The sequence below is a fragment of the Mucilaginibacter mallensis genome (genome assembly GCF_900105165.1).
In the GTDB taxonomy this organism is placed as follows: Bacteria; Bacteroidota; Bacteroidia; order Sphingobacteriales; family Sphingobacteriaceae; genus Mucilaginibacter; species Mucilaginibacter mallensis.
Genome location: NZ_LT629740.1, coordinates 519,045 through 634,387, shown reverse-complemented (window position 1 = coordinate 634,387; position 115,343 = coordinate 519,045). Strand labels below are relative to the sequence as shown.

Here is a 115,343-nt window from a genome sequence, read left to right as displayed (position 1 = left end):
TTATGTGGAAAGCAACATTTATGGCAAAAGCAATTTCTTTACCGGGCGCTATCACGAGCACCAGCAGGCTTTAAATAATAACCTGGCATCGCAGCAAACTTTATTGAGCCTGCCTACCCGGTTAGTGGAAATATTTGCGGTATTAGGTGTATTTATATTGGCTTTAGTAAATAAATACAACACCGGCATAGCTGCGCCCGATCTGTTTACCATTGGTGTATTTTTAGCTGCTGCTTATAAAATCATCCCCGGAATGATCAAGATATTGAACAGTGCCGGGCAAATAAAAACCTATCAGCCTGTTTTAAACGACCTATTAGGTTTTGGAAATACCGCATCTACCAAAACCAAACCTGCTGAACCTATAGAAAGTATCCGGTTTGATGAGGTTGATTTCAAATACAATCAGGAACCTGTTTTACAGGACCTTAGTTTCGATCTAAAAAAAGGTGACATGGCTGGTTTATGGGGGCAATCCGGCAGCGGCAAGAGCACGCTGATCCATTTGTTGAGCGGGTTTCTATCGCCGAAAAAAGGGAGTATTAGCTTTAATGATGCGATAAATATAAAGGATTACCGTGCTCGCATATCCTATGTAAAACAGCAGCCTTATTTTATACATGATACACTTTTAAAAAACATTACGCTGGATGATGCAGGTTATCGTCCGCATAAAATAAGTGAGGTAATAGATTTTTGCGGGCTGGACAGTTTGCTGCAAACCTACCCCGATGGCATGAATACCATTATCACCGAAAACGGCAAGAACCTGAGCGGCGGGCAACGGCAGCGGGTAATGCTGGCCAGGGCGCTTTACCATGATTTTGACGTACTGATACTGGATGAACCCTTCAGCGAAATGGATGAAGAATCTGAAATCGACATATTATTAAAACTGCAAAAACTGGCTGCACAGGGCAAAATCATTATCCTCATCACCCACAATAAAACCAGCCTTGATTATTGCAACCAAACCATCAACCTGAATGAATACGCATGAAACTTTGGTCATATTAACACCGGGTTTCCCGGCTGATGAGGATGACAGTACCTGCATACCCCCTCAGCAATTATTTGTTAAGGCGCTGAAAAAACAAAAGCCGGAACTGAATATTATTGTCATCAGCTTTCAATATCCTTTTGAAGTCAGGCAATATACTTGGCATGACATGCAGGTGATAGCTTTGGGGGGCAGAAGCCGGGGTAAGCTATATCGTAGGGCATTGTGGCTGAAAGTTTGGCGAACGTTAAAGCAACTGAATAGGCAGCACCAAATTATTGGTCTGCTTAGTTTTTGGATGGGCGAATGCGCTTTTATTGGCAATCGCTTTGCCAATAAATACGGGCGAATGCATTATTGTTGGGTGCTTGGGCAGGATGCAAGAACGGGAAATAGATTTGTACGACTGATTAACCCAAAAGGTGAGCAACTGATCGCTTTATCCGATCAGTTAGCGCGGGAGGTTGAGGTTAATTACGGCATTGTACCTAAGCATATTATTCCGCCGGGAATTGATACATCGATGTTTGGAACACCGGCAACTAAACGAGATATTGACCTGATGGGTGCTGGCTCATTGATCCCGCTTAAACAGTATGAACTGTTTGTAGATGTGGTTAAAAAGCTGACTATCCAATTCCCACATATTAAGGCGGTCATTTGCGGTAGAGGACCAGAGATGGAAAGATTAAAACATCAGATCATCAGACTAAAGCTGGAAAACAATGTAAAACTAACAGGCGGGTTAACGCATGGCGAGGTTTTGGCCATGATGCAGCGGACCAAAGTATTTTTACATACATCGGCCTATGAAGGCTTCGGTATGGTTTTGAGTGAGGCGCTTTATGCAGGTGCGCAAGTAGTAAGTTTGGTTAAGCCGATGGATTTAATGCCTGAGGAATTTCATCAGGGTAAAAATGAGAATGAATTAGTTGGGCTGGTTAGTGGATTTTTGGATGATAAAGATTTAAAGCATGAACCTGTTTTGTTTAATCCGATTGAATGTATCGCTGATAAGGTTACTGAATTATTTATTAACGATGATTTAACCACAGAGGGCACGGAGATTTTACACAGAGGTCACTGAGGCTTATATATGATTTTTCTTTGTGTTCTTTGTGAATGCCTTTGTGTTCTCTGTGGCCTCTCTTGCGCTCGTCTGTGACGAGTGCTTAATATGTTTTGGCGATTGCATCGCCAGTCGCGTTACAAACGCTAACCCAGTTTAAGCACTCGTCACAGACGAGCGCAGTTATCAATTTTTGTGTGGAATTTTTAAGATTTGGCAGGCACTATCTCAACAGGCAACTGCGCTTCGGGATAATATTTCTTTATGGCTTTGATCACCCCGGTAAGGTCGCCTTGCACATATTTGTAGCTGTCGCCTATTTTTATAAGGGAATATTTCCTTTGTTTCAAACTTGTAGCTATACTGGGGTACAGCTCAGCGTCAATCAACCTGATACGGCCTTTGCTCATCACCAGCAATATATCAGCAGGATTTGTGGCGAAGAAGGCATCCATATGCTCTGTTTCCTTCTTTTTGGCAATGACGATATCAGCAGTATAACCTAAAAATAATGTCCCTGTATGCCCTCCCCATATACCTGCGGCAGTGCTGTTGAGCGAATGGTATAACTCTATATCATGCAGCATCAGGTTTTTTTGCGCCAGGCGGATGTGATCCCAGATATTCCATCTTCCAGTAAGCGTGGAATCGGTGCCGAACAGAATTTTTGTATCCAGCTTTAGCTCATTGATCGGGGCGGTTTTATTGAGCAGGTAATAATTAGACTCGGGGCACCAAACCAGCGCCTTAAATTGCCGGGCCTGTTCCGATCGCATGGCTACACCATGTATGGCTATGAGGTCGCGTTTCAGCAGGTTCCATTTTAACAGGGTATCAATTTCCTTTTTTGCTGCGCGATCAGTCCCTTCGCCAGCATGAATCACTACCGGGAGTTTTCTTTTGAAGGGATTATTCAGGCGCAGCCGCCAGTACCTGTCAAAACCTACCGAATGCAGATCATGCTTACGTTCATAAATATTGATGAGCTTATTTTTTATACCTACATTTTTACCATGGTTAAGTACTGTTGTTACCCCGGCAATCAGGTTCTTGTACATTCCCCATTTTTCGCGCAAAGGCTGGGGTATCTTTAAAACAGCATCAATTTCAGCTTTATAATTACTATGCAGATGTTTACCCCACTCACTGTAATTTTTGTAGGTATCCGTACCAAGTTGGGGAAACAAATTAAAATCAAGGTGATCGTGTGAGTTGATCAATCCCGGGAAAACAATGGCATTTTCAAAAGTTAATCCGCTGGTATTTTCACTTGCTGAGGATGTTATGGCCGTTATCTTTTCACCCTCAACATTTATATTTACGTTTTGGCCGGTATCAGCCATTATCAAATTATTAAGCCACATCGCCACGTTTTAAATAGATACCATATATCACGGGAAAACCCTTGTATTTATTATAAACCGGCAGCGCATTTTGCTTTTCGTAATAGTGCTTCATCGTTTCATCTATTATCAATTCCTCTTGTCCGGTTAAATGAAAATCATAGCGCTGCAAAATTTCTACAATGCTGAATACCGGGTGCACATAGTTTTTTACGGCGATGCTTTTATGCTCGTGCTTAAAGGTACGCTGCCCGCCATAGGCTAAAATACGGGGATGAAAATCGGTGATCATGATCTCCGCATCATACTTTAAGATCCTGCTCCAAGCCTGCATGGCGGCGTCAATATCTTCAATATGGGCCACGGTAAGGGTTGATACGATCATATCAAACGAAGCATCGGGCACATCAGAAAAAAGGTCATCGGTAATACGCTTTACATTCGATTCAGGGAATTTTCCCTTCAGCTTACTCAGCATCCCCGCTGATACATCAAAGCCGGTTAATTCCATTGGCTTTCTGCCCAGTAATTTTGACCAGTGCCTGCCCGACCCGCAGCCGATATCCGCCACCAGCTTATTACTGATATTGGTATTATGAAGCATGTTGCTGAATAATTGCTCATCCAGGTCGATCATCAAGTTGCCGGGCTGGTCGTCATAATTAGCCGACCAGATATCATACGCCTCAGCACTCCCCTTTTCAATTACATGCGATGGTACAACATGGCTTTTAATATAGTTTTTTATGGCTGCTATCATGTTAAGCGGGTTTATTAATAATTACGCTATTTTTTTTGCTACGGTTGCCCAATGCACACATTTATTTATCCCGACAGGCAACCACCGCAATTTTTGGAGCGTAATTACTACAGAAGAACGGATGTAGAAGTGAAAAGGAAAATTAGTGTCGTGCTATAAAACGTTTACTTCTGTAAGGGGAAAGAGGCGGAAGGGATTTCTCATGGTCCCTTCCATACTCTGATTTTAATTGCCATAGTTGTTGTATTTATGAATAAAGTTTTGCTGTTTAACCCGAAAAGCGCCGAGAAAAAATACCGGATTCCGAACTCTATTTTAAACATCGCCGCCTCGGTTGATGGCAAATATAATTGGGCTATTATTGATGGTAATTGTGAGGCCAATCCGATACAAAAAATAGAATCGTACCTGAATACCGGCGAATACAAATACCTGGGCTTTACCGTAATGCCCGGCCCGCAACTAAGGCAGGCCATTATAGCAGCGAAGATCGTTAAAGAAAGATTCCCGCATACTAAAATGATCTGGGGCGGGTATTTTCCGTCGAATCATTCGGATTCTGTATTGTATTCGGGTTATGTTGATTTTATTATCAATGGCCCCGGGGATCATGCTTTTCCTTTACTGATCGATGCGCTGGAAAACGACCAGCCTTTTGAGTTTATCAAAAATTTGATCTATAAGGATAGCAGGGATGGCAAGATCTTTAAAACGGCCAAAGAAGACCTCATCGACCAGGATTCATTGCCCCCGTTACCTTATGATAAGCTGAACAATTTTTATAACCTTACCAAGTTTCTGGGGAAAACATATTTGGGCCAAAAGACTATGGCTTATCACTCCAGTATTGGTTGCCCGTTCACCTGTTCCTTTTGCGCCGTAGTGCCTATTTATGAAGCAAGATGGAAGGCAAAATCAGCCCAGAACGTTTATAAAGACGTAAAATATATTAAGGATAAATGGGGCGCGGATTCGATAGAGTTTCATGATAATAACTTCTTTGTATCAGAGAAACGGGCGGTTGAATTTTCAAGATTGATAGCACCCGAAAACATGACCTGGTGGGGAATGGCGCGGATTGACACCATGAGTAAATTCAAGGATTCATCGTTACAAGCCATTCGCGACGCAGGTTGTAAGTGCATATTTTTTGGTGCCGAAAGCGGCAACAACGCCATACTGGAGCAGATGGACAAAGGCGGCACCCAAACCGGCGACCAGATCATAGAGTTTGCTGAGCGGCTAAAGAAATTCGACATTATACCTGAATATTCCTTTGTATTGGGTACACCCGCGCCAACGCCTGAGCAGGTACAGGCACAGATAGACTTTGAGATAGATTTTATAAAACAGGTAAAGGCGGTGAACCCCAAAACGGAGATCATCATTTATACCTATAGTCCGGTGCCAACGCCGGGGTCTGAATTATACAAGCAGGTATTAGAAAGCGGTTTTAAATTCCCACAAACTTTGGAGGACTGGATCAGCCCGGCCTGGGAAAATTTCGATCTGCGCAAAAACCCGCTTACGCCCTGGTTAACGCCGGAGATGATAGACAAGATCAGAAACTTTGAAACGGTACTGAACGGCGTTTACCCAACGGTAACCGATATCCGTATGAGCGAGCTGAAAAAGAGAACTATCAGGCTGCTATCAGGCATCAGGTACCGGGCAAATTTGTACCAGTACCCTTATGAGATAAAGCTGTTGCAACGATTCTGGAAATATCGCCAGCCGGAGATACAAGGCTTTTAAACTGAATAACATTGAAAACATTATATCATACCTTCAAGCGGTATCGCACACTGCAAACGCACAAAATAAGCGCCATGCCTATTGTGATACTGATGCCGCACAGCGCCTGCAATTGCCGCTGCGTAATGTGTGATATATGGAAGGATAACAAAAACCTGAAGCAGCTAACAACTGATGATGTAAGCAAACTGATGATATCGCTTAAAAAGCTGGATACACAACGGGTGCTGATGTCGGGCGGGGAAGCGTTGCTGAATAAGAACTTTTTTAAGCTGTGTGAGATCCTGAAAAGCGAAGACATCAAGATCACTTTGTTAACCACCGGACTATCCATAAAACAGCATGCGAATAACATTTTGCAATGGGTGGATGATGTGATCGTTTCCCTCGATGGTGATGAATTGCTGCATGATGCCATACGCAATATCCCGGGCGCATTTGCCAAAATGCGGGAGGGTGTTGCGCATATCCGTTCCATTAACCCTAACTATCAAATTACAGCCCGGACGGTGATACACCGTTTAAATTTCAGGAACTGGCCGGCTATTATTAACGCGGCGAAGCAGATGGGTCTTAACCAGGTAAGTTTTTTACCTGCTGATGTAAGCAGCCACGCCTTTAACCGCCAGCAAGCATGGGATGGGCAAAAGCAATCGGAGATCTTATTATCCGGATACGAGATAACAGAACTGAGAATCATTATCGACCAGCTATTAATCGACTGCAAAACTGACTTTGACAGCGGTTTTATAGCTGAAAGCCCGGCTAAGTTTAAAGATATTTATAATTATTATGCTGCGTTTTACGGGTTGAATGAGTTCCCGTTCAAAAAATGTAATGCCCCATGGGTATCGGTAGTTATTGAGGCCGATGGCAGCATTAAGCCCTGCTTTTTTATGGATAGCATTGGCAATATTGCCGATACCGATTTGGCAAGCGCGCTGAACAGCAAGGAGGCGATCAGCTTTAGAAAATCACTCGATACCAGCGGGCACCCTACCTGTGTTAAATGTGTTTGCTCACTTAATTTATCACCCTTAACCAATGTTGCTTAAGCCATGGATAAATTGAATAATATACTTTTTACCCATTCCTATTTTTTACGGTTCGACCCTAAACAGTGGTCGCTAGGCTTGCCTTATGCACCGCTGGGCACTTTATATGCCGCTGCGGTAATGCGCGATAATGGTTACAACGTTTCACTTTGTGATACCATGTTTGCCACCGGTCCGGAAGTTGTGTTACCTTACATTACCCAGCAGCAACCCGGCTTTTTTGTGCTGTATGATGATGGCTTTAATTACCTCACCAAAATGTGCCTCACCAATATGCGCGAGGCTGCTTTCACCATGTGCAAAATGGCTAAGGGAAATGGCTGCACGGTAATTGTATCCAGTTCTGATTCAACCGACAGGTATGCGCAATATTTAAATGAAGGTGCTGATTTTGTGATCATCGGCGAAGCGGAGCACACGTTATTAGAATTGGTGAATGCGCTAAAAAATGGTGAAGATCATCAGCAGATAAACGGATTGGCTTATTTAAAAGATGGCTCGCCGCATAAAACATTGGGGCGCCCTGTTTTAAAAGATCTGGATAGCCTGCCCCTGCCTGCCTGGGATTTGGTGGATATAAAATCCTATCGCGATAGCTGGATGAAGAACGCGAGCTATTTTTCGGTGAATATGAGCACTACGCGCGGCTGCCCCTTTAAGTGTAACTGGTGCGCGAAGCCTATTTATGGTAATAGGTATAACTCCCGCAGTCCGCAGCATGTAGTTACTGAACTGCTGTTATTAAAGCAGCTTTTTAACATGGACCATGTATGGTTTTGTGATGATATTTTTGGTTTGAAGCCCGACTGGGCCATTGAGTTTGCCCGATTGGTGGAAAAGGAAGGTCTGCATTTCAGGTATAAAATACAATCACGCGCTGATCTTTTACTGGAAGAGGAAACGGTGCACGCGCTGGCTATTTCCGGTTGTGAAAACGCATGGATAGGCGCCGAAAGCGGATCACAAAAAATATTAGATGCCATGGACAAGGGCATTACAGTGGAACAAATAGGCATTGCTACCAAACTGATGAAAGAGCAAGGTATTAAGCCATCATTTTTTATACAATTTGGTTATCCCGGCGAGGTGAAGGAGGATATTAATCTCACCATTAACATGATCAATTCGTTACTGCCGTATGAGATAGGCATTTCCGTATCTTATCCGCTGCCCGGCACCAGGTTCTACGAAAAAGTAAAAGCAGATCTGGTTAAAAAAACCAACTGGACCGACTCTGATGAGATGGCGCTGATGTTCAGCAATACTTTTGCACCGGCATATTACAAGCAGCTGCATAAGTATGTGCACCAGAATTATCATGCGCACCTAGCTAAATATAACCTGAAGAAGTTTATTAATGATCCACTACGGTCAAACCTTAAATTGTTGAAAAAAGCGGCATCTGTAGTTTACCATATCCCGGCCATGTTCATCGCCATGAAGAAATTGAAACAACTGGAGAAGATAGCCTAATGGAAAGTATTGAATTACCTGTTAATGAAACGATGGCGGCAACGGCCTTTAGTCGCCAGGCGCCGGTGTTCGACGATATTTATTCCGGTAATACCATTGTCAGTTATAAAAGATGGCGGGTAAGATCACATGCTTTGAATCATTTGCCGGAACAGGGCAGCATATTGGAATTAAATTGCGGTACCGGCGAGGATGCCTTATTCTTTGCGCAAAATGGGTTTAAAGTACACGGTACAGATCTCTCTACCGGGATGCTGGAGCAGTTTGCGCAAAAAACATCGGGCCATCGTGATAAAGTAAGCTTTGAACAATGCTCATTTACCGAACTCGGCGAGTTACAAAATAAAGGACCATATGATATGATATTCTCCAATTTTGGCGGATTGAATTGTACCGGGGAATTGGACAAAGTATTGGCCTCATTTGATGATTTATTAAAACCGGGTGGCGTGGCCACACTGGTTATTATATCCAAATTTAGCTTGTGGGAAACTTTGCTGGTTTTTAAGGGAAAGTTTAGAACTGCCTTCAGGCGGTTCTTTAGCAGCAAGGGCCGAAAGGCCCGTGTGGAGGGTGAGTATTTTAAATGCTGGTATTATAACCCGGGTTATGTGAGGGATAAACTGGGCGATGGATTTGAATTATTAGGTATTGAAGGGCTTTGCACTATTGTACCGCCATCGTATATTGAAAATTTCGCGGAGAAGCATCCGTCGCTTTATCGCTTCTTGGTAAAGCAGGAAAACATGTTTAAGAGTAGCTGGCCGTGGAAGTTTGTGGGAGATTATTATATTATTTCTTTTAAAAAAAGTAGAGCATAGGGTGTCATACTGAGCGGCAGTCGAAGTATGAGCGTAGAGGCCTTTGCCCACATGCTTCGACTAGCGCTCAGCATGACAGCCGCGCGCGTTGATTTGCATAGTATAGTTAGGGATTGCTTCGTACCTCGCAATGACGCGCGGGAGAAGGAAAGCGTAAATTCATTCCATTGTTTGTGTCTTCACAAACAATCCGCTAACTGGCAACTGTTTGCGAGGACACAAACAGCGGAAAATGATATATTTTGTTGATAATCACTTAGCCAAACTATGCTGGTCATCTTTCAATAAACTTTCCATTTTCAACCTGTACCGGTTCATTAAATTAGCCTGAAAATCCCCCGGATCGGGTTTGGCGAAGTGTTTGCCGGTGTTCATGGCCATTACCTGGCCTTTAATGTTACGTTGTTTTGCATCTGTTTTTTTGTTCCATCTGCTTGCGGAGACGCGCCATAACTGGTCATCAAGCCAATTACCGAATTTGTTATTAAACAAACTTTCAATAAATGTTTTGAAACTGCTTTTTAACGCTGGTTTGGCAGTTGATAATCGCATAATGTTGTTGGGCAAAAATTGCCTGCACCAGGCGTTTGCCGCGAAAAAATCAACAAAGGCTATATCACCCTGCAAGGGAATAAGGGTTACTACTTCGGTAGCGGTGTAGATGTTCTGTTCTGTGATCTGCAGGTTTTGTTCATCAATGTAATAATTCATGCAGAAATAGTGCTGCTTGCCTGCCAGGTAAGCCAATTTTTTAAGTGCGTGCATTAATGTGCGCGCTATCCACAAACGGTTTTTAGCGGTAATGATAAACATATCTATATCGGCGTTTTCATCGGCAAAATTCTTTGATAAAGAACCTGATATACCTATGCCACGCACATATGGAAATTTGATCAGCACATGGCAAACCTTTTCGGCGGTCAGCATTAATTCATTGGCTTTTTTGTTACCCTTTATGCGGCGCTGTATAAGGTAAAGATCATCCTTTAAACTATAAAATTTTTCAAAGCGATAAATATGACGATCATTAACCAGGCTATTCAAGCTATGGTTAAAGGTGTTCATGTCGCATTTTACCGGAAGGAATAAATAGATCTCGCCCCTGTTTAAGGGGTAGCTGAACAAATCGAAATAAGCCAGCGTAGCTATTATATTTTCCTCTATTGGCGACAAAATTCTGCTGTTTAATATTGCGTTGATCAATTTAATGCTGTATTAGTTATCTGTAAACAACACGCTGCCATCAGGTAATTGGTTGCCCGGTTAGGCATAAATAATCTCCACGTAGTTCATTGTTATTTACCACCTTACGTTGTGAATGAGAAAACAAAAAGAAAGTAAAAAAGAACCCATAGAAAAACACGCCCTTATCCACATCAAGCACATTCTCTGATAGTGATACTATAGCTATCATCAGCATAAAACTGATGAATATGACATCCTTTTCACGGATCGCAATCTTAAAACCATATTGCAATACCAACAGGTAAATTGCCAATCCCCATACGCCGGTCTTTAGTAAAAAACTGAGGTATTGATTATGCGCATTTAACCTATTGATGTATGAGCTGTAGAGTTTGTGGTTAAAATAACTTTCGCCCAATAAAGTAGGCTCCGAGCCTGAGCCGTAACCTAACACCGGTTTGGCTTTAATAAGCTGCACTGCGAGTTGCCAGCGTGCCAGTCGCGGGTCTGGGTTTTGGCCGGGATGGAATGTGGATAGGTCGGTTTGCAATTCGGTAATGTACCGCTCGCGGAAAGTGTGACTGTTGAAGATAAACCCGATCAGCACCGCTGAAATAGAAATAGTAATCAGCATAAACCAAACGCGTTTACGCCCGGTCAGCAGGTAATACGGTAATACCAGGTTTATCATAATAAACAATATGGCCAGTATTGATTTTGAACCTAATTGCACCATCCCCGCTAATAATACCAGGCTGCATAAGCCGCAAAGTATTTTAAACGCAACGGTTATTTTATCCGTCATTAAAAGATATAGCAGATATACCAGCGCTATTACCAATTGCATGGATAAATAGGTGGCGTGCATATCAATAGGCTCGGAAAAATTGTGGTTGGTGAACGCGTAAGTAAAAATGGATCTGAAGGGCAAGCCGTAATGCTTTATGGTTATCAAAGCATTGGCATACAAGTATAAAACCGTTGCGGTACTGATAAAAGCAAACACTAATAATAATATCGGCCGGTATTTTTTTAGGTCGATAGTATTGAGGCAGAATAATAGCGGCAATAACAACATTACTACATTCCTGCCCCATTCATCAAAGGCCTGCTGACGGTAAGCCGTATAAATTGTGGCTATCGCTGATATAAAAAACACGGCCTGTACAGCCAATACACTTGTTGTAAATATAGATCTTACATTATCCTTTTTAAACTGGATAATGGTATGTACGCAAAAGCTTACCAGTATGATATGACTGTAAAACCTGTCGAACGGTAAACTTACCATCAGCAGCAAAATATGATAAAAGCTAATGCGGTTGGAAAGACTATCGCTGCCCGGTAATAATTCTTTCATGGTTTAATTGGCCGTAACATTGCAGTATAAAGTCTTCATATTCATCAACCACTTTTTCCCAGTTAAACTGGTATTGTATTTTTTGCAGATTATTGCGCACCATAGTTTTTTCAATGTCTTTGCGCTGCACATTTTCCACCAGGTCTTTTACGCCCTCAGCGTTCGAGAAATAAAAGGCATCGCTGCTTAAAACCGATTTATTGAAAGGATTATCATGCGCTGCTATCAAAGCTTCGCTGGCCATAGCTTCTAACAACGACGGATTAGTACCGCCAACACTATGCCCATGAAAATACAGGTAGGAGTTGTTTTGCAAGGCACGTACCCTGTTATTATCAAATATGGAACCTTTAAATTCTATCCTGCTGTCGTTAGCGAACTTATGGGTTATAAATTTGCCGTAGCGATTGGCGGTATCGCCCAAAACTTTGAATTTACGGTTGGAATTACTGTGATTAAACCCATCCAGTATAGCTTCAATATTATTTTCGGGCTCCATGCGGGCCATCAGTAAAAAGTAATCCTCATTTAATGCTTCCGTATAGCTAAACTGCTCACGTTCTGCTTCGGTGTAAACATCGGCTCCATAAGGAATATACTGACTGTTTATAGCATATTTTTCTGCCAGATATGAGCGGATCACCTTTGAATCGGAGATATAGTAATTGCTGTATTTTACCGCCAGTTTTTCAGCATATTTCAGGAATTGCTGCACGGGTTTGGAGTATTTGCTCCGCTTCCACTCCAGGCCGTCCATATTAGTGATGATGGTGCTGTTTTTAGGATATAATTTCCCCCAGATGGAACTGCTGGTGTAACCCATTAGCAACACCACATCAAAATTTTGTTTGCGGGCATCCAGCAGGCAATTCATATCATAAATGAATTGCCCGGCAGTGCCAATCCTATATTCAGGGTCGTAACAATGTTTTATGGTAACGCCGTTCCAGGTAGCAGCGCTGTAGGGATGGTTATGGGAGTTGTACACCGTAACCGAATGCCCGCGTTTAACTAAACCTTCCGATACATATTCCGAAATATGCTCGAAGCCTCCGTAATAATTGGGGATACCCCGTGTGCCTAATATGCCAATGCGTAGTTTCATGATGCTATTGCTGTTTGATATGCTTTAAATGTTTGTAGGGCTGCCTGTTTCCAGGTGTATTTTTGCAGGATGCGCTGGCGCAGATGTTCATTTACCGGCGCTATGCTTGCCTTTTCAATTGCCGCTAAAATGCTTTGCGGCGATTCGGGTTCGCAGTAAAAGGCATCGCTTTCAAAATATTCGCGTACATCGCCCCTGTCGCTGATCACTATGTTGCAGCCCATCAGGGCCGCTTCAATTGAGCTTAATCCGGTAGTTTCAAACCAGCTGGGCAGTATGTGTACTTTGGCCCGGCGATAATAATCAACCAGTTCTGATTGCGGCAGGTGGCTAACAAAGCTCACATTGTGCGCTGCTATCAACTTGCATTCCTGGTAATAAGCCAATTGGTTGGGCGAATGATCGCCGATAATAATGAGCTTAAACCGGGTATTATTTAGTGCCCTTATCAGGTTCAATTGATTTTTTATGCCTTCTATCCGTGCCGCGCAGATCACCAAATGCTCATCCTTTTGCGAAAGTCCGTTATAACGGAACAACGCCTGATCTGTACCATTTGGAACCACCATATGTTTTACCTTACTGGTGTAACCATGTACCACACGCTCATATTCAGAATTTGAATTGGGTAATATCATGGCAGCCCGTCTCAGGATCTCGTTAATACTGTTCCGCTGGCCTTTCCAGGCATATGACAGGCTGGCCAGTTTATCACCGCCTACCAGGCAGCGGGCCATGGTTTTAATGTATTCCGTTCCATTGGTTGAAAACAAGCCAAGCAATTTGCCCCAGCCTTTGCGTTGGTGCTTATCATATTCGCTGTAATCGCATAATATGGTTGATACCACATAGGGTTTGCCCGATTTACGGCTGTGGTAAAGGATATCGGCAGGGCGGGTTAAGTTAAAAAAGTGCAGCAGATCATACTCTGCATAATTGATATCCTCGTGCGAGAGGCGCACATCGGCCTTTATACCCATATCAACCAAATGGCGCGCAGTTTGTACCGTTTGTATGGTATCGCCACCGTAAACGGTGTATAGTGTTGATCGTGTAATAAGCGCTACTTTCATCCCCTGGTTATTAATTGTTTTGCAGATGTTATTTTATGGAGCCACGTAAGCAGGCCGGCAGGCAGGTAGCTGATGGTATACAGCAGGTAATTATCAAACCGGAACGGATATATGCTGATGGCCCTGGCCATGTGCTCGCGTGCTTTTTTAGGCTGATAGTTGTTTAACAAGAATTTTTTTCCGCACAGCGCATAGTATGCTCCATGCTTTACTTTGTGCGAGTATTGTTCACGGCAAATCTGTTGCAGCCGCAGGCCATCCCGTTCGGTGATCATCCGCTTTTTAAGCGCGGTATATTTTATGCTGAGGAATTTACGCGGCCGCCATTTTTCATCAATGGTGATAGATTCCGGGTTGATCCTGATCTTGATCAGCGCTTCGGGCAGGTTACAGGCCGCGTGATCTTTTAGGATATGCAACCATAAAAAATGATCCTCAAACGTGTAGGCATATTCGTTATAACCGCCATAGCTAAGCACCGTATCCTTTTTATACATTACGCAGGAATGGATTAGCGGGCAAACCGAGTATTTAAGTTGCTGTAGCTGGCTATTACTGTACCCGGCGGGTTCCTGGGTAAAAAGATAGTGGCCCTCAACGTTTATATAATCAGCGCCCGAGCCTACTGCCTGGTACTCGAGATGGCGCTGCATAAAATCATATTGCACCTGCAGGCGGTTTGGGTAGCACACATCATCAGCATCAAAACGGGCTATATAATTAGCACGTGCATGCTGTAGCCCGTTATTTAAAGCTGCTGAAACACCAAGATTTTTTTGATGGATAACCACAATACGCGGATCATTAAAATTGCTGATCACCTCAAGGGTTTGATCTGTTGAGCCATCATTTATGATCAATAATTCAAAATCAGTGAATGACTGCGCCAGTACAGAAGCAATGGCCTCACCAATGTAGTTACCTGCATTATATGCGGGCATTAAAACTGTTATAGCCGGGTTATTTATGCTCATGATATAGCAGGTTTAAGTTTGTTGGTTTCGCTGATGTTGAGGAACAGCATGAGTTCAAAAAATGGGATGACTGATAATTGCTCAAACCAGTAGTCGACAAAAAACACTGCCGCCATTAAAAGCAGCAGTGGTATACCATAGGTAAGCTGCTGATATCGCGAAGCAAAAAAGCCAAAGTAAAATAAAATAAGCGCCAGTAATCCCAATAAACCATACTCGGACGCTACCTGGTCGTACACAGAAAACGGGCTGTTGGTTAATGAATGATAACCTGCCCTCCTGCTAAAAAAGTTGAGGTAGAGATCAAGATGATTCACTAAAAAATCATGATAGATATAGATGTATCTTGCCGGATATCCTCCTGAAAAACCCAGGCCCGATGCACGGAAAGCCAGCTTCGATGAGAAATTGCCCATGCCGGCACCCATCCATATTTTACTGGCATGATGATGCATAAAGCCAATAGTTTGTACAATACCAAGCACTTTGCCGGGTGTTAAGGAATTATAATTATCGTTGCCGGATATGGGCAACACCTGTTTATGGGTATTAATAAAAGCTGCCAGCGGCCGTTGCTCAACGGGAGTTGTAGTAAGGCTCTGGTAAGGTGCCGAATTAATATCGGCCCCGGGAATAATAATGCGCCCATTTTTTGTAGCCGGGATAGTTGTTGCAAATACAGGTTTTATTATTCTATTTTTTGGTATGGATGCACGGCTTACGCTATCGAGGTATGATTGGGCGATTTTTTGCTTTTGCTCATCCGGGCTTAATACAGGCTCTGCGGTTTGTGTAATTAATGATCGCTGTTCGGGTTTCTCCTGTAAAAAAACATATTTAGTGATATTAATAACATACTGGTTGTTTTGCGGAGATACCTTCAGCATAAAAACTACCAGCATAACTACACAGGCGGCAATGAGGCTTTTCTGATCGCGGGTGCTTTTGAAAATGAAGATGCCGCTGAGTATCAGCAATAAAATAATATTCATGAAGTTGCTGCAGGTAAGCAGCATTACAGCCATACAGATGAGTACCATAAAAGGCTTTTTCTTATCGAGGAAATAGATAACCCCTATGGTATTTAATATGGCGTTGGTATTGGAGGTATCGAAAGTAATGCCTTTAATATAGTCGCCCGTGCCGATGAAATACTTTTGATAGTTGCCCTGGTAGGTGTATGGGTTTATGGCGTGGATCTCATGAATGATACTGAGGAGGTTAAAGGCCGAGCATAGGGCATTAATTACAAAAAAAACTATGATGGTGTTACTGATAACTTCCGCGTCATTTTTTTCAACAGATAGCTTAACTTGGTGAACGGCCAGTATACACAACAGCCAGAAGCTGATGCCGGTTAACCAAACTATTACATATGAAAGATCATGTCGCCCGCCTATGATGAAATTGATAGTGCCAATCACGATCATGAGCGGGTAAAAAAGCGGCAGTCTTGAATTTTTAAGGCTGAACCCAAACTTAAAATCGAACTGTAAAATGTAGATAAGTGCAATGGCGGGGATCTTGACAGCCAGCTTTACATTCAGGAAAAGCAGCAAAAAAGCCAGCAGTTTCCAGTCCAGCAGTTTGCGTAGTTTTTGAATATAATTATGGCCTGTATCAATCAACATTTAATGTTTTATTATACAGGGATTACGCTTCAAAAACGGCAATGGTTGCCTAAGCAATGGCCAATAGGCACATATATTTATATATGGAAGAAACTTTTTAGCTCAAAACGGTCGTTACGCTTTAGCTGCATGCCCAGGAACAGGAGCATAATATAAACGAGGATAGCAAGCACGATCTGAAGTATATAATTTACCGGTATCAGCCTGATGAAAAAACCACTGGCAACGGCGCATGTGGTACAAACAAGCATGGTGACAAATACCCCCTTAAGTTCGCTAACTTCATTTTTTATGAGGAAGAATATTGTTTGCGCAAAGCATGCTGCGAGATAGGCTAATGCAGCTCCGGCGTTGCCATAAAGCGGTATCAATATTACATTGGTGCCAACATTTACTGCCAACATGATGATAAAGGAATGCAGAATCAGCTTTAACCGGCCCTTGGCAAAGAAGGTGGTCCACAAAAAATTATTAAGGTACAATGCGGGGATACATAATGAGAGGATGAAAACGGTCACCACGTTTACCGAACCATATTTACCGTGGGTAAGCGCATTAACTACCGGCTCCCAGCTTAGGTTGAGGACAAGCACGGTAAAGGCTGCTATAATAAGTTCGGCACGGATGAGGAATTTAAGATTCACGCTGCCCGGATCGGCACTATTAAAATAGCGGGTAAACCGGGGGATCAGCAGCGGTGCAATAGCCAGCATGGGAAAGGTTGATATTTCAAAAACTTTGTAGGCAAAACTGTATTCGGCAAGCTTAACATCCGATACCATAAAGCCGATGAACAACCAATCAAACCGGGCCAGGGCCGAGGTGATCAGCACTACGCCTAATTGCGGCATGGATTCTTTCAACAATGTTTGATAGCCAGCTCTATCAAATATAGCTTTTGTGCGATAGTTTGTATTGCGGTAAAAAAGGTATAAAGTATAAATGAGCTCCAAAGCATCGCCGCTTACAAAGGTGATAATAATGCTATATATGGTTAACGAGTGAAACAGCATCAGCGCCAGCAAAGCAAAAGCACGGATACAGTTTGATACTACCGACATGCGTGCCAGCAGCCTGAATTTTTCCAACCCGCTGCATACTTGTTTAAAGGGCATCGAGAAAAATATGAATAGCTTGCCCGCGCCTATCCATAAAATAAGATTATAGGCGGCCGACGTTTTGAATACTATATAACCCAGCAGAAGCAGCCCATAAAACACCAGTCCGGTTAGGAGTGCATGACCGATATACAGCCGTATTACGTGCGGCACATCATCGCCCTGGGCTACTTTTTTTACCACCAATTGATCGATACCAAAAGAAAGAATATTAAATACCGACAGCAGTACAGCCAGCGCCAGGTTAATTTGCCCGAAAGCGGGTTTATCCAGACCAACAGACAAAATATAGAACACCACAGCACTAAAAAACTGGTTAATAACCAACTGAATAGTATTAGCCGACAGATTTTGCAGTGAGCGTATTTTCATTTAGTGCGAATGGTTCTGGTATTCTACCAACAGGTTTTCCCCGGTGTAATAATTCTTCTCCTTTTGTTCTGTTTCCTGTTTAAGGTACTGATATTTTGCCCGGGTATATTGTGCCACTGTATTGGCAATCAGCCATCCGCGTTTACCATCCAATATCCCCAGCAAAAAAATATAATCTTTCAGAAAGTGAAACAATGGAGCAAGGTACAATTTAACGGTAGTAGTTTTTTTGCCTTCGCGTAAATAGTTGCGGGCATTCAGGCGGGCATAATGCATTGTTTTTGCTCGATATTGTTCCGGGCTTTTGCCTGAGTAATGATGCACTAAACCGGGTAATTTTTTGATGACGCCCCCCGCTGGTTTAATTAAATTTTCATGCACTAATGGCTCGCTCCAGCAGGTATAATTGCGGTTAAACAGGCGGATACGGTGATCGCGGCCCCAGGTGCCGAACCGGACAGATTTTCCACCGAAATAGGCACGAAAACGGATGTCATATATAACATTATCCGTTTCAGGTTGCAGGTTTTGGATGGCTGTTATCAGCTCATCGTCGGGTATCTCATCGGCATCAAGACTAAGGATCCAATTATGCCGTGCAAGTGCGGCACCGTGGTTTTTATTGGTGCCGTAACCATACCATTTTTCCTGATAAACACGACAATCATGGTTAAGGGCTATGTCTGTAGTTTCATCGGTACTGCCGTTATCCATCACAATCACATCATTGGTAATGCGCTTTGCGGCAGCCACACACCGGCCTATTGTAGCAGCTTCATTCTTAGTAATTATCACAACCGAAACAGTCATTTCCTCAGCTATTAAAAACAACCCTTATTCGGCAGGGCTGTATTAATATATCGGTGACTGAAGGATAAAGGTTGCCTGAGGAACCAAGATACATTGGATTTTAATGATTTTAGGATGTTTTTTTCAGCTGGAAGCTGAGGCAATGCGCGCCACGAGCGGGACGCTCGCGGTAGCGATAACTTATAAACCAATTAAGACCAATCCCAAATAGCTAATAAACTGATTGATATGAACTTTAGCACTTATTTTTGGGAATGCATAAAGAACATCATGTTAATAGTTCGGAAACTATAAGGGATATAGTTATCGGTATGTCTGACGGGTTAACTGTACCCTTTGCACTTGCCGCAGGATTGAGCGGCGCGGTAAATGCTTCGGGAATTGTGGTAACTGCCGGTTTGGCCGAAATAGTTGCCGGCTCAATTGCTATGGGGCTTGGCGGCTTTTTAGCGGGCCGCACCGATGAAGATCATTACAATTCGGAGCTTAAGCGGGAATACGAGGAAGTGGAGCGTGTACCGCAACAGGAAAAAATGGAGGTGATGGAAGTATTTGCTGACTTTGGCCTATCGGTACAATTACAGCAGGAAATTGCCGATGAACTGGAAAAAGACAAGGATAAATGGGTTGATTTTATGATGAAATACGAACTCGGCCTTGATAAACCAGACCCTAACCGTGCCACACGGAGTGCTATTACTATTGGTATATCGTATATTATTGGTGGTATAATACCACTATCGCCCTATTTTTTTATACATGATACGCAAGAGGCGCTCCTTTTCTCGTGCGGTATTACTTTGCTGGCCTTATTTATATTCGGATACTTTAAAAGTAAACTAACCGGGCAACCACCTGTTAGCGGGGGTATTAAGGTGGTAGTAATAGGTGCATTGGCAGCAGCTGCTGCTTTCATATTGGCAAGGGCTATCAATAGCCATTGATAAGGCGCACTGCATATTATAGGGAGGACAGTAATTTCCTGCTGAAATTTGAAGAGGAAGTGAATCGGTTTGCTATTGTTGAAATGCCCCGAAAGCTTGATTTTTAAGACCTAAATATTGGCAGGAATATTTTATGTTTGGGTTTTGTTTTATTTCAACCCAAAGCAAACCTTATGAGTCAGGTTATTACTTCAGGAAATTCGGCCAGGCGTATACTGGTAGCCAGCCTTATTGGCACTACCATTGAGTTTTTTGATTTTTACATATATGCCACGGCGGCGGTACTGGTTTTTCCAAAACTGTTCTTTCCTTTTTCCACCCCCACATTGGCTACGCTTCAATCGTTTATAACATTTGCGCTTGCATTCGCCGCCCGGCCAATAGGTGCGGCACTATTCGGCCATTTTGGCGACCGTAAAGGCCGTAAAGCTACACTGGTTGCAGCCTTAATGACAATGGGGCCCTCAACCGTAGCCATTGGCCTGTTACCTGGTTATGCATCAATAGGTATTGCCGCGCCAATATTGCTGGCTTTGTTCCGTTTTGGGCAGGGCTTAGGGCTTGGCGGCGAATGGGGCGGCGCAGTATTACTGGCTACCGAAAATGCTCCCGAAGGCAAAAAGGCATGGTATGGCATGTTCCCGCAGTTAGGCGCGCCAATTGGGTTCCTGATCTCCAGTGGAACTTTCCTGATATTGAGTAAAACAATGAGCGACCAGCAATTTTTAAGTTACGGCTGGCGGATACCGTTTATTGCCAGCGCCATTTTGGTTTGGGTTGGCTTGTATGTACGCTTAAAAATTACCGAAACACCCGACTTTTTAAAGGTAATGGAGAAAAACGAGCGGGTAAAAGTACCGTTCGCCGAAGTGTTTACCAAACATACCAGGGCCATCGTTTTAGGCACTATCGCTACCATTACTACTTTCCTGCTGTTTTATTTGATGACGGTATTTACCTTAAGCTGGGGCACATCGGCCCTGCATTATCCAAAATCAAGCTTTTTGATCGCCCAGATGATTTCCATGCTATTCTTCGGTTTGGGTATCCCGATATCCGCAGTAATGGCCGACAAGTATGGTCGCGGAAAAATGCTGATCATTGCTACCATCGGCATTTTCATATTCGGTTTATTTTTCGCGCCATTATTCAGCACCGGGAGCTTGGGGATAACCATACTGTTCCAGATCATTGGAATGTTTTTAATGGGATTAACCTACGGACCGATAGGAACGGCGCTTTCGGAGATCTTCCCGACATCTGTACGCTATACCGGTGCATCGTTAGCATTTACCCTGGCGGGCATATTTGGCGCATCATTAACGCCATTTTTAGCTACTACGCTGGCAACAAAATACGGGCTACCGTATGTGGGTTATTATTTATCGATAGCTGCTGCAATAACTTTGCTGGCTTTAATTGCGGCTAACTCTTTGATGAGGGATAATGCGAAGGAGTAATTGCTGAATTTATAAACTTTCAGGATCTGGGGCTTCAGTTGCAAGTTGAAGCCAGTGGGGGTATAAATCAAAGTCCCGATGCTTCACATCAGGGCTTTGTACCCAGAACCGGAGTCGAACCTCGCTCTCCATTTTCCTAAATGGGCAGTTTTCGAACCAATTTATACATGAATTGAGGTAATTGGTAACATTGAAATTAGTTTGATACTTACAGAAGAGATAATTTCGACTCCCTGGCCTGATTTGAATTCGAAGCGTTTTATAGAGCAACTGAAGACTTCAAATGAGTTGTATCTTGTCTAAAAAACGGCGGTTCGATCTTCTTGACAGCTATTTCCTGGATGCGGTTCTTACCTTTGATACTTCCGTGGCTTTGACGGTACTTGCCTTATTACCGAAACTATGCCGAACATAGGTTAGTACATCAGCAATTTGCCGGTCACTCAGATCATCATGAGCACCCATGGTGTTGGAATAAGTTTGTCCCTTTATTTCCACATCTTCGTTAAAGCCGTGTAATACGATCTTTATCAATGCTGTTTTATTCCCCAATACATAAGTTGTATTAATTAAAGGCGGGTTCATGTTCTGGACACCCCCACCATCGGCCATATGGCAAGGCAGGCAAACATTGGTATATACAACTTTCCCGCGGGCTATAGAAGCTGCCATTGTTGTTTGACTTGTTGCTTGTTTTTTGGTCTGCGCATGCAAAGCATTAAATAACAATATAAATGATACCAGGAATAAACCGGTTATTTTAATGTTCATTATTAATTTTTATAGGTGATCTTATAAATTGTTCCTTTGTTGTCATCTGTTACATATAAAGAACCATCAGGGCCTTGTGCAAGCCCACATGGGCGATGAACAGCGTGTCCGGATGCTTTTTGCTGTTCCGTTCCGGCAAAACCATCAGCAAATACTTCCCAATCGCCATAAGGTTTACCATCCTTAAATGGCTGAAATACCACACAATAGCCTGCCTGCGGCTCAGGCGCACGGTTCCACGAACCATGGAAGGCGATAAAAGCACCATTCCTGTATTTTTCGGGAAATTGGTTCCCTGTATAAAATAACAGGCCATCAGGCGCATAATGGCCCGGATAAGCAGCCACAGGTTCAATATATTTACTGTCGGCCAATTTTTTGCCATCTCCGCCGTATTCAGGACCGAGCATGTTTTTATGCTGCATCCAGTCATAATAAACATAGGGCCATCCGGCGTTATCGCCCTTTTTCAGCGCGAACATACACTCTGCAGGCAATTCGGCTGATTGATGTACGGTATAATATTGGGGGAACAAGGTAGTCAGTGCATCGCGGCCATGCTGCATCACAAAGAGCTGGTTGTCCTGCTGGTTCCAGGCCAGGCCAACCACATTCCTTAAACCGGTTGCATATCTGATGCCATCCCTATAAGTTTGGTCCGGCTTATCGGCTTTAAACTGCCAGATGCCGCCTGCCGAGTCCAAAATAGGGCATCCTGTTTTCTTGGGATCAAATTCACTGCAAATATTTGTATAGGCTCCAATGTTTACATAAAGGTTCCCATCATTGTCCAACGCGATAGCTTTTGGCGCATGTGTTCTTCTGTCTAATAACCCTGTAACAATTCTTTCCGGCTTATCCGGGTTGATGACTTCATTTTTGTCATCCAGCTTATACCGGTAAACTTCCCTGCTGTTGGATGCATACAAATAACCATTTTTAATAGCGATCCCCGTTCCTCCGAAGGTGCCAAAACTTGATTTTAAGGTGGCCTTATCCCCATCAACATGAAACACCAATATGCCTTTTCCATTTTTAGTCCCGGCGAGATGGACATAAATATCACCCTGCGGGGTTGCAACAAGATGCCTTGCACTACCCAGATTATCGGCAATAACAGCAGCCTTAAACCCTCCCGGAAGGGTAAGCCCGGCATTTGCTATTGCCCGACCGCTAATTGAATTATCATCATTTATTAGTTTAAATGATAAAAGCCCTCCCATCACAATAACGGACAGGCAAAAGGCAAAAAATATTTTTTTGTTCATGATAAATTAAATGATGTGATAGAATTAATTTTCGATGACTTTAGTAAGAAATAAGCGTTATTTTATATAAACTATTTATCTGCAATTACACTACCAGTTCCAGTTGTTCAAGGTAATCTGTAATTATTGCGATTTCCTCTTTGTTTAGCGTCTTGTCAATAGCCTTGGCATTCTCAACTGCCTGTTCGCTGTTTCTGGCGCCAACCAGGGCAATGGTAATTCCTGGTTGCTGTAATGTCCACAGGATAACCAGTTGTCCTAGCGTTAAGCGTTTTTCGGCAGCAAGTGGTTTTAGCAACTCAAGGAACTCATCTGTTCTTTGCAAATTTTCTCCTTTAAAAAATGAGATATCTTTACGATGATCACCCGGCGCAAATGCATGCCCGGGTTTTATTTTACCGGTTAAAAGCCCCCTTTCAAGCGGACTGTAAGCCAAAATGGATTTATTATTATCCAGGCAATAAGGGATCAGCTCTGTTTCTATTCCGCGTTTAACCATGCTGTAGGGCACCTGGTCTGATGCCAGGGTGATGTATTTCGAAGCCTCGGCCAGTTGTGCCGCGTCATAATTACAAACACCGGCATACCGCACTTTCCCCTGTTCAATTAAACGTGAAACCGCCTCCATGCTTTCTGCTATCGGTGTGGTTGAATCGGGCCAATGGATCTGGTACAGATCAATGTAATCGGTTCCCAGGCGCTTTAAACTGTCTTCACATTCTTTAATGATGCTTTCTTTTCCGGCATACTTATAAATGTCAATATTTTCGTCGTTGTTGTTTTTACTGCTAAAGGCGAAATCGCCTTTTTTAAGATCCCAACGCATACCGTACTTGGTCAGGATTTGAAACCGGTCACGAGGTAGTCCTTTAACCGCTTCGCCTACAATTTCCTCGCTGGTGCCTTGCCCGTAAATAGGGGCCGTGTCAATAGAAGTTACACCCATAGAGTAGGAGGCCCTGATCGCATCAATGGCATCTTTACGTTCTGTACCGCCCCACATCCAGCCCCCGGCAGCCCAGGCCCCAAAAGTAACTTCAGAAAGTAATAGGTCTGTATTTGCTAATTTTCGGTATTTCATGATTTGTTTAATTTTAGTTACATTCTTTGTTTATTGTACACCAATTATCATCTTTGTTATATTCTATCTCTTAAATAATAAGGCCGTAACAAGCACAAAGGAACAATTAATGATTAAGGCGGCCAACAGCTTAACCCTTAATTAGTAACTCATTAACAAGTTAGTATGTCAGAAAGAAAACTAAGTTCCACGAATTTTTATAATCAATCTTTCCTGGAAGAAAAATGCGCACTTAACGAGCTACTCTATTTATTAAGTAAACGATGGATGACTGAAGTCCTTTTTAGCATTGAGGAAGGTAATTCACGTTTCAACAGTTTGAGAGAAGACCTGGAACACATCAGTGATCATATCCTTGCCGACCGGTTGAAGTACCTTGAACAACATGAACTGGTCAATAAAAGCTGCATACCGGGTAATCCACCCAGAACTGAATATACTCTAACTACTAAGGGCGAGGAACTGAGCGAAATATTAGGCGGACTATGCGATTTTGCAGAAAGCAAAATGCAGTTTTGATTGCTAAAGGGAGATGTACTCTCTTATCGCACACAGCTAATTGATTTATTAGTGGCCTCATTTTCATTTTTAAAATAGCATTAGTATAGTTTTGTGATTAACATTAAACAAAACGTGTTATGAAGTTATATTGCCCATCCAAATTTATTTGCCTTTGTATTTCGATCATTTTAATTGCTACTATAAATACTAAGGCCAAAGCGCCGGCCAGGGATTATTATCAGCTTAAGATCTACCATTATAAAACCCAGGAACAGGAAACCAGGCTCGAACAATATTTACAACAAGCCTACATACCGGCTATTCATCGTGCCGGTATTAAACAGGTGGGAATATTTAAGCCGGTTACACAACAGGATACAGACAGAAGAATCTACGTTTTTACTCCTTTTTCCTCATTGGACAAATTAGCAGGGATTGAACAATTACTACAAGCTGATACAAAATATTTGGCTGACGGCAGAGACTACATTGATGCGGATTACAAAAATGCTCCTTATACCCGCATAGAATCGATTATACTACAGGCTTTTCCGGGGATGCCGTCTACAGCAGTTCCTAATCTCACAGCAGCTAAAGCTGACAGGGTTTATGAATTGCGCAGTTATGAAAGCCCAACGGAAAAATATAATATCAACAAAGTTCGGATGTTTAATGTAGGCGACGAGATAGGTCTTTTTAAAAGATTGAACTTTAATGCTGTTTTTTACTCGGAAGTTATATCCGGTAGCCATATGCCAAACCTAATGTATATGACCACTTTTAACAGCAAAGCAGACAGAGATAAACATTGGGAAACATTTGGAAATGACACACAATGGAAAACACTTACCGCTAAGGATGAATATAAAAACAACGTTTCGCACGCTGATATTATGTTTCTTCACCCAACTGAGTATTCTGATTTTTAAAAGGCGGGCATATTAGTTAAAAATCACCAATAACCAAGTCTATATAGCCACGAACCAATTACCCGCTGATCGGGGGGAGCTAAAAAACTTCGCCCAGGTTAACGAAGAAGCCGTGTGAGCCATTGGTGCCTACGCCATAATCAATACAAACATTGGTATCAGAGTGCTTGTTTATTTTGATACGGATACCCGCCCCTGTGCCTGGAGCTAAGCCTTTAAAGGTATTGCTGGGGTAATCTGTAAAACTTTGTCCGTTGGCAAAAACCACAGCGCCAAACAAACCATTCCGGCTGATACCAAAGCGGTATTCAGATTCGAGGTACAGCATATCGCGCCCGCGAAAACGCCCTTCGGCATAGCCACGCCCGCTGTTGGTATACATATCACCTGCAGTTTGAGGTAAGGCCAGGTAAGGTGTGCCTGCTGATGACAACCAGGCCATACCCCAAAATGCCAGCACATTATTTGAGTGATCTGACAACCTTAAATATTTCCGCAGGTCGAGTTCGATAGATTCCCAGTTGGTGCTGCTGCCCATCAACGTGAGGTTCTGGCGGAATACCAGGCTGGCATACTGCCCACCAAGCGGGTTGATACTGTTCCGCCGGCTATCATATAACAGGTCGAGGTTAATACCCGACGAGGTAGAAGCTATTGGCTGTCCGTATTTTTCAAAATCAGATTCGCTTTTATCAAGATTCCCACCGGCTGTAATATTATAGTAATAATCTAAATTGTACCCTGCACCCGCATAAAAATCGGTTAGCAATGTTTTGTATAATGTACCATATAAGCGTATGTAATTATAATCTATCTCGTTGGTTTGTGCCGTTGTTGTTAATGTACCAAGGCCATAAGTTTCTGTAGGGAATTTAAGCCAGCGTATATCTGTTACCAGACGGTATCCATTATCAGGAAACCAGATCTCGGCCCTGTTAAAAAACAAGCGCTGGGTTTTGGTATCATAAGCAAGGTCGGTTTCAATATTCGAAAGGTTCTCCTGATGGGCGCTGCCCGTATAAAATGCAACGTTGCCTGTCAGGTCAATAGCAAGGCCTGTTGACAGCGTATATCCTAAAGAGGGAACAGCTGAAAAATTGAACCTTCGGGCCGGCTTTCCCGCTGTAACTGAAGTGCTTTTGCTAAACAAGCGATCAACGGCGTCGATCATATCTCGCTGCCCGGTTGAATCAGCAGGGCTCAATACAGATTTCTGGTCGTTGATTAAACGTCCGTTTACCTTGCTGCTATCAGTCTGTGAGAACGTCTTTGAAGTGCAGAAAACTGCAAGTACGATAATCGGAAGCTTAAAAATTTTCAAGGGGGTAATTTTCAAGGGTAATTGTTCTGTATAGCACCAATAAGCAATCTCAGTACCAAAAATGCTCACAGAATATGAAACCTGAATGAAATTAAAAGGCATGTGATAAACTTAGTGTTTTGTTTAACTCTTTTTAACAAAGAAAGGATTAAGATAGATCTAATTGGTAAAGGCAGATTACACACAAACTCTAAATAAAACGGGGCAACGGATCAAAAAAATTGACGTTGCCCCATTGGGGTTTTCCTAAATGGATTCGAACCACTATCTTCTGAACCAGAATCAGACATGTTACCCTTGCACCATAGGAAAATCTGTAATGCCTTTGCAGGCTATCTGGTGCAAATATCCTAAAACCTATCAATTTAAAAAAATAATACTTTAAATACTTCGTAAGGGCATTGTTAAATTTTAGCAAATTTTAACAGATGGCATAAAGCTATTTTCAATAAAACATCGTTACTTTATTCAGGAATAAACACCCTCAAACATAAAATGATGAAATTAAAACTGCCTTTAATTGCCTGTTTGCTTATTGTACTATCGGCATGCAGCACTATTAAAAAAGATGAGCATAGCGCTGTAGATGCCCGGATCAATAATATTGTTTGGGAGGTAGTATCATTTAATGGCAAAGTACTTAATCAAAGAGATTACGGAAACGGCCTGCCATCCATCACCTTTGAGATGCAGGATAATAAGATAAATGGCAGCGATGGCTGCAATACATTTATGGGGGTTGCTGCCTATAAAGGCGATAACATTACCGCAGGGCCGATTGCTACTACCCAAATGGCCTGCCCCGGAAATACCATCTCAGGTGATTTTTACGAAGCTTTAGCATCGAAACACCTAACCTGGGCCCTGACGGGCGATGGAACGCTGCGCCTGCTGGTGAATGATGCGGAGGTGATGGCGCTGAAGGAAAGACAATAATCCTGAAAGTTACAAACTTTCAGGATCCGGAGGCTTCAGTTGTAAACTGAAGCCAGTATTGTTGGCAGTGTGCTTACTTGCAAACTGTTAACTGCACGCTGCCAACTGAGAACGGGCAACTACGCCACAGTTATCTCATTGGCCAAATACACATCCTGTACTGCTCTAATGATCTTTACCCCTTCATCAAACGGGCGTTGGAATGCTTTTCGGCCCATAATTAAGCCTGATCCTCCTGCCCTCTTATTGATCACCGCATTTTTAACGGTTTCGGCAAAATCACTTGCGCCTGCTGATTCACCGCCTGAGTTGATCAGTCCGGCACGGCCCATATAGCAATTGGCTACCTGGTAGCGGCACAGGTCGATAGGGTTATCGGTACTTAGTTTACTGTACATCAATGGGTCGGTTTTGCCGAAACCAATTTTAGTGAAACCACCGTTTACATCAGGCAGTTTTTGCTTGATAATATCAGCCTGAATGGTTACGCCTAAATGATTGGCCTGGCCTGTAATATCAGCTGATGTTTCGTAGTTAATGCCATCTTTTTTAAACGCATTGTTACGGGTATAGCACCATAGTACAGTAGCCATGCCTAATTCATGAGCACGCTCAAAAGCCTTTGATACCTCTATAATCTGCCTGTCGGCTTCCTCTGATCCAAAATAGATGGTGGCACCTACCGCCGCCGCACCCAAATTCCAGGCATCATCAACCGACCCGAACATGATCTGATTGTATTTGGTTGGGAAAGTTAACAGCTCGTTATGATTGATTTTTACGATGAAAGGTATTTTATGTGCATACTTACGGGCTACCATAGCCAGGTTACCGAACGTGGTGGCAACAGCATTACACTCAGCCTCAATAGCCAGCTTCAGGATATTCTCCGGATCGAAATACAGTGGGTTTTTAGCAAATGACGCGCCTGCGGTATGCTCAATCCCCTGGTCGACAGGCAAGATAGACATATAGCCCGTGCCAGCCAAACGGCCATGGTTATGTATAGCAGCCAGATTGCGGATCACCTGAGGATTGCGGTTGCTATCCAAAAATATCCTATCAATAAAATCAGGCGATGGAAGATGTAATGTTTCTTTTGGAAAAGTTTCGCTTTTGTGGTTCAGTAAACTGTCGGCATCCTTGCCAAGCAGCTCTAGTATTTCGTTATAAGCCATAAGTAAATTTAAGTTGAATTAATAACATAAAGTTCGATTTATTGTTGTTAAAATTCTGTCTGATTTGTGTAACGTTATTATTTCTTTGCTCAGGGACAAAGCCTTAAAAAGTATTGCTAATTTAGCACTTTTAACAGCCTCAACAATTATATGTCGGTATTAGTATTTACGCTTATTATACTTATCGGTTCATACTTTGCCGGCCTGTTGGGTTCATTAACGGGGCTTGGCGGCGGGTTTGTAATTATCCCACTGCTTACGTTAGGGCTTCATGTTGATATTCATTATGCTATCGGCGCATCGCTGGTATCGGTTATAGCCACATCTTCCGGTTCGGCGGCGGCTTATGTGCGCGAGGGTATTACCAATATCAGGCTAGGCATGTTCCTTGAGATTGCCACCACCGCAGGCGCCATGACGGGGGCCATACTTGCGGTATATATACCTACGCATTACATCGCTATTTTGCTGGGCGTTATACTTATCTTTTCGGCTGTCATGTCGCTCCGCAAAAAGGCAGAGCAAATAGTAAAACATAAAAACCAGTGGGCCGAAAAACTAAAGCTGAACAGCAGTTACCCCACCGCGCAGGGCACCGTTAATTACAGTGTAACTAAAGTAGGCGGCGGGTTTGTAATGATGCTGTTCGCAGGTGTTTTATCGGGCTTGCTGGGTGTGGGTTCAGGTGCATTAAAGGTACTGGCCATGGACACCATTATGCGGATCCCCTTTAAAGTATCAACCACCACCAGCAATTTTATGATTGGTGTTACCGCTGCGGCAAGCGCTGTGGTTTATTTACAGCGTGGTTATATCGATCCGGGTATATCAATGCCGGTGGTAGTTGGCGTGCTGCTTGGCGCCTTAAGCGGATCAAAAATATTGGTACACACACAATCATCGGGCTGGCTACGCTGGGTATTTGCCATTGTGGTTGCTTTTTTAGCTTCGCAGATGATCTATAACGGAATAATCGGGAAAATATAACATGGCACAAAAGATCAGTTTTAAGGATACAGACATGCAGGTGGTTATAGGCTGGGTACTGCGCATAGGCGTAATTGTATCTATCAGTATCGTATTCTTCGGCGGTATTATTTTCCTTTACAGGCATGGTCAGGAGGTGGTTGACCATCGCAAATTTGTTGGCATACCCGATTTTATACAAAACTTTAAGGGGATTATGTACGGCATAGTTACCTTTAGGGGGCAGGCTATTATACAGTTCGGCATCATCCTGCTGATTGCTACGCCCATACTCCGGGTTATATTCTCAACAATAGGTTTTGTGCTCGAGAAGGACAAACTTTATATATTCATTAGCTTGCTGGTACTGCTTATCATATTTGCAAGCATGCTAAGTGGCCATGCCGGTTAACATTTTTAAAACAATTTACCGTCTTTGTGCTGTTATACCTATAATGCAAAGGCATCCGGTACGGTCATCGGTTTTAGATAGCGTGGGTTACGATCCCGGCGCTAAAATTCTTGAACTTGAATTTAGGGAGGGCGGCGTGTGGACTTACTTTAACTTTCCGAAGCCAACCTATAAAAGATTTATTAGTGCAGAATCATTGGGCGTTTTTTTTGTAAAGCGGATAAAAGGTAAATATCCCGAGCTGCGTGTAAAGTAAGCTTAATTCTCGTTTGAACTGCCACTTAACCTTTTTTGGTCATCAACGTTACCTCCTGTACGCCGTGACGGCCCCTTAACAGTCGACTTGCCAAAACGATAGGTGAAAGTTAGCATCGCAAACCGGCTCCCCACTTTTTCCTTGCCTGTAAGATCGAGATTGGAATAATTGGAGGTATACTGATATTGATCACTATTAAAAATATCAGTAACCATTAGCCTTATGCTGCCATTGTTATGCAGTACCGACTGACTAAGGCCAGCACGTACCGCATATTGCGCTTTATATTGCTTAATACCGTAGTAAGTTGGCGAAGAATAAAATCCATATAGCTCAGCTTTTAAGCCTTTATTTATAGTAAAGCTTTGATTGAGCTGCAGATTTAATTCATAGGTTGATTTACGGGCGCTGTCCTGATTATAGATATACTTTGCATAACCGGCATCAAGGTCTATATTAACATTCCACCATTTGGTAATATCAACCGGTATGGTAAATTCAGCTTCGTACTCGTACCGCGTGCCAATGTTATTTAAAGTGGTTACGTATATTTTGGTCGAATCGTTTTGCTCATAAACCGGGGCAAACATATCCTGCGTTACCGTTAAGCGCAGCTCAACCTTGTATTTATCTTTATAAAGATCTGAAATTGAGTACACGTTGTAGTACTCCGGCTTTAAAAATGGATTGCCTGTACTATAGGAGTATTGGCCAATAAAACCAACAAAAGGGTTCAGGTCCTGGTAGTTGGGACGCGTTATACGGCGGTCATAACCAATTGAAAGCATGTTATTTGTATCAACAGCCTGTGTCCATTGTATATTCGGAAAAAGATCAAAATAACTGCGGGCTACCGTTTTATCAGGGTGGTATGATTTACCGTATGAGCTCGTTTGCTCGGCACGCAGGCCAAGTGTAAGATCGCTTTTCCCAAACTTATCGCTATAGGCTGCATAGGCTGCATTTATACGCTCCTTATATATAAAGTGGTCTGTTAAAGAGGGTATGGGCAAAAAATTTACGGTATCTGCACCCTGGTTAAAAGCTATAGTATTATCGCTGTTTACCTGGTTATCTTTTAACCCGGCGCTTAAATTACTGCTTTTGCTTAACTGCTGACTAAAATCAATACGTTCGGAACGGATATTGATAGATGATGGGGAATTATCAGTATAAAATAAAGGCGCACGGTAGGGTGTGCCGTTTGTGAGATAGAAATAATTATTAATCAATTCAAAAGAGCTCCTGTCGTAGGTTGAGTAATCAAAATCGGCTGTTAGTGATGTCCCGTTATTTTTACCAAAGCTGCCTTTGTAGTTTAGGTTATAATTGAGATTAGTAATAGCCCTATCCACATGCGATTGCGTGGTAAGGATAGAATCCAATGACCCATTATTCCTGATATAAGTAGAACTGAATTTATCAATCCCTGCCTGGTTATGGTAACCATAAAACAGAGCACCTACAGTTTGCTTTGGTGTAATACTGTAATCAACGCCTGCATTATAGTTGTTTGTTTTTGTATATGATGTGCTGTTATAATTTACATCAATATTAGTTAGCAGGTTATCGTCATAAATATTACGGTCAATATCCAGCAAGCGCGGCAGCTTATTATCGGCAAAGCTATAGTTCCCAAAAAAATTAAATTTATCTGTACGGTAATTAAGGTTAATACCGCTGCTAAATTTGTAATCCTGTCCGTATGCTGCACTTTCAACAATACTTGCCCTAAAGCCAAGATCTTTACTCTTTTTCAGTATGATATTGATCACCCCGCCGCCACCCGTAGCATCATATTTAGCTGATGGATTTGCTATCAGCTCTATCTGGCTAATCATATTGCCCTGGTAACTTTTCAACAGGTCGGCCAGCTGATCATCAGTAAGATTACCTACCGGCTTGCCATTTATAGCTATCAAAGCCTTTTGACCACCTTTAAATAAAATACTGTTATCCCTAACACGTACACCTGGCGCGGTAGTTAATATGTCCAACACTGAATTGCCTGCCGAAAGTATGCTCCTGTCAACATTCAACACCGTTTTATCCGGCTGCACTTGTATATAGTCTTTTTTGGCAGTAATGCTTACTTCGCCCAGCTGCTGATTTACGGGCGATAAAGTGAGCTCGCTGATGGCTGTTGTTTTACCGGCAAGTAAATGGTATTGCCCGGTATAATATTTACTATACCCTATTTTATGGATGGAAAGCAGGTATAAGCCAGGCACAATGTTATCAAATTTAAACACGCCGGTTTGGCCAGATGTAGTTGTTTTAACCACAGATGAATCAGGAAGGCTAAGAAGTGTTACAGTGGCATCTTCGGCAGGTATATGCTTTTCTGTCAGTATTTTACCTGTAATTAACGACATACCTGTTTGTGCGTGCGAATAGCTATATGTGCCTAACAGTAGCGCCGACAATAAGCATCCGAAAAAAAACTTCATCAACAGTTATGTGAAAATTTACTATATGTTTGCTTTGATTTATTGGTAATTTAAACGCAAAATTAGGGTCAAAGGTTTTACAATGTGATTTTAGTGTTAAATCCAATTAAACACAAACACGGTATACAACCCATATTATTTTAAAGTATATAATCAAAAAAAAGGATCAGTTTTACTGACTAAATGAGTATGAAAAAAGTTGTTTTTATTTTCCTTACCTTATTCTTTACAGCCAGCGTTTTTGCACAGGCAGCCCCTGCCGCTTATGAAGTTGTATTGAATAACTTTGTGAAGTTTTATAACGCAGGCGAGGCCGACAGCGTTTTTATGATGTTCAGTCCTGAAATGAAAGCGGCTGAACCGCTTGATAAGTTTACATCAACAACGGCTCAATTAAAAGAACAATTGGGCAGCCTTGACCAAACAACCTTTGCAAAATATACCCAGCCGGTATCCGCTTATAAAGCGAAATTCAAGAACGGCATTTTTATGCTTAACCTGGCATTAAACAACGACGGAAAAATAACCGGGTTGTTTTTAAAACCACAGGATGAACCGGCGGCTTCCACTACTTCTGTTGACCCATCGGTAACGGAATCGCCCATTGCTTTGAAAACTATGGCAGGCTCAATTGCGGGCACCTTAACCATGCCCAAAACCGTAAATGGCAAAATACCTGTGGTATTAATTATAGCCGGATCCGGCGCAACCGACCGTGATGGCAATTGCAAAAACCCTGTGATTACTGCCAACAGCTATCAATTACTGGCTGCGGCTTTGGGTAAAGCCGGCATTGCATCATTACGTTATGATAAGCGTATGGTTGGGCAAAGCGTAAGCGCCGACAAGGAAAACCAAATGCGTTTTGAAGATTATATTGATGATGCTACAGCCCTTATAGGTATGCTGAATGATGATGGCCGATTTTCGAAAATAATTATTGCCGGCCATGGCCAGGGCGCATTGGTTGGCATGATGTCGGTACCTGATGAGCCTATAAAAGGATTTATATCACTAGAAGGCGCTGGCGACCCTGCTGATAAGGTGTTAACCGAGCAAATGAAATCGCAGCCATCATACTTGGGCGATGAGTTTAAAGCTATGCTTGATACTTTGCGTAAAGGCAAAATGACTAATAATATCGATCCTGCTTTATATTACGTTGCAAGACCCTCCATTCAGATGTTCCTGATGTCGTGGTGCAGATACGATCCGCAACGCGAAATAAAGAAAGTTAAAATGCCCATGCTGATCATACAGGGCACTACCGATCTGTTATATCCGGTTACACAAGGCCTGAAACTAAAATCGGCAAAATCAAATGCCACATATACTATCGTAAGGGGAATGAATTATGTTTTAAAAGATGCCCCGGCAGATAGGGAGCCTAATATAGCCACCTACCAGAAACCCGACCTGCCACTTAACCAGGAAATGGTTACAGCTGTTGTAGATTTTATTAATGGATTAAAATAGAGATAAACGAAAATACCGGATCAGACTATCCTGATCTGGTATTTTGTTAAAAGCCCTGCGAGGCCATCAGCCGAAAAAGAAGCCTTTTTGATATTGTTTATTTCAGGGTCGATACTGTAGTGATAGGCAGTTACAAAGTTTGCCGAGCTAATATCCGTCCGGTTAAAAACTGCCCCCGACAAGTCTGACTGATCAAAAACACTCCCCGATAAATTTGCCTGGCTAAAGGTAGTTTCCTTTAATGAGCATTTGGTAAACCTGGTGCTCACCATCTTGCGGCCCATAAATGAAGCATAATCCAGTATACAGCCATCAAACTTTACGCTGAAAAGCATGGTTTGGCACTCACTGAAATTTACTCCCAATATTTTACAATTATTGAATACGGCATTATTTAAGGCAGCGCCGTTCAGCTTCATCAGCGATAAATTGCAACTCTCAAAAATGCAGTCGATAAATTTATTATGCGAAAAATCGCTGTTGGTAAAATCGCAGCGTTTAAATGTGCAGCTTTGAAACTCCTGCCCTTTTACAACCTTCTCTGTATAACTCATACTGTCGAAGGTTTTATCATCATGTAGTTCCATCTATTTCCAGGCGCCTAATAATCTTCTTATCGCTATTATTTCGCCTACGTGGTACGAGGTATGATCGGCCATTTGCAAAGCTTCCAGTAATATGGTTTGCCCGCTGCCGCCGGGAATTTGCTCGTACAGGTTACTGTGTTCTAAAATGCCAATAAACTCATCAAGGTCGTTATTGATCTGCTCCAATGATTCATTCCAGGCCTCATCATTCTTTGGGGCGCTTTCCTTTGGCCAGTATTCCTCGGGCCATTTTGGCGATTTGTGGTGCGGATCCATACAAAAACGCAGCATATCCCATTGGGCAATACGTATATGTTCCACCAGTTGCCATATACTATATGGTAGTTTATCGGGCACTGCACCACGCAATTCAGCAGGCAGGCCTTTCACGGCAGTTTTCATATCGGCATGGGCATTGCCGCCAAGCAGCAATTTGGTAAGTTCTTTTACTAAGGTTTTATTGTTATTATCCATTTTACAGATTTTTTTTAGTTAACAATCAGCAGCGCGATTGGTTGCATGGATTATGCATAATATGCCAATTGTTAATGCAGTAAATATATCGATTACAGGCCGGGCATGAGTAATACCCAGAGCCTGAATTTGATATTTAGAATATATTCTAAACAGCTGCAACACCCTATAGTTAACTAAATTTACAATAAGGTAATTATAGGTATTCAGCGAAAGAAATATGGTAGTTTATTCGTCAAATTGAAACTATACAGTAACTTTATTGTTAAAGAAACGTTGATTATAAATGTATTATAATCGATTAGTAAACATTAATAGCCACATGAAAATGAAATTCTTTATGCCAGCTATATTGCTGGTGGTAGCCGTAGCCTCAGGTTGTGTAAGCACAAAAAAATACCAGGCTTTACAAGCAGATAACGCCAATTTACAAAAAAAGAATGACGAGGTAATGCAAAGTTACCAGGTAACTCAGCAGGAGCTTGCCGGCTCAAAAAGCCGTGTTACCAGCCTTGAAGAGCAAATTGCAGCGGCAAATGCCAATACAGCTGCCTTACAGGATGCACTAAATAAATGTTTGGCCGGTAACAATCAGGGTGGTATGAACATCTCAAAACTGGTTGACCAGATAAACGCGTCTAATGCCTATATCAAGGAACTGGTAAACTCAAAAAACAAAAGCGACTCGCTTAATATGGTGTTAACCAACAACCTTACCCGCTCGTTAAGTCCGGATGAGACAAAAGACGTAGATGTAAAAGTGCTTAAAGGCGTAGTTTATGTATCGCTATCTGATAACATGATCTACAAATCAGGCAGCTATGAAATTTCAGACCGGGCAGGAGCAACATTAGCTAAAATAGCCAAGATCATTAATGATTACTCTACTTATGATGTGCTGGTAGAAGGTAATACCGATAATGTTCCCATTTCACAAAAGAATATCCGTAATAACTGGGACCTGAGTACATTAAGGGCATCATCAGTAGTTATGGCATTACAGAACACCTACGGCGTTGACCCTAAACGCTTAACAGCAGGTGGTCGTGGTGAGTTTAACCCAATTGCTGATAACAGCTCTCCAGCCGGCAAATCACAAAACAGGCGTACTGAAATTATTATAACACCAAAACTGGATCAGTTTATGGCCCTTATTGGCAAAGCACCGGCACCAGGCGCAACTACTGTACCAACAGTACCGGCACCAGCTCCGGGTCAATAATAATTTAGTTTGATATTTATGAACGCCTTTCGGGAAACCGGAGGGCGTTTTTTGTTTTGAGTGGAAGTGTGCACATTTATTTTCGCGCGTTATTGCGAGGTACGAAGCAATCTTTATGCTGTACAGAGTGGTTGCTTGGTTTCGATCTATCTCATGGTATCGCTCATAGCCGCTAAGGCCTATTTCTTTTGTCTTGATACAAAAGAACCAAAAAATCAAGACAAAAAGATCCTTCCACCCACAGGCAAAACACCCAGGCCCGCGCTTTTTGTCGGGCCTTTGCACGCGTTTAATTTCGGATCATTTTAAGCCCTCTCCTTTGGAGAGGGTTGGGTGAGGCTTCCGTCAGTAGAACAGCTTCGGGTGAAATCAGGCAAAACGATGGTGGCCTAGTGTGTAATGGCAGGGCATAGCAGATTTTTACAGAAGCGCAAAGGCCAAGTGCGTAGCGACAGCAGGGTAAAAATATAGCAGCCCAGGTTTTGCCTGATTTGCTGGGAAGGCCTTGTGTGGCAAAGAAGCCTTTCGACTGACTTGACTTTTTTGGTTACTTTTTGTGTCAAAGACAAAAAGTGACTTCTTAGCGAAAAGCGATACCATACGATAAGTATACAACCATGCATATTCGTCGTGCACAGTCGGGGATTGCTTCGTTCCTCGCAATGACGCGCGGATAGGGTCAAACCGCTACCCCTCTCAAAAATTTTACACCTCCTCCTGCATTTCACCAATTTATTTCATCTAAATGTTATAAGTTTATATTTTCAAACTAATTGAACTGCTGTGAACAGAAAATTCTTATCCATCGTTCTTTTAATTACCGTTTTTGCGGCCTGTAAAAAGGACTCTGTAGGCCCAACAGGTATAAAAGATGATGCCGCATTTGTTGTGTATGAAAGTACTTTTTTAGATGGATTATGGAAAGTAAACCCCGACTGGGCAACCTCGGTAGGGTATCATAAATATGATAGTTTACTGTTGGTGCCAAGTAATAAAACAAGGGACAAACAGCTTGAATACTATAAATCAAACCTCGACTCACTATCGCATTACGAGATCGAGAAGCTATCGCAAAATAACCGCATAGATTATCAGATCATGCAAAACCAGCTGCAATACCTGCAATGGGATACCGAGTTTTTAAAGGAATATGAGTGGAACCCTACCCATTATAATGTGATAGGCACATTTGCTTATATCTTGAATGAGCATTACGCGCCGCTTGCCAAACGCCTGCGTAATTTCTACCAAAAAATGGCCAATATTCCTGATTACTATAAGGAGGCCGAAAAGCAGATCAAAAATCCGGTGGTTGAACTTACCAATCTGGCGATAGATCAACACCTGAACGGCGTTGGAACTTTTGAAAAGGATTTTGCCGATTCATTAAAAAAATCAAACATCCCCGAGGCCGAGCAAAAACAAATGCTCGACAGGGCGGCTGTGTCAGCTACCGCTATAAGAGGGTTCGCGGCATTCCTTAAAGGGATGAAAAACGATCACCCGCGCGATTTCAGGCTGGGTCAGGAATATTATAACGATAAGTTTAAATACGAGATACAATCACAATATACGTCGCAGCAAATATTTAACGCTGCAACCGAACGGAAAAAATTTGTTCATCATGAAATGGCACAATTGAGCCGCCAACTGTGGCCAAAATATTTTGGCACGCAAGCTATGCCAAAGGATAGCATGGAACTGATCAGCAAAGTGATTGATACTATCGCAAGCAGACACGTTGATGCGGATAACTTTCAATCATCAATTGAGCAGCTTATACCTAAGTTAACCGCTTTTGTGCGGGCAAAAGACCTGGTAACAATGGATCCTTCGAAACCACTGGTTGTACGTAAAGAGCCTGGCTATATGGCGGGCAGCGGCGCGGGTGCATCCATGAGTTCGCCTGGCCCGTATGATAAAACAGGAAACTCTTACTTCAACGTAGGCAGCCTGGCCGGCTATTCGCCCGAGCAGGCCGAAAGTTATTTGCGTGAGTACAATAACTACACTTTGCAAATACTATGCATCCACGAGGCTATACCGGGCCATTACGTGCAGTTGGTGTACGCTAATCAATCGCCAAGCTTAATTAAATCCATATTTGGCAATAATGCCATGATAGAGGGTTGGGCGGTTTATGGCGAACAAATGATGCTTGACAATGGTTACGGTGGTGACAACCCCGAAATGAAGCTAATGTGGTATAAATGGCACCTGCGCTCCGTTTGTAATACCATACTGGATTACAGTGTACATGCTGCTGGCATGACGAAAGACCAGGCCATTACTTTTCTTACCCACGAGGCCTTTCAGCAAAAAACTGAGGCCGAAAACAAATGGAAACGTGTAACCGTAAGCAGTGTACAACTGGATTGCTACTATACCGGCTATAAAGAAATTATGGACCTGCGCGAACTATGGAAAAAAGATCAGGGTGTTAATTATACTTTAAAGGGCTTTAATGAAAAATTCCTGAGCTATGGCAGTGCTCCTGTAAAATACATTAAGGAAGCCATGATGAAGAAAGATACACACGATAGTGGCACCGGAACAGGTAATTGATATTATCAGGTTACTGTAAACAAAAAAAAGCGATGGGTTTAAAACTCATCGCTTTTTTTGTTCTGTACATATTTACTTACGCCCAACGACCCTGTACCCACATATATCCGCCCCTGTGATGACGCCAGTGGCCTGCTCTCCAAACTGCGTGCGGGTGTGGCGGAAGCGCCCAATAGCCACCGTGGTAAACATATCTGCCTCCCGCTGGTGTCCACTCTTCGGCCACCCAAACGTGGCGTGGTGAAGGTGCTACGGGCCTTTCCACAACAACCTCTCTCGGGCGTTCAGGGCGAACAACTACAACAACCTGTGCCTGACTTTTAGCAACTGTAAAAGCAGATATGGCAATAAATAAAAACAGAACTTTCTTTACATTTTTCATAGATGTATTTAATTTAATAACTAACGGTATGACGGTCTGAGAGGAAAAGGGTTTAAAAGAAAAATTGGCAGGTACTGGCTTCAGTCTGCGACTGAAGCCTACTGATCGTGAAAGTTTGTAACTTTCACAATGGATTATAGTGCGAATAGTTAACTCACCTAAACTTCGCTTTTATTCCCCCACCTCTTTACACCGCAGGTGAAGAGAGGTCGACGAGTGAAACGATGTCGGGTGAGTCAAACGGAGCGCGTTTATTAGGGCGTTCCCCTGTGGGTCAGGCTGTACGCTCATACTGCACAGGCTTTAACCACTAGCCGGTATCCGCTGCCATCCTTAACGCAGAGCTTCCACGCGTTTGACTCACCCCGACTACGCTACGCTGGTCGACCCTCTCTGTGGCAAGCCGCAAAGAGGGTAAAAAAATAATGAAGCTCACCCTCTTTCCGCCGAAGGTGAAGAGAGGGTGGTCGAACGGCCGAGCGAAGACCGGGTGAGTCAAACGGAGCGCGTTTAACCCCTGCTCATTTAGCATATATTTTTGTCTATTCATCCATACATTCATATCTTCGTTTCTATGTCACCAGAAGAAGCAAAAAAAAGAATTAAGGCATTATTGGCTGAAATAAAACAGCACAATTACAACTACTACGTGTTGGCTATGCCCACTATTAATGATTTTGGCTTTGATAAGCTCCTGGAAGAACTCATCGCCCTTGAAAAGCAATTCCCTGAATTTGCTGACCCTGATTCCCCTACCCAAAAAGTGGGTGGTTTTATCACCAAAGAATTTAAAACTGTTCAGCATAAATGGCCCATGCTTTCGCTTGGCAACACTTACAGTGAACAGGAACTCCTGGATTTTGACCAACGCGTAAAAAAAGCTATCGGCGATAATTTTGAGTACGTGTGCGAGCTGAAATTCGATGGGCTATCCATGAGTCTCACTTATGAGGATGGCAAACTGGCACGTGCCGTAACCCGCGGCGATGGGGTACAGGGTGATGAGGTAACTCCCAATGTACGTACTATCCACAGCATCCCTAAACGCCTTGATGAGGGTAATTATCCGCAGCACTTTGAAATAAGGGGAGAAGTTTTTATGCACCTGAAAGCCTTTGAACGGCTAAATGAAGAGCGTATTGAAAACGGAGAAATACCATACGCCAACCCCAGGAATTTTGCATCGGGCACTATAAAATTACAAGACTCCAGCGAAGTGGCTAAACGCCCGCTGGATAGTTTCATGTATTTTCTATATACCGATAAACTGTTATTCAAAACCCATTGGGAAAGTTTGCAGGCTGTAAAAAGCTGGGGCTTCCCGGTAAATAGCCATAGCAAACTTTGTACTGACATTACTGAGGTATTAGCCTTTATTAACAAATGGGATAAGGAGCGCTATAACCTGAGCTATGATATTGATGGTATAGTAGTTAAGGTAAACAATTATTCACAGCAGCAGGAACTGGGCTTTACTGCCAAATCGCCACGCTGGGCCATTGCCTACAAATTTAAAGCTGAGCAGGTTGAAACAGAACTGCTCAGTGTAAGCTACCAGGTTGGCCGCACCGGGGCTGTTACCCCCGTTGCTAACCTAAAGCCGGTGCTGCTGGCAGGTACCACCGTAAAAAGGGCAACCCTGCATAATGCCAATGAAATTCTGAGGCTCGACCTGCATGAGGGTGATTCTGTTTACGTTGAAAAAGGTGGTGAGATCATCCCCAAGATCATCAGCGTAAACCCGGCAAAACGCAAGCCGGATGCCGAGCCAATTGTTTATCGCACTACTTGCCCCGCATGTGGCACAACGCTTGAGCGTAAAGAAGGCGAAGCTGCTTTCTACTGCCCCAATGATGAAGGCTGCCCGCCGCAGATAGTGGGTAAAATGCAGCATTTTATTGATCGTAAGGCCATGAATATTGATGGTTTGGGCGATGAAACAATTGACACCTTATATCAAAAGGGCTTCATTAAACACATAAGCGATCTCTACACTTTATACCAGCACAGCGATGAATTAAAGCTGCTGGGCCGATTTGGAGAAAAGTCTATCAACAATATGCTGGATGGTATTGAGCTATCGAAAAAAATGCCTTTTGAAAAAGTATTGTTCGGTTTAGGCATACGATATGTGGGGCAAACAGTAGCAAAAAAACTGGTTCAGCATTTTAAAACAATTGAAAAACTGAAGATTGCCAGCTTTGATGAACTAATTACAGCCGAAGAAATTGGTGAACGTATTGCCAACAGCATACTCGAATATTTCAATGATGAAAATCATAAAGAAGAGATTGAAAAACTAAAAAACCATGGCTTACAATTTGTAGCCGAAGAAAAGGAACTGAACCTACAAAGTGAGAAACTTGCAGGTAAAAGTTTCATTATATCTGGCGTGTTCGAAAACTATTCAAGAGATGAGCTAAAGGACATAATAGAGCAAAATAATGGTAAAATTTTAAGTAGTATTTCCACAAAATTAAGTTATATTGTAGGCGGTAATAATATGGGACCAGCAAAGCTTGAAAAAGCTCAAAAATTGAATATCCCTATTATTAGTGCAGGTGAATTATTAGAAATGCTGAATCAATAAAATTTACAAATTGATGTGATTTCTAATTGTAACATTTTTGTTACAATTAAACTTCTGGTATAACGGCTTGTTCTAATGTAGTACTAAAAACTTAATTTTGCATAAATATAAAATATCTACACTCATGAATAACTTTTTATCAATACAACCGGCAATTTTTTGCGAACCTTGCAAAGATTGCGGTGCGCGCCCTGTAGTAGAACAATCTAAAAATGGCTACGTTGTCAGGTGCCCTAATGATAAAAAGCATTATAAAACAAAAGCCGGATTGGTGGATATCACTGATTGGAATTTAAAGAATAAAGCGCATATGCCATTTGTGGCCTCTCCAAAGCAAAAGGCATCATAAAACTAACAAGAAAAAATACATCAATACGAGGAGAAAGCATAAACACTTTCTCCTTTTTTATTTACCGCTATTTTAAGATTTGAGTTTTTCCCGTTTGTTTAAGAGTCTTCTTCAACCCATAATAAACAAAATCAAACTATTTTCTACGCTAAATCTTCAAAATCTTATCTTAGCATCCTTTAATTATTGAGATGAACAAATTTTACGGAACAGGAGTAGCTATTGTAACTCCGTTTCAAGCAGACGGGCAGGTTGACTACAACAGACTTAAAGACCTGATAAATTATTTAATAGATGGCGGGGTTCAATACCTGGTATCATTGGGCACTACAGGCGAAACCGTTACATTAAACCAACAGGAGAAGAAGAAGATATGGGCTTTTACAGCAGAAGTTGTTGCAGGCCGCGTAAATCTGGTTGCAGGCATCGGCGGCAATAATACGCTTGAAGTTGTTCAGCAGATAAAGGAGTTTGATACCAATGGCTATGATGCCATACTATCTGCAAGTCCTGCATATAACAAACCAACCCAGGAAGGCATTTATCAGCATTATAAAGCAATAGCGCAAGCTTCACCATTGCCCATTATATTATATAATGTACCAAGCCGTACGGGCAGCAATGTAAGCGCTGAAACTACTGTACGTTTGGCAAATGATTTCAATAATATTATCGGCACTAAAGAAGCCTCAGGCAATTTTGACCAGATAAACCAGATCATGCGTGATAAACCGAAAGACTTTTTGGTTATCTCGGGAGATGATCCGGTTACGCTGCCAATGATGGCGCTGGGTGCTGCAGGCGTTATTTCGGTTGTTGGCAATGCGCTTCCATCTCAGCTTTCAGAAATGGTACATCATTGTTTAGCTGGCGATTATAAATCGGCACAAAAAATACATTCACAACTAATTGATATTACCAGATTAATGTTTGTTGAAGGCAACCCCGCAGGTGTTAAATCCGCATTAAAACACCTGGGCATTTGCGGCGATACACTCCGTTTACCATTAGTACCCGTTAGTGACGCTACCGCGAAAAAAATAGCGCAGGAAACACAAAATATAACTACAGTAAAAAGCCCGGCTAAGTACTAGCCAGGCTTTTTTACATTAAGTAAAAAATCTTTTTTCCAGGTTGTTTTCCTTATTGTTTGTTCTTTGTACCCTGAACTTCCAATCTGATAGATTGAGCTAAATTTTTTAGGTCTTGCATTCCTTTACGAACACGTGTACCTGCTGCGCTGTTTCCCTTGTTGTAAAACTTGTCAGCATCGGCTTCCAAAGACGCAACGAGGTTTTTTACTTCAGTAAATTTTTCCATTTGAATTACTCCTTTTAAGATAATGAGGTTTATTGTTTAACTAAAGCTAATCTAAAATCTTTTTATTTAAAAAAAAACTTTTGCATAAAAAAAATACTGCCTTAAAAGTGCTTTTTTTCCACATTATCAGGCAAATAGCCATATTATTTCGATAATAAATATTAATAATAAGACAATTGATATTAAATATTCCGTAATTCATCTACCAATATTTTAATATCTAATCATAAATGATCTAATTATTAAAATAAAGTAAGCTTATAACCCCAAAATTGCCAAAATAGCCCCTGATAAATATGTTTTTAATACCAACGTAATATGTAATTAATTAGGTATTCTGTAATATTTCAGGATAATATTTATGTGCCTTTATTATTAACTCACCAAATAAAGTATTTGCCCATGCAAACCATTTACGGGTAAAGTCGGCTGCATTATCCTTATTGAAGGATTCGTGCATAAAACCGGTACCTGCATGCGTATTTTTCAGCCAAATAATACATTGGCTTACCTCTTCTTTATTGGTTGATGTTAGCCCTCTTATAATAATACTCATTGGCCATATATAGTTCATGCCCACGTGCGGGCCACCAATACCTTCGGCTGCTGATCCCTTAAAAAAGTAGGGATTGTCCGAACTCAAAACCATACGGCGTGTATTCTGATAAACAGGGTCGGTTGCAGGCATTGCATTTAAATAAGGCAGCGCAAGCAAACTTGGCACATTAGCATCATCCATAAATGATTGGTTGCCGTAGCCATCAACCTCATAGGCCAACACTTTGCCATGTACCGGGTGCTGATAGGTTGCATATTTTTGCAACGCAGTATGTACTTCAGTTGCCAGGGCTTCACATTCATTGGCAGTGGCTTTATCTTTAGCAATTACGCTAAACATTTCGGCCATCTGGCGTAAACTAGCCACCGCAAAATAGTTTGACGGTACCAGGAATGGGAAGATAGTAGCATCATCAGATGGGCGGAAGATAGAGCAGATCAAACCCACGGGCCTAACCGGGTTACCATAACCGCCATTAGGTGCCGTATCGCTGGCTACTTCTGTTTTACGTTGGAAATGATATGGGCCCTTACCATTTTTACGCTGTTGTTCTTTAAAAGTATGCAGTATCGTTTTACCCGCATTTTGCCAGTTCTCATCAAAAAAACTGGTATCGCCGCTCAGTTTCCAATAATTGTAAGCCAGCCTTATAGGGTAACATAGTGAATCTATTTCCCATTTGCGCTCGTGCAGTTCGGGTTTCATGGTGGTGTTATCGCTGTCCCATTCGCTGCCGGTTGGGCCCATGTTAAAGGCATTGGCATAAGGATCGATCAGCACACAGTTTGCCTGCCTATTTATTACGCCTAAAATCAGCTTTTTAAGGGCTGCATCCTTAGTTATAAGCGGCAGGTAAGGCCAAACTTGTGCAGATGAATCGCGCATCCACATGGCGTTTATATCGCCTGTAATTACAAAGGTATCGGGCTTGCCGTTGATCTCAGAATAGTTAACAGTAGTATCCAATGTATTCGGGTAGCAGTTCTCAAACAGCCACGCCAGTTCAGGATTTTTGATACTTGCTTTTATGTTGCTGATGGTTTCTTCAACAGCTTTGCTGGTGAATTTACGGCCGCTCAGCTTTGGGCGGTGACTTTCAAATTGAATTGGCCCTGCAAACCATTTTGGTTTTAAGCCTGAGCTTATACCTAATGCAGTAATCCCGTTGATCTTTATAAAATTGCGGCGTGTTGTCATAGATTTGCTAAATTGGTTTGGCTAAAATAAAAAAGCCTTTCGGATATCCGAAAGGCTTAGCAATTATATTTTATCCGATTTATATAACAGGTTCATTCTTATCACTTATACTAAACTATACTTTGCCCGAAAGTAAGCAAATTGCTATCAGGGTCAAGAATTGAAAACTCCATTTGCATCCAGGGCTTATGCTCCAATTCGGTACTTTTAGCATTTTGGTCTTTGACAAACTGATGTAATACTTTAATATCATCTGTGCGGATATATACTTGCCCATAGTTCTCTTTGGGATCAAGCTCCTTAAACTCAAAAAAGTGAATTTGTATATTATCCTTTTGCACCATGAGATAACCATCATAATCAGCGTTGCCAAATTCATGAAAACCCAGCTTGTTTAAATAAAAATCCCTGGTAATGGCTTTATCGCGCATTGGTAGTTTGGGGTTGATGTCTGTAAGCATATAATTAAGAATTTATTAGGATGCTAATTTACAGAATAGCTATAAATTATTACTGCACTAGAAACAACAAAGCCCGCAGATCAATGATTTGCGGGCTCTATTATTTCTATTAATTATTTAAACAGCAGGTTCGCTTACATTCTTGTAATGACCGGCTTTTAGCTTCTCGCCCATTTCGCTATAAGCATCAAGCGTGCGCTGTACATCCTCCAAACTATGTGATGCAGTTGGTATCAGCCTAAGTAATATAATACCTCTCGGGATAACAGGATAGATCACAATTGAACAGAAAATACCGTAATTCTCGCGCAGGTCGCGGGTTAACGCTGTGGCTTCGTACAGATCGCCTTTTAAAATAACAGGGGTAACCATGGTGTTGCTTATACCGATATCAAAACCGCGTTCTTTTAAACCGTTTTGCAATGTTTTAGCTATCAGCCATAATTTTTCACGCAATTCAGGTTGTGATTTTAGCAGCTCGAAACGCTTTTTCAAACCAATAACCATCGGCATTGGCAGCGCTTTGGCAAAAGTTTGCGAGCGCATATTATAACGCAGGTATTCAATAATTTCGCGTTTGGCGGCAACAAAACCACCTATACCAGCCATTGATTTGGCAAAGGTTCCAAAGTACACATCAACCTCATCAACACAACCCTGCTCCTCGTGCGTACCGGCACCAGTTGGGCCCATGGTACCAAAGCCATGCGCATCATCAACCAATAAACGGAAGTTGAATTTCTTTTTAAGCTCACTGATCTCCTTTAGCTTACCTTGCGCGCCCGACATGCCGAAAACGCCTTCGGTGATCAGCAATATGCCACCGCCGGATTGTTCGGTTAATTTGGTAGCGCGTTCCAATTGTTTTTCGCAGCTTTCGATATCGTTATGCTGATATACAAAACGCTTGCCCATATGTAAACGCACACCATCAATTATACAGGCATGTGATTCGGCATCATATACAATAACATCATTACGATCAACCAGCGCATCAATGATTGATAGCATACCCTGGTAACCATAGTTCAGTAAAAAGGCGGATTCCTTGCCAACAAATTCAGCCAGGTTATTTTCCAGTTCCTCATGGTGCCTGGAGTTACCTGACATCATACGCGCGCCCATTGGATAAGCCATACCATAATCAGCCGCTGCCTGCGCATCTGCTGCTCTTACTTCGGGGTGATTAGCTAAACCCAGGTAGTTGTTAAGGCTCCAAACCAAATGTTCTTTGCCGTTAAATAGCATATGCGGACCGATTTCACCTTCCAGCTTGGGGTATGAGAAATAGCCGTGCGACCATTTTTGATGCTGGCCGATCGGGCCGCCAACACTTTTTAATATTTTGTCAAATAAATCCAAAATGCGATCTTTTTAATATTTTCCAAATATAGCCCTTTTAAGCAGGCTTCACAAACCCCGTAAATGTAAAAAAGCCCTTGCAAATCAATACAAAGGCTTAGTTCTCAATAATTGGTTTGATTAGTCAACATTATCATGCAGGAATGAATTGTTATTCCTTATTTCTACTTTACCATCGCTATCAGGCATCAGGGTAAACCTTGAGATCTGGCTTTCGTCAGATGCAGGGGTTTCCTGCAGGGCTATTTCCTTACGCTTGTAGGCGGGCGTGTTTTCCATTTCAATAACGTTACCGCTGCGCTGTTTAATGCTCAGATCTTTTAAGCGCATAATACGCTCGCGTGATTTGCGCAATTGCTCTTCGATGGATTCATCTGTTTTATGATCATCGGCGCCAACAACTGGTGCTGGTTCAGGCTCGGGTACAGTTATTTTTTCTTCAACAGCTACCGGGTTAAAGTCCATTACCGAATCAGCTATTTTGAAAGTAAATTCACTTTCTTCAGGCTCAGCCGCAGATGATTCTTCATCCATCAGGTTATGCTTTACCACGCTGCCTGAATCTTCTGACTTGGCAAACAAATCAAATAAACCGGTTTGTTTCGGGCCCTGGCCCTGCGGTGTTTGCGCCTCATGCTTTTTCATGTAAGGTTCAGCAACAGCGTTTTCCTTAACATGGTTTATAAACTCATTTACCGGTTTTACCAGTGGTTCATTTTCAGGCACCAGCATGTTAACAATCTTTTTGCTGCTGATCTCTTTCTCGCGCTCGTCCTTAGTTTGGAAACCTGTAGCAATGATAGTTACTGATAATTTGTCTTCCAGATTTTCGTCGATACAATTACCCCATATCAGGTCGGCAGCTAAACCAGCTTCTTCCTGTATGTAATCGGTAATAATACTCACTTCATCCATGGTCACCTCTTTACTGCCCGAACTGATGTTCAGTAAGATGTAACGTGCACCCTCAATCTCATTATCTTTTAATAATGGTGATGATAAAGCACCTTCTACTGCTTTCAATGCGCGATTTTCACCTTCGGCAGTTGAGCTACCCATGATAGATACGCCGCTGTCTTTCATCACCGTGCGCACATCTTTAAAGTCAACGTTTATATAACCCGGCAAAGTGATTATCTCGGCGATGCCTTTGGCTGCAGTGGTCAAAATATTATCAGCCTGTGCAAATGCCGAACCCAATGTTAAGTTACCGAAGATCTGGCGCAGCCTGTCGTTCGAGATCACTAAAAACGAGTCGACATATTTTTTCAGCTCTTCCATCCCTGCATCGGCCTGCATTTTACGGCGTTTGCCTTCAAATGAGAACGGAGTGGTGATGATACCCACCGTTAATATATCCAACTCGCGTGCTGCTTTGGCAATGATAGGGCTCGCGCCTGTACCAGTACCACCACCCATACCTGCTGTTATAAATAGCATTTTGGTATTAGTGCCCAGCATTTGTTTTATATCGTCGATATTTTCAATAGCCGAATTTTTTCCAACTTCAGGTATAGAACCTGCTCCCATCCCCTCGGTTAAACTTGCGCCTAATTGTACTTTATTGGGTATAGGGCTTAACTCCAATGCCTGGGCATCGGTGTTACAAATAATAAAATCAACACCGGTAATACCCTGCTTGTACATATGGTTTACCGCATTACCTCCACCGCCGCCAACACCAATTACCTTGATGATGGACGACTTTTCTTTTAACATCTCAAACTGCATAATCCTAATTTTCAGTTATATGTGATCTGACGAGTATTTAGTTCTCTCTATTGTAATATTACCACTTTTTCCACAACACTTTTCCACATTTGTCAATATGTGGAAAAGTCGCCTTTTGTGCAAAATTATTGCAGGAATTCCTTATCAGGGATATCATCCTTTATATAAACTTTCAGCTTTTCAAGCCATGTTGGCTTCTTTTCGGCAACTTTAGCTTCTGTTTTCTTTTTGGTAGCTGCAGGCTGCGGAACATCATCATATTCCATTTTTTGCACACCCTTTATCAACAGACCAATACCGGTTGCGTACATAGGGCTTTGCAGCTCTTCGTATATATTTTTTGGCAATACTTCGTTTTTAGCCAGATGCTCATTAGGGTAACCAATGCGGCAATCCAGCCCGGTAACAAACTCCACCAATTGCGATAAATGTTTAAGCTGCGCGCCGCCGCCTGTAACCACTATACCGGCAATCAGTTTCTTTTCGTAGCCTGATGCTTTTATCTCATAATATACATGCTCAACAATTTCTTCCATACGGGCCTGGATAACAAAGGCCAGGTTTTTCACTGATATTTCCTTTGGTTCGCGGCCACGTAATCCGGGTACACATACAATCTCATTTTCTTTGTTCTCTTCAGCCAATGCCGAACCGAACCTTATTTTTAGTTGCTCCGCGATATTGCGCATCACCGAACATCCTTCGCGGATATCCTCAGTAATACTGTTACCGCCGAACGGGATCACAGCGGTATGCCTGATGATGCCCTCGTGAAAAATGGCGACGTCGGTAGTACCGCCACCTATATCAACCAATACTACACCGGCTTCTTTTTCCTCATCGCTCAAAACCGATTCAGATGATGCCAATGGCTCCAGTATCAGGTCGACAGTTTCTAAACTGGCCTTGTTTACACACTTTACAATGTTTTTGATAGCCGCGGTTTGGCCTGATATGATGTGGAAGTTAGCTTCCAAACGTACACCGGCCATGCCTATCGGGTCTTTAATTCCCGGCTCGCCATCAACAGTAAATTCCTGCGGTATAACATGGATGATCCCTTCGCCCGGAGGCATTACCAGGTTAAACATGTCCTCAATCAGTTTATCGATATCCTTACGGCCTATCTCATTATCCAGATCACGGCGGGTGATCAAACCACGATGCTGCAGGCTTTTGATATGCTGCCCGGCAATACCCACGTTCACTACCTTGATCTCCACATTTGATTGCGTGCCTGCAACGTCAACTGCCTGGGTGATGCCCTGCACTGTTTTATCGATATTTGACACTACGCCGCGCGTTACCCCCGCCGACTCAGCCTTACCTATACCCAGTACTTCAATCTTCCCGTTTTTGTTACGGCGGCCAACAATAGCACATATTTTTGTAGTTCCGATATCCAACCCTACCACGATTGGTGAACTCTTTTCCTGTGTTAAAACTTTGTCCATATTAATTTTTTATTTGAGATGTATCTTTTGTTGTTATTGCAGAATCAATAGTTGCTTTAATCGAATCCTTAACCCCGTTCTTCGCATTTATTGAATCCTGTTTGGTCATCACATTTTTTACGCCGATAACCTGGTTAGCGTATTTTATATTAATTGTTTTGTAAGTGTCCCAGCCCATCTGCGGCAATGCTTTTTTGTAGAAAGCCAGCAGGTTATGGAACTTCACATCCAGCGAATCCGCATTGCCCAGCAAGATGCGCTGGTTACCCACACGCGGTATCAGCTCTATTTCATGATCCTTGTTCACATAGATCTGCGCTATCTGCGCATCCCATAATGAATCCTTGCGGATGTAATCGGCAGTTGCAAATACCTCGCGGGCTATCTCTGTATGCAGTGTATCAACTCTGCCGCTAAACGGTTCGTCAATAAAACCATTAGCAGCTAAAACCTGCGCGGTAAAGTTGGCTGATAAAGGAACCTTGAATCCATGCTGATCTACATAAAAATCCTTATCGTCCTGGTTTAAAATGCGTAAAATGGGTTGGCGCTGGGTTATCTCCACCCAAATAACACCATCCATATCGGTATAAACCTTAGCCGTTTCAATAAACGGATTGGCCTTTAACTTATCCTCAAGCGCACGTATATTGATGCCCTCCAAAGCATGCCCAATCAACGCGTGCCTTTTTATTTGCAGGATATTATCAATCTCGTCCTTATCAATAAAATACTGGTTGCCGGGGATATAAACCTTTACATCAGTACAAAGCACCCCCGCTTTTTTAACATCAATGAAACTCATGAGCACAACCAGGCCACCTAAGCTGGCGAGCCAGCAAAAGCTTATGAGTATGTACTTCCAAATGCGTTTCTTAAACATTTGTTAAAGCGTTTTTTAATGGTTCAACCAATTGATCAATATCACCTGCACCTACTGTTAAAAGCAGCTCAGGCTGTTCATTTTTTATAGCTTCAATAGTATCCTGTTTACTCAATATCCGTTTGTTAGCCAACTTCATGCGGCTCAATATCATGTTTGAGTCCACACCTTCTATCGGCAACTCGCGGGCTGGGTAAATATCCAGCAGGATCAACTCGTCAGTCATATTCAGCACTTCGGCAAAGCCATCTACAAAATCGCGGGTGCGGGTAAATAAATGCGGCTGAAAAATGGTCACCAGTTTTTTATTTGGATATAACTTTTTAACCGATGTTATCGCCGCCCTTAATTCTTCAGGGTGATGCGCGTAATCATCAATGTAGATACGGTTATCGTTCTTCACGATATATTCAAACCTCCTGTGCACCCCACTGAATGATGCCAGTGCGCTTTTCACCGCATCCGCGCTTACGCCTAAACGCAGTGTAGCTTCAATAGCAGCGGTCGCATTCTCCACGTTATGAAAACCCGGGATGCCCAGTTGAATACCCTTTATATCAGCATCAGCATTTTTAAAATCGAAGTAAAAGCTACCGTTTTCAATGCGAATGTTTGTTGCGGTTGCATCAGCAGCTTCTTTAATGCTGTAGGTATACCCGGTATCTAATGGCAAACCTTGTTTATGAATTAGCACACCACCTTCTTTTATCTGAGAAGCAAACATTTTGAATGAATCAGTCAGGTGTGCGTGATCGCCGTAGATATCCAAATGATCAGCATCCATTGATGTGATCACCGCTATGTTTGGATAAAGGGTAAGGAACGAACGATCATATTCATCAGCCTCAACCACTACAATATCATTTTTGCCATACAACACATTGCTGTTATAATTTGATGCAATGCCACCCAAAAATGCCGAGCAATCAACACCCGAATCCTTTAAAATATGGGCAACCATAGTTGATGTAGTGGTTTTGCCATGCGTACCGGCAATAGCTACTGTAAACTTACCCTTGCTGATCAACCCTAAAACCTGTGAGCGCTTAAACAGCTCGAACCCGCGATCCTTAAAGAAATTCAATACTTGTGAATCCTTTGGAATGGCAGGCGTAAAAATTATCAGTGTACCTTCATCCGGCTGCCTGAAACTCATCGGGATCCATTCCGCATTATCATCAAAAATAATTTGAATGCCCTCGTTATGCAATTCGGTAGTCAGCTCGGTTGAAGTTTTATCGTATCCGCAAACAATGCAGCCCAAATGATGAAAATACCGCGCCAGCCCGCTCATGCCTATGCCGCCGATACCAATCAAATAAACACGTTTAATGTTTTGCAGTTCCATTTTCTTCAGTTAAAAAATCCCATCCCTGCGTACACAGGGATGAGATAAGATTAATTATTAATTGTTATTTTCATAACCTCTTTCGCGATCACCTCATCAGCATTTGGCAAGGCCAGCTTGCCAATATTTTCGCTTAATGTCTTTTGTTTACTCTTATCTTTTAAAAGCTCTAAAGCTTTATCAATCAATTTTACTTCGGCATCACGGTCAGCCAAAAAAACAGCGGCATTATCATGCAGCAATGCCAGCGCGTTCTTGGTTTGATGGTCCTCAGCCACATTTGGCGATGGAACCAGGATAACCGGTTTTTTTACTACACACAGCTCGGCAATTGTACCTGCGCCTGCCCGTGATATGATCACATCAGCAGCGGCATAAGCCAAATCCATCCGGTTCAGGAACTTCATGATGCGAATGTTAGGATGATAATCCTCGCCCAGTTTTTCAGTTATTCCTTTATAGTACACGTTGCCGGTTTGCCATATCACCTGCACATCGGCAGCGATAATTTTATCCAGGCCATTGAACACACTGTTATTCAAAGTACGTGCACCTAAGCTGCCACCTGTTATTAGTATAGTTTTCTTATCAGAATCCAGCTTAAACAGTTCCAGCGCATGCATGTGCTTGCCAGCTATATCAACCGAATCCTTCCGGATAGGATTACCTGTTTTGATGATCTTACTTTTCGGGAAGAATTTTTCCATCCCATCATAAGCCACGCAAACCTCTTTGGCCTTATTGCCCAGCCATTTGTTGGTGATGCCTGCGTATGAATTTTGTTCCTGTATCAAGTACGGAATCCCTTTTATGGATGCCGCATACAATAATGGCCCCGAAGCATAACCACCCACACCTACCGCGGCATCAGGCTTAAAATCTTTTATAATCTGTAGTGCCTTGCGCACACTATTGATCAGTTTTATAGGGAACTGGATATTTTTTAAGATCGATTTGCGCTGTATACCCTGTATATCCAACCCGATGATCTTGTAACCGGCAGCCGGGACCTTCTCCATCTCCATACGACCCAAAGCGCCAACAAATAATATCTCGGTATCAGGGTCGAGCTTTTTTAAAGCATTGGCAATAGCAATCGCCGGGAAAATATGCCCCCCCGTACCACCACCACTGATTATGATCCTTTTTGCTTTCACCTTGTTTATTTTTATTCTTTTTATCCTAACGTCATTGCGAGGTACGAAGCAATCCCCGACTGTGCAAATCCGTCCTGTATAGTTCGGGATTGCTTCGTACCTCGCAATGACGCTTGGTTATTATTTTTCATTTGCACATCTGCATATCCGCACATTTGCACATCACTACGCCATCGCCACTTCCTTTATCTCCCCAACAACAACTTTCTTCGGTTCATCATTATCCCTGCTCACCGATAATATGATCCCGAACGCCACGCTTGTAAATAAGATTGATGTACCACCCATACTCACAAACGGCAGCGGTACACCTGTTACCGGGCCTAAACCTACTGCTACCGCCATGTTGGCAAATGCCTGTATGGTTAAGCTAAAACTTAAACCTGCCGCCAGTAAAGTACCGAACGCTTTCGGCGCTTTGGTTGCAATCTTTACACAGCGGTATAGCAGGAACAGGTAAATACCTATCAGAATAAAACCGCCTACTAAACCATATTCTTCCACTATAATGGCATATATCTCATCCGAGTATGCCTCGGGTAAATAATTAATCTCGCTGCTTTGGCCCGGCCCTTTACCGAATATGCCTCCTGTTGCGATCGCTATCTTAGCATGATCTGCCTGAAATGACTTATCAGGGTTTGTAGCCTCTGGATGCATAAAAGTATGAATACGGGTCATGTACACGTGCCTGCGGGGGCCTAACATTACCACCGCGGTTAAAAGAAAAGCACCTGCCAAACAGGTTATGGCTATTTGTTTTACGCTGATACGGCCCATGATCAATAACAAAATGCTTACCCCAAACAACATCAATGCCGTTGAAAGGTTGGCCCAGGCTATCAGTATAAACACTACGCAAACCGCGCCCATTATTGGTATAAATGATTCCTTAACGTTCTTAATATTTTCCTGCTTGCGCGATAAGGTACGTGCCAAATAGGTAATCAGCGCCAGTTTAGCCAAATCCGATGTCTGGAAGCTTAAGCCCGTACCAGGTATAGCAATCCAGCGACTAGCCTCGTTAACGTGACTACCAAAAACCAGTGTATACAGCAGCAACGGAATGGTTATTACCATCAATATTTTTGAGATCCCTTTGTACCAATTATAATCCAGCTTATGACAAATGTACATCAACGCCAAACCGGCAACCATCATGGCAACGTGCTTCATCAAAATAGATTCGGCGCCCACACCACGCTTGTAGGCCAGACTGCCAATAGCGCTATAAACAGCCAGCAAAGAGATAACCGATAGTAATATAACTATGAGCCATATCCAGCGATCGCCTTTTGTGTTGTTTAATATTTTGTTGATTTTCATATTGTTGATGTGCAGATATGCAAATGTGCAGATGTGCAGATATTTTTAATGTGTTGATGAAATGATCTTTCCTAATATTTTTATTATCGATTTTATATCTGAATACATACTTTCTTCAAATGGATAATTATCAGCATGCTTACATAGGCTTAACCAATATTCTGTTTCTTCAGCCTCCTTATAAGCTATTTTACACTTATGTCTAAAATCACCTTTACTCTCAGCTCCCTGAGCTTCCCTAACATTTGCCCCAATGGAAGTACCACTTCTAAATAATTGATTAGCCATGTTGTATTTCTTGTTCGATTCTAATATTTCAGTAAATGAAATTATTTTCAAAGAAAAACTAAATGTCAAATCAACTATCAAATTTGGCTTGCTTTCCACTTAATTATTTATTCATTAATCAATTAATTTAATTGCTTTTTCATTTGCACATCTGCATATCCGCACATCTGCACATTATAATTCCTTCACAGCCTGTTTAAACTGATTACCTCTGTCTTCATAGTTCTTAAACAAATCAAAACTTGCGCATGCTGGTGACAGCAATACTGTATCGCCTTTTGTTGCCATGTGATAAGCCGCCTGCACTGCCTGTTCTGCTGATACGGTATCTATTATCGTGTCCACATCATGCTCAAATGCTTTGTGTATGCGGTCGTTATCCCTGCCTAAGCAAACAATGGCTTTTACTTTTTGCCTTACCAGTTCATTAAGCATGGTGTAATCATTTCCTTTATCTACACCTCCCATAATCAGGATTACATCGCTAGTCATGCTTTCAAGCGCATACCAGGTTGAGTTTACATTGGTGGCTTTAGAATCATTGATGAAGCTAATGCCGGAGATCTTCCCAACCGACTCAAGCCTATGCTCAATGTTTTTGAAATCGCCCATGCTCTCTCTAATCGTTTCGTTGCGCAGTTCCAGCACTTTTGCTACAATTCCTGAAGCCATTGAGTTGTAAACGTTGTGCTTGCCCTGCAGGGCCAGTTCTGTAATTGACATTTGAAAATGTTGTTGGTGTATGTTTATGACAATATTGTCGTTATCGAGATATGCTCCCGTTTCAATAGTTTTTTCAATAGAAAATGGCAGCATTTGCGCGGTAAATTCGCGCGATTGCATACCCTTGATAGTTTCCGGATCATCGGCACAGAAAATGAAATAATCATTGGCTGTTTGATTTTGCGTAACACGGAATTTTGATGCCACGTAGTTATCCATTTTATAATCGTACCTGTCGAGATGGTCGGGTGTAATATTTAGCAGTATGGCTATGTCCACCTTAAACTCGTACATATCATCCAGCATAAAGCTGCTGAGCTCCAATACATAGTAATCGTACTTTTCGGTAGCTACCTGGTAAGCAAAACTTTTGCCTATATTACCTGCTAAACCCACATTCAGGCCCGCACTTTTCAGGATGTGATAGGTTAAGCTGGTGGTGGTGGTTTTACCATTTGAACCTGTTACCCCTATAATTTTTGCATTAGTATACCTGCCTGCAAATTCGATCTCTGATATAACCGGAATACCTTTTTCCTTTAGCTTTTTAACAATCGGTGCCTTTTCAGGTATGCCCGGACTTTTTATTACTTCAACCGCGCTTAAGATCTTTTCCTCGGTATGTTGTTTTTCCTCGAAAGGGATCTTCCAATCCTGTAATTGCTTTTTATAATCAGTTGCGATCGCTCCAAAATCTGATACAAAAACATCATACCCCTGCTGCTGCGCAAGATATGCCGCCCCAACGCCGCTTTCGCCCGCGCCGAGAACAACAAGCCCCCCAGCCCCCTGAAGGGGGAGTTTTTGATTGGCAATATGGGTGCTTTCGTTTATCATCAATTTCTGTTTACTTCTCTTCTTTATCAGTATTCTAATTCTATATAATCCTCCCCCTTCAGGGGGTCGGGGGGGTTATCTCACTTTCAATGTTATGATCGTCACAATCGCCAGCAGGATACAAATGATCCAGAAGCGGGTTACGATCTTTGCTTCATGAAAGCCTTTCTTTTGATAATGGTGATGCAGCGGCGCCATCAGGAAAACTCTCCGGCCTTCACCAAATCTTTTCTTGGTGTACTTGAACCATGAAACCTGTATGATAACCGAGGCGTTCTCTACCAAAAATATCCCGCATAACAGCGGCACCATTAATTCCTTACGTATCATGATAGCGAATACCGCTATGATACCGCCTATTGCCAAACTGCCTGTATCGCCCATAAATACCTGTGCCGGGTATGAGTTGTACCATAAAAAGCCCACACAAGCACCTACAAAAGCACCCGCGAAAATCACCAGCTCGCCCGAGTTGGGGATGTACATAATGTTCAGGTAATCGGCAATAACCGTGTTACCCGATACATAGGCGAGCAAGGCCAGCGTGACCCCTATTATGGCCGATGTCCCTGTCGCGAGCCCGTCAATACCATCCGTTATATTGGCCCCGTTGGATACCGCGGTTATAATCAGGATCACAAAGAACAGGAACACTACCAGTGTATAATGCTCGTAGCCAGCTCCCATAAATTTGATCACCTTGCCATAATCTAACTCGTTATTTTTATAGAATGGCATGGTGGTTTTAGTGGATTTGATATCCTGCGTGTAAACCGGGGTTTTACCTTTTAAATGAAATTGTACAGGTGCATCTGTTGTAACCGGTAGTTTAACTTCCTGCCGGATGATGATATCTGTATTGAAATACATAGTCCAACCGATAAACAGCGCCAATCCAACCTGACCGGTAATTTTAAACCTACCAGCAAGGCCTTCTTTATTTTTCTTGAATATTTTAATATAATCATCCAAAAAGCCGATAGCGCCAAGCCATACGGTGGTAACCAGCATCATGATGATATAGATATTACCCAGTTTGGCAAATAACAGTGTCGGCACCAGGATGCCTAAAATGATGATGAGGCCACCCATCGTGGGGGTACCTGCTTTTTGCATCTGGCCTTCCAGCCCTAAATTTCTTACGGTTTCACCTACTTGTTTATAGCGCAAATAATCGATCAGTCTGCGGCCATAAACAGTTGTAATAAGCAATGAGGTGATCACAGCCAATGCCATACGGAACGTGATGTACTGAAACAACCCACCACCCGGTATATTGTAATTCTTGTCAAGAAAGGCAAATAGGTAATATAGCATCTTCTTCTTTTTTATGTGCAGATATGCAAGTATGCAGATGTGCAGATTATTTTTTAATGTTTACCTCTTGTTATTTATTCCTGTTAATTTTCTCATTTGCACATCTGCATATTCACACATTTGCACATTTATTATTCAATCGTTTTAAATTGCTCCAATAGCTCTTCCATATCATCAAAATGGTTTTTTACACCATTAATTTCCTGGTACTTTTCGTGACCCTTGCCCGCCAGCAGGATGATATCGCCCGGGCGTGCTAAATGGCAAGCTGTTTTAATAGCCTCACGTCTGTCTGTTATGCTGATGGTAAATCTTTTAAACGCCGGGTCAACGCCTTCTTCCATATCCTTAATGATCTGCGCCGGATCTTCTGTGCGCGGATTATCAGATGTTAATATCACCTTATCGCTCCACTCGCAGGCAACCTTTGCCATAATGGGGCGCTTGGTTTTATCTCTGTCGCCGCCGCAGCCAATAACGGTTATCACTTTTTCATTTCCCTTGCGGATATCATGGATGGTGCTTAACACATTCTGCACCGCATCAGGCGTATGCGCGTAATCAACAATACCGATGATCTTGTTTGGCGCTATTACATATTCAAACCTTCCCTCGGCACCTGTTAGCTTGCTCAGGATGGTTAACACCTTGGCTTTATCCTGCTCCAATAACATCGCGGCAGCATAAACTGCCATCAGGTTGTAGGCGTTAAAGGTGCCCACCATTTTAAACCAAACATCTTCGCTATCAATCTGCAGCAGCAAGCCGCCGAATTGATTTTCAAGGATCTTGGCTTTATAATCGGCCATATTTTTAAGGCCGTAGGTTTTTTTATGTGCGTTGGTATTTTGCAGCATTACATTACCATTCTTATCATCAAGATTGGTTAACGCGAACGCGCTTTTCGGCAGCTCATCAAAAAAGGTTTTTTTGGCCTTTAAATAAAGGGCGAATGTTTTATGATAATCTAAGTGATCGTGTGTTAGGTTGGTGAATATCCCCCCTGCAAATTGCAATCCCACAATCCGGTGCTGTGCAACGGCATGCGAGCTTACTTCCATAAAGCAGTAATCACAACCGGCGTTCACCATATCGTCCATCAGCCTGTTTAGTTCAACAGGGTCGGGTGTGGTATGGGTTGATGGAATTATTTTACCGTTGATCTGATTTTCAACTGTAGATAGCAAACCGCATTTATACCCCAGATCGCGGAATAACTGATAAAGCAATGTGGCAATAGTTGTTTTACCATTAGTGCCGGTTACACCCACCAATTTTAATTTGGCTGATGGTATATCATAAAAATTAGCAGCTACAATACCCAAAGCTATTGCTGAGTTGGCTACCATTAAAAAGTCAACTTCACTGGCAGTATGAGCGGGCAGATCCTCGCAAATTATGACTGTGGCTCCATCCTTCATCGCCTGGTCAATATAATCATGACCATCAACCACGGTACCTTTTACGGCCACAAATAAACAACCCGGCACTACCTTGCGCGAATCAAAAACAACAGCAGTTATTTCCGTATCGGCACTACCCTGTAGTTCCGTGAATGCAAGCCCCTCTAATATTTCGCTCAAATACTTCATTGCAGTTCTATGGTTACTTTTGATCCTTTTGGTATTAAACTACCGCCTGTTACCGATTGGGTTTTCACCGCTCCGCTACCTCTTACCGCTACCTTATAGCCCGCGTTACCTAAACGGTACAATGCATCACTCAAACCCATACCTATTACTGATGGCACGCTGCCGCTCTTGTAATCAGCATCTTCCTGCGCTATGCCATTACTGGTATCAGGCGCGCCGGGGCTTACGTTGTTTGATGCATATAGTGCTTTAAGCCCTAGCTTGGCATATACTTTATGTACAGCAGCAATATTGCCCTGCTTTACCTGCGGCATAGTGGTATTGCCCACATAATGCACGGCAGGTTTTTGATTAATATCCAGATCACTAGCGTAAACGCGGTCGGCTATTTGCCTGAAAACCGGGCCCGCTACATAAGCTGCTAAATAATTACCCTGTGTAGGGTGATTGATCACTACTATCATGGAATATTTAGGGTGATCAGCCGGAAAATATCCGCAAAACGATGCCTGATAAGTTTTAGTAGCACCATAGCCGCTTGAGCCATTTGCTATTTGAGCAGTACCTGTTTTTCCTGCAACAGTATACAGTGGATTTTTTATAACAAGCTTTCCGGTACCTTCCTGTACTACGCCTTCCAGCATTGCTTTCATCTTACCCAAAGTAGCGTCAGAGCAAACTTTTGGATTGATTACCCTTGCGTGGAATTGCTCAACGGTATTCCCCAAACGCTGGATCTCTTTTACAAATATTGGCGCTATCATAGTACCATTATTAGCAACTGAGTTATATAGTGTTAGCATTTGTAATGGTGTAATCTGCATTTCATAGCCGTAAGCCATTTGCGGCAGTGTTAATTTACTCCAGCTACGAGCCGATGGGTCTTTTACTACCGGTTGCGCTTCACCAGGAATCTGCAATTGCAGCTTATCATTTAAATGCAGGTTATTGCGCAGGTTATCAGTATACTGCCTTGGATTATCACCGTAATGCGACGATACAAATTTCACAACCGCTACGTTTGACGATTCTTCAAAAGCTCTTTTTGCAGTCATTACATAATTGCCTTGTTCCGCATCCCTGAATGTTTTAAGCAGTTTGCCTTTATAAAACATATCATAACGGCCATTTTCCGCATCCACCGTACTATTGGTATCTATTTTATGCTGATCAAACAAAGTCATGTAACTGGCCAGTTTAAATGTTGAACCCGGATCAGTTGCGTTGCTGATCGCATAATTCAGCTTCTCCTGATAGTCGCCATCCTTGGTTCTTGTATAATTAGCAATCGCCCTTATTTCGCCTGTTGCAACCTCCATCAGCACCACACAACCATAATCGGCAGCACTTTTTATCAACTGATCTTTTAATGCCGACTGCGCCACATCCTGGAAGTTCACATCAATGGTTGATATAATATCCGCACCATCTTTGCTGGGCACTTCGTCTTCATCATCATTAACCGGTATCCATGTACCACCTACGGTACGCTGCATTAAACGTTTGCCGTTTTCGCCATTAATGTAGCCCGAAAAAGCACCCTCAAGACCAACAGCATTTTTTACGTTCTCATTTTTATAGCCGATAGTACGCTGAGCCAATGACCTGAATGGCAGAATCCGTTTATTCTGCTGTACAATGATCATCCCGCCTTTATATTTCCCCATATTAAATATCGGGAACGTGCGCAGTTGCTTTAATTCCTGGTAAGTGACCTTACGCCTGATGAGTTCATAGCGTGCGCTATCCTTACGGGCATTACGCAGCATACGTGAATATTCCCTTTCCGATTTATCACCATAAAATTTTGAAAGCTTCAGGGCCAGAGAATCCACTTTGCCATAGAACACCTTATCATCAGCAATACCACCGGCAAGCATATCCATGTGCACCTCATACTCAGGTACCGATGTGGCGAGCAAACTGCCATCAACCGCTAAAATGTTACCGCGAGCGGCTTCAACGTTCTCGTAACGCGTTGATAGCTTAACCGACATGGCTTTCCACTTTGCACCCTGTACAAATTGCAAGCGGCACAGTTGGATAGCAACCGCGCCGGCAAACAAAAGGATCAGCCCGAAAGCTAGATATACCCTGAGCAGTATGTTGGTTCTTATACTCATTGCTCACCCTCCTTCACCGTTATTTTTTGCGGCGGCTGCATAGTTTCCTTTATACCCAATGACAGCGTATCCACCCGTTTTTTAACCTCTGACAATGTGCTCTTAAAAGCCAGGTCAGCCTTGGTTGATTTATAATCCCAGCTTAGTTCTTTTACCTCTTTTGTTATCTTATCAATATCATGAATATTCTTTTCAGCAAGGTGGCGGTTACCGATGTATAGCATGCCCAATAAAGCCACATACAGCACAAACGGAAGCGCATTAGTAGCCGCTTCGGTACTGATAAACCCTTTGGAAAAAAACTGCGTAAAAACATTATCGGGGATCTCCTTTTTTCTAGGCTTTTCCTCAACAATGAGTTGCTTTTCGGCTTCTTCCTCTTCCTGAACTTCTGTGCGTAAACGATTGGTCATTTTTTTACAGCTATTCTTAATTTCGCGCTACGTGCCCTGTTATTTTTCTCTATTTCTTCTGTCGATGCGGTTATAGCCCCACGACTTACCGCATCAAACGGTTTTTGATCATTCCCAAAAAAATCCTTCTCCACCTCACCACTAAATTTTCCTTTAGCGATGAAATTCTTTACCAGCCTGTCCTCCAGCGAATGATATGACATTACCACCAGCCTGCCACCCGATACCAGCACCTCTGCCGACTGAACAAGGAAATCTTTTAATGCTTCCAGTTCCTGGTTTACCTCAATGCGCAAAGCCTGAAAAACCTGCGCCAGGTATTTATTTTCTTTCCCTTTCGGGATACGTGCCGAGATCGCATTTTTCAGGTCAGCAATAGTTACTATCGGCGCGTTTAGGCGGGCGGTAACAATGGTATTGGCCAGCGATTTGGCATTCTGTATCTCACCATAAATACCGAAGATGCGGTGCAGTTCGGCTTCGGTATAATTGTTTACTATTTCTTTAGCGGTTAAGTCGGATGATTGATTCATCCGCATATCCAGCTCGGCATCAAACCTGATGGAAAAACCACGTTCTGCCTGGTCGAATTGATAAGACGAAACACCCAGATCAGCCAATATCCCATCAACCGGAATAGCGCCATGCAAACGCGCGAAATTCTTGAGATAACGAAAGTTCTGATCTACAAAAACAAAACGATCATCAGCAATCACATTCTGCTGCGCATCAGCATCCTGATCAAAGGCCAGCAATACGCCATCCTTGCCCAAATGCTTCATAATCGCGCGCGAGTGGCCGCCACCACCGAAGGTAACATCAACATAAGTACCATCCGGGCGGATATCAAGTGCCTCGATACATTCCTTAAGCATAACCGGTGTATGGTAATTACTCATCTCCTCTCCTTGCTTTATTACCCATTACTTCCTCCGCCAGATTAGCAAAGTTTTCAGGCTCGCTATCCATCTGGTCTTCGTATGCATCCCGAGCCCAAAGCTCAATTTTGTTTAACTGGCAAGCCAAAATCACTTCAGCCTTAATTCCGGCGTAGTCCATCAGCACTTTTGATAATACCACCCGGTTTAGCTTGTCCAACGTCAAATGTGTCGCACCGCGGGTGAAATACCTGATAAACTCTCTTGTTCTTTTCTCGTATTGGTTCAATTTGCTGAGGTCTTCAACTATTATATCCCATTCTTTTTTGGTGTAGATGACCAGGTGTTTCTCAAACCCCCGGTTAACCACAAGCCCCTCACTGTCAGCTCCGGGGAGCTGCTTCATGAGATTGGCAGGGATCATTAAGCGATTCCTGTCATCGAGTTTGCAATCAAATTCACCTAAAAAATTGGACATATTACACTTCGGCAATTATTGTAGGGTAAAATTAAGAGATTTTCTCCCATTTAAACCCATTTTCTCCCCGAAAAGTTTTCAACAATTTCAATTACTTATTTTGGCCATTTTTAAGCACATTTTTCAATTTATTTTACGGTAACTACATCAAAACCTGATAGTTTTGATACGCGATAGACAAGGTGGTCTTCAAATCAATGATAAAATTCTGCGTTTTATTGTCTGGGTGATGAAAAGCAAAAATGACAGGGTTTCGTGATGATTTTGGCAATCGCTATAGGTCAAATGTCCGTATTATTTTTGTGATAAATGGGTTTTGTTTTGAACATTGTCAGTTGCAAACTGACAATGTCTGTAGGCTTCAGTTATAAACTGAAGCCAGTGGGCGGCTACAAAATTTAAGCCTAGTAGCATTCTTTCTCCAAATGTTATGCGCTCAACAGAGCTTACAAACTGCGCCATAATTGTTCTTTGCCTGCTTATTGTCAAATAACTAACTATGCAGGCCGCTTTTTGTTTATGCTGGTTGATAAATGTATTTTTACGTATTGTTTAAAAACGACCTCATGAAAATATCACTTGCGCTAATGTTTATGCTGCTGAGTTTTGGCAGCTTTGCCCAAACCACACCTGCTCCCGCTACGGACGTATTGAAAACCGCTTATACTAAGGCCCAAAACGAGCATAAAACCGTATTGTTAATGTTCCATGCTTCATGGTGCGGCTGGTGTAAAAAGATGACCGCATCAATTGAAGACCCTACCTGCAGTAAGTTTTTTGATGACAACTATATTGTTGTTTACCTTGACGTACTGGAACGCGATGACAAAAAAGATCTTGAAAACGCCGGTGGACTTGATGTTATGAAAAGCTTTAATGGCGACCCTAAAGGTGGTATACCTTTTTGGGTATTTATAGATGCGAATGGCAAAGCTTTGGGTAATTCCTATTTGCCACCTGCAAATGGCACGCCTGCCACATCCAAAGATAATGTTGGCTGCCCTGCCGCCGATAACGAAGTGGCTTATTTTGTAAGCCTGCTAAAATCAACCTCGAAACTAACAGACGACCAGTTAGCAACAATAAAAACCCGCTTTTTGAAGAATGCGCCGGTAAGTAGTAATGCGAATTAGTTGTTTAAGTTAATAAACTTAAACCATGCCTTACCACGAGTTACGCTGCGCTAAACTCGCGGCAGCAATTCTTATTTCAATAGCGATGGGTTTGAGACCCATCGCTATTGTTGTATTTAGGAATTATTTATAAAGTCCAAGCACCATTTTTAAGATGGCGCTGATCTCATCAACCGGCAGGTCTTTATTCGGATCGATCAGGAATATAGTCATGCGGGAGCGGTTTTCAATGATCAGTCCGGGGTGATCTATTTTCTTGCCCTCAACTATGCCGATATAAGGCAGGCCATTCTTTTTATGCACCCACAGGTAGCAGAACATCTTGCCCTTATAGCAATAGAATGGCATTTTATACTTCCACGCTTCGGTAATATTTGTATCGAAATGCTGAATATAATCCCTCAAAAATAACAGGCAACCTTTCACCGGTTCATCTTTTTGCAGGAAGTAGTCATCTATTTCTCTGAGCATAATTTTAGGCTAAAGCCAATATTTGAGATTTATTTATCCGTCCCTTAAAAGGGACGGCAATGAATTTTATTACCAATATTAATCTATCCCAGTAATTCTCAAATCTTATCCGTCCCTTTCAAGGGACGGATAAGATTTGATATACTCGGCTTTAGCCAAAACATCTACAGTGACTCTATTTTTAATTAATCCCAACTGTCTTAGAACAGGATCAATTGATTCATTTGTAAGTTCAACATTTTTCAGAATGAATATAGCCTCATCAATATCCTTTTCCCTTACTGCTTATCAAATCTATCCATCAAACCGCTGGCATACAAGCTTTCATTTACTGTCATGCCGATATATTTGCTCATACACATTGCCTTTAAACAAAAATAGCGATGGGTTTGAAACCCATCGCTATTGAAATGTCATTTACATCACCCTCACCTTCAAATAGCTCGGATGATCCTTTGAAGTATATACCTTGTTGGTGGCCTTTTTAAAGTCGTTATCGCCAGCTTTCATAATGTTTTCAAACACCTGCGGGTTACGGTCAATCAGCGGGAACCAGGTGCTTTGTACCTGCACCATTATGCGGTGGCCCTTTTTAAAGGTGTGCAGTATATCCTGTAGTTCAAAGTTTACCGGGCTTATTTCGCCGGGCACAAATGGCTCGGGTTTATCAAAGCCATTACGGTATTTACCGCGCATAGCCTCGCTGCGTACCATTTGCTGATAGCCTGAGAGGTGCGTATCCTTATCCGTAAATTTATTGTCTTTGGTTGAATCCGGGTAAACGTCAATCACCTTAACTACCCAATCAGCATCGGTACCGGTGGTTGATACCTTTAGGTTGGCCCATATGTTGCCTGCCAGCGTTACATCATTATCCAGCACATCAGTTTCATAAGTTAATACATCAGGGCGGCGACTGGCGAAACGCTGATCGGCGGTCATGTACTCACGCTTCATGTCGTTATCAATTTGTTCAATAAACGGTACCGGTTTGTTTGGGTCTGATATAAATGCGTCGTTATCATCGCCGGTATTTGTTGGCTCATCAAATGATAGCTTGCCACCTGGTAAAAAATAAAGGTTCTTTTCAACAGCTTCCTTTGGTGGCCATGTTTTATAGTTTTTCCATTGGTTTACACCGGTCTCAAAAGTTGAGATGCGTGGGATATCGGTATCGGTTCCTTTTAAATAGTGGCTGAAGAAAGCAAATTCTATCTTTTCACGATAGTATTCTCCCTGCGCTCCTCCGAACTCAACATCCCCTAAATGATCGCCCGGCCCGCGCGACCAGCCGCCATGTACAAATGGCCCCATAGAGAAATATATTGGCGTGGTTGGGTTTTCCTTTACCAATGTTTTATAAGTGTTTATAGCGCCATATAAGTCCTCAGCATCGTACCAGCCACCTGTAACCAGCACAGCGGTTTTAATATCGTGCAGGTGAGTTAATACATTACGGTCTTTCCAGTGCTGGTCATAATCCGGGTGATCCAGCATCTCATTCCACAGGCGTACCGTATCCTTATAATTTTTCAGATAAATATCATTAGTATGCTTAACCGATCCCATTTTAAAATAGTAATCATACCCATCTTCGGTACCAAAATCAACATTAAAGCCCTGAGCCTGGGTTGGCTTATCATCCTGTCTGTTGGTAAAGAACGGGTAGAAACCAAAATTGGCTACCAGCATAAACGCGCCATTATGGAAAGCGTCATCGCGGTACAGATCAGCAATTGGCGCCTGCGGCGATGCAGCAACCAATGCCGGGTGGCGGCTCAGCAATGAGGTGGTGGTATAAAAACCCGGGTATGAAATTCCCCAAACGCCCACTTTACCGTTGTTATTAGGGATATGCTTTAACAGCCAGTCGATAGTATCATAAGTATCGGTTCCTTCATCAACGTCTTTCTTTGTTTTATGTGATTCCAGTTCAGGGGTCATTTCCTGGTAAATGCCTTCGCTCATCCAACGGCCGCGCACATCCTGGTAAACAAATATGTAGCCATCGTGCGTAAATAATGACGACGGCCCCAGGCTGCCTTTATATTTATCAGTGCCATAAGGACCAACGCTGTAAGGCGTGCGGTCCATCATGAATGGATATTTTTTTGATTGATCTTTAGGTACGTAAACTGATGTGAACAGCTTTTTACCATCGCGCATGGGTATCTGGTATTCGTACTTGGTGTAGTTGGCCTTTATATAGTCGGCATCCGGACCTTGTAATTTCTGTGCAGAAGCATTAAAAGAAGTAGCAGCAAAAAGCATTATGCTTAAAGCGATGAGGAGGTATTTCTTCATTATCAGTCAGTTTGTAAAACGTTAAAAGTACATAATAAAATAAAAAGGCCCCGAAAAATCGGGGCCTAAAAATTATTTTTATATCTCTGTCATTTCGACCGGAGGGAGAAATCTTCTGCTACTTGCATTTTCGACATACATCTTGAAGAAGATTTCTCCCTCCGGTCGAAATGACAATTGGGAATAATGGGGTTATTCTTATTCGTTTATCGCTTTAACGCCAGGCAACTCTTTGCCTTCCATATACTCAAGTAAAGCGCCACCACCGGTTGATACGTAGCTAACCTCATCAGTCATGCCAAACTTAGCAACTGCCGCAGCTGAATCACCGCCACCTATTAATGAGAAAGCACCATTTTCGGTAGCTTTTGCAACTGCTTCAGCAATAGCTTTGGTGCCTATCAGGAATTTCTCCATTTCAAATACACCCATCGGGCCATTCCATAAAATGGTTTTTGATTCTTCAACTACTTTACTAAACAACTTGATAGTTTCAGGACCGATATCCAGACCCATCCAGCCGTCAGGTATCTCGCCTGTTTTGGCTAATCCGGTATGAGCATCGTTTGAAAAAGCATCGGCCGTTATATTATCAACCGGCAACAACAAGTTCACGCCTTTATCTTTCGCTTTCTGTCTAAGGCTTAGGGCCAGGTCTAATTTGTCGGTCTCAACTAATGAAGTACCTATGTTACCACCATCTGCTTTAGCAAAAGTGTAAGCCATACCACCACCGATGATCAGGTTATCTACCTTATCCAATAGCTTTTCTATCAGTTCAATTTTATCAGATACTTTTGAACCGCCCATAATAGCCGTAAAAGGTTTAGGGGCATTGTTCAGTATTTTTTCGGCATTGGCAAGTTCGCCAGCCATCAGGTAGCCAAAATATTTGGCATTAGGGAAAAACTGCGCTATAACTGATGTTGAAGCATGTGCGCGGTGAGCAGTACCAAAGGCATCGTTTACATAAACATCGCCTAATGCAGCCAGTTTTTTTGCAAACTCCACATCGCCTTTTTCTTCTTCTTTATAAAAACGAAGGTTCTCTAATAAAAGCACTTCGCCTTTTGATAGTTTTTTTGCTTTTTCAATCGCATCTTCGCCAATACAATCATTAGCAAACTCAACTTCCTGGCCAAGCAGATCAGACAGGTGAGGCACCAGGTGCTTTAATGAGTATTTATCTGTAGGACCATCTTTTGGCCTGCCCAGGTGTGACATTAATATCACAGCTCCACCATCCTTCAGGATCTTTTTGATGGTTGGCAAAGCAGCCGTCATACGGTTATCATCGGTGATATTAAAATTCTCATCCAATGGCACATTAAAATCCACCCTGATAAGCGCCCTTTTCCCCGCAAAGTTAATTTGATCTATAGTTTTCATATTGTTTTTGTTCAATGCTGTTAATTGGCCGCCAAATTCAGCATTTTAATTGTAAAACATGAACGTAAATGTGAAAAAGGTGATTAATTAATCACGTGTTACTGTATTTTTAAATACATAACATGGTGCGGGCCAATGCCTTTTATTTCAAATTCGGGTGAAACGATCTCAAATCCGCCATCCATATAAAATTTAAGTGCTTTTTTACGGGCGTTGCACCATATATAATTGGCTTTTTGCCCCCGCAGATAAACAATAGCAAAATTTAACAACAGCATACCTAAACCCTTACCACGATATTGTTCCAACGTAGCCATACCCCTTAATTGATAACCGGTACTTGTAAAGTCCTTATAATTTTGAGGATGTAGTGACACTACACTTGCCAGTTGCCCGGCGGCATAATAACCAAGATGAAAAGCCCCGGCAACCGTATCAGTTGGGAAACGGCATTCGTTTAATTCAAGTTTCCCTTCACGCAATACAATGTTGCGTACAGCCAGTAGTTCGTCGGGCTCAATAAAATTTATCATATAGGTATTAATGGCGACTTATTTCCTCAATTTGTGCATTTGCAGCCTGTGATTTCCCAAGTCTTTTATTTTTTGTAATGCTTAATATTTAATCAATGGATAACAATTATATGCTTAAATAAGCAAAACAGGGACTTATTTATCCGTTTTCATTCAATTGTTATGGCATATAGCATAGTTATTGCAAACTAACCTAAAATATAACTATAACCATATAATGAAACGTTTACTTTTAGGATTTTTAGTAATTGCAGCAATAACCAGCTGCAGAAAACATGGTGACCCGGTGATCAATCCAGGCCCAACGGCTGTTAAAACACCCACAACAGATACCCTCACATCTATATACCAGATAATTTATAATGAGAGCGCGCAGAAGGTAATTACCAGTGTTTCTGGCGATACCTTAAAGATGTTGTATAATGAAGATGTAAGTATTATGCTCCCTGTAAAAGGGTTGGACCAATCATATTCTATACATTTATTCCAGGATTTCACTAAATCATCTCTTAACGGCGTTAATTATATTACCTACGATCAGTATAACGACACCAATTTTAATTGGGCTGATGATAACTTAAACAACGTTAAGCTAAAAACTATAAGCGATACCACTGTAAATGGCCAGTTATTGGCAAAGATACATGTTCAACGCCCGTTCTATTTCAGTAAGCTGTACACCAGTTCAGCAGCCGCTACGGCAGAACAAAAAGTGCTTTTAGCCAAAACTGCTGAAACTATCGGCTTCTCGGCTTATGTATATTTTGTTAATGTAGATTACCCAACTTATATAAGCAGCGCTAAAGTAGTTTACGTAGCGCAAGCATCAAATTAAAGCTTACTGATCTCATCAACAAGATCAACCAAGCGGCTGGAGTAACCCATTTCGTTATCATACCAGCCAACAACTTTTGTCAACCCACCAATTACTGAGGTAAGCTGCGCATCAAAAATACAGCTGTGCGGGTTACCCAGTATATCGGTTGACACAATAGGATCTTCAGTATATTCCAATATATCTTTCATTGGCCCACTGGCCGCCTGTTTAAAGGCTTCGTTAATTTCATGAACGGTTGGCTGCTTTTTTAAACTACAGGTAAAATCAGTTAAAGAGCCATTCAATACAGGAACACGGATACCCGCTCCGCCAAGCTTACCATTTAAATGCGGAAAAATAGCAGTAATAGCTTTTGCCGCGCCGGTAGTGGTCGGTATAATAGATGCTGATGCTGCCCTGGCCCTGCGCAAATCCTTATGCGGGGCATCATGTAGGCTTTGATCACCCGTCATGGAGTGTACAGTGGTGATGTAGCCATCTATAATCCCCCAGTTCTCATCCAGTATTTTCACCATTACAGCAACGTTGTTGGTTGTGCACGATGCATTGGACAATACAGGCGAATGCAAATCAACCAAACCATCGTTTACGCCCAGCACCACAGTAGGCACACTTCTGTCTGCCGAAGGCGCCGAAATAATTACCTGCTTTGCTCCTGCGGCTAAATGCTGCTCAGCCCCAATACGTGAAGTAAATTTCCCGGTTGATTCAATAACCAGGTCGATACCCAGTTCTTTCCAAGGCAACAGCGATGGGTCGCGCTCTACCAGTATCTTAATTTTTTTACCGTTGATATACAGGTGCTCATCATCGGCAGTAACCGTACCATTAAAGCCACGGTGTACCGAGTCGTATTTAAACAAATGGGCAAGCGTATGCGCATCGGTAAGATCGTTGATAGCAACAACCTCAATACCGGGCTTAGCTATAATATTTCTTAAAAATATTCTCCCTATCCTTCCGAATCCGTTTATGGCAATTTTCATGTTTTTAGTATCAGGTAGCTAGTATCAGGTAGCTAGTACTAACATCCGTTCAAAAAACCTTGATACTTGATACTAGCTACTTGATACTATAGTAAACACAAAAATACGCAGCCTGATTTTAATATGGGGATTATATTTTAGGGATGACGGTTGGTTGACTTATTAATTACTCATGAGTAATCCTATACCAGCGTCATAGCTGTAAGGAACGAAGCAATCCCTAACTATACAAAGCGGACCTGCTAATCGGGGATTGCTTCGTTCCTCGCAATGACGCTTGGTGAGAGATGGAAGTTAGTACCTCTTAATATAAATATACCACGCTGGCCAGCGAATCGTCTGCCCTCTCTTCGCCGTTGGCAGAAAGAGGGCGATGGAATTATATCTCTCCACCCGCCGGTTCAAGCGTGGGCTCTTGGAACGGACGGAGAGATTTATATATTTGTTTAAACTTTATCACTTGATGAAATACCCAATCACTCTTTTCCTGCCAATTTTATTATTAATCACTTTTACTTCTAACGGACAAGTAAAACCCTATAAAATAAACAAGGATAATATTACATCCGGACAATACGAGGAAGTAAAACTATCATACGATAGTATTTCAAAAACCTTAACCGGCATAATTGAATCTCAAGAAGGTATGTTTAGCTGTTCTGTTTTCTTTACCGGAAAGATGGTTAAAGATACCTTAGATAAATATATTTTAAAGGCATACCCTTACGGGTTAACGGATAACGCAGGATATCCCGGAACACTAATTTTCAAACATGGCCGGAATGGGCATAATGGCGAAATCGAAATTCAGTTAAGTGAATCAGGGGCGTGTCAGAATTTTATGGACTTGGCAAGGGGCATACCTTTCTCCTTAGAGAAAAAAGTTACCTATAAGAAATTCAGCATGATAAGATCGAAAAAGGCTATTGCCTACACTGATAGTTTAATCACAAACAAAAAAGGGTATTTTGTACAAGGAGACTTTGTGTCAGTTATTACGGAGAATAAAAATTGCTGTTATGTGCAATATTTGGAGAAGCCCTCATTTAAAGCCTGGATAAAGAAATCAGACTTAATTCTATAATTTCAACAATACCTCCTTTTGCCCGCCCGTTCAAGCGTGGACGCTTGAACGGGCGGGAGAGCGGACCTGCTAATCGGGGATTATTAATGCTATTATTTGTCCAATGGCATTAATGAGCTCCCTACGGTCGGTTGTGTTCGTTCCTCGCAATGACGCTTGGTGAGAATTGGAAAATTGCAAATTATTAATTCTTAATATACCTTCTTATAAAACTCCTTCAATGCTCTGCCCGGATCAACTGCTTTATTAACTGCAGCCGATACTGCGATACCATAGATACCCGTTTCCAGCAAATGCTCTACATCGGTAAGCTGTATACCGCCTACCGCTATTGCAGGTATTTCAATATTATGCTTTTGTAACTGGCGGTAACCGTCAAAACCCAGCAGCGGACTATTATTAGGCTTGGTATCGGTATGCGCGAACGGACCGTAACCGCAATAATCAACAACGCCTGTGGCTTGTACCCGCAGCAAGGCATCAATATGGGTTGCTGAACCACCTAATGTTTTATCCTCGCCTATAACTTCGCGTATGGCTTTAAAATCGGCATCAAAATCTTCAATATGTACGCCCTGCGCATCAACCTGATCCAGTAAATGATAGTGGTTGGTGATAATTAGGGTTATACCCCACTCATCGCATATATCAGCTATCTGGTTTATTTCTTCAATCAGCTCATCGTCGGTTTTAGTGAGGCAACGGTATTGTAACCAGTTTGCCCCAGCGGCACAAGCTATCTCCGCCTGCTCAACATGTGTGCGATGCGGGAGATCCTGTGTGAGGTAATGGAATTTGGATATGTATTTTTTCATTATTCTTAGTCCGGAAGTCGGAAAGACTGAAAGTCCGGAAGTTTATTTGTTTTACTTAAAGAACTGCTCATTGCAGCTATATTACTTTCGGACTTACCGACTTCCCCGACTTTCGGTCTGCAAAAACTATTTTTTTATCACTTCACTTATTGGCACGCCAATACTGCCGTTTGGTGCTTGTATGTGTAATAACGCGGCAATGGTTGGTGCAATATCGGTCATATGTGTTTCGCGGGTGGCGCTGCCGTGGTTAATACCCCAGCCCATAAATACCAGCGGAATATGGTTATCATATGGGTTCCAGGTGCCGTGCGTTGTGCCTGTTGGGCCGCCATCGCCTGAGCCGTGGCCCGTAAACCAAGCCGGATCAAGTATAATTTGTATCGCACCGCTATTTTTTGCGCTGTAACCATTAATAATGCGGGTGCGCAATTGCTCAGGAATATTTGCTGATTGTGCCTTAGCCATATCAACTGCAAAGGCTACATAAGGCAGTTTTTGCAGGTATTTAATACATTCTTTTTTTACCGCATCTTCATCAAGGTGCAGGTAATTCAGAATGCGATAATTCAGGTTCACCTGGTAATTGCCTAAGCTTATAACCAATGAATCAACCTTAAATTTATCCAGCAAAACTTTGTTCAGATCTTTTAAAGTTGCAGCCTCATCCCATGTACCCGCCGGGATATTATGGTCATTTAAAAATGCGGTGTTATGTGCAGCACCGTGGTCGGCAGTCAGGAAAACTGTGTAATTACCTTTACCCACCTTAGCATCAAGGAAAGTTAAAAAGTTTGCAATCTCGCGGTCCAAACGCAGGTAGGTATCTTCAATCTCAACCGCGTTTATACCAAACTGATGACCAATATAATCAGGCGATGATAAGCTCATGGCTAAAAAGTCGGTTACATCGTGCTGGCCCAGTTCCTCGCCGTTGATGGCTGCAACCGCCATATCAAGTGTTATGGTATTGCCATAAGGTGTTGAGCGGATCAAGCCTAAGCCTGCCGACTTATATAAAGCTGATGTTTTTACCGGTAAAGTAGGCGCATCAGTTCCTTTAAATTTGCCTTCATATTTGCTGTTATCCGGTGTGCTTTGTATGTAGGTATCAATAGGATAAAGCGTGTTCCAATCAAGTTTCAAGTAGGTTTCAGCAAGTTTTTGATCATTAAAATCCTTTGCCCATTGTGGCAGATCCTGCATATAATAGGTGCTGGTGATCCAGTTGCCGGTTTTATCATCAAACCAGTAAGCGGCATTTGCGGTATGGCCCGCAGGCAAAATTCCACCGCGGTCTTTTAACGCGATGCCTATCACTTTAGAGCGGAAATTAGTAGCTAGCCTTAACTCATCTGTAACAGTAGTCGTCAGCAAATTACGTGGCGACATCTGCCCTGCCTTTGATGCGCTGCCTACGGTTTGTACGCTGGTGTCTTCAGCACAATACATTGACTTGCCTGTAGCCTGAATGATATAATCATTACCTGCGATACCATGTATGGCAGGTACCGATCCTGTATATATACAGCTATGGCCGGGACCGGTAAAGGTAGGTATATAATCAACCTGGGTATTTTCGCAGCTAAAACCCTCGTTAAGCAAACGTTTAAAACCATTATTTTGATAGCGATCATAAAAACGGTATAGGTAATCCCAGCGCATTTGGTCAACCACTATACCTACAACCAGTTTTGGGCGGGGCAATGCGGCAGGGTCAGTGGTAACAGTAGTAGTCGTTTTTTTCTTTTTTGTTTGTGCCGACACTGTTAGCACCGTACATGAGAACGCTAAAAAAAGCAGGTATTTAATTTTCATTCATATATAATTAAGCACGCAAATATCATGAATGTAATGAAAATTACATGTGATATTTATGTTATGACAAGTTTAAATTTGATCGCTGATTTTAATAATTTATGGATTTCGCTGATTTTTACCCTTTGATTTGATAAAATAATCGGTGTAATCCATAAATCAGCAGAATCTGTGATTCAGACAATATTAACGCGCTCCGTTGACTCACCCCGACTACGCTGCGCTGGTCGACCCTCTCTGCGGCAGGCCGCAAAGAGGGTGAGCTTCATTTAGTTTTTTTACCCTCTTTCCACCAAAGGCGAAGAGAGGGTGGTCGAGCGAAGCAACGACCGGGTGAGTCGGCGGAGCGCGGCGAAGTTCCGCGTTAGCAGTTGAAGTGCCCTTCGGCTACGCTCAGGGTGACAAGCACACTTGCAGGCGTATAAGCGGAAAACTCGCCCTGCACGGGAAACGCCCAAATACTTATCACTTTATTTTACCCCCTCCGTCTCCTTCGTCGACACCTCCCCCTAAGTTTAGGGGGAGGCCCAATAAAGGAAATAGTCTCTAAAACTTCAAATTCAACCCTACCAAAAAGTTTGCAGGTGCCTGGGCAAAGAAGTAGTTATTATTAACCACCTTGCCGCCGTCAATATCAGGATAAGTAGCACCGTTAGCTTCATACTGTTCATTGAAAATATTATTAATCAACAGGCTTACACCAATATTTTTAACCGATTTGATACTGAAATTATAGCTCAACCTAATCCCGTTAACAAAATAGCTGTTCAGGTAACGATTGGAGGTTGGATCGGCAGCTGCATAGCCCGGCGGGTTAATGTTGGATGTATTATCCAGATATTGCCTGCTTACATATTTGCTGATGAAAGCAATTTCCGCGCCTTTTGCCGGTACATAGCTGATCTCGCTTGAGCCAACAAAATCAGGCGAAAATGCGATATCAGTTTCTTTATACTGATAGTTCACCATCTGGCCATTATCATTGTCTAACAAATACTGGTTAAAGTCCTTAACCTTGTTGGCGCTCCATGATGCAGTAGCGCTCCAGGTTAACTGATTAGTGATACGCAGCCTGCCATCAAACTCCAAACCTTCGCGGAAGCTATTTTTTACGTTGCTGCGGTTTTGATCGCCTACATCATTTAACTGGCCGGTTAACACCAGCTGATTATAGTACAGCATATAAAATGCGTTAATGCCACCGGTAAATGCCCCCATCTGCGTGCGGTAGCCCAGCTCAAAATCTTTTAAGTTTTCAGGTTTAGGGCGGTCGGCAGGGGTTGATTGGGTGTAATCATCCCGATCAGGCTCATGGTTACCAACCGCAAATGAGGCATACAAATTATTTTTAGTATCGATCTGGTAAGAAAGACCCGCTTTGGGGTTAAAGAAATCAAGCTTAACCTGCTGCTGCACATTCTGTAACTGATCATTAAATCCTAAAAACGAATAAGAGATATGGCGGTACTGCATATCGGCGTACAGCGTTAATTTATCTATGCGATAATCAACCTTGCCATAAATATTGAAATCGGTTTTAAAGGCATCATCACGGGCATACTGGTAATCGGGTGGCGTACCGGTGTATTGCTGGGTCCACTCAATATTATCATAATGCGCGCCACGGTATTCATTATAAGCACCGCCCAAATCAAAGTTCAGATTTTTTTGAGCCGCGTATTTAAAGTTATAGGTAACGCCATAAAATTTATTATTGAGCCACAGCCTGCGGGTAAGATCAGTTGTAGTATCGCCCTTATTCGGCACTAAGCCATAATTTTTGATAGAATCGGCATTTTGGTATTCCTCGTAATAGCCATAGCCGTGCGTGTAGTGTAATGCGCCATTAAAGGATATTTTATCCGAGATCTTTTGGTCTACCAATAACTGGTAATGATCCTGCGTATAGTTATCGGTTTGATTTTTATAAAAGTTATTATCGCTGGGGTTGCCTATAATACCTAAATCATTATAAGTGCGGTTTCCAGCCCTTAAACTATCCTCATTTATACCGTCCCAGGCCTGGTAGGTATGCTCCGTACCCGAAAAAGTATTGAACCTGATCAGCGTATTTTTACCGTAATAAGCACCACTTAAAAAGTAGGATTTAAGGTTTGAGAAAGCCCTATCAATATAACCATCAGAATAAATGCGCGACAACCTGCCGTCAAAACTGAACTTGCCCCCTAACAAACCCGTACCTATATTAATGGTATTCTTTACTGTACCGTAAGAGCCTGCTGAATTATTCAGCTCGAGATAAGCAGTATCGCGGCGGGTGGTAGTTTGTATGTTGATACTCGCCCCAAAAGCTCCCGCGCCATTGGTTGATGTACCTACCCCGCGCTGGATCTGGATATTATCAACCGATGAGGCAAAATCCGGCAGATCGACGAAATAAACGCCTTGTTCTTCAGAGTCGTTATACGGTATACCGTTAATGGTAACGTTTATACGTGTAGCATCTGAACCACGGATGTGGATACCGGTATAACCAATACCTGCACCGGCATCTGATGTAACAACTACAGATGGCGTCTGGTTCAGCAGAAATGGCAGGTCCTGGCCGAGGTTATTCTTTTGAATATCCTTCCGGCTTAAATTGGTATAAGCGGTTGGTGAATTTACTGCCGCGCGGGTACCGCTTACAGTAACTTCATCTGTTAATACGGTGCTGGCAGTTAAAATAAAATTAGTAGAGGTGTTTGCATTCAATACAATTTTTTGGGTGGATGTTTGGTAACCAATGTAGGAAACTTTTAAGGTGTAAGTATCTGCATTCAGGTTGTTGATCGTGTACTTTCCGAAAGCATCAGCAACAGCGCTGGCTGTTGAATTTTGGATAGTAACGGTGGCGCCGGGCAGCGTTGTGCCGGTTTGCCCGTCGGTAATTTTACCGGAGACGGAGAATTGGGCCGATGCCATGACGGGCAACAGCAGGGCGAAGATCGCCACAAATAAATTTTTCAATTAGTGAATAAATAAAATTGTTAAACCATCTGCACACCAGGGTTGAATATGCAGTACACTTAACTTGTTACCTCTCCCTACGCCGGCATTACCCGGATCAGGTGTCTGTCAAAGTCATTAGTCAGTGGTCATTAGTCATTAGTCTGGCAAAAACAGACTTAAGACTTCGGACTCAAGACTTCGTACTCTTAACAATGGGTTTGATCTCAGCCTGTCTTTCAGTTTGATTGCTCAAAGCAAGGCACCCCCTTGAGAATTATAGTGCAAATATAGGTTTTTTTATGAAGTCTGGAAGTTGGGTAGTGCCTCAGTTTGCCATGCTATTGCATTTTGTTTACAACTTCGCAAAAAATAAATAAAACATTACGTGTTAACCCGGCAATGGAAGCGGGGCTGATTAAAGATGTAATGATTATTGGTGAAATTGTAAGATTAGCAGATTAATAATCTTAGTTAATAACTTTTATTTGAGAAACCAGGATATAGCCGTATTTGCCCAATGAAGTAGTATCATGCATCCAATTGAGACTAACATTTATTGGGAATTTAGTATTTGGGTTAATGCCTAACTGCTGTAAGTCTTCGTTAATATCATAGTGTGATGGCGCATTTTTAGTAGTATCATTCTTAATTGTTATAAAAAGTCCGCCACATTCAGCGCACGTTCTAAGATCATACCCAGTTATAACACCTTGACTTTTATAAGGGCTCACACTGTTTTTTTTACAGGATATAGTTATCAATCCTAAACAAACGATAAGAATAAATGCCTTCATTTTATCTTTATTGCAATTACGATCAAACAAGAACTTATGCTACAAATAAAAATATAAATTCAAACTGAGATACTACCGAAAGTTGGAGAAGTTTAGGAGGGATTTCAATGACGTATTTGCTTAAACTTTCCGACTACAGCTGCAGATCGTTCTGTTTCAGCAAACGTATCACCTTTACAAATCGGCGTTTGTAAGTATCGGTCATGGCGCTGATAGTAACGCAGTATTCTTTGCCTGATGTGGAGTGGATGAATTTAAGATCGCCGCCATCATTACAATATACTATGCCCATATGCCCCACACCATGCGGATGATGGCTTTTGGTACCTTTAAATAAGATAATATCGCCGGGGCGCGCATCTTCAATATTGATATTTTCACCCACGTTTACAAAATCCTCCGATGAGCGCGGAATAGTAAAGCTGAAATTTTTAAATACGTAGTTCACAAAACCCGAGCAATCAAACCCGTAAACAGGATCGGATGATGCGGGACGATAGCGTACGCCCAGTAATGTTTGTGCAAATGATAAAAGGGTGTCTGATTTAACACTATCGTTGGTAACAACCTGTATATGCTCGTTTTGCTCTCTTTCCTTATGTTTATGGCGTCGTGGTTTTCCGGCATAGGCGGTTACAGCCATAGCAGCGCACAAAACTAAAAGAATAATCAGGGTAAAAGCTCTTCTCATTTATTGGGCTTAAGATAAGAGCTATTATGTTTAGATCCTTGTTTTTTTTTGAAAAAATAAACCAACAAGAAAAATTGAATGTAGCACAAAGGATATATTTCAGTAATTTGCACACTCATTTAAACGAACCTGCGAGTTCTAAAAAGCATTAAGCCCGGCCTTTCTGCTTTCACCTCAAACTCACCTTTTTATTTCCGCTTTCACCTCAAAATACTACTTTTGCAAACTTTATATAAATACGTACCATGTTAAGAACACATACCTGCGGAGAGTTAAACATCAGCAATTTAGGCCAAACCGTAACATTATGCGGCTGGGTGCAAAAATCACGCGATCTGGGCGGCACAACATTTATTGATGTGCGCGACCGTTACGGATTAACCCAACTGGTTTTAAATATTGACACCGATGAGACCCTGCGCGAAACAGGTAAAAGCCTGGGCCGTGAGTTTGTAATTATGGTTACCGGTAAGGTAATTGAGCGTACCAGCAAAAACCTAAAGATGGCAACCGGCGAGATTGAGATCGCTGTTGAAAATTTAGAGGTATTAAACTCATCAAAAGTTCCTCCGTTTATGATTGAGGATGAAACTGATGGCGGCGAGGAATTGCGTGCAAAATACCGTTATCTGGACTTACGCCGTAATCCAATCCGCAACAACCTGATGCTGCGCCACAAAATGGCACAGGAAATTCGTAAATTTTTAGATTCCCGTAATTTTATTGAGGTTGAAACCCCGGTATTGATAAAATCAACACCTGAAGGCGCACGCGATTTTGTGGTGCCAAGCCGCATGAACCCGGGCGAATTTTACGCATTGCCGCAATCACCGCAAACATTTAAGCAACTGCTGATGGTGAGCGGTTTCGATCGTTATTTCCAGATCGTTAAATGTTTCAGGGATGAGGATCTGCGTGCCGACCGTCAGCCCGAGTTTACACAGATAGACTGCGAGCTATCTTTCATCACCCAGGAAGATATATTAAACATATTTGAAGGCTTAACCCGCCATTTGTTTAAAACAGTTAAGCATATTGACCTTGCTTCGTTCCCCCGCATGCAATATGCTGATGCGATGCGTTTATATGGTTCTGATAAACCTGATATCCGTTTCGGGATGGAATTTGTTGAACTGAACGATATATTAAAAGGCAAAGGCTTCAGCATATTTGATAATGCAGAGCTTATTGTAGGTATTAACGCTAAAGGCTGCGCCGAATATACCCGCAAGCAAATTGACGAGCTTACCGAATGGCTAAAACGCCCGCAAATTGGCGCTACAGGATTGATCTATTGCCGTTACGGTGCTGATGGTACTTTAAAATCATCGGTTGATAAATTTTATGGCGAAGATGACCTGACCAATTTAGCCGCTGCTTTTTCAGCAGAGCCGGGCGATTTAATATTGGTATTAGCAGGCCAAACCGATAAAGTACGCAAGCAACTGAATGAACTGCGCCTGGAGATGGGCACGCGTTTAGGCCTGCGCGATAAAAATGCATTTGCACCGCTATGGGTACTTGATTTCCCGCTATTAGAGTGGGATGAAGAAACCAGCCGCTACCATGCTATGCACCATCCGTTCACCTCGCCTAAACCTGAGGACATAGCCATGCTGGATACTGACCCGGGAGCTGTACGCGCCAATGCTTATGACCTGGTTATAAACGGCACTGAAATAGGTGGTGGTTCTATCCGTATACATGATAGGGCGCTGCAATCATTAATGTTCAAACATTTAGGATTTTCGCCTGAAGAAGCTCAGAAACAATTTGGCTTTTTAATGGATGCCTTTGAATATGGCGCACCTCCACATGGTGGTATAGCCTTTGGGTTCGACAGGTTGTGTTCAATTTTTGCAGGATTGGATTCTATCCGCGATGTGATAGCGTTCCCTAAAAACAATTCGGGCCGTGATGTGATGATCGATTCACCATCAACCATTGCTGAGGCTCAATTAAATGAATTAAAAATAAAGACAACCGTACAAGGTTAATTTCCTATGTAACAATGCGGTGTGATATAAGCACAGGTAAATGTTTTTTGTTAACTTGCCTGTGTTTATATTTTATTGATAAAAATTAAAAACTGTATATAATTTTCAATTAAAAAAACAGTTATAGCGTTAAAGAATAATATGAAGAGAATTTTTTTACTATTTGGTTTACTTATCGTTCTATTTTCAGCTTGCACAAAAACAAGCTATAATGCTACTAAACAGGCAGATATTGATGAAGTAAAAATACAGAAATACATAGCCGCCAATCACCTTAATGTAATTAAGGATAAATCAGGTATTTATTACCAGATCTTACAAACGAGCGCAGGCACTACCCGCCCATCGGTTGCTGACTCTGATACTGTGCAGGTTACTTATACCGGCAAACTATTAAACGGTACTACTTTTGATTCAGAATCTGTTACTTTGCTTCCTTTGGCAAGTGTGGTTTCAGGTTTCCAGTCTGGTATGGAGCTGCTTACAGTTAATGGCTCTGCACCATATGCCAGGATAATGATGATCATCCCTTCGGCACTTGGTTATGGAACTACAACAGGCGGGACTGTCCCTGCAAACTCCGTTTTGGTATTTACGGTCGATCTCATAGGGCTCGTCCAGGGGCATGGGAAGTAGCTTCCACAGGCAGATCTAACACATTTAATTATTGTCCAACCTCCTTTTCATTTGCAGTAAAAATCAATGGCGGAGCCCAACGGCTGAGCTGTTATTTAAAAACCATGCTATCCATCAGGCCCGGTCAGCCGGCACAAGCGATAAGGCGCGGGTAAAAGTTAATCAAAAAATGATTGATTGGGCCGATATTATTTTGGTGATGGAACGCAAACATCATCAAATATTAAAACAACGGTTTGAGTTAACCGGTAAACAAATCCTTGTTCTGAACATTGAAGACAACTACCGGTTGAATGATCCTGAACTTATTAACATTTTAAAACTCCACCTGCGGGATTACCTATAAGTTAATGCGCGTTAGCCCATTGAGCAATATTTTAACTATCTGATTATCCGTACTTTCGCTCTGTTGTCTTTTTGTACAAAAACCATAACGTATTTATCAACTTATTAACATTTGTTAAATATTCTTTTGTCAATACGATTTATACATTTTATATTTATGCACCTTATTAACAGAGAGCATGACTCGCAACCGTTTCAAGAAGGTGCTTTTAGTTGCACCCGAAGTTTCATCACATCAATTAACCGCCGAATATTCAAGCGTTAGACATATCGACTCGGTACACCAGGTCTTCCCCTCTATTTATCAGTTAAACCCCGACCTTATAGTTTTAGATTATAATCATTTTAGCAAGGACGTTGAAAAAATAGTACGCCGCATAAGAGGGAATAAATTCTATAGTAAAATAAAGATCTGCTGCTATAAAACAAAGCCACATACCAAACAGGATGGCTTATTAACTGCCATAGGCGTTGATTTCTTTATCTACCAGGAAGAATTGGTGCTTGACATCAAAAGCAAGAGTATACCAAATATCTTTAGCAGTATATTTGATATAACTCACCTGGCAGGATTAGTACCTAATCCATCTACAAATTTATAATCCGGAGATCTAGTCGATCCACTCAAACCTTGTATAAGGCACCAGTACTTCAGGTATTTTTATGCCCCTGTCTGTTTGGTTATTCTCCAGCAATGTAGCAACTATGCGCGGCAATGCCAATGCACTACCATTAAGCGTGTGAGCCAGTTGGGTTTTACCCTCAGCATTACGGAAACGCAACTTTAAGCGGTTAGTCTGGAAAGTTTCAAAGTTTGATACAGACGATACCTCCAGCCAGCGTTGTTGTGCCGCGCTCCAGGTTTCCATATCATAAGTTAAGGCTGATGCAAAGCCCATATCGCCACCGCATAAACGCAGCACACGGTATGGCAGACCTAAATTTTGCAGTAAGCCCTGCACATGCGCGCTCATGCTTTCCAATACCCTGTATGAATCATCAGGATGAACTACCTGTACTATTTCCACCTTATCAAACTGGTGCAAACGGTTAAGGCCACGCACATGCGCGCCATATGAGCCTGCCTCGCGGCGGAAACATGCGGTATAACCACAATTTTTTACCGGCAGTTCATCGGCCTTCAATATCACATCACGATATAAGTTGGTGATAGGCACTTCGGCAGTTGGTATAAGATATAAATCATCTTTTTTAACATAATACATCTGGCCTTCTTTATCCGGCAGTTGGCCTGTTCCAAAACCTGACGCTTTATTAACCATTAATGGTAGCATCACTTCGGCATAGCCTGCTTTTTCGGCTTCATCCAAAAAATAAGCGATCAATGCCCTTTGTAGTTTAGCACCTTTACCCTTATATACCGGGAAACCCGCACCAGTTATTTTTACGCCAAGTTCAAAATCTATCAGATTATACTTCTTTGCCAATTCCCAATGTGGTAGAGAATTTGTCGGTAAAATTGGTTTAAAACCTGATTCTAATACAATTTGATTTTCTTCAGGTGTTTTTCCTCTAGGAACCGATTTATGAGGAAGATTTGGAAGTTTAACTATTAACCTATCTAGTTTTTTTGCATAGTAGTTAACTTTCCTTTTAAATTCAGGCTCTTGCTCTTTTAAAACTGAAATTTGCAACAGTATGGTTTCTATTTCAGACTGTGGAGATTTATTCTTTTTTAATTGTGGTATCTGTGATGATAAAAATTTACTTTCATGTAATGCAATGTCCAACTTTGTTTTAAATTCTCTCAGTTTAAAATCTGTTTTTAATATATCATCAACCAATTGAGGCTGTTTGAAATTTTTTACAGCCAAACGTTCTAAAACTTTTTCCCTGTTATCGCGGATATAACTAACTTGCAGCATTTAATTTATTTTTAGGCAAAGATATAATTAGTTCATAGATCATGGTTCATGGTTCATAGTAAAATTTGATTAATAGATGATAGCTACTATTCTGCTGTGATTTATTTATATTGATAAAACTGCCATGATCTATGAACCATGACCTATGAACCAAAAAAACCATGAGCGAAACAGGTAAACTCTACTTAGTCCCCACCCCCATAGGCAATCTTGAGGATATTACCTTTAGGGCCATACGTGTTTTGAAGGAAGCCGACCTGATACTGGCCGAAGATACCCGTACATCCGCGCCATTGCTGAAACATTTTGATATTCATCAAAAGGTGTTCGCACATCATCAGCATAATGAGCATCAGTCATCAAACGAGATCATTAGGTTTTTAAAAGAGGGGAAAAATATAGCGCTGATATCAGACGCGGGGACCCCAGCCATATCCGATCCGGGGTTTTACCTGGTACGTGAAGCACTAAAGCATGATCTGCAGGTTGAATGCCTGCCGGGCGCTACGGCCTTTGTGCCGGCATTGGTTAACTCTGGCTTCCCTACCGACCGCTTTTGCTTTGAGGGATTTTTACCGCTGAAAAAAGGCCGCCAAACCCGCTATAAAATATTAAGCCAGGAAGAGCGTACTATTATACTGTATGAATCGCCGCACAGGATCATGAAAACGCTTGAAGAAATGATCACCTATTTTGGTGCCGACAGGCAATTATCCGTATCACGTGAGCTGACAAAAATGTTTGAAGAAACGGTACGCGGTACCGCTGAGGAGGTTAAAACTTATTTTGAAACACACCCGGTAAAAGGTGAGTTTGTAATTTGTGTAGCGGGTGCTGAGGGTAAACCTGCAAAGGAACGAGATTAACAAAATAGAAAATAAAACCCGGCGTCATTGCTGTAAGGCACGAAGCAATTTATATAGAATAGAGGGGGTGTCACACTGAGGTACTCGAAGTGTGAGGGCAAAGGCCTTTACGCTTATGCTTCGAGTGCCTCAGCATGACCTAACGCGCTATTTCTACGTAGGGATTGCTTCGTTCCTCGCAATGACGCTTTGAGAATATATAACGATATGCATGACTATTTAATCAGCGTAAAAAAGCGCTTTGAACTTGAAAAAGTATTAGCTGAGAAAACCTTTGAGCAAATAAATGACGAAGCACTGTTTTGGCAATATAATGAAGAGAGCAACAGCATTGCCATAATTGTGCAGCACCTTGCGGGTAATATGCTTTCGCGGTGGACAGATTTTTTAACTACAGATGGAGAAAAACCCTGGCGCGAACGTGATGCAGAGTTTGAAAATAATATCATTACCCGGCAAGCGTTAATAGCCAACTGGAATAGTGGTTGGGATTGTTTATTTAACTCACTCAACCTGGTACAGATTGAGGATTTAAATAAAGAGATATTCATCCGCAACGAAAGCCATACCGTTATTGATGCTATTAACAGGCAATTAGTGCATGTAGCGTACCATGTTGGGCAAATAGTATTTATTGGCAAGATGGTTTCCGGCCCAAAATGGGAATCACTAACCGTACCAAAAGGAAAATCAGCGGCTTTTAATGCCGGAAAATTTAACAAATGAAGAAAAACATCCTGTTATCCATATTCTCCGGTTTGTTGCTTTGGATAGCCTGGCCGCCTACACCCTATACCACTTTCCTGCTATTTGTTGGTTTTGTACCGATGCTGATCATGATGGAAAACATCATCCAATCGCATGTGGGTAAAAAAGGCAAAAAGATCTTCGGCCTTACCTTTCTGGGCTTTTTTATATGGAATACGCTGTGTATTTACTGGGTATATAATTCATTAAAAATGATAGGGCCCATTACGGCTATCCCTATCAGCTTAATACCCTACTCACTTGGGCCATTGCTGATGGCTACTGCCTGCTGGCTTTACTATAGGTTACGGCGTATCACCAACCGTGGCTTGAGCTTGTTTGGCCTGGTTTGTTTTTGGATTGGCTACGAATACCTGCATCAAACCTGGGATTTAAACTTTCCGTGGATGACCTTGGGTAACGGTTTCGCGGTGAGCCACCAATGGATACAGTGGTATGAGTATACCGGCGTATACGGTGGTACCGTGTGGATCTGGATCATCAACATCCTGCTGTTTTTAATATACACCGGCTTGCGCGAAGGCAAGAGCAAAGCCTTACGATTAAGCCTTATCGTGGCATTTGTGCTGGCGCTTATTTTGCCGCTGAGCTATTCACTATATCGCTACCATACTTACCAGGAGCAGCCCAACCCATCAAACATTGTGGTGGCCCAGCCAAATATCGATCCTTATGCTAAGGTATCCGATATCCCTACCGGCAAGCAGATCAACATTTTAACCCATATTTCCGATTCCATAGGGCAGCCAAATACCGAGTTTTTCATCTGGCCGGAAACTGCGATAAGCGACCAGGTTAATGAAAACCGCATCCATAGTAATAACTACTTTTTACAGATACAACATTTCCTGAATAAATATAAAAACGGCAACGTACTTACCGGTGCCGAAACTTTTAAGCTGTATGATACCAGGGCGACAAAAACCGCCAGCCCAACAGATCAGCCAAACCAATTCTATGATAATTTTAATACCGCGCTGAATATTGAGAATTCGGCTGAGGTGCAGTTCTACCATAAATCAAAGCTGGTACCGGGTGCTGAGTCGATGCCATTTGGTGATGCCTTATCATTTATGAAACCAGTGTTTGAGCATTTGGGCGGGGCAACAGGCAGCTATGCAGGTCAGCCGGAGCCGGGAGTGTTTTACTCACAGGGAGGTATTGGTGTTGATCCGGTTATCTGCTATGAATCTATTTGGGGGGAGTATATTGCCGAATCGGTACATAAAGGCGCGCAATTTATCGCCATAATTACCAATGATGGCTGGTGGGAAAACACATCAGGCAAGGACCAGCACCTTGATTATGCTAAATTAAGGGCTATTGAAACGCGCAGATGGGTGTGCCGATCAGCTAATACAGGTATCTCTGCCTTTATTAACCAACGCGGCGATATTGTTCAGCGTACTAAATGGTGGGTGAAAACTGCTATAAAACAGGATATCAATCTCAATTCAGATCTTACGTTTTATGTGCTGTATGGCGATTATATCCCAAGAGCGGGATGTGTTTTGGCAGTGATAGGGATAATCCTAATATTGGGAACCGGGATTAAACGGATTAAGAAGATTTAAGGATGTAATGTTAGCTTCTCAACGCGCGTCATTGCGGGGAACGAAGCAATCTCTATGCTATACAGAGCGAATTAACCAAGCAAAACGACCTGCTTACGTAGGGATTGCTTCGTTCCTCGCAATGACGCTTTATTAATAAAACGGAGATGTCATACTAAGCGCTAGTCGAAATATGAGTGTAGAGGCCTTTGCCCACATGCTTCGACTAGCGCTCAGCATAACACCCTACTAAGACAACTATCCTCTCTCCAAAATAAACTGGAGCAGGTCATGAATAGGTTGTTTGATGATCTTACCGGTGCGTACGCCGGTCACTTTACAAAGTTCCTGTAGTTCATCGGCAAAAACATAAGCTATTGATCCTACAAAATTGCATTTGTACTTATTGTATTGTGGGTACGATTTAATATTGGTATCAATAAACTCCAGCAGACCATCATGCAATAGCTTTTGCGCATATTCCGTTTCCCGTATCTGACTTAAAAACCGGGAAAACGCTGCCAGGTATGAGTTTCCGCCGGGTTTCTGGTATACATTTTTTATTACATCTTCGCGGGTTAGATGGTAGGCTGCTTCAAATTTAGCGTCGATATCCGCGGGCATTTTGCCGTACAGATAATCAGTTATCAACGCCTTGCCAAACCAGGTTCCTGAGCCTTCATCGCCCAAAACAAAACCTAAGCCATGCTGGCCGGCATGTATATCCTCGCCATCAAAAAAAGAAATGTTTGAGCCGGTGCCCAATACACAACATAGCCCCTTCTCGTGCCCGCAGGTGGCATAAGCCGAACCCAGCAGATCACTATCCACACTAATATATGCTTTGGGGAATAATTGACTAATGGCATTTGAAACAATTTCGTGCCTGTCGGGACTGGAACAGCCCGCACCAAAAAAGTAGATCTCGGTAATATCAGCGGCAAAGGCTATCAAGTCGGCAGCCTGCTCCTGCATTATTTTAACGATATCTTTTTCTGATAAAAAGTAAGGATTTAAGCCTGATGTCCTGAATTGTTGTGCTTCCTGTTGTGGTATAGCGAGCAGCCAATCTGTTTTTGACGATCCGCTATCAGCAACTAAGATCATGTGAAAATATTTCTTCCAGGCCTTTATGAGTAACAGGTTTATGAATAAACTGGCAAACGTATTTATTCACCAATGATTGCTTTATATCAGTAGGATCAAGCGATGAGGAAAGCATATATATTTTTATAGCGTCTTTATTTTCAATGGATATTTTTTCATATTCATCCAAAAATTCAAATCCGCTCATTTCAGGCATCCGGATATCCAGAAATATGAAATCGGGATGAACCGAACCATTGCGCAAGGCTTCTATTGCTTGCTCGGGCGATTGCAGGATGATAATGTTTTCGGCAAAATTACCACTTTCTAAAATTTTACTGGTAACAAAATTATCAATGTAATTATCATCGATCAGTAAACAGGTTTTATAACGGGCACTCATAATCAAAATTAACTTTTAAATCGTTTAAAAGAGCATAATTGACAGATTATTAATCAACATAATGTATTAACAATTCTGCAATATTCGTAACTTTTTTGTTAGATAACAATCACTTATAAATTTTAGCAGCTATACTTTTAAGTTTGCTGCTAAACCATTAGAGGGCTAATATTGCTGACGGTTTAATATTCAATATAAATTTTTAATACCTTGCCGGATGAAAACATTTCACCTAAATGCTTTTTTTTCTTTAATACTAGTTTTAATGTCTACCCATATCAGTACCGCGGCAACCATGTCACAAATTTCATATACCGTAACCTTTCCCGAAGCACAGGCTCATTATGCTGATGTTGAAATGAATATCAGCCATTTAAAACAACATACATTGGTGCTTAAAATGCCCGTTTGGACACCCGGCTCGTATCTTATACGTGAGTATGCCAAAAATGTTGAGGCTTTTAGTGTAAGCACAAAAGGCAATGAATTGCCTTTTATTAAAACCCGCAAAAACTGGTGGAGCATTAATACCCAGGGGTTAAATGATATTACGGTAAAATATAGGGTTTATTGTAATGAAATATCTGTACGTACCAGCACAGTTGATGCTTCGCACGCGTTTATCTCAACTTCAGGCTTTTTCATGTATCCTGAAGGGATGCTGCATGCCCCCTCAACCATCCAAATTAAACCATACGATGGTTGGACGAAGGTTTCTACCAGTTTAGATATGGTGAATAATGATCCCTTTACTGTAACCGCTCCTAATTATGACATTTTGTTCGATTCACCTATTGAGGTGGGTAACCAGGATATATTTGGCTTTAAAGCTGCCGGTGTAGATTACGAGATAGCCATGTTTGGCAACGGCAAATACGATAAAGAGCGCCTTAAAAAAGATATGGCCAAAATTATTGAGCAGGAAACTGCCGTTTATGGCGAAAACCCCAACAAACGTTATGTTTTTATAATACACCACTATCTAAAAGGCGGTGGTGGCCTTGAGCATTTAAGCTCAACCGTAATGGGTGCCGCGCGCGATGCTTATACTACTGAAACCGGCTATCAAAACTTTTTAAGCCTCTTTGCGCATGAGCATTTCCACCTGTGGAACGTAAAACGCCTGCGCCCTATAGCTTTAGGTCCGTTTGATTATGACAATGAGAATTACACTACCGACCTGTGGATAGCTGAAGGATTTACCGCTTATTATGAGGATATTATACTAAGGCATGCCGATTTAATTCCGGTTGATAATTACTTAAACGTATTGAGCAATGACATTAATTCGGTTGAAAACCAAGCGGGCAGAAAATTTCAGTCTGTTACTGATGCCAGCTATGATGCCTGGATAAAGGCTTATCGCCCTAATGAAAACACCGGAAATACTACTATATCTTATTACAGCAAAGGATCAATAATAGCCATGTTGCTTGATCTGGAGATTATTAACGACAGCAATGCCAAATACTCGCTGGATGATGTAATGAAGCATATGTATGATGAGTATTATAAAGGCAAAAAACGTGGCTATACTGATGTTGAGTTTAAACAAGGGCTTGAAAAATTTGCCGGGAAAAAATTGGATGATTTTTACAAAAAGTATGTTTACGGCGTTGCTGATATTGATTATAACAAATACCTGGGTTATGCAGGTTACAAAATAACCGATGCGCTGGCAGCAAATAACGATCCATCATTAGGCGTGGGAACTACAAATACTAATAATAAAATAACTGTTAGCAGCGTATTACGTGGCAGCGCGGCATGGATAGCCGGTATTAATACCGATGATCAACTGGTTACAATAAATGGGAATGCAATAAACACTATGCAAGATGCTTTAACCGGCAAAAAACCCGGCGATAAAATAACCGTAACCGTTAACCGCGATGGACAGCCATTAACATTACAGGTAACACTACTCAAAAATGCACAGGTGAAATACAAGATAGACCCGCTGGATAATCCCACTCCACAGCAACTTACAACAAGAAATAAATGGCTTAAACTTTAATGGTGTAGTGCTGATTGGCTGTACCATTTTTTATAATTAAAACATATAATATAATACCCTGTTGTATTTATATCTATGAAAATCATTAATTAAATTAAAGCACTATGAACTCGTTATTGTATATCATAGCCGTTATCCTCCTGATTGGGTGGGCATTAGGCGTATTCATGTATTCAGCCACAGGTATTATACATGTATTATTAGTTATTGCAATTATAGCCTTAATATTAGGTATAATAAGGCGACCGACTACTATATAACCCGGTTGCCGGGTTATTACAAAGAGGCGTTTCATTTAGATGGAACGCCTCTTTTTGTTTAGCATTATTACCACTCTGCATAGTGGGATTGCTTGATTTACACTTATCTCATGGTATCGCTTTTCGCTAAGAAGTCACTTTTTGTCTTGATACAAAAAGTAACCAAAAAAATCAAGACAACAAGGAAGCTTCCGCGCTCCCTGCCGGTTCTTTACGCTTTTTTCGCTGTTCCGGTACTTTGTACCTTCACATCACACAAAAAGCTAAACCGGCATTCCCGCCTCTACGCTGGCCCGCCCTTGTTGTCAGGGCCTGCGCTCTTTTTAAATTACGTTTCATTTAAAAATGACGTGCGGTGACTAGGTTTTCTTTTCCCAGTCAGTAGAACAGCTTCGGGTGAAATCAGGCAAAACGATGGTGGCCTTGTGCGTGGCAGGGCATAGCGGGACTTTTTGCAGAAGCGTAATGGCAATAAGCGCAGCGCAAGCGGGGCAAAAGTTTCCAGCCCAGGTTTTGCCTGATTTGCAGCGCAGGCATTGTGCGGCAAAGAAGCCTAATCTACTGACTTGACTTTTTGTTTCTTTTGTGGCGAAGACAAAAGAAATAGGCCTTAGCGGCTATGAGCGATACCACGAGACAGGTATACGAGAGACAATCCTGCTCTGGCAATGACGCTTGGTGATAGAGCTACTTCAAATAACCTTACTTTTCTTACTTTTGCCCCATGGCACCCACCACCTGTTTAACGTTTACTTTATTTGATCAAACCTTACTGTTATTGCCCCAAAAAGCCATTTACTGGCAACAGGAAAAGGCATTGATTGTGGCTGATGTGCACCTGGGTAAAGTGGGCCATTTTCGTAAAGCAGGCATTGCTGTACCGAGGGACATGGAACAAAATGATCTGGCTGTATTATCAGACCTGATAGATGAGCATCACCCCGAAAAGATCATCTTTTTGGGCGACCTGTTCCACAGCGATAAAAATGCCGACTGGGACTGGTTTGTTTTATGGCGAAAGACTTTCCTGAAGCTGGAACTTATCCTGATAAGAGGAAACCATGATATCATCCACGATAGCAATTATATTGACCTTAATGTGGCCTTGCATGATAGCTTAACAATTGGCCCGTTCCTGATGCTGCACCACCCATTGGGCAATGAGACATTGCAACAAACCGATGGCTATGTTTTTTGCGGGCATATCCACCCGGGTATTTGCCTGAGCGGCAGGGCAAGGCAGCAAGTAACACTACCCTGCTTTGCGTTCGGCAGCAGGCAAGCCATACTACCCTCGTTCGGAAAGTTTACGGGCAGGGTAGCTATCCCTAACCGGCAAACCGATCACATATTTGCCGTATTACAAAACAAGGTGGTGGCTATTGATTAATGATCTATAGTGTAAACTTAAGGAAGCAGTGTCATTTCGAACGAGGTACGAGGAGAAATCTTCTTCGTCATGCAAACGGTTATGTTTTATCGTAGAAGATTTTTCGCTCACCCGGGCCAGGCATTATCCTGCTCAAGAGATAGTTTCTCTCTGCCGTTCGAAATGACAATAAATGAATTACTTTTTCAGTTGATCTTTAATCGCCAGGTCGATATCATCAAACGATATGTCGCGTTTAATAATATGCCAGTTGCCGTCAACCAGGTCGTAAGTTGGTAAAGTGCCTACACCCCAGTTCTGCATATTTGGCGACGATTGCCCTTTAAGGTCGTTAACCTGTGGCCATGTTAGCTTATCTTCATTTACAGCATTAGTCCATGTAGTATGTGCCGTATCAACAGAAACACTCACTATGGTAAAATCCTTATTATTCATCAGATCTGAATTAGTCAGCAGGCTTTTATGATTGTTCCTGCTCACCTCGCTATCCGAGCGCCAAAACTCAACAAGAATTACTTTCTTATTTACTGATTTTGGGTCGAATGATTTACCGTCAAGTGTTTTACCTGTTAAGGCTGGTGCCTCCGCGCCGGGCGCTAATTTTGCCAGCATTTTCAGATCATCACCCTCGGCTTTACCTTCAGGTGTATTTTGTTGATCGCTGGTGAATCTTTGATAGATATTATAATACGTCGAAGGGTCTTTTTTATAATCTATCTGGGCCAGCAAATGCGCAGCCACTTCGCTTTGCGGGTGCTTATTTATAAAATCAGCAAATACTGCCGATACAATATTATCGCGTTTGGTAGCCGCGTCGGTTAGCTTTTTAAGCTGCGCATCATATTTGGCGCTGGATACCGGCGCAGCATTATTGCCATATACCAGGTTAAATAAGGAGTCGGTTTCATTTTCGGCATCATGTGCTTTTTTATTTAATACAGTATAATAAGCCGAAAGCTCATTCTGTATTTTTGAGGTTGTTATAATGGTAGGGTATTTGTACAAATCGCCCCCAACTGCTTTAATAGTATAAGTGCCCGGTTCCAGGTATACATCATAGCCTACGCGCCTGTTATCATGGTAAATATCCTTTGCAATTTGCATGCTGTAGTAGCCCGGATTTTGCAATGTTTTTTTAAGGTAGAATTTTTCACCCATAATAAACTCGGAGTATAAGGAGCTTTTATCCAGATTCTTAATCACAAAAACACCGTTATCAATACCCGGCATAGTGCCTTTAAACTCAATATAGCCAACTTTTGTACAACCGGTAAACAATAAGGCGAATAGAAAAATATGATAGAATTTCATTGGGGATTTTTAGGTGGTGCTAATATAAGTTTGTGTTATATTGATACAAATTATTTACAATACTTAGATTGTTTCTAAATAGCTATAAAAATGCTAATAACCTGAAAGCATTTATATCTTTTGGCATATAATAAATACTTTTGCCAAAATAAATCTATATTCATAATGAGCGAATTTAAACAAACCTTTAACTCATCGCTGGGCAAAAAGCTGATAATGGCTTTAACAGGCTTGTTTTTGTGTACTTTTTTAATAGTGCACTTAGGTGGTAACCTGTTGTTGTTTAAAAATGATGATGGCTTTGGTTTCAACGTGTATGCCAACTTCCTTACCCATTTTCCACCGATTGAAGTTATTGCTTACCTGTTATATCTGTGTATTATAGTTCACAGCTTGTACGCATTAATATTAACGGTAAAAAACCGCAGGGCAAGGCCTGTAGGTTATGCGGTGGTAAACAAGGCGCCGGCAACATGGCAATCAAAAAACATGGGCCTGCTGGGTGCTGTATTATTATTTTTTATAATAGTACACATGAAAGATTTCTGGTTCAATTACAAGTTCACTAACAATGTGGCTTTTAAAGAGTACCGCACAGATCTGGCAACTAACACAACCACATCAGCCGATTACACACCAACTTCTCCGGACTTTGAACACTCTGTATCAACAGAAAACAATGTAGAGATAGTGCGTGTAAAGGACCTGCATGCGCGCGTAGTACAAAGCTTTAACAATTTATGGTATGTAATACTGTATGTTATAGCAATGGGAGCCGTATCGTTCCACTTATTGCATGGCTTTCAGAGTGCTTTCCGAACGCTGGGATGGGTGCATAGAAAGTACACACCAATTGTTGAATTTGTAGGCACATGGCTTTTCGCGGTTATCATACCTGTTGGTTTTGCCGCAATGCCGCTGGTATATTATTTTACGAATCATTAATTAGTTTAATAGTTGATTAAGTTGGATTAAGTTGATAAGGTGAATGGTTTTGATAACTCAATCAACCACTTAACCAAATCAACTACTCACTAAAAATACATAACATGAGTTTAAATGCTAAAATCCCACAGGGCCCACTAGCCGAAAAATGGAATAAGCACAAGTTTGACCTTAAGCTGGTTAACCCTGCAAACAAGCGTAAGTACGACATTATTGTTGTAGGTACGGGTTTGGCAGGCGCGTCGGCAGCGGCTTCATTGGCCGAGCTGGGTTATAACGTAAAGGCATTTTGTTTCCAGGATAGCCCGCGCCGTGCACACTCTATTGCTGCACAGGGTGGTATAAATGCTGCAAAAAATTATCAGAACGATGGCGATAGCGTTTACCGCCTGTTTTATGATACCATTAAGGGTGGCGATTATCGCGCCCGCGAAGCCAACGTTTACCGTTTGGCTGAGGTATCAGTAAATATTATTGACCAGTGCGTTGCACAGGGCGTACCTTTTGCCCGTGAATACGGCGGCTTGCTTGATAACCGTTCATTTGGTGGCGCGCAGGTTTCCCGTACTTTTTACGCGAGAGGCCAAACGGGACAACAATTATTATTAGGTGCATACTCAGCCTTAAACCGCCAGATACACCACGGCAAAGTAAAAATGTACACCCGTACAGAGATGCTTGATGTGGTTGTTGTTGACGGCCAGGCGAAAGGTATCATCACCCGCAGCTTAACTACCGGCGAAATTGATACCCATACCGGTCATGCCGTGTTATTATGCACTGGTGGTTATGGTAACGTGTTCTACCTGTCGACCAATGCAGCGGGATCAAACGTTACTGCGGCATGGCGCGCTCACAAACGCGGGGCTTTATTTGCTAACCCTTGCTATACGCAGATCCATCCAACTTGTATCCCGGTAACCGGTGATCACCAGTCGAAGTTAACACTGATGTCGGAGTCATTACGTAATGATGGGCGTGTTTGGGCACCAAAAACTGTGGAGACAGCCGAGAAATTGCGTAAAGCACAGATCAAAGCAAGTGATGTAAAAGAAGAGGACAGGGATTACTTCCTGGAAAGAAAATATCCATCATTTGGTAACCTTGTACCGCGCGACGTGGCTTCACGTAACGCTAAAGAAATGGTTGACGAAAATCGTGGTGTAGGCGGCTCGGGCATCGCAGTGTTCCTTGATTTTGCTGACGCGATAAGCCGTTTGGGTAAAGATGCAGTTGCCGCTAAATACGGTAACCTGTTTGATATGTATTACCAGATCACTGATGAGGACCCTTATACGCAGCCAATGCGTATCTATCCGGCAGTACACTATACAATGGGTGGCCTTTGGGTTGATTATAACCTGAGCACAAACGTACCGGGTTTATATGCTTTGGGCGAGTGTAATTTCTCTGATCATGGTGCCAACCGTTTAGGTGCATCTGCACTGATGCAGGGTTTAGCTGATGGTTATTTTGTAATACCATATACTTTAGGCGATTACCTTGCTACTATCGGCCCGAAACCGGTGGATGCAAATCACCCGGCTTTTGCAAAAACTAAACGGGAAGTTGTAGACTATATTGCTAAATTATTGGCACTAAAAGGCACTAAAACAGTAAACGAATATCACCGTGAGCTGGGCCTTATTATGTGGGAATATTGCGGTATGGCACGTACTGCCGAAGGTTTGACAAAAGCAAAAGGCTTGATACAGGCTTTAAGGGCTGATTTCTGGAAGAACGCCATTGTTATGGGCGAGAACGAAGAAGTTAACGCATCGCTTGAAAGAGCTGGCCGTGTTGCCGACTTCCTGGAGCTTGGCGAACTGATGGTTGATGACGCGCTGATGCGTAATGAATCATGCGGTGGTCACTTCCGTTTAGAATCACAAACACCGGAAGGCGAAGCATTGCGTGATGACGAGCATTTTGCATTTGTTGGCGCATGGGAATTTAAAGGTGAAAACCAACCGGAAACCCTGCACAAGGAAGTACTGGATTTTGAATATGTTCATTTAACACAAAGGAATTATAAATAAGTCTATAGTCCGAAGTCTTGAGTCGTAAGTCGACTCTGGACTTTAGACTCAAGACTCAAGACTTTTAATAAGATGAGTAACGGAAATATGAATCTGACGCTTAATGTATGGCGCCAAAAGAATGCACAAACAGCGGGCAAGTTTGTGACTTACAAGGCAGAAGGTATTTCGCCGGACATGTCGTTCCTGGAGATGCTGGATGTGGTGAACGAAAGCCTGATCCACAAAAAGGATGAACCCATCCATTTTGACCATGATTGCCGCGAAGGTATTTGCGGGATGTGCTCATTATACATCAACGGCCATCCTCACGGACCAAAAAAAGCTATTACAACCTGTCAGCTGCACATGCGTACTTTCCACGATGGTGAAACTATCACCATTGAGCCATGGCGCGCTACAGCTTTCCCTGTTGTTAAGGACTTAGCTGTTGACCGTTCAGCTTTCGATCGTATACAACAGGCTGGTGGTTATGTATCAGTAAATACTGGTGGTGTGCCTGATGCCAATGAGATAGCGATCCCTAAAGTTATAGCCGATGAGGCCTTTAACTCTGCTACCTGTATAGGTTGCGGTGCCTGCGTTGCTGCATGTAAAAATGCTTCGGCCATGCTGTTTGTATCGGCTAAAGTAACTCAGTTGGGTCTGTTACCGCAAGGTCAGCCTGAGCGTTATAGCCGTGTACAAGCCATGGTAGCACAAATGGACGAAGAAGGTTTTGGTAACTGTACCAACACCCGTGCCTGCGAAGCAGAATGCCCTAAAGAAATAAGTCTGACCAATATAGGTCGCATGAACAATGATTATTTCAGCGCGAAACTATTCAGGGAAGAGCATATGCATGAGCATAATGAGTAATAGTATTAAATTCTAATCATTTATATAAAAGCCCTTGTAGTTATCTATGAGGGCTTTTTTCGTACTGTAGTCTGGAGACTACGTGCATAGTGGTCCGAAGTCAGAGACTTCGGACAGCGGCCAGCCGCGTAAATTGCTAGCGCTAGCGTCGCAATATCGCTGTTCGAAGTCTCTGACTTCGAACTACTAAGCCTGTAGTTTGCAACTACAGCGCTTCTTATTTATATTTAGCCACCTAACAAACTCACATGTTCCGCAAAGGTTATATTATCCGCGACCAACAAGCAATCTATTATATGACCTTTACAATTGTAGGCTGGATTGATGTTTTCTCGAGGAAAAGCTATCGCGATATTTTCATCGAATCATTAAAATATTGCCAGCAACATAAGGGCTTGCATTTACATGCTTATGTTATGATGAGCAATCATATTCATCTTATAGTTTCGGTAGATGAAGGCTCAAGCATAAGTGATTTTGTGAGAGATTGCAAAAAGTTTACCGCAAAGCGGATATTGGATGATATTGAAAACAGCACAATTGAAAGTCGTAAAGCTTGGATGCTTCATGAATTCAAGTATTATGCTTCGCGACATAGCCGCAATGAGAAATACCAGTTATGGGCACATGATAATCATTTTGTTGAATTAAGTTCCCCAGCTTTCACACAGCAAAAGATAGATTATATTCATCAAAATCCTGTACGGGCAGGATTGGTTTATCGGGCTGAAGATTATGTTTATTCAAGTGCATCTAATTATGCCGGTATCGACCAGATAATTGATGTGGATTGTTTGTTTTGATGCTGTAGTCTGGAGACTACGCGTTTAGTAGTCCGAAGTCAGAGACTTCGGACAGCGCATGACTTCGAATGGCGAATGCTTTACTATTAATATCCTCCTTACAACTGCTTTCTGTAAACCAAAAATCCCGATTTCTCCGCTACTTTATTATAAAGCTCCATAGCCGTATGATTAGTTTCATGCGTCATCCAGTATACTCGTGGCGAGCCGGCAAGTTTGGCCTGGTTGTACACTTCATTAATAAGCGCCCTTCCTGCTCCTTTGCCGCGTGCTGCTTCGGCAGTGAAAAGATCCTGCAAATAGCAGGTTAAACTGATGGCGGTTGTACTGCGATGATATAAATAATGAGTTAAGCCGATCAGTTCACCATTGCTTTCGGCAACCAGCGCATGCACTGGTTCAATCGGATCAAAGAAGCGGGCCCAGGTGGTGCGGGTGATCTCCGGATCAAGCGCGGTATCACCGGAGCGACCGTAAAAAGCGTTGTAGCAATCCCATAATGGGAGCCATTGAGTATAATCAGCAAGAGTTAATGGGCGTATGATGAGGCTGGTTGACATATTAGGGTTGTTTATTTAACAAACGTAAATGTAATTTTAATCATAAATAATTTTTATAAGATATTATTTAAATTGTCATTGCGAGGAGGAACGACGCGGCAACCTCGTCGCGTTTAGATATACAAGCGACGAGGTTGCCGCGCTATCGCTCGCAATGACATGATGGAGAGTTTAATGTGATTCGTGTTAGGGATTGCAACGGATACCGGCCTTAAGCCTAATGCCTGTGCAGTATGAGTGTAAAGCCCGACCCGCAGGGAAACACCCAAATAACTGCTGTATAAATGTGTATCACAATATTCTTATAGATAATACTTACATCGCTATATCAAGCGAAGAAGATTTCTCCTCGTACCTCGTTCGAAATAACAATTGGATACTTTATATTTAAACAATTTTAACTTGATTCTTATTGATAATATTCAAAATGAAAAACAGATCTATTTTCCTGCTAATTCTCCTAATTTCGGGCATGACAGCACAGGCGCAAAACTTAATGACCCCCGAACTGCTTTGGAAACTGGGCAGGGTAAGCGGCAAAGGCATATCAAAAGACGGCAAATATGTAGTTTTTAGCGTGGGTACGCCTGATGTTGCCGCCAATAAGATAAACAACAAAACTTATAAAATAGCGCTTACCGGCGGCCCTGCTATACCGGTTACCAATGTGGATGAAGTTTTGACCGACACCAAAATATCGCCTGACGGTAAATATAAGATCAGCAGCAAGGATGTTAAAGTAAAGAAAATTGCGGGCAGCGATTTCTATCCCGGCCTTACCAAAAGCAACGTACTGATCTACGACAGCTTAAACTATCGCCACTGGGATACCTGGGAAGATGGCAAATTTGGCCACGTGATGCTTACTCCCATTGTTAACGGCAAACCCGGCAAGGCAAAAGACCTGATGCCCGGCGAACCTTATGATTGTCCGCTGAAACCTGATGGCGGCGATGAAGGCTATGTGTGGAGCAGTGATGGCAAACGTGTGGTATATTCCTGTAAAAAGAAATTTGGTACGGCATACGCCATCAGCACCAATACTGATATTTACGCGTATGATATAGCTTCAGGTGTAACTATTAATTTAACAGCGGATAATCCCGGTTATGATGTGCAGCCCAGCTTTAACAAACAAGGGCAAATGGCCTGGCTGCAAATGAAACGCGATGGCTACGAAAGTGATAAGCAGGATTTGGTTGCTACCACTGGCGACTTTAAATTAAACCTTACCGGCAACCGTGATGATATACATGTATCGGGCTATAAATGGGCTGAGGACGGCCGCAGCTTATTTTTTACAGCGGCAGTAAACGGCACATCGCAATTATTTAATGTTACCTACCCGGGTTTAACCCGCATGATGCCGATAGTAACCCAGGTTACCAACGGCGATTTTGATATAAACGATATTGTTGGGCAAAAAGGAAATACCCTGGTAGTTACCCGTGCCGATTACAACCATGCTAATGAGCTTTATACAGTTGATGTTACCAATGGCTACATGAAACAATTGAGCCATGTAAATGATGCAATTTACGGCAGCATTGGCATGTGCAAAACCGAACGCCGCTCAGTAAAAACCGTTGATGGCAAGGATATGCTGGTTTGGGTGGTGTATCCGCCAAAATTTGATCCGGCTAAAAAATACCCGGCTTTATTGTTTTGTGAGGGTGGCCCGCAATCTGCATTAACACAGTTTTATTCTTTCAGGTGGAATATCCAGCTGATGGCTTCAAAAGGTTATATTGTTGTATTACCGAACCGCCGCGGTATGCCGGGGCATGGCACAGCATGGAACGAAGAGATCAGCAAGGACCACGGCGGTTTAGCCATGCAGGATTACCTGAGCGCTACCGATGATATGCTAAAAGAGCCGTTTGTTGATAAAACACGTTTCGGATGCGTGGGTGCCAGCTATGGCGGCTACTCGGTTTATATGCTGGCCGGGATGCATAAAAAACGCTTTAAAACCTTTATAGCGCACGATGGTATTTTTGATTTCCGCAGCATGTACGGCACTACCGAAGAAATGTGGTTCCCGAACTGGGATTACGGAGGCCCGTACTGGGATAAGGACAATGCTGCTGCTCAAAAATCATACAGGGAGTTTTCACCAAGTAATTTTGTGGCCAACTGGGATACCCCTATCCTCATCTTCCACGGCGAAAAGGATTTCCGCGTACCGCTGGAACAGGGTTTACAGGCTTTCCAGGCAGCGCAGCTTCAGGGCATAAAGAGCAAGCTGGTAGTTATGCAGGATGAGAACCACTGGGTACTACACCCGCAAAACGCGCTGGTATGGCAGTATGAGTTCTTTAAGTGGTTGAATGAAACTTTGTAGGGAAATTTGCAGTTTTCGGTGAACAGTCGGCGGAGCGCGTTTCAGTTTCTTCTCTGCATCTCCAATAATTTCTGAACCCGAATTTCTTGAATTAGAGAATTTATAGAATTCTGCTAATTCTTTAATTCTGTAAATTCGGGTTCAGATACTTTAGGCGTTCCCGCTATTCAGCGGGCCGTGCTATCCGCTCATACTGCACAGGCCTTAGTCACAGGGCCGGTATCCGCTCCTATCACTAACGCAAATCATCCAACTCCATAGCGATGGGTTTTAAACCCATCGCTATTATTTATAAGACTTACGAAGTTTTAAAAACTTCGTAAGTCTATTATCGCATTCAATTAATCTTCAATCACTAACCTCTAATCACTATCACGCAACTGCCCGTTCACTTCTTCCAGCCGCTCAATCATATCATTCAAAGCTTTAGCTTTCTTTCTAATACCTCGTGGCCTTAAATAAAACCAGGCAAAGCCTATCCAGCCAAAAGTTAAAACCACATAGATTATAGCCCATGTTACGCTCATCCGGGCAATAAACTGCAACATGTATAAGGCCAAACCTGCTGATAATAAAGTGAAATAAATATTTATCATCACTTTATTAATAAAGTCCTCCTTACGTTTTATGCGGATCAGTTGATTCAAATATTCCTGGCTGCTGACTTCAAAATCCGATTTAAACAGCATAGGCATTATCTGATTTGATACCGCAACAAAGGATATCATAGCCACAATAATTAGTATTAAACCTATTTTGGTAGTTAATCGCTCGTTATCAATATTAAACCACATGTATACCATAATAGCTGTTGTGGCAAGTAATACCAGGTTTAAGCCTATCAGCCTGCAACGTATTTTTCTTTTAAGCCCGTCTGCCTTGGTAAATAATTCCTTCATGTCGGGCATCTCACTTGTGGATTGCTTGTTCCACAAGGTTTTAAAATCCATTTCACTGCTCATAATTTTCAAATTTTTTAGCTAATTTTTCCTTAATGCGGAAAACCTTTACCCTTATATTCGTTTCGCTTAAACCCACGATCTTCGCTATCTCAGCCTGCTTCACATCTTCCAGCTCCAACGAAATAATCAAGCGGTCGGTTTCGGGCAGTTCGGCAATACATTTGTATAAAAACTGAACCTGTGGTTCCTTGTTGGGCTCAATATGTTCTGCTATTTGTTCAGGCATTTCAGAGCGTGGCATCTTATTCTGCCGCTCAATCTGCCTAAGGCAATGGTTTGATGCGATCCGGAATATCCACGTACCTATTGCCGATTCATTCCTGAACTTTGGCAATTGCTGCCATATGGTAACAAAGGTTTCCTGCGCAATGTCCTTCGCCCAGTCGTGGTCGTTTACATAGCCCATGCATATGCGGAAAACTTTGTTCCAGTAGGTTTTATAGATATCGTTAAATACCATAGGTTATTTTATAAATGCTGCAAGCTGCTGGTTATACCAATCTGTATCATCAAACATTATAAAATGCTTGCCTTTATTGGCGTATGCAAGTTGAGCGGTGGTAAGGTTTTTATATTGTGCCTCAATACCTGGTTTAAATGTAGCAAAATAGCTTTCGAGTAATATCAAGGCAGGGCATTTTATGCCGGCTATTTTAGTCCGCAGATCAGTATTCAGGAAATCGCAATACATGGTGCCAAAGGTTCTCCTGTCAGATGTTACCGACCAGTTCACTACCTGTTTTAAGTGTGTAGTATCAACCATTAGCTGTGGTATGTTATATAGCTGCATCTGGTAAAATTGCGCATCGGTTAGACCGGTTAATTTAGCTACCACAGGGCTGCAATCATTATTGGGGTTTGATTTAAAGTCGGGATTGCTCATCGCCGCCAGGCATGGTAGTGCATCAACTACAATAATTTTTGATACTATAGCCGGGTAATCAGCAGCAATAGCTAGTGCTAAGCCACCACCCATGCTGTGTCCAACAATTATAGGTTTGTTAATTTTATTATCGGTGATGTATGCTGCAATAGCATCTTCCCAACCTTTAAAGCTTGGCGTTGCTTCGGCTGGTACACCAGCAAAGCCAGCCATGGTTAATGTATAGCAGGTATAATTTTTTCCGTAGGTATTTTTTGTGGCATCCCATACATCACCCGAGCAGGCAAAACCCGGGATGAATACGATGACCTGTTTGCCTTTGCCTGAAACTTTCACATGGAAGGGATAGGTTTTAGCTCCACCAAAAACGTTGATACATAACAATATAAACGAGAGAGCGATCAATAGTGCCGTTGTCTTTTTCATAATCATTTTAATTACTTAGCTGATTTTGAATTTTAGATACGGCGATTTTTAAAATGCTACACCCTGCCTGATTATTTTTTATAAAAATGTTTTTTAGTCTGAAATTATATTTTTGCAAAAATGGATAATAATTACTGTAAATTAGTATAAAATATTGATCTGCCATATTTTAAAAGTGTATATATCCCTCTTTCATAATTTTATTAACGGAGATAAATGCCAGAAAGATACACTGCAAAATGCCCCCATTGCAAACAAGGGACAGTAATGCTTCGCACCAAAAGAGGCGCCGTTGTAAGACTTTTTTTGTTTTGGCTGCCCATTAAAAGATTTAAATGCACTATCTGCTTAAAAAAAACATATGTATTGGGGTCGCCTAAAGCCTTTAAGCTGCACGTGGAGTAGATGAATTATCAGCATCTATTTTTTTACCATTACCATACCTACTGCGGGGAATGTAGTGAGGTAATTAGCCGGTAGTAGTTTTGTACTGAGGCCAAATTCGTCGAAATTGCGTTTATATTCCCTTACATGCCGCCAATCGGCAACAATGGCTGTGCCGCCTTTTTTTAATACCCTGCTTATCTCTGCACAGGCTATTTTTCTGCCTTCTTTATTGTAGATATTGTGCAGGCACATATTGGTTAATATTACATCAAAACTTTCATCGGCAAAGCTCATTTCCATCGCGTTCTCGTTCATTATCTCTACTTTATCCTTTACACTTTCCAGTTCAGCATTCTTCATGGCATTCTCTACATTGTTACCTGTCAAATCTTCAGCATTCCAGATATCAATACCGATGGATTTACCGGTGCTTAATCTTTTGGCAGCACCTATCATCAATAAGCCTTTGCCTGTTCCAACATCCAAAACCTGCTCGTCACCTGTCCAGTTAATCAGGTTCAGCATCCTGTCGCGGTGGATAAACTTGCCGTGTAATGAGTACGCCAGCATTAATATTGCACCTAAGCCACAGCCCCCGGCCGACCATATTAACCCTCCCGTTTCAATATCAACAGAACCGATCTTTATCAACGGAAAAAATATAACAATTAAAAAAAGCACCACGGATGCCAGCGCCAGGTTGCGGATAACGCCCGGAGCATCAACACCATATTTAGCTTTGCCTGCAGGTATTGTTGTTTGATTGATATTGGTCATGATAAGATGGTTTACCTGGGTCTAATATAACTATTTATCCCTATTGCATAAGATTCAGCAGGTTTTGATTTATAGACTCCTCTGTTTTATGAAAATTACAACTGCTTTTTATTGCCAGCACATTGGCACAAGCCATATAATTTTATATGTTTATAGCTGACAATTAACTGCATTGAAAAAAATCCGCCCGGTACAGCTCGTCGCTGTTATTTTCTTTACTGTATCCGGAGGCCCATATGGGCTCGAGCCCCTGTTAACCTATGCCGGGCAGCATGGCGCCATATTATTATTGCTGATAACCCCTTTATTATGGGATGTACCTGCAATTTATACCGTGCTTGAGCTAAACAGCATGATGCCCGTTACCGGAGGTTACTATAAATGGGTAAAACATGCGTTAGGCACCCGCTGGGGATTTTATGAAGGCTGGTGGACATGGCTCTATACTTTTGTCGACCTGGCCATATACCCGGTGCTGTTTGTGCAATACGCCGCATTCTTTTATCCGGAATTAAATCTGCACAAAACCGAGATCTGCCTCATCATTATATGGGCATCGGCAGGGTTAAATATTTTAGGCATAGTGCCTGTTGGTAAGGTAACCTTATTCCTGAGCGCTGTCGTGCTAACACCCTTTATCATCTTATTTGTGCTGGCATTTTATCATCATACAGGCAGTATTGCCTTGCCTGCACCATCATTAAAAGGCATCGGCATGTCATCGTTAGGAATGGCACTGTATACCGTAATGTGGAACTGCTTAGGCTGGGATAATACTACTACGTATGCCGAAGAGGTTGAAAAACCGGTACGTTCCTACCTGGTATCCATGATGATCGCCTTTATACTGGTGATCACCGTTTATGTACTGGTGATATGGGTGGCTCAATTTTCGGGCATCAACGCAACAACTTTAATGAATGATGGCTTCCCGGCATTGGCAGCGCTGGTTGGCGGGCATTGGCTGGGCACGCTGATTGCCATTGGCGGTATGGCGAGCACTTTGGGTATTTACGCCTCGGTGCTCTTATCCGTATCGCGTGTACCGATGGTAATGGCTGATGATAAGCTTTTACCTGCAGAATTAAAAAGACAACATAAAAAGTTTAATACACCCTATGTATCCATCATTGTTTGCTCGGTTGTAGTGAGCGGGATGATCCAGTGGGGATTTACCGACCTGCTGATCATCGATGTAATAGTTTATGGTGCAGGCTTATCCCTTGAATATATTTCCTTGATAAAAATGCGTATTAAGGAACCCGACAGGCACCGGCCGTTTAAGATACCCCTTGGTATACCTGGTCTATGTATAGGCCTGATACTCCCTGTCGCCATTTATTTTACTGCGCTTGCAGGTGCGCTTTCATCAACACCAGGTGCTATACTGGCTGCCCTATTTGCTATTATTACTTTACTGAGTGCTGAGGTTTTGTGGCAGGTGATCAGGTGGAGTAAAAGAGGTAAGGTTTAGACGCCATTGCAAGGCACGAAGACAACCGGCCAAAGGGAGCTCATTCATATCATTGAAAACAAGCCCAGCATTAATAATCTCTAAACAATACAGCGCGAATGTGCGGGTTTGAATATCGCGTGAAGCCGCTCATGGGCGCGGAGCCCTAGTTCTTTTGTCTTGACACAAAAGAACCAAAAAGTCAAGACAAAAAGATCCTTCTCCCCACAGGCAAAACACCCAGACCCGCGCTTTTTGTCGGGCCTTTTCCCGCTTTTAATCACGTTATTCTAAAATGTCATTGCGTGGAGGAACGACGAAGCAATCCCGTCGCATGATATTGAACGCAACGAGATTGCCGAGCTATAGCTCGTAATAGCATGATGGTAAAGTTTGTTTTTCTCTTCCCCCGTCAGTAGAACAGCTTCGGATGAAATCAGGTAAAACGATGGTGGCCTTGTGCGTGGCAGGGCATAGCAGATTTTTACAGAAGCGCAAAGGCTAAATGCGTAGCGACAGCAGGGTAAAAATATAGCAGCCCAGGTTTTGCCTGATTTGCAGGATCGGCCCTTGTGCGGCAAAGAAGCATTTCTACTGACTTGACTTTTTGGTCCTTTTGTGTCGAAGACAAAAGGACTAGGCCGTAGCGGCTATGAGCGATACCATCAGAAAGGTAACCGTTACCAAGTTACAAACTTAGAGATCATTCAGCGCACAAAAGCATCGTCATCCATAGGCTTCTTTGCAAACTGAAGCCAGTGATAGGTTTATTCGCTCTATATAGTCGGGGATTATTAATGCTGGGCTTGTTTTCAATGATATGAATGAGCTCCCTTTGGCCGGTTGGCTTCGTTCCTCGCAATGACGTTGTGAAACGACATCCTGCATTTGTAAAAACTCCGTTATAAATAACATTCACAAAAAATAAATGTCATTATAACAATTTTAGTTACTAGCTTTATATCACCAATTGTAAAGTCATGATAAAGAATCTTAATTCGCCACGCTATGCGAACAGAAAGAACTGGATAATTGTTCTAATCATATTAATATGTTGTATTATAGCGAGCATATCAAATGCACAGGGTAGAAGGGCCAGGAGAGTTACATTACCCGGTCAGCCGATTGAAATACAGCTAACGCCTTATAAAACCACCATGCTTGGCAATGGCAGGGATACAGCTCTCATCAGCGTAAAAATAATCGACAAGGATGTTAAGGAAGTAGCCAATGCCCAAAAGCTTATCACTTTTCATATTAAGGGCGATGCTAGGATCATTAATATTCATAACGTCAACCTTAAAGAAACTACAAATAATGATACCGTTCGGACGGTTCCTGTTACCGGCAGTTGCTGGTTGGTGCTACAGGCAGGCTCTTCAAGAGGTATTATTAAGTTAGATGCTACGGCTGATAGCTTGTACACTGGTTCAACAGAAATACATACGGTACAGCCCGGCACACCGCACCGGGTTACAAACGCAAACTACGCTCCGAGGAAAGTACAGGGCAAAATTTTAGGTGCAGATATTTCTTTTTTACCTGAGCTGGAAAGTAAGGGTGAAACATTCTCTGACAATGGTACACCCGGTGATGCCATCGAGATATTAAAAGCACACGGTTTTAACTACATAAGGTTGCGTATTTTTAACGAACCTGCAAACTCCAAGGGTTATTCGCCGGGCAAAGGTTTTTGCGACCTTGAACATACCAAGGCTATGGCCAAACGTATAAAGGCTGCGGGCATGAAGTTCCTGCTTGATTTTCATTACAGCGATTACTGGGCTGATCCACAGCAGCAAAATAAACCCGCTGCATGGGTAGGACAGGATTTTACAACGTTAAAGAAATCGCTCTACGATTATACCGTAAAGGTGATGACCGAGCTGAAAGCCCAAGGTACTACGCCAGATATGGTGCAGGTAGGCAACGAGATAAACCACGGCATGGTGTGGCCAGATGGCGCAATTAATAATTTAGATAGCTTGGCACAGCTCATCTATTCAGGCGTAAAAGGCGTTAAGACGGTTAGCCCGTCGACCATTATTATGCTGCATATTGCCCTTGGTGGGCAAAATGCCGAGGCCCGCTTTTTTCTGGATAATATGACCGCGCGTAAAGTGCCTTTCGATGTAATAGGCCTGTCCTACTACCCAAAATGGCACGGCACACCTGAGGACCTGAAAAACAACATGGCCGACCTGGCTAAAAGATATAAACAGGAAGTTATGGTTGCCGAATATTCCCAGCTTAAACAGGAGGTGAATGATATCGCTTTCACCGCACCGGGCAATAAAGCGGTAGGTTCCTTCATCTGGGAGCCGCTTAGTACCTGGGAAGGTGTGTTCGCCAGGGATGGTAAATCAAATGCTTATTTGAATATTTACCCGGGGATAGCGAAGGAGTATGGGGTAAAGTAACAACTTTTCTCTTTCATTATCATGTTGAGGTACGAAGCATCTATTTTACAAGCAACAGGTAATCGCTTGCAGATTGAACGCGGATAGGTTCTTCGCTACCGCTCAGAATGACAATTTTATTTTTGGAATCAAGGGTGTCATGCTGAGCGATAGTCGAAGCATGTGGGCAATGGCTTTACGCTTCGAGTGCCTCAACATGACCCTATATCACTTCAAGGAATTTAAAACCGTTTGCCACCTTATACAGTTATAGTAAAGCATTAAACAAGCTTGCTATGAGATCTATCTGGAAAGGTTCTATTGGTTTTGGGTTGGTTAGTATCCCTATTAAATTGTATTCGGCGGTACAAACCAGCTCGCTTGATTTTGATATGCTGGATAGCCGCGACCATTCACGCATCCGTTACCAGCGGGTTAATGAGCATACGCATAAAGAAGTCCCTTACGATAAAATTGTAAAAGGCTATAAGCTGGATGATAACTACGTTATAATGGATGAGCACGATTTTGAAAGTGCCGCGCCCGAAAAAACCAAAACAATTGAGATTGAAAGCTTTGTTGATATTGCCGATGTTAACCCCATGTATTACGAAACGTCGTACTATGCCGAGCCTGATACTCAAAACAGTAAGGCTTACGCCCTGCTGATACAGGCCCTCATCAAATCAAAAAAAGCCGGACTGGCACGTTTTGTACTACGTAATACAGAAAGTTTGTGTATTGTACACCCGGTTAAAAACGTGTTAGTGGTAACCAATATCCGCTTCGCGCAGGAAATACGTGATACCGACGAGCTTAAGGTTGATGATGCAAACGTGAGCAAAAAGGAACTGGATATGGGCCTGGCACTTATTAATCAGTATGCCGAGAAATTTGATATATCCAAATTCAAGGATGAATATAATGGCGAACTGTTAAAGATCATCCATGATAAAGCAAAAGGCAAACAAGCTTTAATTAAAAAGCTAAAGCCACAAAAAGCTTCGGGCGATGATCTGTATGAGCAGCTGATGCAGAGTTTGAGTAATAAGAAGGGGGCTTGAGAACACCCCATACCCATAGCGTGCGACGAGGTTGCTTCGTGGTTCCTCCTCAGCAATGACATGCTTTAATATCTACCCAATCGACCCAGTTGAAAATATCAACTTAAAGGTACTCCCTACATTTTTCTCTGATTCTACCTCAATAGTAATGTGGTGGAATTCGGCTATGGATTTTACTATGGGCAGGCCCAGGCCAAAGCTATCCTGCTGTAAGGATTGCTTGAGCTTTTTAAAGCGGTTAAAAATAAAAGGTAAGTCCTCGGGGGCTATGCCTACGCCGGTGTCTATAACTTTTACAACAAAGTTATTGTTCTCTTTTACTGCTTCTACCCTTATTTTACCATCCTCGCGGTTGTACTTTATGGCATTGTTCACCAGGTTAAAAAACAGGTTAAACAGCAGAAATTTATTAACGTTTACAAGGCACCAGTCGTCAGTTACAATGCACTCATAGCTAATGTTCTTATCCTGCAAGCGGATAGAGATCTCGTCATAAACCTCCTGGAGCAACTCGCTAATGGTGATCTTATCTTCCTTTAAAAACTGGTCGTTCTCAATTTGCGATATCAGCAACAGGGTTTTGGTGATGCTTTTTAACCGGTTCAGGATCTTCTGCATTTCCAGCAGGCGCACTTTGAGCTCGTCGGCAATGGCCTCCTCCTCAAACATATTCTCGATCTTTGATTGGAGGATAGAAATAGGCGTCATCAATTCATGTGAGGCATTGGAGATAAACTCACGCTCTTTCAGGAATGTACTTTCTATGGTCTGGATCATCCGGTGGATGCTGATATCCAGGTGCTGAAAATCGTCGGTACTGGTTTTCACCTCCTTATAACTGCCAAAGTTGGGAAATTTAGTACCTACCAACTTTGTTTTAATAATAAGGCGCAAAGGTGCGAGCACATAATTGGAATATAGCTGATCGGCAATAATGGTAAGGATAATCATCCCTACCAAAATTTCAAAGGCTATATTTTGCAGCGGACCGGTAGTTTCATTTACCGAATCAAGGCTGATACCTACTTCCAGCAGGTACTTCTTTTTATCTACATAAAAATCATGACTTAATATGCGGTATTCAATGGTATCCGTTTCTACTTTACGCTTTTCGTTATAGATGGTATCTAAATTCTCTATTAAAGAATCCTCATCCAAACTCACATAGGCATCCTTTATGGGCGTATAAGCAGCGTAGCCTTCGCCATCCTGAATGTAGTTTTTAATGCCCAATGCCTTTACCGTTTGCAGCACCTTATCCTTTTGCTTACGCAGGCGGTTATCAGTATAGTTTTGGTTGATATTTTTAATAAGTACAGGCAACAGCAAAACAAACAGCGTTACAATAACCAGTTTTGATATGGTATTAAACAGTGTAAGTTTTGTTCTGAGTTTCAAAGCGCTAATGATTTATCCTTATTTTGTATCCCAGTCCGCGCACGGTTTCCAGCCAGTCTGCCGGGGCATAGGTATTTAGCTTTTTGCGGATATTTTTTATATGCGCGTCAATATAATTGGAGTCGTAATCATCATTAATAATACTTCCCCAAATATGCTCGCTTAGCTGGTTACGGGTAACCGTGCGATTTTTATTCAGTATAAGGTAGGCCACCAGGTCAAATTCCTTTTTGGTGATAGCCGATATGTTATCATTATTATGAGTGATGGTTCGTTCGGTAAGGTTCACCAAAAAATCACCCAGCTCAACTACATTATTTTTAAGTCCGAATTTGCGGCGGGTAATGGCCTGCATGCGGCTTTGCAGTTCCAATAAGGAGAATGGTTTAGCCAGGTAATCATCGGCACCCATATCCAAACCTTTAATGCGGTCATAAATTTCGGCACGCGCAGTCAGGATAATGTAGGCGGCGTCGGGGTTACTGCGCTTGGCTTCCTTAAGCAGGTCGAGCCCTTCATAATCCGGCAATCCCAGGTCAATCAGGATAAAATCATACAAATTAACAGCCACACGCTCTGATGCCGACGCGCCATCATAACAAACTTCGCATATATAGTTATAGTTTGTCAGAAATATTTCTAACTCACGGGCCAATGCCTTCTCGTCCTCTATAATTAAAACATTCATACCTAATAAAATACGTAGTAAAATGTTAAGTTGTAAAATGATTCCTTCCGGTTCAGCAATGCGCCTTCAACGTTAACAGGTATTGAGTATTTGTAAGAAAACTCAAAGGTGTAATGCGGCCTGTTATAAGCTATAGGTATTTTTATATTATAATTGAGCGCATTAAACTGACTGTTATCATGCGCCTGCCGGGGTGCATCCGGGTCACTAAAGAATATATTGTCCACCTGTGTTTGGTACTGATGATCCATGGCGTAACGCTGCACAAAGTTTTGCGTACCTAATATGGCTGTTATAGTTGGGTCGAATGTAAGATAATCCTTATCATCAAAAATATTGAAGTTACTTTCAAAATGCTTGGTTGTGTTTATGGTGACAAAAATATCGTCCTCTTTACCAAAAAGATAATCGACTATAACGCTTGATTTTGCAAATTTCCAATCATAGGTGTTTTTCAGGTCGATATCATTAGCTGATGCCGATTTAATAACCTGCGCGGCATCCCGGTTAAACAGGAAACGTGTGTAACTTGCCGCACCTGAAAACTGTTTTGAAATTTTATACAAGTATCCTGCTCCAAGGTCTAGCTCATCGAACAAAGGGTTATAACCCAAAACCTTTAATGCAGAGCCATAGGCGAAAAACCCATTCTTGGTGTTATAGATCACATCGGTTGATACAAAGGGATAGGTTATGGGGCCTGTACGGCCAAAGAACTGCACGTCGCTGCCATATACCACCCCTGCGGATATTGACATTTTACGTACAACTGTATCCGTATCGGCAGTTGATTTAACTGTAGTATCAGTATACAGGCGTAGCTTTACTGCTGCATTTACTGCATTACAGGTGAATAAAAAAAGTACTACGCAAAAATATTTCATCAATCAGCAAATTGTCTGTTAAACATATTAATTACCATTTCTCCTTGGTATTTCCGGCGGACGTTCCAAACCTTCGGGCCGGCGCTGGCGTTTGGGTTTGGGCTTCGGCGGCGTTTTGGCATCATCGGTAGTACCCAATTTTTCAGGCTTGGGCTGCCGCTTTGCTTTAGCTATCTCCTTAATTTTTTTCTTTTCATCAAGCTCCTGCTGATGCTTGGTTTCTGAAGTATCTTTCGAAGTTTGGTTATCGGGCACAGGCACAGTAAGATCGTATTTTTTTAAAATAAGATGCCTGCTCCCCTTCTTGGCAAATGATGAATGCGGCGCCAGCATCAATAACAGGACAATATACGCAAACCACTTTACCATTTAGAAAGAGAAAAACTTAAAAATTGTTAAAACATTTATCATCGCTCAAAATCAACACAAGCAATTTATTAAGCTGCATTCGGGGGATATAATGAGCATGGTTTATAACCTGCGTTTTATTAATAGCCTCTTTAGGGCTAACGCAGATTTATGTGCTAAAATAACTTATTATATTAAAAGGGGATTGTAATAGAAAAATTAATATCAATCGGCCTTATCTATGCCTTTTGAGGTATAGATGCGGTTATGATCATCAATAATTAAACAGGATATTTGATTTAATTGGTTTATTAAATAAAGGCCGGCATTAACACCCATATTCATTATTGGCGTAGCCATAGCATCAGATAGCTCGGCTGTTGGGCTGATAACACTCACACGCATGATCTCGCTAACCGGGAAACCTTTTTTAGCATTAACCATATTAACTTGAGGCCTGTTGCTGATTGCGGCGTGCCGCTCGGCATTAACAGAGGTAGCTATACACATATTGCCAATATTCAAGTTGGCAAATGGCTGTGTTTGCAATTCCGGATCGGCTGCACCTATGGTCCAGTCGGCATTGTTGGGTTGTGTGCCCCAGGTAAGCAGATCGCCGCCTGCATTAATTACGCCGCTACTTACACCTTGCATTTGTAATATATATTTGGCCCTGTCGGCAGCATAACCTTTACCTATTGATGCAAAGCTTATACGCATACCTTTCTCTTTTAAAAACACGGTAACAGCCTGCGGGTCAAGCACTACATTTTTATAATTGCTGTAGGTATTTACAAATGCCGAAGGTTTTACATCAGCAGCTTTATCGGCAGAAACATAAGTTATGTCAAAAGCGCCATAAGTAAGCGCAGATATTTGTAATGAACGGTCAATCAGCCTGAAAATTTCAGGATCAACTTTTACTGGTTTTACACCGGCATTACGGTTTATCTCGTTCACCTTGCTGTTATCACCTAATGCGCTAAGTAATTTATCAACACGGTTTATTTCATTTATGGCATCGGTTATTTTCGATTCGGCCCAAATCAGGTCATTAGCTACCAGGCTGATCTCAAATTGATTGCCCATCAGCCATATTGAACGCCTGAATATGTTTAAATTACTCCTTAAGGTTTTTACAGCCAGCATGTTGAATAAATTAAAATTTATGTGTGTAAACCATTATAAATATGAGCCCCTTTATCATTTTACTGTGCATTACAGCAGTATAATGTATACGTTGGCTAATATTTAAATCTAAAGTAGCCGGGTATTATGAAAATGAGATGAAAAAGAATTTGCGGATGTGCAAATATGTAGATGTGCAGAT

Annotated in this window: 102 protein-coding genes and 1 pseudogene (1 of these 103 only partly in view); 42 read left to right on the top strand and 61 right to left on the bottom strand. The window is 42.2% G+C overall.

The genetic code is table 11. The features are described from left to right. Positions 1 to 1,000, top strand: partial view of an ATP-binding cassette domain-containing protein gene (locus BLU33_RS02695; protein WP_091368886.1) — the 3' portion only. It extends 650 nt beyond the left edge of the window; the window shows 1,000 of its 1,650 coding nt (coding positions 651-1,650); its start codon lies beyond the left edge, outside the window; it ends in the stop codon at positions 998 to 1,000. Then, positions 987 to 2,087: a glycosyltransferase gene (locus BLU33_RS02690; RefSeq protein ID WP_091368883.1), complete on the top strand. Its 1,101-nt coding sequence runs from the start codon at positions 987 to 989 to the stop codon at positions 2,085 to 2,087. Before BLU33_RS02695 ends, BLU33_RS02690 begins: the two co-directional genes overlap by 14 nt. Before the next feature lie 188 nt (positions 2,088 to 2,275). Here BLU33_RS02690 and BLU33_RS02685 read toward each other — a convergent pair whose 3' ends face one another. After that, positions 2,276 to 3,412 (bottom strand): amidohydrolase family protein, encoded by a 1,137-nt coding sequence (locus tag BLU33_RS02685; protein WP_157682026.1) that lies wholly within the window; start codon positions 3,410 to 3,412, stop codon positions 2,276 to 2,278. A gap of 10 nt (positions 3,413 to 3,422) precedes the next feature. Next, positions 3,423 to 4,172, bottom strand: coding sequence for a class I SAM-dependent methyltransferase (locus BLU33_RS02680; RefSeq protein WP_091368878.1), 750 nt, complete (start codon positions 4,170 to 4,172; stop codon positions 3,423 to 3,425). A gap of 249 nt (positions 4,173 to 4,421) precedes the next feature. Here BLU33_RS02680 and BLU33_RS02675 point away from each other — a divergent pair, with 249 nt between their 5' ends. Genes BLU33_RS02675 through BLU33_RS02660 form a run of 4 tightly spaced genes read left to right on the top strand, consistent with a single transcriptional unit; the run spans position 4,422 to position 9,276 of the window. Beyond that, positions 4,422 to 5,927 (top strand): B12-binding domain-containing radical SAM protein, encoded by a 1,506-nt coding sequence (locus BLU33_RS02675; protein WP_091368874.1) that lies wholly within the window; start codon positions 4,422 to 4,424, stop codon positions 5,925 to 5,927. Positions 5,928 to 5,938: 11 nt separating this feature from the next. Next, positions 5,939 to 6,982, top strand: a complete 1,044-nt coding sequence (locus BLU33_RS02670) for a radical SAM protein (RefSeq protein ID WP_091368870.1) — start codon at positions 5,939 to 5,941, stop codon at positions 6,980 to 6,982. 3 nt (positions 6,983 to 6,985) lie between these two features. Continuing rightward, complete coding sequence (locus BLU33_RS02665; RefSeq protein ID WP_197684551.1) at positions 6,986 to 8,455, top strand: B12-binding domain-containing radical SAM protein; 1,470 nt, start codon at positions 6,986 to 6,988, stop codon at positions 8,453 to 8,455. After that, positions 8,455 to 9,276, top strand: coding sequence for a class I SAM-dependent DNA methyltransferase (locus BLU33_RS02660; protein ID WP_091368867.1), 822 nt, complete (start codon positions 8,455 to 8,457; stop codon positions 9,274 to 9,276). The genes BLU33_RS02665 and BLU33_RS02660 overlap by 1 nt, the downstream gene beginning before the upstream one ends. 252 nt (positions 9,277 to 9,528) lie before the next feature. On the opposite strand, the gene BLU33_RS02655 is transcribed toward BLU33_RS02660, so the two are convergent. The 8 genes from BLU33_RS02655 to BLU33_RS02620 form a co-directional block, all read right to left on the bottom strand. Continuing rightward, positions 9,529 to 10,479 (bottom strand): hypothetical protein, encoded by a 951-nt coding sequence (locus BLU33_RS02655; protein WP_091368865.1) that lies wholly within the window; start codon positions 10,477 to 10,479, stop codon positions 9,529 to 9,531. A 40-nt stretch (positions 10,480 to 10,519) separates the two neighbouring features. After that, entirely contained in the window at positions 10,520 to 11,821 is a 1,302-nt protein-coding gene (locus BLU33_RS02650; protein WP_091368863.1) for an O-antigen ligase family protein, read from the bottom strand. Then, the gene (locus BLU33_RS02645; protein ID WP_091368860.1) at positions 11,793 to 12,926 is read right to left on the bottom strand and encodes a DUF1972 domain-containing protein; all 1,134 of its coding nucleotides are present in this window, start codon (positions 12,924 to 12,926) and stop codon (positions 11,793 to 11,795) included. The genes BLU33_RS02650 and BLU33_RS02645 overlap by 29 nt, the downstream gene beginning before the upstream one ends. Beyond that, positions 12,923 to 13,999 (bottom strand): glycosyltransferase family 4 protein, encoded by a 1,077-nt coding sequence (locus BLU33_RS02640; protein WP_091368858.1) that lies wholly within the window; start codon positions 13,997 to 13,999, stop codon positions 12,923 to 12,925. Before BLU33_RS02640 ends, BLU33_RS02645 begins: the two co-directional genes overlap by 4 nt. Continuing rightward, positions 13,996 to 14,973: a glycosyltransferase family 2 protein gene (locus BLU33_RS02635; protein WP_091368854.1), complete on the bottom strand. Its 978-nt coding sequence runs from the start codon at positions 14,971 to 14,973 to the stop codon at positions 13,996 to 13,998. The genes BLU33_RS02640 and BLU33_RS02635 overlap by 4 nt, the downstream gene beginning before the upstream one ends. Then, entirely contained in the window at positions 14,970 to 16,604 is a 1,635-nt protein-coding gene (locus BLU33_RS02630) for a hypothetical protein (RefSeq protein WP_091368850.1), read from the bottom strand. The genes BLU33_RS02635 and BLU33_RS02630 overlap by 4 nt, the downstream gene beginning before the upstream one ends. Positions 16,605 to 16,681: 77 nt before the next feature. Next, a complete protein-coding gene (locus BLU33_RS02625) occupies positions 16,682 to 18,094 on the bottom strand; it encodes an oligosaccharide flippase family protein (RefSeq protein ID WP_091368845.1) in 1,413 nt (470 codons plus the stop codon). Then, positions 18,095 to 18,904: a glycosyltransferase family 2 protein gene (locus BLU33_RS02620; RefSeq protein ID WP_091368842.1), complete on the bottom strand. Its 810-nt coding sequence runs from the start codon at positions 18,902 to 18,904 to the stop codon at positions 18,095 to 18,097. It lies immediately after the preceding gene. A gap of 254 nt (positions 18,905 to 19,158) precedes the next feature. Between BLU33_RS02620 and BLU33_RS02615 the strand changes: the two genes are divergently transcribed. Both BLU33_RS02615 and BLU33_RS02610 read left to right on the top strand, forming a co-directional pair. Further along, entirely contained in the window at positions 19,159 to 19,848 is a 690-nt protein-coding gene (locus tag BLU33_RS02615) for a VIT1/CCC1 transporter family protein (RefSeq protein WP_172829203.1), read from the top strand. Positions 19,849 to 20,021: 173 nt separating this feature from the next. Beyond that, entirely contained in the window at positions 20,022 to 21,308 is a 1,287-nt protein-coding gene (locus tag BLU33_RS02610; RefSeq protein WP_091368837.1) for an MFS transporter, read from the top strand. A gap of 330 nt (positions 21,309 to 21,638) precedes the next feature. Here BLU33_RS02610 and BLU33_RS02605 read toward each other — a convergent pair whose 3' ends face one another. The 3 genes from BLU33_RS02605 to BLU33_RS02595 all read right to left on the bottom strand — a co-directional run bounded on the left by BLU33_RS02605 (position 21,639) and on the right by BLU33_RS02595 (position 24,428). Continuing rightward, a complete protein-coding gene (locus BLU33_RS02605; RefSeq protein ID WP_091368834.1) occupies positions 21,639 to 22,079 on the bottom strand; it encodes a c-type cytochrome in 441 nt (146 codons plus the stop codon). Between the two features lie 2 nt (positions 22,080 to 22,081). Then, positions 22,082 to 23,347, bottom strand: coding sequence for a PQQ-dependent sugar dehydrogenase (locus tag BLU33_RS02600; protein ID WP_091368832.1), 1,266 nt, complete (start codon positions 23,345 to 23,347; stop codon positions 22,082 to 22,084). A gap of 85 nt (positions 23,348 to 23,432) precedes the next feature. Then, positions 23,433 to 24,428 (bottom strand): aldo/keto reductase, encoded by a 996-nt coding sequence (locus BLU33_RS02595; RefSeq protein ID WP_091368826.1) that lies wholly within the window; start codon positions 24,426 to 24,428, stop codon positions 23,433 to 23,435. A 165-nt stretch (positions 24,429 to 24,593) separates the two neighbouring features. Here BLU33_RS02595 and BLU33_RS02590 point away from each other — a divergent pair, with 165 nt between their 5' ends. Beyond that, on the top strand, positions 24,594 to 24,947 hold the full coding sequence (locus tag BLU33_RS02590) for a winged helix-turn-helix transcriptional regulator (protein WP_091368823.1): 354 nt from the start codon (positions 24,594 to 24,596) through the stop codon (positions 24,945 to 24,947). A 119-nt stretch (positions 24,948 to 25,066) separates the two neighbouring features. Next, on the top strand, positions 25,067 to 25,858 hold the full coding sequence (locus BLU33_RS02585) for an NIPSNAP family protein (protein WP_091368820.1): 792 nt from the start codon (positions 25,067 to 25,069) through the stop codon (positions 25,856 to 25,858). A gap of 79 nt (positions 25,859 to 25,937) precedes the next feature. Here the strand turns inward: BLU33_RS02585 and BLU33_RS02580 are convergent, their stop codons facing one another. Continuing rightward, positions 25,938 to 27,179: a BamA/TamA family outer membrane protein gene (locus BLU33_RS02580; protein ID WP_157682025.1), complete on the bottom strand. Its 1,242-nt coding sequence runs from the start codon at positions 27,177 to 27,179 to the stop codon at positions 25,938 to 25,940. A 495-nt stretch (positions 27,180 to 27,674) separates the two neighbouring features. On the opposite strand from BLU33_RS02580, the gene BLU33_RS02570 reads away from it, so the two are divergent. Continuing rightward, the gene (locus tag BLU33_RS02570; protein ID WP_091368812.1) at positions 27,675 to 28,115 is read left to right on the top strand and encodes an META domain-containing protein; all 441 of its coding nucleotides are present in this window, start codon (positions 27,675 to 27,677) and stop codon (positions 28,113 to 28,115) included. 119 nt (positions 28,116 to 28,234) lie between these two features. Here the strand turns inward: BLU33_RS02570 and BLU33_RS02565 are convergent, their stop codons facing one another. After that, entirely contained in the window at positions 28,235 to 29,293 is a 1,059-nt protein-coding gene (locus BLU33_RS02565) for a class I fructose-bisphosphate aldolase (protein ID WP_091368808.1), read from the bottom strand. A 150-nt stretch (positions 29,294 to 29,443) separates the two neighbouring features. Here BLU33_RS02565 and BLU33_RS02560 point away from each other — a divergent pair, with 150 nt between their 5' ends. From BLU33_RS02560 to BLU33_RS02550, 3 genes are read left to right on the top strand one after another with little or no spacing between them, the layout of a single operon-like run. Beyond that, positions 29,444 to 30,280, top strand: coding sequence for a sulfite exporter TauE/SafE family protein (locus BLU33_RS02560; RefSeq protein WP_091368805.1), 837 nt, complete (start codon positions 29,444 to 29,446; stop codon positions 30,278 to 30,280). A gap of 1 nt (position 30,281) precedes the next feature. Continuing rightward, positions 30,282 to 30,671 (top strand): DUF1634 domain-containing protein, encoded by a 390-nt coding sequence (locus tag BLU33_RS02555; protein ID WP_091368803.1) that lies wholly within the window; start codon positions 30,282 to 30,284, stop codon positions 30,669 to 30,671. A 43-nt stretch (positions 30,672 to 30,714) separates the two neighbouring features. Next, positions 30,715 to 30,927, top strand: coding sequence for a KTSC domain-containing protein (locus BLU33_RS02550; protein WP_157682024.1), 213 nt, complete (start codon positions 30,715 to 30,717; stop codon positions 30,925 to 30,927). A 2-nt stretch (positions 30,928 to 30,929) separates the two neighbouring features. Here the strand turns inward: BLU33_RS02550 and BLU33_RS02545 are convergent, their stop codons facing one another. After that, the gene (locus BLU33_RS02545) at positions 30,930 to 33,377 is read right to left on the bottom strand and encodes an outer membrane beta-barrel protein (RefSeq protein ID WP_091368798.1); all 2,448 of its coding nucleotides are present in this window, start codon (positions 33,375 to 33,377) and stop codon (positions 30,930 to 30,932) included. Positions 33,378 to 33,566: 189 nt separating this feature from the next. On the opposite strand from BLU33_RS02545, the gene BLU33_RS02540 reads away from it, so the two are divergent. After that, positions 33,567 to 34,853 carry an alpha/beta hydrolase gene (locus BLU33_RS02540; protein WP_172829202.1) on the top strand — a complete coding sequence of 429 codons (1,287 nt, stop codon included), beginning with the start codon at positions 33,567 to 33,569 and terminating at the stop codon, positions 34,851 to 34,853. A gap of 20 nt (positions 34,854 to 34,873) precedes the next feature. Here the strand turns inward: BLU33_RS02540 and BLU33_RS02535 are convergent, their stop codons facing one another. Together BLU33_RS02535 and BLU33_RS02530 are read right to left on the bottom strand one after the other, a co-directional pair. Next, positions 34,874 to 35,407, bottom strand: coding sequence for a pentapeptide repeat-containing protein (locus BLU33_RS02535; protein WP_232009378.1), 534 nt, complete (start codon positions 35,405 to 35,407; stop codon positions 34,874 to 34,876). Positions 35,408 to 35,440: 33 nt separating this feature from the next. After that, complete coding sequence (locus tag BLU33_RS02530; protein WP_091368790.1) at positions 35,441 to 35,914, bottom strand: DinB family protein; 474 nt, start codon at positions 35,912 to 35,914, stop codon at positions 35,441 to 35,443. Between the two features lie 322 nt (positions 35,915 to 36,236). Here BLU33_RS02530 and BLU33_RS02525 point away from each other — a divergent pair, with 322 nt between their 5' ends. Further along, the gene (locus BLU33_RS02525; RefSeq protein ID WP_091368787.1) at positions 36,237 to 37,136 is read left to right on the top strand and encodes an OmpA family protein; all 900 of its coding nucleotides are present in this window, start codon (positions 36,237 to 36,239) and stop codon (positions 37,134 to 37,136) included. A gap of 783 nt (positions 37,137 to 37,919) precedes the next feature. Further along, positions 37,920 to 39,701, top strand: a complete 1,782-nt coding sequence (locus BLU33_RS02515) for a DUF885 domain-containing protein (RefSeq protein ID WP_091368781.1) — start codon at positions 37,920 to 37,922, stop codon at positions 39,699 to 39,701. Between the two features lie 76 nt (positions 39,702 to 39,777). Here BLU33_RS02515 and BLU33_RS02510 read toward each other — a convergent pair whose 3' ends face one another. Continuing rightward, entirely contained in the window at positions 39,778 to 40,083 is a 306-nt protein-coding gene (locus BLU33_RS02510) for a YXWGXW repeat-containing protein (protein WP_091368777.1), read from the bottom strand. A gap of 574 nt (positions 40,084 to 40,657) precedes the next feature. Here BLU33_RS02510 and ligA point away from each other — a divergent pair. The 3 genes from ligA (at position 40,658) to dapA (ending at position 44,116) form a co-directional block, all read left to right on the top strand. Further along, a complete protein-coding gene (gene ligA, locus BLU33_RS02500; protein ID WP_091368773.1) occupies positions 40,658 to 42,673 on the top strand; it encodes an NAD-dependent DNA ligase LigA in 2,016 nt (671 codons plus the stop codon). A gap of 124 nt (positions 42,674 to 42,797) precedes the next feature. Further along, positions 42,798 to 43,022: a hypothetical protein gene (locus BLU33_RS02495; protein ID WP_091368770.1), complete on the top strand. Its 225-nt coding sequence runs from the start codon at positions 42,798 to 42,800 to the stop codon at positions 43,020 to 43,022. A gap of 191 nt (positions 43,023 to 43,213) precedes the next feature. Beyond that, positions 43,214 to 44,116, top strand: coding sequence for a 4-hydroxy-tetrahydrodipicolinate synthase (gene dapA, locus BLU33_RS02490; RefSeq protein WP_091368767.1), 903 nt, complete (start codon positions 43,214 to 43,216; stop codon positions 44,114 to 44,116). Between the two features lie 49 nt (positions 44,117 to 44,165). Here the strand turns inward: dapA and BLU33_RS02485 are convergent, their stop codons facing one another. The 18 genes from BLU33_RS02485 to mraZ all read right to left on the bottom strand — a co-directional run bounded on the left by BLU33_RS02485 (position 44,166) and on the right by mraZ (position 64,469). Further along, positions 44,166 to 44,342, bottom strand: coding sequence for a histone H1 (locus BLU33_RS02485; RefSeq protein WP_091368765.1), 177 nt, complete (start codon positions 44,340 to 44,342; stop codon positions 44,166 to 44,168). Between the two features lie 328 nt (positions 44,343 to 44,670). After that, a complete protein-coding gene (locus tag BLU33_RS02480) occupies positions 44,671 to 46,098 on the bottom strand; it encodes a glycoside hydrolase family 125 protein (protein WP_091368762.1) in 1,428 nt (475 codons plus the stop codon). 110 nt (positions 46,099 to 46,208) lie between these two features. Beyond that, entirely contained in the window at positions 46,209 to 46,559 is a 351-nt protein-coding gene (locus tag BLU33_RS02475) for a bleomycin resistance protein (RefSeq protein WP_091368759.1), read from the bottom strand. Positions 46,560 to 46,676: 117 nt separating this feature from the next. Continuing rightward, positions 46,677 to 47,921 (bottom strand): aminotransferase class I/II-fold pyridoxal phosphate-dependent enzyme, encoded by a 1,245-nt coding sequence (locus tag BLU33_RS02470; RefSeq protein ID WP_091368757.1) that lies wholly within the window; start codon positions 47,919 to 47,921, stop codon positions 46,677 to 46,679. Between the two features lie 120 nt (positions 47,922 to 48,041). Further along, entirely contained in the window at positions 48,042 to 49,652 is a 1,611-nt protein-coding gene (gene ftsZ / locus BLU33_RS02465) for a cell division protein FtsZ (protein ID WP_091368755.1), read from the bottom strand. A 125-nt stretch (positions 49,653 to 49,777) separates the two neighbouring features. Further along, the gene (gene ftsA / locus BLU33_RS02460) at positions 49,778 to 51,106 is read right to left on the bottom strand and encodes a cell division protein FtsA (RefSeq protein WP_091368753.1); all 1,329 of its coding nucleotides are present in this window, start codon (positions 51,104 to 51,106) and stop codon (positions 49,778 to 49,780) included. A gap of 1 nt (position 51,107) precedes the next feature. Further along, positions 51,108 to 51,989 (bottom strand): cell division protein FtsQ/DivIB, encoded by an 882-nt coding sequence (locus BLU33_RS02455; protein WP_091368750.1) that lies wholly within the window; start codon positions 51,987 to 51,989, stop codon positions 51,108 to 51,110. Continuing rightward, entirely contained in the window at positions 51,982 to 53,337 is a 1,356-nt protein-coding gene (gene murC / locus BLU33_RS02450; protein ID WP_091368747.1) for a UDP-N-acetylmuramate--L-alanine ligase, read from the bottom strand. Before murC ends, BLU33_RS02455 begins: the two co-directional genes overlap by 8 nt. Positions 53,338 to 53,387: 50 nt before the next feature. Further along, positions 53,388 to 54,494, bottom strand: coding sequence for an undecaprenyldiphospho-muramoylpentapeptide beta-N-acetylglucosaminyltransferase (gene murG, locus BLU33_RS02445; protein WP_091368744.1), 1,107 nt, complete (start codon positions 54,492 to 54,494; stop codon positions 53,388 to 53,390). Positions 54,495 to 54,659: 165 nt separating this feature from the next. After that, complete coding sequence (locus BLU33_RS02440; RefSeq protein WP_172829201.1) at positions 54,660 to 55,820, bottom strand: FtsW/RodA/SpoVE family cell cycle protein; 1,161 nt, start codon at positions 55,818 to 55,820, stop codon at positions 54,660 to 54,662. A 45-nt stretch (positions 55,821 to 55,865) separates the two neighbouring features. Then, positions 55,866 to 56,207: a four helix bundle protein gene (locus tag BLU33_RS02435; RefSeq protein ID WP_091368740.1), complete on the bottom strand. Its 342-nt coding sequence runs from the start codon at positions 56,205 to 56,207 to the stop codon at positions 55,866 to 55,868. Between the two features lie 75 nt (positions 56,208 to 56,282). Next, positions 56,283 to 57,668 (bottom strand): UDP-N-acetylmuramoyl-L-alanine--D-glutamate ligase, encoded by a 1,386-nt coding sequence (gene murD, locus BLU33_RS02430; protein ID WP_091368737.1) that lies wholly within the window; start codon positions 57,666 to 57,668, stop codon positions 56,283 to 56,285. Between the two features lie 75 nt (positions 57,669 to 57,743). After that, positions 57,744 to 58,985: a phospho-N-acetylmuramoyl-pentapeptide-transferase gene (gene mraY / locus BLU33_RS02425; RefSeq protein ID WP_091368734.1), complete on the bottom strand. Its 1,242-nt coding sequence runs from the start codon at positions 58,983 to 58,985 to the stop codon at positions 57,744 to 57,746. 131 nt (positions 58,986 to 59,116) lie between these two features. Continuing rightward, positions 59,117 to 60,577: a UDP-N-acetylmuramoyl-L-alanyl-D-glutamate--2,6-diaminopimelate ligase gene (locus BLU33_RS02420; protein WP_091368732.1), complete on the bottom strand. Its 1,461-nt coding sequence runs from the start codon at positions 60,575 to 60,577 to the stop codon at positions 59,117 to 59,119. Then, entirely contained in the window at positions 60,574 to 62,700 is a 2,127-nt protein-coding gene (locus BLU33_RS02415; protein ID WP_091368729.1) for a penicillin-binding protein, read from the bottom strand. Before BLU33_RS02415 ends, BLU33_RS02420 begins: the two co-directional genes overlap by 4 nt. Continuing rightward, on the bottom strand, positions 62,697 to 63,113 hold the full coding sequence (locus BLU33_RS02410) for an FtsL-like putative cell division protein (protein WP_091368726.1): 417 nt from the start codon (positions 63,111 to 63,113) through the stop codon (positions 62,697 to 62,699). Before BLU33_RS02410 ends, BLU33_RS02415 begins: the two co-directional genes overlap by 4 nt. Beyond that, complete coding sequence (gene rsmH, locus BLU33_RS02405; protein ID WP_091368722.1) at positions 63,110 to 64,012, bottom strand: 16S rRNA (cytosine(1402)-N(4))-methyltransferase RsmH; 903 nt, start codon at positions 64,010 to 64,012, stop codon at positions 63,110 to 63,112. The genes BLU33_RS02410 and rsmH overlap by 4 nt, the downstream gene beginning before the upstream one ends. Next, on the bottom strand, positions 64,005 to 64,469 hold the full coding sequence (gene mraZ, locus BLU33_RS02400) for a division/cell wall cluster transcriptional repressor MraZ (RefSeq protein WP_091368721.1): 465 nt from the start codon (positions 64,467 to 64,469) through the stop codon (positions 64,005 to 64,007). Before mraZ ends, rsmH begins: the two co-directional genes overlap by 8 nt. A 566-nt stretch (positions 64,470 to 65,035) precedes the next feature. On the opposite strand from mraZ, the gene BLU33_RS02395 reads away from it, so the two are divergent. Next, positions 65,036 to 65,602 (top strand): thioredoxin family protein, encoded by a 567-nt coding sequence (locus tag BLU33_RS02395; protein ID WP_157682023.1) that lies wholly within the window; start codon positions 65,036 to 65,038, stop codon positions 65,600 to 65,602. Between the two features lie 123 nt (positions 65,603 to 65,725). On the opposite strand, the gene BLU33_RS02390 is transcribed toward BLU33_RS02395, so the two are convergent. The 4 genes from BLU33_RS02390 to BLU33_RS02375 all read right to left on the bottom strand — a co-directional run bounded on the left by BLU33_RS02390 (position 65,726) and on the right by BLU33_RS02375 (position 70,299). Beyond that, positions 65,726 to 66,073, bottom strand: coding sequence for a DUF1801 domain-containing protein (locus tag BLU33_RS02390; RefSeq protein WP_091368715.1), 348 nt, complete (start codon positions 66,071 to 66,073; stop codon positions 65,726 to 65,728). 417 nt (positions 66,074 to 66,490) lie between these two features. Next, positions 66,491 to 68,377 carry a CocE/NonD family hydrolase gene (locus tag BLU33_RS02385; RefSeq protein ID WP_091368713.1) on the bottom strand — a complete coding sequence of 629 codons (1,887 nt, stop codon included), beginning with the start codon at positions 68,375 to 68,377 and terminating at the stop codon, positions 66,491 to 66,493. A 198-nt stretch (positions 68,378 to 68,575) separates the two neighbouring features. Then, on the bottom strand, positions 68,576 to 69,766 hold the full coding sequence (locus BLU33_RS02380; RefSeq protein ID WP_091368709.1) for a phosphoglycerate kinase: 1,191 nt from the start codon (positions 69,764 to 69,766) through the stop codon (positions 68,576 to 68,578). Between the two features lie 98 nt (positions 69,767 to 69,864). Continuing rightward, the gene (locus BLU33_RS02375; RefSeq protein WP_091368707.1) at positions 69,865 to 70,299 is read right to left on the bottom strand and encodes a GNAT family N-acetyltransferase; all 435 of its coding nucleotides are present in this window, start codon (positions 70,297 to 70,299) and stop codon (positions 69,865 to 69,867) included. A 217-nt stretch (positions 70,300 to 70,516) separates the two neighbouring features. On the opposite strand from BLU33_RS02375, the gene BLU33_RS02370 reads away from it, so the two are divergent. Further along, positions 70,517 to 71,134 carry a hypothetical protein gene (locus tag BLU33_RS02370; RefSeq protein ID WP_091368705.1) on the top strand — a complete coding sequence of 206 codons (618 nt, stop codon included), beginning with the start codon at positions 70,517 to 70,519 and terminating at the stop codon, positions 71,132 to 71,134. Here the strand turns inward: BLU33_RS02370 and gap are convergent. Further along, positions 71,131 to 72,123, bottom strand: a complete 993-nt coding sequence (gene gap, locus BLU33_RS02365) for a type I glyceraldehyde-3-phosphate dehydrogenase (RefSeq protein ID WP_091368700.1) — start codon at positions 72,121 to 72,123, stop codon at positions 71,131 to 71,133. The two genes, BLU33_RS02370 and gap, sit on opposite strands and share 4 nt — an antisense overlap. 463 nt (positions 72,124 to 72,586) lie before the next feature. Between gap and BLU33_RS02355 the strand changes: the two genes are divergently transcribed. After that, a complete protein-coding gene (locus tag BLU33_RS02355; RefSeq protein ID WP_091368690.1) occupies positions 72,587 to 73,207 on the top strand; it encodes a hypothetical protein in 621 nt (206 codons plus the stop codon). Between the two features lie 191 nt (positions 73,208 to 73,398). Here the strand turns inward: BLU33_RS02355 and BLU33_RS02350 are convergent, their stop codons facing one another. From BLU33_RS02350 to BLU33_RS02340, 3 genes are all read right to left on the bottom strand, one after another. Further along, positions 73,399 to 74,022: a thiamine phosphate synthase gene (locus BLU33_RS02350; protein WP_091368686.1), complete on the bottom strand. Its 624-nt coding sequence runs from the start codon at positions 74,020 to 74,022 to the stop codon at positions 73,399 to 73,401. Between the two features lie 126 nt (positions 74,023 to 74,148). Continuing rightward, complete coding sequence (gene pafA / locus BLU33_RS02345) at positions 74,149 to 75,840, bottom strand: alkaline phosphatase PafA (RefSeq protein WP_091368681.1); 1,692 nt, start codon at positions 75,838 to 75,840, stop codon at positions 74,149 to 74,151. A 546-nt stretch (positions 75,841 to 76,386) separates the two neighbouring features. Beyond that, positions 76,387 to 78,810, bottom strand: coding sequence for a TonB-dependent receptor (locus BLU33_RS02340; RefSeq protein WP_317040551.1), 2,424 nt, complete (start codon positions 78,808 to 78,810; stop codon positions 76,387 to 76,389). A 314-nt stretch (positions 78,811 to 79,124) separates the two neighbouring features. On the opposite strand from BLU33_RS02340, the pseudogene BLU33_RS25740 reads away from it, so the two are divergent. After that, positions 79,125 to 79,254 (top strand): annotated as a pseudogene (locus BLU33_RS25740) (IS1 family transposase); the annotation flags it as partial. A gap of 5 nt (positions 79,255 to 79,259) precedes the next feature. Here BLU33_RS25740 and BLU33_RS02335 read toward each other — a convergent pair. Both BLU33_RS02335 and BLU33_RS02330 read right to left on the bottom strand, forming a co-directional pair. Continuing rightward, a complete protein-coding gene (locus BLU33_RS02335) occupies positions 79,260 to 79,586 on the bottom strand; it encodes a hypothetical protein (protein WP_091368673.1) in 327 nt (108 codons plus the stop codon). A 133-nt stretch (positions 79,587 to 79,719) separates the two neighbouring features. Continuing rightward, positions 79,720 to 80,277 carry a C40 family peptidase gene (locus BLU33_RS02330; protein ID WP_091368669.1) on the bottom strand — a complete coding sequence of 186 codons (558 nt, stop codon included), beginning with the start codon at positions 80,275 to 80,277 and terminating at the stop codon, positions 79,720 to 79,722. Positions 80,278 to 80,522: 245 nt separating this feature from the next. Here BLU33_RS02330 and aspS point away from each other — a divergent pair, with 245 nt between their 5' ends. The 4 genes from aspS to BLU33_RS02310 all read left to right on the top strand — a co-directional run bounded on the left by aspS (position 80,523) and on the right by BLU33_RS02310 (position 83,857). Next, the gene (aspS, locus tag BLU33_RS02325; protein WP_091368667.1) at positions 80,523 to 82,274 is read left to right on the top strand and encodes an aspartate--tRNA ligase; all 1,752 of its coding nucleotides are present in this window, start codon (positions 80,523 to 80,525) and stop codon (positions 82,272 to 82,274) included. Between the two features lie 141 nt (positions 82,275 to 82,415). Then, the gene (locus BLU33_RS02320) at positions 82,416 to 82,910 is read left to right on the top strand and encodes an FKBP-type peptidyl-prolyl cis-trans isomerase (RefSeq protein ID WP_091368663.1); all 495 of its coding nucleotides are present in this window, start codon (positions 82,416 to 82,418) and stop codon (positions 82,908 to 82,910) included. A 31-nt stretch (positions 82,911 to 82,941) separates the two neighbouring features. After that, complete coding sequence (locus BLU33_RS02315) at positions 82,942 to 83,256, top strand: low molecular weight protein tyrosine phosphatase family protein (protein ID WP_091368658.1); 315 nt, start codon at positions 82,942 to 82,944, stop codon at positions 83,254 to 83,256. A 178-nt stretch (positions 83,257 to 83,434) separates the two neighbouring features. Next, positions 83,435 to 83,857, top strand: coding sequence for a response regulator (locus tag BLU33_RS02310; RefSeq protein ID WP_091368655.1), 423 nt, complete (start codon positions 83,435 to 83,437; stop codon positions 83,855 to 83,857). Between the two features lie 9 nt (positions 83,858 to 83,866). Here BLU33_RS02310 and serS read toward each other — a convergent pair whose 3' ends face one another. After that, entirely contained in the window at positions 83,867 to 85,141 is a 1,275-nt protein-coding gene (serS, locus tag BLU33_RS02305; protein WP_091368652.1) for a serine--tRNA ligase, read from the bottom strand. A 161-nt stretch (positions 85,142 to 85,302) separates the two neighbouring features. On the opposite strand from serS, the gene rsmI reads away from it, so the two are divergent. From rsmI to lnt, 3 genes are all read left to right on the top strand, one after another. Continuing rightward, entirely contained in the window at positions 85,303 to 86,007 is a 705-nt protein-coding gene (rsmI, locus tag BLU33_RS02300) for a 16S rRNA (cytidine(1402)-2'-O)-methyltransferase (RefSeq protein WP_091368648.1), read from the top strand. Between the two features lie 207 nt (positions 86,008 to 86,214). After that, a complete protein-coding gene (locus tag BLU33_RS02295) occupies positions 86,215 to 86,733 on the top strand; it encodes a DUF1572 family protein (protein ID WP_091368644.1) in 519 nt (172 codons plus the stop codon). Further along, positions 86,730 to 88,349 carry an apolipoprotein N-acyltransferase gene (gene lnt / locus BLU33_RS02290; RefSeq protein ID WP_091368639.1) on the top strand — a complete coding sequence of 540 codons (1,620 nt, stop codon included), beginning with the start codon at positions 86,730 to 86,732 and terminating at the stop codon, positions 88,347 to 88,349. The genes BLU33_RS02295 and lnt overlap by 4 nt, the downstream gene beginning before the upstream one ends. A gap of 237 nt (positions 88,350 to 88,586) precedes the next feature. On the opposite strand, the gene BLU33_RS02285 is transcribed toward lnt, so the two are convergent. Further along, a complete protein-coding gene (locus BLU33_RS02285; protein WP_091368634.1) occupies positions 88,587 to 89,435 on the bottom strand; it encodes an N-acetylglucosamine kinase in 849 nt (282 codons plus the stop codon). After that, positions 89,419 to 89,817, bottom strand: coding sequence for a response regulator (locus BLU33_RS02280; RefSeq protein WP_091368631.1), 399 nt, complete (start codon positions 89,815 to 89,817; stop codon positions 89,419 to 89,421). The genes BLU33_RS02285 and BLU33_RS02280 overlap by 17 nt, the downstream gene beginning before the upstream one ends. Positions 89,818 to 90,082: 265 nt before the next feature. Between BLU33_RS02280 and BLU33_RS02275 the strand changes: the two genes are divergently transcribed. The 3 genes from BLU33_RS02275 (at position 90,083) to pdeM (ending at position 93,484) form a co-directional block, all read left to right on the top strand. Next, positions 90,083 to 91,834 carry a M61 family metallopeptidase gene (locus BLU33_RS02275; RefSeq protein ID WP_232009377.1) on the top strand — a complete coding sequence of 584 codons (1,752 nt, stop codon included), beginning with the start codon at positions 90,083 to 90,085 and terminating at the stop codon, positions 91,832 to 91,834. A gap of 104 nt (positions 91,835 to 91,938) precedes the next feature. Further along, positions 91,939 to 92,094, top strand: a complete 156-nt coding sequence (locus BLU33_RS24990) for a lmo0937 family membrane protein (protein WP_157682022.1) — start codon at positions 91,939 to 91,941, stop codon at positions 92,092 to 92,094. Between the two features lie 724 nt (positions 92,095 to 92,818). Next, a complete protein-coding gene (gene pdeM / locus BLU33_RS02270) occupies positions 92,819 to 93,484 on the top strand; it encodes a ligase-associated DNA damage response endonuclease PdeM (protein ID WP_091368623.1) in 666 nt (221 codons plus the stop codon). 177 nt (positions 93,485 to 93,661) lie between these two features. Here pdeM and BLU33_RS02265 read toward each other — a convergent pair whose 3' ends face one another. Continuing rightward, on the bottom strand, positions 93,662 to 94,795 hold the full coding sequence (locus tag BLU33_RS02265) for a TlpA family protein disulfide reductase (RefSeq protein ID WP_091368620.1): 1,134 nt from the start codon (positions 94,793 to 94,795) through the stop codon (positions 93,662 to 93,664). A 165-nt stretch (positions 94,796 to 94,960) separates the two neighbouring features. Between BLU33_RS02265 and BLU33_RS02260 the strand changes: the two genes are divergently transcribed. From BLU33_RS02260 to BLU33_RS02245, 4 genes are all read left to right on the top strand, one after another. Next, positions 94,961 to 95,740, top strand: coding sequence for a succinate dehydrogenase cytochrome b subunit (locus BLU33_RS02260; RefSeq protein ID WP_091368618.1), 780 nt, complete (start codon positions 94,961 to 94,963; stop codon positions 95,738 to 95,740). A gap of 104 nt (positions 95,741 to 95,844) precedes the next feature. Then, positions 95,845 to 97,779: a fumarate reductase/succinate dehydrogenase flavoprotein subunit gene (locus BLU33_RS02255; protein ID WP_091368615.1), complete on the top strand. Its 1,935-nt coding sequence runs from the start codon at positions 95,845 to 95,847 to the stop codon at positions 97,777 to 97,779. A gap of 72 nt (positions 97,780 to 97,851) precedes the next feature. Then, positions 97,852 to 98,637: a succinate dehydrogenase/fumarate reductase iron-sulfur subunit gene (locus BLU33_RS02250; protein ID WP_091368612.1), complete on the top strand. Its 786-nt coding sequence runs from the start codon at positions 97,852 to 97,854 to the stop codon at positions 98,635 to 98,637. Between the two features lie 248 nt (positions 98,638 to 98,885). Next, complete coding sequence (locus BLU33_RS02245) at positions 98,886 to 99,440, top strand: REP-associated tyrosine transposase (protein ID WP_091368609.1); 555 nt, start codon at positions 98,886 to 98,888, stop codon at positions 99,438 to 99,440. Positions 99,441 to 99,538: 98 nt separating this feature from the next. Here the strand turns inward: BLU33_RS02245 and BLU33_RS02240 are convergent, their stop codons facing one another. After that, a complete protein-coding gene (locus BLU33_RS02240; RefSeq protein ID WP_091368606.1) occupies positions 99,539 to 100,000 on the bottom strand; it encodes a GNAT family N-acetyltransferase in 462 nt (153 codons plus the stop codon). A 427-nt stretch (positions 100,001 to 100,427) separates the two neighbouring features. Here BLU33_RS02240 and BLU33_RS02235 point away from each other — a divergent pair, with 427 nt between their 5' ends. After that, positions 100,428 to 102,344: a S9 family peptidase gene (locus BLU33_RS02235; RefSeq protein WP_197684550.1), complete on the top strand. Its 1,917-nt coding sequence runs from the start codon at positions 100,428 to 100,430 to the stop codon at positions 102,342 to 102,344. Positions 102,345 to 102,706: 362 nt separating this feature from the next. On the opposite strand, the gene BLU33_RS02230 is transcribed toward BLU33_RS02235, so the two are convergent. The 4 genes from BLU33_RS02230 to BLU33_RS02215 form a co-directional block, all read right to left on the bottom strand. Next, complete coding sequence (locus BLU33_RS02230) at positions 102,707 to 103,306, bottom strand: hypothetical protein (protein ID WP_091368598.1); 600 nt, start codon at positions 103,304 to 103,306, stop codon at positions 102,707 to 102,709. Then, entirely contained in the window at positions 103,296 to 103,766 is a 471-nt protein-coding gene (locus tag BLU33_RS02225) for an RNA polymerase sigma factor (protein ID WP_091368595.1), read from the bottom strand. Before BLU33_RS02225 ends, BLU33_RS02230 begins: the two co-directional genes overlap by 11 nt. 3 nt (positions 103,767 to 103,769) lie before the next feature. After that, on the bottom strand, positions 103,770 to 104,615 hold the full coding sequence (locus tag BLU33_RS02220) for an alpha/beta fold hydrolase (RefSeq protein ID WP_172829200.1): 846 nt from the start codon (positions 104,613 to 104,615) through the stop codon (positions 103,770 to 103,772). A gap of 420 nt (positions 104,616 to 105,035) precedes the next feature. After that, positions 105,036 to 105,779 carry a class I SAM-dependent methyltransferase gene (locus BLU33_RS02215; RefSeq protein WP_091368587.1) on the bottom strand — a complete coding sequence of 248 codons (744 nt, stop codon included), beginning with the start codon at positions 105,777 to 105,779 and terminating at the stop codon, positions 105,036 to 105,038. A 172-nt stretch (positions 105,780 to 105,951) separates the two neighbouring features. On the opposite strand from BLU33_RS02215, the gene BLU33_RS02210 reads away from it, so the two are divergent. From BLU33_RS02210 to ku, 3 genes are all read left to right on the top strand, one after another. Next, on the top strand, positions 105,952 to 107,253 hold the full coding sequence (locus BLU33_RS02210) for an APC family permease (protein ID WP_091368583.1): 1,302 nt from the start codon (positions 105,952 to 105,954) through the stop codon (positions 107,251 to 107,253). A gap of 959 nt (positions 107,254 to 108,212) precedes the next feature. Continuing rightward, positions 108,213 to 109,652: a glycosyl hydrolase 53 family protein gene (locus tag BLU33_RS02205; RefSeq protein ID WP_091368580.1), complete on the top strand. Its 1,440-nt coding sequence runs from the start codon at positions 108,213 to 108,215 to the stop codon at positions 109,650 to 109,652. A 275-nt stretch (positions 109,653 to 109,927) separates the two neighbouring features. Next, complete coding sequence (ku, locus tag BLU33_RS02200; protein ID WP_091368577.1) at positions 109,928 to 110,695, top strand: non-homologous end joining protein Ku; 768 nt, start codon at positions 109,928 to 109,930, stop codon at positions 110,693 to 110,695. Between the two features lie 72 nt (positions 110,696 to 110,767). On the opposite strand, the gene BLU33_RS02195 is transcribed toward ku, so the two are convergent. The 5 genes from BLU33_RS02195 to BLU33_RS02175 form a co-directional block, all read right to left on the bottom strand. Beyond that, positions 110,768 to 112,093 (bottom strand): sensor histidine kinase, encoded by a 1,326-nt coding sequence (locus BLU33_RS02195; protein ID WP_091368574.1) that lies wholly within the window; start codon positions 112,091 to 112,093, stop codon positions 110,768 to 110,770. Positions 112,094 to 112,097: 4 nt separating this feature from the next. Next, on the bottom strand, positions 112,098 to 112,781 hold the full coding sequence (locus BLU33_RS02190) for a response regulator transcription factor (RefSeq protein ID WP_091368570.1): 684 nt from the start codon (positions 112,779 to 112,781) through the stop codon (positions 112,098 to 112,100). Positions 112,782 to 112,783: 2 nt separating this feature from the next. Beyond that, on the bottom strand, positions 112,784 to 113,665 hold the full coding sequence (locus BLU33_RS02185) for a hypothetical protein (protein WP_091368566.1): 882 nt from the start codon (positions 113,663 to 113,665) through the stop codon (positions 112,784 to 112,786). A 27-nt stretch (positions 113,666 to 113,692) separates the two neighbouring features. Further along, positions 113,693 to 114,034 (bottom strand): hypothetical protein, encoded by a 342-nt coding sequence (locus tag BLU33_RS02180; RefSeq protein ID WP_091368562.1) that lies wholly within the window; start codon positions 114,032 to 114,034, stop codon positions 113,693 to 113,695. Between the two features lie 204 nt (positions 114,035 to 114,238). Continuing rightward, positions 114,239 to 115,162 carry an FAD:protein FMN transferase gene (locus tag BLU33_RS02175; RefSeq protein WP_091368559.1) on the bottom strand — a complete coding sequence of 308 codons (924 nt, stop codon included), beginning with the start codon at positions 115,160 to 115,162 and terminating at the stop codon, positions 114,239 to 114,241. Positions 115,163 to 115,343: the final 181 nt, after the last annotated feature.

Coding starts and splice junctions, on each gene's coding strand:
- BLU33_RS02275 (WP_232009377.1), top strand. CDS start 90,083: ATGTCTACCCATATCAGTACCGCGGCAACCATGTCACAAATTTCATAT.
- BLU33_RS02685 (WP_157682026.1), bottom strand. CDS start 3,412: ATGGCTGATACCGGCCAAAACGTAAATATAAATGTTGAGGGTGAAAAG.
- BLU33_RS02560 (WP_091368805.1), top strand. CDS start 29,444: ATGTCGGTATTAGTATTTACGCTTATTATACTTATCGGTTCATACTTT.
- BLU33_RS02355 (WP_091368690.1), top strand. CDS start 72,587: ATGAAATACCCAATCACTCTTTTCCTGCCAATTTTATTATTAATCACT.
- BLU33_RS02190 (WP_091368570.1), bottom strand. CDS start 112,781: ATGAATGTTTTAATTATAGAGGACGAGAAGGCATTGGCCCGTGAGTTA.
- BLU33_RS02585 (WP_091368820.1), top strand. CDS start 25,067: ATGAAGTTATATTGCCCATCCAAATTTATTTGCCTTTGTATTTCGATC.
- BLU33_RS02495 (WP_091368770.1), top strand. CDS start 42,798: ATGAATAACTTTTTATCAATACAACCGGCAATTTTTTGCGAACCTTGC.
- BLU33_RS02600 (WP_091368832.1), bottom strand. CDS start 23,347: ATGAACAAAAAAATATTTTTTGCCTTTTGCCTGTCCGTTATTGTGATG.
- BLU33_RS02220 (WP_172829200.1), bottom strand. CDS start 104,615: ATGAAAAAGACAACGGCACTATTGATCGCTCTCTCGTTTATATTGTTA.
- BLU33_RS02280 (WP_091368631.1), bottom strand. CDS start 89,817: ATGAGTGCCCGTTATAAAACCTGTTTACTGATCGATGATAATTACATT.
- BLU33_RS02665 (WP_197684551.1), top strand. CDS start 6,986: ATGGATAAATTGAATAATATACTTTTTACCCATTCCTATTTTTTACGG.
- BLU33_RS02620 (WP_091368842.1), bottom strand. CDS start 18,904: ATGACTGTTTCGGTTGTGATAATTACTAAGAATGAAGCTGCTACAATA.
- BLU33_RS02245 (WP_091368609.1), top strand. CDS start 98,886: ATGTTCCGCAAAGGTTATATTATCCGCGACCAACAAGCAATCTATTAT.
- BLU33_RS02480 (WP_091368762.1), bottom strand. CDS start 46,098: ATGACAACACGCCGCAATTTTATAAAGATCAACGGGATTACTGCATTA.
- murD (WP_091368737.1), bottom strand. CDS start 57,668: ATGATAAACGAAAGCACCCATATTGCCAATCAAAAACTCCCCCTTCAG.
- BLU33_RS02265 (WP_091368620.1), bottom strand. CDS start 94,795: ATGAAATTCTATCATATTTTTCTATTCGCCTTATTGTTTACCGGTTGT.
- BLU33_RS02310 (WP_091368655.1), top strand. CDS start 83,435: ATGACTCGCAACCGTTTCAAGAAGGTGCTTTTAGTTGCACCCGAAGTT.
- BLU33_RS02690 (WP_091368883.1), top strand. CDS start 987: ATGAATACGCATGAAACTTTGGTCATATTAACACCGGGTTTCCCGGCT.
- BLU33_RS02530 (WP_091368790.1), bottom strand. CDS start 35,914: ATGGATAATAACAATAAAACCTTAGTAAAAGAACTTACCAAATTGCTG.
- BLU33_RS02240 (WP_091368606.1), bottom strand. CDS start 100,000: ATGTCAACCAGCCTCATCATACGCCCATTAACTCTTGCTGATTATACT.
- BLU33_RS02205 (WP_091368580.1), top strand. CDS start 108,213: ATGATAAAGAATCTTAATTCGCCACGCTATGCGAACAGAAAGAACTGG.
- BLU33_RS02180 (WP_091368562.1), bottom strand. CDS start 114,034: ATGGTAAAGTGGTTTGCGTATATTGTCCTGTTATTGATGCTGGCGCCG.
- ligA (WP_091368773.1), top strand. CDS start 40,658: ATGTCACCAGAAGAAGCAAAAAAAAGAATTAAGGCATTATTGGCTGAA.
- BLU33_RS02260 (WP_091368618.1), top strand. CDS start 94,961: ATGAGCGAATTTAAACAAACCTTTAACTCATCGCTGGGCAAAAAGCTG.
- BLU33_RS02295 (WP_091368644.1), top strand. CDS start 86,215: ATGCATGACTATTTAATCAGCGTAAAAAAGCGCTTTGAACTTGAAAAA.
- BLU33_RS02255 (WP_091368615.1), top strand. CDS start 95,845: ATGAGTTTAAATGCTAAAATCCCACAGGGCCCACTAGCCGAAAAATGG.
- BLU33_RS02645 (WP_091368860.1), bottom strand. CDS start 12,926: ATGAAACTACGCATTGGCATATTAGGCACACGGGGTATCCCCAATTAT.
- BLU33_RS02635 (WP_091368854.1), bottom strand. CDS start 14,973: ATGAGCATAAATAACCCGGCTATAACAGTTTTAATGCCCGCATATAAT.
- BLU33_RS02350 (WP_091368686.1), bottom strand. CDS start 74,022: ATGAAAAAATACATATCCAAATTCCATTACCTCACACAGGATCTCCCG.
- BLU33_RS02215 (WP_091368587.1), bottom strand. CDS start 105,779: ATGACCAATATCAATCAAACAACAATACCTGCAGGCAAAGCTAAATAT.
- BLU33_RS02250 (WP_091368612.1), top strand. CDS start 97,852: ATGAGTAACGGAAATATGAATCTGACGCTTAATGTATGGCGCCAAAAG.
- BLU33_RS02680 (WP_091368878.1), bottom strand. CDS start 4,172: ATGATAGCAGCCATAAAAAACTATATTAAAAGCCATGTTGTACCATCG.
- BLU33_RS02375 (WP_091368707.1), bottom strand. CDS start 70,299: ATGATAAATTTTATTGAGCCCGACGAACTACTGGCTGTACGCAACATT.
- BLU33_RS02570 (WP_091368812.1), top strand. CDS start 27,675: ATGATGAAATTAAAACTGCCTTTAATTGCCTGTTTGCTTATTGTACTA.
- pafA (WP_091368681.1), bottom strand. CDS start 75,840: ATGAAAATTAAATACCTGCTTTTTTTAGCGTTCTCATGTACGGTGCTA.
- aspS (WP_091368667.1), top strand. CDS start 80,523: ATGTTAAGAACACATACCTGCGGAGAGTTAAACATCAGCAATTTAGGC.
- BLU33_RS02590 (WP_091368823.1), top strand. CDS start 24,594: ATGTCAGAAAGAAAACTAAGTTCCACGAATTTTTATAATCAATCTTTC.
- BLU33_RS02380 (WP_091368709.1), bottom strand. CDS start 69,766: ATGAAAACTATAGATCAAATTAACTTTGCGGGGAAAAGGGCGCTTATC.
- ftsA (WP_091368753.1), bottom strand. CDS start 51,106: ATGGACAAAGTTTTAACACAGGAAAAGAGTTCACCAATCGTGGTAGGG.
- BLU33_RS02235 (WP_197684550.1), top strand. CDS start 100,428: ATGAAAAACAGATCTATTTTCCTGCTAATTCTCCTAATTTCGGGCATG.
- BLU33_RS02410 (WP_091368726.1), bottom strand. CDS start 63,113: ATGACCAATCGTTTACGCACAGAAGTTCAGGAAGAGGAAGAAGCCGAA.
- ftsZ (WP_091368755.1), bottom strand. CDS start 49,652: ATGCAGTTTGAGATGTTAAAAGAAAAGTCGTCCATCATCAAGGTAATT.
- BLU33_RS02540 (WP_172829202.1), top strand. CDS start 33,567: ATGAAAAAAGTTGTTTTTATTTTCCTTACCTTATTCTTTACAGCCAGC.
- BLU33_RS02640 (WP_091368858.1), bottom strand. CDS start 13,999: ATGAAAGTAGCGCTTATTACACGATCAACACTATACACCGTTTACGGT.
- BLU33_RS02335 (WP_091368673.1), bottom strand. CDS start 79,586: ATGAAGGCATTTATTCTTATCGTTTGTTTAGGATTGATAACTATATCC.
- rsmI (WP_091368648.1), top strand. CDS start 85,303: ATGAGCGAAACAGGTAAACTCTACTTAGTCCCCACCCCCATAGGCAAT.
- BLU33_RS02625 (WP_091368845.1), bottom strand. CDS start 18,094: ATGAAAATACGCTCACTGCAAAATCTGTCGGCTAATACTATTCAGTTG.
- BLU33_RS02390 (WP_091368715.1), bottom strand. CDS start 66,073: ATGCTCAGAGAAATAGATGACTACTTCCTGCAAAAAGATGAACCGGTG.
- BLU33_RS02610 (WP_091368837.1), top strand. CDS start 20,022: ATGAGTCAGGTTATTACTTCAGGAAATTCGGCCAGGCGTATACTGGTA.
- BLU33_RS02605 (WP_091368834.1), bottom strand. CDS start 22,079: ATGAACATTAAAATAACCGGTTTATTCCTGGTATCATTTATATTGTTA.
- BLU33_RS02510 (WP_091368777.1), bottom strand. CDS start 40,083: ATGAAAAATGTAAAGAAAGTTCTGTTTTTATTTATTGCCATATCTGCT.
- mraZ (WP_091368721.1), bottom strand. CDS start 64,469: ATGTCCAATTTTTTAGGTGAATTTGATTGCAAACTCGATGACAGGAAT.
- BLU33_RS02415 (WP_091368729.1), bottom strand. CDS start 62,700: ATGAGTATAAGAACCAACATACTGCTCAGGGTATATCTAGCTTTCGGG.
- BLU33_RS02385 (WP_091368713.1), bottom strand. CDS start 68,377: ATGAAGAAATACCTCCTCATCGCTTTAAGCATAATGCTTTTTGCTGCT.
- BLU33_RS02630 (WP_091368850.1), bottom strand. CDS start 16,604: ATGTTGATTGATACAGGCCATAATTATATTCAAAAACTACGCAAACTG.
- BLU33_RS02660 (WP_091368867.1), top strand. CDS start 8,455: ATGGAAAGTATTGAATTACCTGTTAATGAAACGATGGCGGCAACGGCC.
- BLU33_RS02370 (WP_091368705.1), top strand. CDS start 70,517: ATGAAACGTTTACTTTTAGGATTTTTAGTAATTGCAGCAATAACCAGC.
- BLU33_RS02440 (WP_172829201.1), bottom strand. CDS start 55,820: ATGAAAATCAACAAAATATTAAACAACACAAAAGGCGATCGCTGGATA.
- BLU33_RS02545 (WP_091368798.1), bottom strand. CDS start 33,377: ATGAAGTTTTTTTTCGGATGCTTATTGTCGGCGCTACTGTTAGGCACA.
- BLU33_RS02675 (WP_091368874.1), top strand. CDS start 4,422: ATGAATAAAGTTTTGCTGTTTAACCCGAAAAGCGCCGAGAAAAAATAC.
- BLU33_RS02535 (WP_232009378.1), bottom strand. CDS start 35,407: ATGAGTTATACAGAGAAGGTTGTAAAAGGGCAGGAGTTTCAAAGCTGC.
- BLU33_RS02230 (WP_091368598.1), bottom strand. CDS start 103,306: ATGAGCAGTGAAATGGATTTTAAAACCTTGTGGAACAAGCAATCCACA.
- mraY (WP_091368734.1), bottom strand. CDS start 58,985: ATGCTATATTACCTATTTGCCTTTCTTGACAAGAATTACAATATACCG.
- BLU33_RS02650 (WP_091368863.1), bottom strand. CDS start 11,821: ATGAAAGAATTATTACCGGGCAGCGATAGTCTTTCCAACCGCATTAGC.
- BLU33_RS02320 (WP_091368663.1), top strand. CDS start 82,416: ATGAAGAGAATTTTTTTACTATTTGGTTTACTTATCGTTCTATTTTCA.
- BLU33_RS02175 (WP_091368559.1), bottom strand. CDS start 115,162: ATGCTGGCTGTAAAAACCTTAAGGAGTAATTTAAACATATTCAGGCGT.
- dapA (WP_091368767.1), top strand. CDS start 43,214: ATGAACAAATTTTACGGAACAGGAGTAGCTATTGTAACTCCGTTTCAA.
- serS (WP_091368652.1), bottom strand. CDS start 85,141: ATGCTGCAAGTTAGTTATATCCGCGATAACAGGGAAAAAGTTTTAGAA.
- BLU33_RS02550 (WP_157682024.1), top strand. CDS start 30,715: ATGCAAAGGCATCCGGTACGGTCATCGGTTTTAGATAGCGTGGGTTAC.
- BLU33_RS02595 (WP_091368826.1), bottom strand. CDS start 24,428: ATGAAATACCGAAAATTAGCAAATACAGACCTATTACTTTCTGAAGTT.
- gap (WP_091368700.1), bottom strand. CDS start 72,123: ATGAAAATTGCCATAAACGGATTCGGAAGGATAGGGAGAATATTTTTA.
- BLU33_RS02330 (WP_091368669.1), bottom strand. CDS start 80,277: ATGAGAAGAGCTTTTACCCTGATTATTCTTTTAGTTTTGTGCGCTGCT.
- rsmH (WP_091368722.1), bottom strand. CDS start 64,012: ATGAGTAATTACCATACACCGGTTATGCTTAAGGAATGTATCGAGGCA.
- BLU33_RS02485 (WP_091368765.1), bottom strand. CDS start 44,342: ATGGAAAAATTTACTGAAGTAAAAAACCTCGTTGCGTCTTTGGAAGCC.
- BLU33_RS02475 (WP_091368759.1), bottom strand. CDS start 46,559: ATGCTTACAGACATCAACCCCAAACTACCAATGCGCGATAAAGCCATT.
- lnt (WP_091368639.1), top strand. CDS start 86,730: ATGAAGAAAAACATCCTGTTATCCATATTCTCCGGTTTGTTGCTTTGG.
- BLU33_RS02285 (WP_091368634.1), bottom strand. CDS start 89,435: ATGATCTTAGTTGCTGATAGCGGATCGTCAAAAACAGATTGGCTGCTC.
- BLU33_RS02615 (WP_172829203.1), top strand. CDS start 19,159: ATGCATAAAGAACATCATGTTAATAGTTCGGAAACTATAAGGGATATA.
- BLU33_RS24990 (WP_157682022.1), top strand. CDS start 91,939: ATGAACTCGTTATTGTATATCATAGCCGTTATCCTCCTGATTGGGTGG.
- murC (WP_091368747.1), bottom strand. CDS start 53,337: ATGGAACTGCAAAACATTAAACGTGTTTATTTGATTGGTATCGGCGGC.
- BLU33_RS02555 (WP_091368803.1), top strand. CDS start 30,282: ATGGCACAAAAGATCAGTTTTAAGGATACAGACATGCAGGTGGTTATA.
- BLU33_RS02395 (WP_157682023.1), top strand. CDS start 65,036: ATGAAAATATCACTTGCGCTAATGTTTATGCTGCTGAGTTTTGGCAGC.
- BLU33_RS02185 (WP_091368566.1), bottom strand. CDS start 113,665: ATGAAATATTTTTGCGTAGTACTTTTTTTATTCACCTGTAATGCAGTA.
- BLU33_RS02525 (WP_091368787.1), top strand. CDS start 36,237: ATGAAAATGAAATTCTTTATGCCAGCTATATTGCTGGTGGTAGCCGTA.
- ku (WP_091368577.1), top strand. CDS start 109,928: ATGAGATCTATCTGGAAAGGTTCTATTGGTTTTGGGTTGGTTAGTATC.
- BLU33_RS02455 (WP_091368750.1), bottom strand. CDS start 51,989: ATGTTTAAGAAACGCATTTGGAAGTACATACTCATAAGCTTTTGCTGG.
- BLU33_RS02565 (WP_091368808.1), bottom strand. CDS start 29,293: ATGGCTTATAACGAAATACTAGAGCTGCTTGGCAAGGATGCCGACAGT.
- pdeM (WP_091368623.1), top strand. CDS start 92,819: ATGGCACCCACCACCTGTTTAACGTTTACTTTATTTGATCAAACCTTA.
- BLU33_RS02225 (WP_091368595.1), bottom strand. CDS start 103,766: ATGGTATTTAACGATATCTATAAAACCTACTGGAACAAAGTTTTCCGC.
- BLU33_RS02420 (WP_091368732.1), bottom strand. CDS start 60,577: ATGAAGTATTTGAGCGAAATATTAGAGGGGCTTGCATTCACGGAACTA.